General features: G+C 49.0%; 112 protein-coding genes and 2 riboswitches (1 of these 114 only partly in view). Of the genes, 59 read left to right on the top strand and 53 right to left on the bottom strand.

Annotated elements, in window-relative coordinates; genetic code table 11:
- The first annotated feature begins 287 nt into the window (after positions 1 to 287).
- From LPW40_RS11220 to LPW40_RS11190, 7 genes are all read left to right on the top strand, one after another.
- Entirely contained in the window at positions 288 to 1,409 is a 1,122-nt protein-coding gene (locus LPW40_RS11220) for a muconate/chloromuconate family cycloisomerase (protein ID WP_230822334.1), read from the top strand.
- Between the two features lie 59 nt (positions 1,410 to 1,468).
- On the top strand, positions 1,469 to 2,263 hold the full coding sequence (locus tag LPW40_RS11215) for a dioxygenase family protein (RefSeq protein WP_230822333.1): 795 nt from the start codon (positions 1,469 to 1,471) through the stop codon (positions 2,261 to 2,263).
- A 63-nt stretch (positions 2,264 to 2,326) separates the two neighbouring features.
- Positions 2,327 to 2,794, top strand: a complete 468-nt coding sequence (locus tag LPW40_RS11210) for a DUF3237 domain-containing protein (RefSeq protein WP_230822332.1) — start codon at positions 2,327 to 2,329, stop codon at positions 2,792 to 2,794.
- Between the two features lie 42 nt (positions 2,795 to 2,836).
- Complete coding sequence (locus tag LPW40_RS11205; RefSeq protein ID WP_230822331.1) at positions 2,837 to 3,640, top strand: alpha/beta fold hydrolase; 804 nt, start codon at positions 2,837 to 2,839, stop codon at positions 3,638 to 3,640.
- Positions 3,641 to 3,646: 6 nt separating this feature from the next.
- On the top strand, positions 3,647 to 4,333 hold the full coding sequence (locus tag LPW40_RS11200) for a CoA transferase subunit A (protein ID WP_230822330.1): 687 nt from the start codon (positions 3,647 to 3,649) through the stop codon (positions 4,331 to 4,333).
- Entirely contained in the window at positions 4,330 to 4,980 is a 651-nt protein-coding gene (locus LPW40_RS11195) for a 3-oxoacid CoA-transferase subunit B (protein WP_230822329.1), read from the top strand. The genes LPW40_RS11200 and LPW40_RS11195 overlap by 4 nt, the downstream gene beginning before the upstream one ends.
- Complete coding sequence (locus tag LPW40_RS11190; RefSeq protein WP_230822328.1) at positions 4,977 to 6,179, top strand: thiolase family protein; 1,203 nt, start codon at positions 4,977 to 4,979, stop codon at positions 6,177 to 6,179. The genes LPW40_RS11195 and LPW40_RS11190 overlap by 4 nt, the downstream gene beginning before the upstream one ends.
- Before the next feature lie 42 nt (positions 6,180 to 6,221).
- On the opposite strand, the gene LPW40_RS11185 is transcribed toward LPW40_RS11190, so the two are convergent.
- From LPW40_RS11185 to LPW40_RS11130, 12 genes are all read right to left on the bottom strand, one after another.
- On the bottom strand, positions 6,222 to 7,001 hold the full coding sequence (locus LPW40_RS11185) for an IclR family transcriptional regulator domain-containing protein (protein ID WP_230822327.1): 780 nt from the start codon (positions 6,999 to 7,001) through the stop codon (positions 6,222 to 6,224).
- Positions 7,002 to 7,086: 85 nt separating this feature from the next.
- Positions 7,087 to 8,511, bottom strand: coding sequence for an SLC13 family permease (locus LPW40_RS11180; RefSeq protein WP_230822326.1), 1,425 nt, complete (start codon positions 8,509 to 8,511; stop codon positions 7,087 to 7,089).
- Between the two features lie 72 nt (positions 8,512 to 8,583).
- Complete coding sequence (locus tag LPW40_RS11175) at positions 8,584 to 10,656, bottom strand: TRAP transporter permease (protein ID WP_230822325.1); 2,073 nt, start codon at positions 10,654 to 10,656, stop codon at positions 8,584 to 8,586.
- 84 nt (positions 10,657 to 10,740) lie between these two features.
- A complete protein-coding gene (locus LPW40_RS11170) occupies positions 10,741 to 11,802 on the bottom strand; it encodes a TAXI family TRAP transporter solute-binding subunit (protein WP_230822324.1) in 1,062 nt (353 codons plus the stop codon).
- A gap of 33 nt (positions 11,803 to 11,835) precedes the next feature.
- Positions 11,836 to 13,032, bottom strand: a complete 1,197-nt coding sequence (locus tag LPW40_RS11165) for an acyl-CoA dehydrogenase family protein (protein ID WP_230822323.1) — start codon at positions 13,030 to 13,032, stop codon at positions 11,836 to 11,838.
- Positions 13,033 to 13,064: 32 nt separating this feature from the next.
- Positions 13,065 to 13,619 carry a Fe-S-containing hydro-lyase gene (locus LPW40_RS11160; protein ID WP_230822322.1) on the bottom strand — a complete coding sequence of 185 codons (555 nt, stop codon included), beginning with the start codon at positions 13,617 to 13,619 and terminating at the stop codon, positions 13,065 to 13,067.
- A gap of 10 nt (positions 13,620 to 13,629) precedes the next feature.
- A complete protein-coding gene (locus LPW40_RS11155; protein WP_230822321.1) occupies positions 13,630 to 14,472 on the bottom strand; it encodes a fumarate hydratase in 843 nt (280 codons plus the stop codon).
- A 15-nt stretch (positions 14,473 to 14,487) separates the two neighbouring features.
- A complete protein-coding gene (locus LPW40_RS11150) occupies positions 14,488 to 15,009 on the bottom strand; it encodes a MaoC family dehydratase (RefSeq protein WP_230822320.1) in 522 nt (173 codons plus the stop codon).
- A 24-nt stretch (positions 15,010 to 15,033) separates the two neighbouring features.
- Positions 15,034 to 16,182, bottom strand: a complete 1,149-nt coding sequence (locus tag LPW40_RS11145) for a CaiB/BaiF CoA transferase family protein (RefSeq protein WP_230822319.1) — start codon at positions 16,180 to 16,182, stop codon at positions 15,034 to 15,036.
- A 27-nt stretch (positions 16,183 to 16,209) separates the two neighbouring features.
- Complete coding sequence (locus LPW40_RS11140) at positions 16,210 to 17,052, bottom strand: HpcH/HpaI aldolase/citrate lyase family protein (protein ID WP_230822318.1); 843 nt, start codon at positions 17,050 to 17,052, stop codon at positions 16,210 to 16,212.
- Positions 17,053 to 17,162: 110 nt separating this feature from the next.
- Positions 17,163 to 17,810, bottom strand: a complete 648-nt coding sequence (locus LPW40_RS11135) for a GntR family transcriptional regulator (protein WP_230822317.1) — start codon at positions 17,808 to 17,810, stop codon at positions 17,163 to 17,165.
- Between the two features lie 50 nt (positions 17,811 to 17,860).
- Positions 17,861 to 19,213: an MmgE/PrpD family protein gene (locus tag LPW40_RS11130; RefSeq protein WP_230822316.1), complete on the bottom strand. Its 1,353-nt coding sequence runs from the start codon at positions 19,211 to 19,213 to the stop codon at positions 17,861 to 17,863.
- A gap of 390 nt (positions 19,214 to 19,603) precedes the next feature.
- Between LPW40_RS11130 and LPW40_RS11125 the strand changes: the two genes are divergently transcribed.
- Both LPW40_RS11125 and LPW40_RS11120 read left to right on the top strand, forming a co-directional pair.
- A complete protein-coding gene (locus LPW40_RS11125; RefSeq protein WP_230822315.1) occupies positions 19,604 to 20,080 on the top strand; it encodes a nucleoside deaminase in 477 nt (158 codons plus the stop codon).
- An 8-nt stretch (positions 20,081 to 20,088) separates the two neighbouring features.
- Entirely contained in the window at positions 20,089 to 20,994 is a 906-nt protein-coding gene (locus tag LPW40_RS11120; RefSeq protein WP_230822314.1) for a DMT family transporter, read from the top strand.
- A gap of 11 nt (positions 20,995 to 21,005) precedes the next feature.
- On the opposite strand, the gene LPW40_RS11115 is transcribed toward LPW40_RS11120, so the two are convergent.
- Both LPW40_RS11115 and LPW40_RS11110 read right to left on the bottom strand, forming a co-directional pair.
- The gene (locus tag LPW40_RS11115; RefSeq protein ID WP_230822313.1) at positions 21,006 to 21,683 is read right to left on the bottom strand and encodes an RluA family pseudouridine synthase; all 678 of its coding nucleotides are present in this window, start codon (positions 21,681 to 21,683) and stop codon (positions 21,006 to 21,008) included.
- A gap of 89 nt (positions 21,684 to 21,772) precedes the next feature.
- On the bottom strand, positions 21,773 to 22,438 hold the full coding sequence (locus tag LPW40_RS11110) for a pseudouridine synthase (RefSeq protein WP_230822312.1): 666 nt from the start codon (positions 22,436 to 22,438) through the stop codon (positions 21,773 to 21,775).
- A gap of 118 nt (positions 22,439 to 22,556) precedes the next feature.
- Between LPW40_RS11110 and LPW40_RS11105 the strand changes: the two genes are divergently transcribed.
- The 8 genes from LPW40_RS11105 (at position 22,557) to LPW40_RS11070 (ending at position 29,870) form a co-directional block, all read left to right on the top strand.
- Positions 22,557 to 23,477 carry an arsenic resistance protein gene (locus tag LPW40_RS11105; RefSeq protein ID WP_230822311.1) on the top strand — a complete coding sequence of 307 codons (921 nt, stop codon included), beginning with the start codon at positions 22,557 to 22,559 and terminating at the stop codon, positions 23,475 to 23,477.
- Positions 23,478 to 23,574: 97 nt separating this feature from the next.
- On the top strand, positions 23,575 to 24,294 hold the full coding sequence (pxpB, locus tag LPW40_RS11100) for a 5-oxoprolinase subunit PxpB (protein ID WP_230822310.1): 720 nt from the start codon (positions 23,575 to 23,577) through the stop codon (positions 24,292 to 24,294).
- Positions 24,291 to 25,280, top strand: a complete 990-nt coding sequence (locus tag LPW40_RS11095; protein ID WP_230822309.1) for a 5-oxoprolinase subunit C family protein — start codon at positions 24,291 to 24,293, stop codon at positions 25,278 to 25,280. Before pxpB ends, LPW40_RS11095 begins: the two co-directional genes overlap by 4 nt.
- Before the next feature lie 4 nt (positions 25,281 to 25,284).
- Complete coding sequence (locus LPW40_RS11090; RefSeq protein ID WP_230822308.1) at positions 25,285 to 25,719, top strand: acetyl-CoA carboxylase biotin carboxyl carrier protein; 435 nt, start codon at positions 25,285 to 25,287, stop codon at positions 25,717 to 25,719.
- A 1-nt stretch (position 25,720) separates the two neighbouring features.
- A complete protein-coding gene (locus LPW40_RS11085; RefSeq protein WP_230822307.1) occupies positions 25,721 to 27,070 on the top strand; it encodes an acetyl-CoA carboxylase biotin carboxylase subunit in 1,350 nt (449 codons plus the stop codon).
- 10 nt (positions 27,071 to 27,080) lie between these two features.
- A complete protein-coding gene (locus LPW40_RS11080; RefSeq protein WP_230822306.1) occupies positions 27,081 to 27,839 on the top strand; it encodes a LamB/YcsF family protein in 759 nt (252 codons plus the stop codon).
- Positions 27,840 to 27,869: 30 nt separating this feature from the next.
- On the top strand, positions 27,870 to 29,084 hold the full coding sequence (locus tag LPW40_RS11075; RefSeq protein WP_230822305.1) for an NRAMP family divalent metal transporter: 1,215 nt from the start codon (positions 27,870 to 27,872) through the stop codon (positions 29,082 to 29,084).
- An 18-nt stretch (positions 29,085 to 29,102) separates the two neighbouring features.
- Complete coding sequence (locus LPW40_RS11070) at positions 29,103 to 29,870, top strand: putative hydro-lyase (protein ID WP_230822304.1); 768 nt, start codon at positions 29,103 to 29,105, stop codon at positions 29,868 to 29,870.
- Positions 29,871 to 30,145: 275 nt separating this feature from the next.
- Here the strand turns inward: LPW40_RS11070 and LPW40_RS11065 are convergent, their stop codons facing one another.
- Complete coding sequence (locus LPW40_RS11065; RefSeq protein ID WP_230822303.1) at positions 30,146 to 31,159, bottom strand: YeiH family protein; 1,014 nt, start codon at positions 31,157 to 31,159, stop codon at positions 30,146 to 30,148.
- Positions 31,160 to 31,438: 279 nt separating this feature from the next.
- Between LPW40_RS11065 and glnA (LPW40_RS11060) the strand changes: the two genes are divergently transcribed.
- Positions 31,439 to 32,773: a type I glutamate--ammonia ligase gene (glnA, locus tag LPW40_RS11060; RefSeq protein ID WP_230822302.1), complete on the top strand. Its 1,335-nt coding sequence runs from the start codon at positions 31,439 to 31,441 to the stop codon at positions 32,771 to 32,773.
- Positions 32,774 to 32,821: 48 nt separating this feature from the next.
- Here the strand turns inward: glnA (LPW40_RS11060) and LPW40_RS11055 are convergent, their stop codons facing one another.
- From LPW40_RS11055 to LPW40_RS11040, 4 genes are read right to left on the bottom strand one after another with little or no spacing between them, the layout of a single operon-like run.
- The gene (locus tag LPW40_RS11055) at positions 32,822 to 34,252 is read right to left on the bottom strand and encodes a sodium:solute symporter family protein (RefSeq protein ID WP_230822301.1); all 1,431 of its coding nucleotides are present in this window, start codon (positions 34,250 to 34,252) and stop codon (positions 32,822 to 32,824) included.
- 19 nt (positions 34,253 to 34,271) lie between these two features.
- A complete protein-coding gene (locus LPW40_RS11050) occupies positions 34,272 to 34,418 on the bottom strand; it encodes a hypothetical protein (RefSeq protein ID WP_230822300.1) in 147 nt (48 codons plus the stop codon).
- Between the two features lie 26 nt (positions 34,419 to 34,444).
- On the bottom strand, positions 34,445 to 36,115 hold the full coding sequence (locus LPW40_RS11045) for a hydantoinase B/oxoprolinase family protein (protein ID WP_230822299.1): 1,671 nt from the start codon (positions 36,113 to 36,115) through the stop codon (positions 34,445 to 34,447).
- Positions 36,108 to 38,183 (bottom strand): hydantoinase/oxoprolinase family protein, encoded by a 2,076-nt coding sequence (locus LPW40_RS11040; RefSeq protein ID WP_230822298.1) that lies wholly within the window; start codon positions 38,181 to 38,183, stop codon positions 36,108 to 36,110. Before LPW40_RS11040 ends, LPW40_RS11045 begins: the two co-directional genes overlap by 8 nt.
- A 172-nt stretch (positions 38,184 to 38,355) precedes the next feature.
- On the opposite strand from LPW40_RS11040, the gene LPW40_RS11035 reads away from it, so the two are divergent.
- A complete protein-coding gene (locus LPW40_RS11035) occupies positions 38,356 to 39,699 on the top strand; it encodes a M20/M25/M40 family metallo-hydrolase (RefSeq protein WP_230822297.1) in 1,344 nt (447 codons plus the stop codon).
- 205 nt (positions 39,700 to 39,904) lie between these two features.
- On the opposite strand, the gene LPW40_RS11030 is transcribed toward LPW40_RS11035, so the two are convergent.
- Positions 39,905 to 40,570, bottom strand: coding sequence for a type 1 glutamine amidotransferase domain-containing protein (locus LPW40_RS11030; protein ID WP_230822296.1), 666 nt, complete (start codon positions 40,568 to 40,570; stop codon positions 39,905 to 39,907).
- A 136-nt stretch (positions 40,571 to 40,706) separates the two neighbouring features.
- On the opposite strand from LPW40_RS11030, the gene LPW40_RS11025 reads away from it, so the two are divergent.
- From LPW40_RS11025 to arsC, 3 genes are read left to right on the top strand one after another with little or no spacing between them, the layout of a single operon-like run.
- Complete coding sequence (locus tag LPW40_RS11025) at positions 40,707 to 41,027, top strand: ArsR/SmtB family transcription factor (protein ID WP_230822295.1); 321 nt, start codon at positions 40,707 to 40,709, stop codon at positions 41,025 to 41,027.
- A complete protein-coding gene (gene arsB / locus LPW40_RS11020; protein ID WP_230822294.1) occupies positions 41,024 to 42,313 on the top strand; it encodes an arsenite efflux transporter membrane subunit ArsB in 1,290 nt (429 codons plus the stop codon). Before LPW40_RS11025 ends, arsB begins: the two co-directional genes overlap by 4 nt.
- Before the next feature lie 15 nt (positions 42,314 to 42,328).
- A complete protein-coding gene (gene arsC, locus LPW40_RS11015; RefSeq protein ID WP_230822293.1) occupies positions 42,329 to 42,727 on the top strand; it encodes an arsenate reductase (thioredoxin) in 399 nt (132 codons plus the stop codon).
- 27 nt (positions 42,728 to 42,754) lie between these two features.
- Here arsC and LPW40_RS11010 read toward each other — a convergent pair whose 3' ends face one another.
- Complete coding sequence (locus LPW40_RS11010) at positions 42,755 to 44,536, bottom strand: SLC13 family permease (RefSeq protein ID WP_230822292.1); 1,782 nt, start codon at positions 44,534 to 44,536, stop codon at positions 42,755 to 42,757.
- Between the two features lie 276 nt (positions 44,537 to 44,812).
- Here LPW40_RS11010 and LPW40_RS11005 point away from each other — a divergent pair, with 276 nt between their 5' ends.
- The 4 genes from LPW40_RS11005 (at position 44,813) to LPW40_RS10990 (ending at position 49,587) form a co-directional block, all read left to right on the top strand.
- Positions 44,813 to 45,538 (top strand): type 1 glutamine amidotransferase, encoded by a 726-nt coding sequence (locus tag LPW40_RS11005; RefSeq protein WP_230822291.1) that lies wholly within the window; start codon positions 44,813 to 44,815, stop codon positions 45,536 to 45,538.
- A gap of 205 nt (positions 45,539 to 45,743) precedes the next feature.
- A complete protein-coding gene (locus LPW40_RS11000; RefSeq protein ID WP_230822290.1) occupies positions 45,744 to 47,690 on the top strand; it encodes a heavy metal translocating P-type ATPase in 1,947 nt (648 codons plus the stop codon).
- A 44-nt stretch (positions 47,691 to 47,734) separates the two neighbouring features.
- The gene (locus LPW40_RS10995) at positions 47,735 to 48,475 is read left to right on the top strand and encodes an SDR family NAD(P)-dependent oxidoreductase (RefSeq protein ID WP_230822289.1); all 741 of its coding nucleotides are present in this window, start codon (positions 47,735 to 47,737) and stop codon (positions 48,473 to 48,475) included.
- A gap of 110 nt (positions 48,476 to 48,585) precedes the next feature.
- The gene (locus LPW40_RS10990) at positions 48,586 to 49,587 is read left to right on the top strand and encodes an FUSC family protein (protein ID WP_230822288.1); all 1,002 of its coding nucleotides are present in this window, start codon (positions 48,586 to 48,588) and stop codon (positions 49,585 to 49,587) included.
- A 315-nt stretch (positions 49,588 to 49,902) separates the two neighbouring features.
- On the opposite strand, the gene LPW40_RS10985 is transcribed toward LPW40_RS10990, so the two are convergent.
- From LPW40_RS10985 to fdhF, 3 genes are all read right to left on the bottom strand, one after another.
- Positions 49,903 to 50,610: a ferredoxin reductase domain-containing protein gene (locus tag LPW40_RS10985; protein WP_230822287.1), complete on the bottom strand. Its 708-nt coding sequence runs from the start codon at positions 50,608 to 50,610 to the stop codon at positions 49,903 to 49,905.
- A 133-nt stretch (positions 50,611 to 50,743) separates the two neighbouring features.
- Positions 50,744 to 51,418 carry a helical membrane plugin domain-containing protein gene (locus LPW40_RS10980; RefSeq protein ID WP_230822286.1) on the bottom strand — a complete coding sequence of 225 codons (675 nt, stop codon included), beginning with the start codon at positions 51,416 to 51,418 and terminating at the stop codon, positions 50,744 to 50,746.
- Positions 51,418 to 54,381, bottom strand: coding sequence for a formate dehydrogenase subunit alpha (gene fdhF, locus LPW40_RS10975; RefSeq protein ID WP_230822285.1), 2,964 nt, complete (start codon positions 54,379 to 54,381; stop codon positions 51,418 to 51,420). Before fdhF ends, LPW40_RS10980 begins: the two co-directional genes overlap by 1 nt.
- Positions 54,382 to 54,662: 281 nt before the next feature.
- Here fdhF and LPW40_RS10970 point away from each other — a divergent pair, with 281 nt between their 5' ends.
- Together LPW40_RS10970 and LPW40_RS10965 are read left to right on the top strand one after the other, a co-directional pair.
- Complete coding sequence (locus LPW40_RS10970) at positions 54,663 to 55,619, top strand: ABC transporter ATP-binding protein (protein ID WP_230822284.1); 957 nt, start codon at positions 54,663 to 54,665, stop codon at positions 55,617 to 55,619.
- A complete protein-coding gene (locus LPW40_RS10965; RefSeq protein ID WP_230822283.1) occupies positions 55,616 to 57,136 on the top strand; it encodes an ABC transporter permease/substrate-binding protein in 1,521 nt (506 codons plus the stop codon). Before LPW40_RS10970 ends, LPW40_RS10965 begins: the two co-directional genes overlap by 4 nt.
- A gap of 256 nt (positions 57,137 to 57,392) precedes the next feature.
- On the opposite strand, the gene LPW40_RS10960 is transcribed toward LPW40_RS10965, so the two are convergent.
- The 12 genes from LPW40_RS10960 to LPW40_RS10905 all read right to left on the bottom strand — a co-directional run bounded on the left by LPW40_RS10960 (position 57,393) and on the right by LPW40_RS10905 (position 69,283).
- Complete coding sequence (locus tag LPW40_RS10960) at positions 57,393 to 58,007, bottom strand: FMN-binding negative transcriptional regulator (protein WP_230822282.1); 615 nt, start codon at positions 58,005 to 58,007, stop codon at positions 57,393 to 57,395.
- 5 nt (positions 58,008 to 58,012) lie between these two features.
- On the bottom strand, positions 58,013 to 58,534 hold the full coding sequence (locus LPW40_RS10955; RefSeq protein ID WP_230822281.1) for a GNAT family N-acetyltransferase: 522 nt from the start codon (positions 58,532 to 58,534) through the stop codon (positions 58,013 to 58,015).
- 16 nt (positions 58,535 to 58,550) lie between these two features.
- Positions 58,551 to 59,033, bottom strand: a complete 483-nt coding sequence (locus tag LPW40_RS10950; protein ID WP_230822280.1) for a CHAP domain-containing protein — start codon at positions 59,031 to 59,033, stop codon at positions 58,551 to 58,553.
- Positions 59,034 to 59,138: 105 nt separating this feature from the next.
- Positions 59,139 to 59,981 (bottom strand): carbohydrate ABC transporter permease, encoded by an 843-nt coding sequence (locus LPW40_RS10945; protein WP_230822279.1) that lies wholly within the window; start codon positions 59,979 to 59,981, stop codon positions 59,139 to 59,141.
- A gap of 2 nt (positions 59,982 to 59,983) precedes the next feature.
- Positions 59,984 to 60,871, bottom strand: coding sequence for a carbohydrate ABC transporter permease (locus LPW40_RS10940; RefSeq protein WP_230822278.1), 888 nt, complete (start codon positions 60,869 to 60,871; stop codon positions 59,984 to 59,986).
- 8 nt (positions 60,872 to 60,879) lie between these two features.
- A complete protein-coding gene (locus LPW40_RS10935) occupies positions 60,880 to 62,208 on the bottom strand; it encodes an ABC transporter substrate-binding protein (protein WP_230822277.1) in 1,329 nt (442 codons plus the stop codon).
- A gap of 170 nt (positions 62,209 to 62,378) precedes the next feature.
- Positions 62,379 to 62,933 carry a DUF4256 domain-containing protein gene (locus tag LPW40_RS10930; RefSeq protein ID WP_230822276.1) on the bottom strand — a complete coding sequence of 185 codons (555 nt, stop codon included), beginning with the start codon at positions 62,931 to 62,933 and terminating at the stop codon, positions 62,379 to 62,381.
- Positions 62,934 to 63,020: 87 nt separating this feature from the next.
- On the bottom strand, positions 63,021 to 64,643 hold the full coding sequence (locus LPW40_RS10925; protein WP_230822275.1) for a BCCT family transporter: 1,623 nt from the start codon (positions 64,641 to 64,643) through the stop codon (positions 63,021 to 63,023).
- A 189-nt stretch (positions 64,644 to 64,832) separates the two neighbouring features.
- On the bottom strand, positions 64,833 to 65,480 hold the full coding sequence (locus LPW40_RS10920; RefSeq protein ID WP_230822274.1) for a Crp/Fnr family transcriptional regulator: 648 nt from the start codon (positions 65,478 to 65,480) through the stop codon (positions 64,833 to 64,835).
- A gap of 150 nt (positions 65,481 to 65,630) precedes the next feature.
- Positions 65,631 to 67,526: a heavy metal translocating P-type ATPase gene (locus LPW40_RS10915; protein ID WP_230822273.1), complete on the bottom strand. Its 1,896-nt coding sequence runs from the start codon at positions 67,524 to 67,526 to the stop codon at positions 65,631 to 65,633.
- A gap of 22 nt (positions 67,527 to 67,548) precedes the next feature.
- Entirely contained in the window at positions 67,549 to 67,767 is a 219-nt protein-coding gene (locus LPW40_RS10910) for a heavy-metal-associated domain-containing protein (protein WP_097040692.1), read from the bottom strand.
- Between the two features lie 265 nt (positions 67,768 to 68,032).
- Complete coding sequence (locus tag LPW40_RS10905; protein ID WP_230822272.1) at positions 68,033 to 69,283, bottom strand: amidohydrolase; 1,251 nt, start codon at positions 69,281 to 69,283, stop codon at positions 68,033 to 68,035.
- A gap of 132 nt (positions 69,284 to 69,415) precedes the next feature.
- Here LPW40_RS10905 and LPW40_RS10900 point away from each other — a divergent pair, with 132 nt between their 5' ends.
- A complete protein-coding gene (locus LPW40_RS10900; RefSeq protein ID WP_230822271.1) occupies positions 69,416 to 69,973 on the top strand; it encodes a sugar O-acetyltransferase in 558 nt (185 codons plus the stop codon).
- A gap of 53 nt (positions 69,974 to 70,026) precedes the next feature.
- Here LPW40_RS10900 and LPW40_RS10895 read toward each other — a convergent pair whose 3' ends face one another.
- The 4 genes from LPW40_RS10895 to dhaK form a co-directional block, all read right to left on the bottom strand.
- Positions 70,027 to 70,209 (bottom strand): hypothetical protein, encoded by a 183-nt coding sequence (locus LPW40_RS10895; protein WP_230822270.1) that lies wholly within the window; start codon positions 70,207 to 70,209, stop codon positions 70,027 to 70,029.
- 191 nt (positions 70,210 to 70,400) lie between these two features.
- Positions 70,401 to 70,763, bottom strand: a complete 363-nt coding sequence (gene dhaM / locus LPW40_RS10890; RefSeq protein ID WP_230822269.1) for a dihydroxyacetone kinase phosphoryl donor subunit DhaM — start codon at positions 70,761 to 70,763, stop codon at positions 70,401 to 70,403.
- Complete coding sequence (gene dhaL / locus LPW40_RS10885) at positions 70,763 to 71,344, bottom strand: dihydroxyacetone kinase subunit DhaL (protein WP_230822268.1); 582 nt, start codon at positions 71,342 to 71,344, stop codon at positions 70,763 to 70,765. The genes dhaM and dhaL overlap by 1 nt, the downstream gene beginning before the upstream one ends.
- Positions 71,345 to 71,355: 11 nt before the next feature.
- Positions 71,356 to 72,318 carry a dihydroxyacetone kinase subunit DhaK gene (gene dhaK, locus LPW40_RS10880; protein WP_230822267.1) on the bottom strand — a complete coding sequence of 321 codons (963 nt, stop codon included), beginning with the start codon at positions 72,316 to 72,318 and terminating at the stop codon, positions 71,356 to 71,358.
- Between the two features lie 161 nt (positions 72,319 to 72,479).
- Between dhaK and LPW40_RS10875 the strand changes: the two genes are divergently transcribed.
- The 9 genes from LPW40_RS10875 (at position 72,480) to LPW40_RS10835 (ending at position 79,628) form a co-directional block, all read left to right on the top strand.
- Positions 72,480 to 73,295 carry a metallophosphoesterase gene (locus tag LPW40_RS10875; protein ID WP_230822266.1) on the top strand — a complete coding sequence of 272 codons (816 nt, stop codon included), beginning with the start codon at positions 72,480 to 72,482 and terminating at the stop codon, positions 73,293 to 73,295.
- Positions 73,296 to 73,321: 26 nt separating this feature from the next.
- A complete protein-coding gene (locus tag LPW40_RS10870) occupies positions 73,322 to 73,690 on the top strand; it encodes an iron chaperone (protein WP_230822265.1) in 369 nt (122 codons plus the stop codon).
- A gap of 61 nt (positions 73,691 to 73,751) precedes the next feature.
- On the top strand, positions 73,752 to 74,324 hold the full coding sequence (locus LPW40_RS10865; RefSeq protein ID WP_230822264.1) for a thymidine kinase: 573 nt from the start codon (positions 73,752 to 73,754) through the stop codon (positions 74,322 to 74,324).
- Positions 74,325 to 74,474: 150 nt separating this feature from the next.
- On the top strand, positions 74,475 to 75,149 hold the full coding sequence (locus tag LPW40_RS10860) for a response regulator transcription factor (protein WP_230822263.1): 675 nt from the start codon (positions 74,475 to 74,477) through the stop codon (positions 75,147 to 75,149).
- A 3-nt stretch (positions 75,150 to 75,152) separates the two neighbouring features.
- Positions 75,153 to 76,514 carry a sensor histidine kinase gene (locus LPW40_RS10855; protein WP_230822262.1) on the top strand — a complete coding sequence of 454 codons (1,362 nt, stop codon included), beginning with the start codon at positions 75,153 to 75,155 and terminating at the stop codon, positions 76,512 to 76,514.
- 4 nt (positions 76,515 to 76,518) lie between these two features.
- Positions 76,519 to 77,208, top strand: coding sequence for a PepSY domain-containing protein (locus LPW40_RS10850; protein ID WP_230822261.1), 690 nt, complete (start codon positions 76,519 to 76,521; stop codon positions 77,206 to 77,208).
- A 132-nt stretch (positions 77,209 to 77,340) separates the two neighbouring features.
- Positions 77,341 to 78,069 (top strand): methionine ABC transporter ATP-binding protein, encoded by a 729-nt coding sequence (locus tag LPW40_RS10845; RefSeq protein WP_230822360.1) that lies wholly within the window; start codon positions 77,341 to 77,343, stop codon positions 78,067 to 78,069.
- Positions 78,062 to 78,748 carry a methionine ABC transporter permease gene (locus tag LPW40_RS10840; protein WP_230822260.1) on the top strand — a complete coding sequence of 229 codons (687 nt, stop codon included), beginning with the start codon at positions 78,062 to 78,064 and terminating at the stop codon, positions 78,746 to 78,748. The genes LPW40_RS10845 and LPW40_RS10840 overlap by 8 nt, the downstream gene beginning before the upstream one ends.
- 31 nt (positions 78,749 to 78,779) lie before the next feature.
- Positions 78,780 to 79,628, top strand: a complete 849-nt coding sequence (locus tag LPW40_RS10835) for a MetQ/NlpA family ABC transporter substrate-binding protein (protein ID WP_230822259.1) — start codon at positions 78,780 to 78,782, stop codon at positions 79,626 to 79,628.
- A gap of 39 nt (positions 79,629 to 79,667) precedes the next feature.
- On the opposite strand, the gene LPW40_RS10830 is transcribed toward LPW40_RS10835, so the two are convergent.
- Both LPW40_RS10830 and LPW40_RS10825 read right to left on the bottom strand, forming a co-directional pair.
- The gene (locus tag LPW40_RS10830) at positions 79,668 to 80,138 is read right to left on the bottom strand and encodes a hypothetical protein (protein ID WP_230822258.1); all 471 of its coding nucleotides are present in this window, start codon (positions 80,136 to 80,138) and stop codon (positions 79,668 to 79,670) included.
- 197 nt (positions 80,139 to 80,335) lie between these two features.
- Positions 80,336 to 80,683: a hypothetical protein gene (locus tag LPW40_RS10825; protein ID WP_230822257.1), complete on the bottom strand. Its 348-nt coding sequence runs from the start codon at positions 80,681 to 80,683 to the stop codon at positions 80,336 to 80,338.
- Positions 80,684 to 81,052: 369 nt separating this feature from the next.
- Between LPW40_RS10825 and LPW40_RS10820 the strand changes: the two genes are divergently transcribed.
- The gene (locus tag LPW40_RS10820) at positions 81,053 to 82,105 is read left to right on the top strand and encodes a PTS sugar transporter subunit IIC (RefSeq protein ID WP_230822359.1); all 1,053 of its coding nucleotides are present in this window, start codon (positions 81,053 to 81,055) and stop codon (positions 82,103 to 82,105) included.
- Between the two features lie 125 nt (positions 82,106 to 82,230).
- Positions 82,231 to 82,704 (top strand): glutathione peroxidase, encoded by a 474-nt coding sequence (locus tag LPW40_RS10815; protein ID WP_230822256.1) that lies wholly within the window; start codon positions 82,231 to 82,233, stop codon positions 82,702 to 82,704.
- Between the two features lie 148 nt (positions 82,705 to 82,852).
- Here LPW40_RS10815 and LPW40_RS10810 read toward each other — a convergent pair whose 3' ends face one another.
- On the bottom strand, positions 82,853 to 83,293 hold the full coding sequence (locus LPW40_RS10810; protein ID WP_097040728.1) for a YtoQ family protein: 441 nt from the start codon (positions 83,291 to 83,293) through the stop codon (positions 82,853 to 82,855).
- 96 nt (positions 83,294 to 83,389) lie between these two features.
- Here LPW40_RS10810 and LPW40_RS10805 point away from each other — a divergent pair, with 96 nt between their 5' ends.
- The 3 genes from LPW40_RS10805 (at position 83,390) to mqo (ending at position 86,111) form a co-directional block, all read left to right on the top strand.
- Positions 83,390 to 84,058 carry an HAD family hydrolase gene (locus LPW40_RS10805; protein WP_230822255.1) on the top strand — a complete coding sequence of 223 codons (669 nt, stop codon included), beginning with the start codon at positions 83,390 to 83,392 and terminating at the stop codon, positions 84,056 to 84,058.
- A 13-nt stretch (positions 84,059 to 84,071) separates the two neighbouring features.
- Complete coding sequence (locus tag LPW40_RS10800) at positions 84,072 to 84,401, top strand: PH domain-containing protein (RefSeq protein WP_230822254.1); 330 nt, start codon at positions 84,072 to 84,074, stop codon at positions 84,399 to 84,401.
- A 201-nt stretch (positions 84,402 to 84,602) separates the two neighbouring features.
- Complete coding sequence (gene mqo / locus LPW40_RS10795) at positions 84,603 to 86,111, top strand: malate dehydrogenase (quinone) (protein ID WP_230822253.1); 1,509 nt, start codon at positions 84,603 to 84,605, stop codon at positions 86,109 to 86,111.
- Positions 86,112 to 86,151: 40 nt separating this feature from the next.
- On the opposite strand, the gene LPW40_RS10790 is transcribed toward mqo, so the two are convergent.
- Positions 86,152 to 87,243, bottom strand: coding sequence for an aminotransferase class I/II-fold pyridoxal phosphate-dependent enzyme (locus LPW40_RS10790; protein ID WP_230822252.1), 1,092 nt, complete (start codon positions 87,241 to 87,243; stop codon positions 86,152 to 86,154).
- A gap of 345 nt (positions 87,244 to 87,588) precedes the next feature.
- On the opposite strand from LPW40_RS10790, the gene LPW40_RS10785 reads away from it, so the two are divergent.
- Positions 87,589 to 88,434: a hypothetical protein gene (locus LPW40_RS10785; RefSeq protein ID WP_230822251.1), complete on the top strand. Its 846-nt coding sequence runs from the start codon at positions 87,589 to 87,591 to the stop codon at positions 88,432 to 88,434.
- An 85-nt stretch (positions 88,435 to 88,519) separates the two neighbouring features.
- Here LPW40_RS10785 and argF read toward each other — a convergent pair whose 3' ends face one another.
- Both argF and LPW40_RS10775 read right to left on the bottom strand, forming a co-directional pair.
- Complete coding sequence (gene argF / locus LPW40_RS10780; protein WP_097040739.1) at positions 88,520 to 89,524, bottom strand: ornithine carbamoyltransferase; 1,005 nt, start codon at positions 89,522 to 89,524, stop codon at positions 88,520 to 88,522.
- A 185-nt stretch (positions 89,525 to 89,709) separates the two neighbouring features.
- Entirely contained in the window at positions 89,710 to 90,570 is an 861-nt protein-coding gene (locus LPW40_RS10775) for a prephenate dehydrogenase (protein WP_097040741.1), read from the bottom strand.
- A gap of 414 nt (positions 90,571 to 90,984) precedes the next feature.
- Here LPW40_RS10775 and aroF point away from each other — a divergent pair, with 414 nt between their 5' ends.
- Positions 90,985 to 92,022 carry a 3-deoxy-7-phosphoheptulonate synthase gene (gene aroF, locus LPW40_RS10770; RefSeq protein ID WP_230822250.1) on the top strand — a complete coding sequence of 346 codons (1,038 nt, stop codon included), beginning with the start codon at positions 90,985 to 90,987 and terminating at the stop codon, positions 92,020 to 92,022.
- 19 nt (positions 92,023 to 92,041) lie between these two features.
- Entirely contained in the window at positions 92,042 to 92,332 is a 291-nt protein-coding gene (locus tag LPW40_RS10765; RefSeq protein ID WP_230822249.1) for a chorismate mutase, read from the top strand.
- Between the two features lie 35 nt (positions 92,333 to 92,367).
- Here the strand turns inward: LPW40_RS10765 and LPW40_RS10760 are convergent, their stop codons facing one another.
- From LPW40_RS10760 to LPW40_RS10750, 3 genes are all read right to left on the bottom strand, one after another.
- Complete coding sequence (locus LPW40_RS10760) at positions 92,368 to 93,285, bottom strand: homoserine O-succinyltransferase (RefSeq protein WP_230822248.1); 918 nt, start codon at positions 93,283 to 93,285, stop codon at positions 92,368 to 92,370.
- Positions 93,285 to 94,562 carry an O-acetylhomoserine aminocarboxypropyltransferase/cysteine synthase family protein gene (locus LPW40_RS10755; protein WP_230822247.1) on the bottom strand — a complete coding sequence of 426 codons (1,278 nt, stop codon included), beginning with the start codon at positions 94,560 to 94,562 and terminating at the stop codon, positions 93,285 to 93,287. Before LPW40_RS10755 ends, LPW40_RS10760 begins: the two co-directional genes overlap by 1 nt.
- 59 nt (positions 94,563 to 94,621) lie before the next feature.
- Positions 94,622 to 94,719, bottom strand: a riboswitch (SAM riboswitch).
- 128 nt (positions 94,720 to 94,847) lie between these two features.
- Complete coding sequence (locus LPW40_RS10750) at positions 94,848 to 96,206, bottom strand: aldehyde dehydrogenase (RefSeq protein ID WP_230822246.1); 1,359 nt, start codon at positions 96,204 to 96,206, stop codon at positions 94,848 to 94,850.
- 119 nt (positions 96,207 to 96,325) lie between these two features.
- On the opposite strand from LPW40_RS10750, the gene LPW40_RS10745 reads away from it, so the two are divergent.
- The 4 genes from LPW40_RS10745 (at position 96,326) to LPW40_RS10730 (ending at position 98,284) form a co-directional block, all read left to right on the top strand.
- Entirely contained in the window at positions 96,326 to 96,514 is a 189-nt protein-coding gene (locus tag LPW40_RS10745; protein WP_230822245.1) for a hypothetical protein, read from the top strand.
- Positions 96,515 to 96,605: 91 nt separating this feature from the next.
- Complete coding sequence (locus LPW40_RS10740; RefSeq protein WP_230822244.1) at positions 96,606 to 96,788, top strand: hypothetical protein; 183 nt, start codon at positions 96,606 to 96,608, stop codon at positions 96,786 to 96,788.
- A 103-nt stretch (positions 96,789 to 96,891) separates the two neighbouring features.
- Complete coding sequence (locus LPW40_RS10735) at positions 96,892 to 97,434, top strand: NADPH-dependent FMN reductase (RefSeq protein ID WP_230822243.1); 543 nt, start codon at positions 96,892 to 96,894, stop codon at positions 97,432 to 97,434.
- 64 nt (positions 97,435 to 97,498) lie between these two features.
- The gene (locus tag LPW40_RS10730) at positions 97,499 to 98,284 is read left to right on the top strand and encodes an N-acetylglucosaminidase (protein WP_230822242.1); all 786 of its coding nucleotides are present in this window, start codon (positions 97,499 to 97,501) and stop codon (positions 98,282 to 98,284) included.
- 84 nt (positions 98,285 to 98,368) lie between these two features.
- Here LPW40_RS10730 and thiE read toward each other — a convergent pair whose 3' ends face one another.
- The 4 genes from thiE to fdhD all read right to left on the bottom strand — a co-directional run bounded on the left by thiE (position 98,369) and on the right by fdhD (position 101,694).
- The gene (gene thiE / locus LPW40_RS10725) at positions 98,369 to 98,983 is read right to left on the bottom strand and encodes a thiamine phosphate synthase (protein ID WP_230822241.1); all 615 of its coding nucleotides are present in this window, start codon (positions 98,981 to 98,983) and stop codon (positions 98,369 to 98,371) included.
- A 1-nt stretch (position 98,984) separates the two neighbouring features.
- Positions 98,985 to 99,764: a hydroxyethylthiazole kinase gene (thiM, locus tag LPW40_RS10720; protein WP_230822240.1), complete on the bottom strand. Its 780-nt coding sequence runs from the start codon at positions 99,762 to 99,764 to the stop codon at positions 98,985 to 98,987.
- A gap of 5 nt (positions 99,765 to 99,769) precedes the next feature.
- On the bottom strand, positions 99,770 to 100,567 hold the full coding sequence (gene thiD / locus LPW40_RS10715) for a bifunctional hydroxymethylpyrimidine kinase/phosphomethylpyrimidine kinase (RefSeq protein WP_230822239.1): 798 nt from the start codon (positions 100,565 to 100,567) through the stop codon (positions 99,770 to 99,772).
- A 148-nt stretch (positions 100,568 to 100,715) separates the two neighbouring features.
- Positions 100,716 to 100,836: riboswitch (TPP riboswitch) on the bottom strand.
- Between the two features lie 72 nt (positions 100,837 to 100,908).
- Positions 100,909 to 101,694, bottom strand: coding sequence for a formate dehydrogenase accessory sulfurtransferase FdhD (gene fdhD, locus LPW40_RS10710; RefSeq protein ID WP_230822238.1), 786 nt, complete (start codon positions 101,692 to 101,694; stop codon positions 100,909 to 100,911).
- A 160-nt stretch (positions 101,695 to 101,854) separates the two neighbouring features.
- Between fdhD and LPW40_RS10705 the strand changes: the two genes are divergently transcribed.
- From LPW40_RS10705 to LPW40_RS10665, 9 genes are all read left to right on the top strand, one after another.
- Positions 101,855 to 103,144, top strand: coding sequence for an L-lactate MFS transporter (locus tag LPW40_RS10705; RefSeq protein ID WP_230822237.1), 1,290 nt, complete (start codon positions 101,855 to 101,857; stop codon positions 103,142 to 103,144).
- Between the two features lie 77 nt (positions 103,145 to 103,221).
- Complete coding sequence (locus tag LPW40_RS10700) at positions 103,222 to 104,511, top strand: L-lactate MFS transporter (protein ID WP_230822236.1); 1,290 nt, start codon at positions 103,222 to 103,224, stop codon at positions 104,509 to 104,511.
- 66 nt (positions 104,512 to 104,577) lie between these two features.
- Complete coding sequence (locus LPW40_RS10695; RefSeq protein ID WP_230822235.1) at positions 104,578 to 106,935, top strand: FdhF/YdeP family oxidoreductase; 2,358 nt, start codon at positions 104,578 to 104,580, stop codon at positions 106,933 to 106,935.
- Positions 106,936 to 107,179: 244 nt separating this feature from the next.
- Complete coding sequence (locus LPW40_RS10690) at positions 107,180 to 108,526, top strand: sodium-dependent transporter (protein ID WP_230822234.1); 1,347 nt, start codon at positions 107,180 to 107,182, stop codon at positions 108,524 to 108,526.
- 127 nt (positions 108,527 to 108,653) lie between these two features.
- Positions 108,654 to 111,740, top strand: coding sequence for an efflux RND transporter permease subunit (locus LPW40_RS10685; RefSeq protein ID WP_230822233.1), 3,087 nt, complete (start codon positions 108,654 to 108,656; stop codon positions 111,738 to 111,740).
- Between the two features lie 188 nt (positions 111,741 to 111,928).
- Positions 111,929 to 112,258, top strand: a complete 330-nt coding sequence (locus tag LPW40_RS10680; RefSeq protein WP_230822232.1) for a MerR family transcriptional regulator — start codon at positions 111,929 to 111,931, stop codon at positions 112,256 to 112,258.
- A gap of 22 nt (positions 112,259 to 112,280) precedes the next feature.
- The gene (glnA, locus tag LPW40_RS10675; protein WP_230822231.1) at positions 112,281 to 113,618 is read left to right on the top strand and encodes a type I glutamate--ammonia ligase; all 1,338 of its coding nucleotides are present in this window, start codon (positions 112,281 to 112,283) and stop codon (positions 113,616 to 113,618) included.
- Between the two features lie 226 nt (positions 113,619 to 113,844).
- Positions 113,845 to 114,630: an ABC transporter ATP-binding protein gene (locus LPW40_RS10670; protein WP_230822230.1), complete on the top strand. Its 786-nt coding sequence runs from the start codon at positions 113,845 to 113,847 to the stop codon at positions 114,628 to 114,630.
- A gap of 26 nt (positions 114,631 to 114,656) precedes the next feature.
- Positions 114,657 to 115,343 carry the 5' portion of an ABC transporter substrate-binding protein gene (locus LPW40_RS10665; RefSeq protein WP_230822229.1) on the top strand. It continues 270 nt past the right edge of the window, so only the first 687 of its 957 coding nucleotides appear in the window; it begins with the start codon at positions 114,657 to 114,659; its stop codon lies beyond the right edge, outside the window.

Genomic DNA, 115,343 nt, shown 5'->3' with positions numbered 1-115,343 from the left:
AAACAATAAAAAAAGGTACATTAGTGTATTAATATACTATTTGTAAATAAGTTTCATGGGTAAATCGAGGGGATTTTCATAGTTGGTTGAAGAAACTTCATACTGTCTAATTTATATGAAGCAGTTTGGTGGATAAATTTCATCTTCGAGACATATCAAAATAAGAGTAATTTTCCATTATAAAAATTTTCAAATAATTCATTGACAACGCTTTCACCTGATATTATACTGAGAATATGTTCGAATAACATATCTTAGTACGAATAACGTACAAGGAGGTGCTTGAAGTGGATAATGTCTTCATCGATAAGGTCGATACTTATATTGTGGATTTACCGGTGATCAGGCCGCATCAGCTCGCGATGACGACGATCACCACACAGGCAATTGTAATTGCGATCATCAAAGATAAGTCGGGCAGGACCGGCGTATCGGAGGTCGCAACGATCGGGGGCGCTTCTTATGGCGACAGTACTGTTGAAGCCATCAAGGCGAACGTGGATAAGTACATCACGCCCCATCTGATCGATCAGACCCCCATCCAGTTCAATAAAATCATGACGACGGTTGCAAAGCATGTACGGGGCAACCTTTTCGCCAAGTCCCTCGTTGAGACGGCATTGATTGATTTAGCTGCCAAGCAGCGTGAAATCCCGGCCTATAAACTTTTCGGCGGTAAAATTCATGACTCGCTGCCGCTCGCCTGGACCCTCGCAAGTGGAGATACAGGACAGGACATCGAAGAGGCGAAGGAGATGCTGCATGCTAAACGTCATAATATTTTCAAGTTGAAGATCGGCCATGGTGACCCTGATGCGAATGTCAGGCATGTGGGCGAGATCATCAAAGCTGTCGGGGAGGAGTCCAGGGTCACTGTGGACATCAACCAGGCCTGGGATGAATATACCGCCCTTAAGCAGATCAGTGCACTGGAAGAGATGGGTGTCTCAATGATCGAGCAGCCGCTGCCGACATGGAATTATGAAGGTATGAAAAGACTCACCGAAAGGTTTGATGTGTCCATACTGGCGGATGAAGCGGCGACATCTTTACATGATACATACCGGATCATCAAAGAAAGGGCAGGAGACGCAGTTGCGTTGAAGCCGGCGAAACACGGCGGCATCCTTGAAACTAAGAAGATTGCCGGTATTGCCGAAGCGGCGGGATTCGGACTCTACGGCGGCACCATGATTGAATCGACTGTGGGCAACGCCATTGCTGCAAGCGTGTACTCGACGATTTCCGAATTCAAGTTCGGAACAGAAATCTTCGGTCCCCTTCTATATAAGGACAAGCTGACTCTGGAAGATATCAAAGTGGAAAACTTCGAGATACAAATACCGGATGACATCGGTTTTGGGAACACGTTGGACTACGAAAAGCTGGAACATTATAAGAGACGATGATCAATAATAACTGACCGCATTGCGGCAGATATATATAAACTTTAATAGGAGTGTGGAATATGACTGTAAACCATCAATTGCCGACAACTAAAAATGAGCGTGTTGAAGAGGTATTCGATCTTTTCATCAAACATATGCAGGGGTTTTTCGAAGAAGCGAAATTGAACCATGAGGAATATACAAACTTCGTAAACTGGGCAGACCGTCTGGGCAAATCAGGAGAACTTCCATTATATGCGGACGTATTTTTGGAGACTCACGTACTGCAGGCGATGTACACCGAACTTCCGGGCACCCAGCCTTCCCTGCTCGGACCTTATTACGTGGAGAACGCACCATTCGTCGAACCGGATGAAAACGGCGTTGTTGAACTGCCGCAGCGTGAGGATGAAGAAGGCGAGCTGTTCTATTTCAGCGGTACGGTGAAAAACGTAGACGGTGAAATACTGAAGAATGCCGAAGTCGATTTCTGGCAGAATGATGCATCAGCCAAATATTCGAACTTCGATTCTGATGCACCGGACTTCAACCTGCGTGGACGCTTCGTCACGGACGATGAAGGCAGATTCACAGTGAAGACTTTCCTTCCTGTGCCATATGCAATCCCTGATCAGGGACCGACAGGCGAATTCCTTGGTTATATGGATCAGCATCCGATGAGGCCTGCTCATCTCCATATCATGTTCAAATCAGAAGGCCATGAAACTTTAATCACCCAGGTGTTCTTCGAAGGTGATGAATGGATGGAGACAGACGTCGCACAAGGTGTACGTGAAGAGCTCATTACGGACCCTGTGGACAAAGGCGACTATAAAGAGGCACATCTGGAATTCGTACTACGTAAAGAAAATTAATTAAAACCCGGGCATGGAGACATGCCCGTTTCATATTTGAAGGAATCATTGGAGGAATGAATCGTGAGGGAATTACCGGAACCGAAATTATCATTACTTGGCCATATGGAATTGTCCGTAGCCAGACCACACCTCCCGAAGAAGACACCGGTCGGCAACCGGAGGATCATACAGGTGACCGGAGGTAAGTTCGAAGGTGAATATTTCAGCGCGGAAGTCCTTCCCGGCGGGGATGACTGGATCACGGTGCGTGAAGACGGCACAATCATCCAGGATGTGCGGATCACTCTGGAGACAGATGACGGGGAGATCATTTTGATGACATACAGGGGGATCAGGACCGGCGCCCGTTCCGTGCTGAACCGACTCGACAAGGGAGAAGAGGTCGATCCTGATGAATATTATTTCAGGACGAACCCTGTGTTTGAAACCGGAAGCGAGAAATATCACTGGCTTAATAACAGAATATTCGTCTCGAACGGCATCCGTATGCCGGAAGGTGTCAGTTATTCCATTTATACAGTCGAATAGGAGTGGGAAATCATGAAGCAGATCTCCATTGGGGATAAATCAATGAATATCAATATGACAGAACATCCGGAGAGCGATGTTCTATTGATCTTTATACATGGTCTGACCGGCAATTATCTGCAGATGCACCATTTTCAAAACCATTTTAAAGACAAATACAATACACTGAGCTACGATTTGAGCGGCCGCGGTGACAGTACGAAGCAGAAGGATCCCACGGCTATCAGCCAGCACAGTGAAGACCTTTTGGAAATGATAAAGTCACTCGGTTATGACAATGTCATACTGGCAGGCTATTCCATGGGCGGATACATTGCCATAGATGTTGCGGGCCGGAGTTCGAAAGTTAAAAAGGTCGTCCTCCTGGACGGCGGCGGTGAAGCTGATGAAAACACGAGCGGACTTGTACTGCCGTCACTGGGGAGACTTGAGAAAACATTTGAATCCAGGGATGAATATTTGGAGATGATGAAACAGTCATACGGCGCAATGGGGGTCGAATGGAGCGAAGTAATGGATCAGGTGATCGACCATGAAATCATGCAGACAGACGGCAAAGTGACCCATAAGTCCGATTACAATCTGACTAAGCAGGATTTTGAAAGCTTTTATGACTTCCCTTATGATGAAGCTTACAAAAAAGTCCAGGTGCCTGCATTCCTCATCATATGCACCGGACCGATCAAAGATGATACGGCACTTTTCAGCAGGGAAGGTTATGATAAGATGCTGGAAACCATTAACGATATAGATTCAACAGTGAAGCATATCAATCATTACGAAATAGTATTCAACAAACAGGAAGATTTGAACGAGAAAATAGAAAAATTTTTAGATGAGGAGTAAATGAAGATGAAATCAAAAATCACTGATATAAAATCTGCTCTTCAACCGGTCAAGGATGGCGACACACTGATGGTCGGCGGGTTCGGTCTGATCGGCGCGCCTTTATCCTTGATAGATGAACTGACAAAGATCGATGTTAAAGAGCTGACGGTCGTCAGCAATAACGTCGGCGAAGCAGGAAAGGGCCTCGGTATATTACTTGACCAGGGTAAGTTGAAAAAAGCAGTCGGATCTTATTTTACAAGCAACAGGGAAGTCGCCAAATGGTACAACGCGGGGAAACTCGAACTCCAGCTGCTGCCGCAGGGCACTTTGGGCGAGGCGATACGTGCCGGCGGTGCCGGCATCGGCGGCTTCTTCACGAAGACGAGTGTCGGGACGGAACTTGCCGAAGGCAAGGAGACCAAAGACATCGACGGTGAGGAATACGTATTCGAAAAAGCTTTAAAATCCGATGTTTCCCTAGTGCGTGCACATAAGGCGGACAAGCTCGGCAACCTCGTTTATTACAAGACGGCAAGGAACTTCAATCCGATGATGGCGACTGCCGGGAAGTATGTGGTGGCGGAAGTGGATGAGATCGTTGAAGTCGGAGAATTGAATCCGGAAGAGATTGCGACCCAGCACATATACGTCGATAAAATCGTATTGGCAGAGCAAATTTTGACCAAGGAAGGTGTGGTTCAGAAATGAGTGTAAAAGATATGATAGCAGAGCGTGCTGCCGAAGCGCTTGATGAATATTCGGTGATCAACCTTGGCATCGGCATCCCCACCCTCGTTGCAAACTACCTTGATAAGGAAAAGTACTACCTGCATACAGAGAACGGCCTGCTTGGCGTCACTTCTGTGGCAGAGGAAGACATCGATCCGAATATCGTGAATGCCGGCAAGCAGCCGGTCGGTGAAGCGGTGGGTGCAAGTTATTTCCACAGTGCCGACTCTTTTGGGATGATCCGCGGTGCCCATGTCGACGTTGCAATACTCGGTGTGCTTCAGGTGGATGAAGCAGGACGCGTGGCGAACTGGGCAATCCCGGGCAAGGATATCATTGGTGTGGGCGGTGCGATGGATCTGCTCGTCGGGGCGAAAAAGGTCATCATCACAACGAACCATACTGCAAAGGACGGTTCCCCGAAGTTCTTAAAAGAATGCACCTTCCCGATCACTTCGACAAGGCCGGTGGATATGATCATCACGGACCTCGCGGTTTTTGAAAGGAAAGGCGACGGATTCGAACTGATCGAATTGATGGGCGAGGCAACATTGGAAGAGGTCGCAGAAAAAACAGAAGCGGATTATACAGTGTCGGAAGCACTGAAGAGGAGTGTCGGACAATGACGGAAGTTGTAATAGTGGATGCGGTGAGGACGCCGATCGGAAGATACAAAGGTGCACTGAAGTCGGTGAGGCCCGATGATCTGGGCGCCATCGTCATAAAAGCACTCGTTGAAAGGAACCCGGGTCTCGATGTCGATCAGATCGACGAAGTGATATTCGGCAATGCGAACGGCGCTGGTGAAGAGAACAGGAACGTTGCACGCATGTCGGCTCTCATTGCCGACCTTCCCGAGAGCGTATCGGGAACGACAGTTAACAGATTGTGCGGATCAAGCCTTGATGCTGTTTCGATGGCAGCCCGGTCGATCATCACAGGGGAAATCGATATTGCAATTGCGGGCGGTACTGAAAGCATGTCAAGGGCACCTTTCGTCATGCTGAAACCTGAGAAGGAATTCCCCAGGGGCAATATGGAGCTCGTCGATACGACGATAGGATGGCGGTTCCCGCATCCGAAGATAGAAAGTGAACACGGCATAGATTCTATGCCACAAACTGCGGAAAACGTCGCAAAAAGGTACGGGATAACAAGAGAAGAGCAGGATGCGTTTGCCTATGAAAGCCAGCAGCGTGCCAAAGCTGCTGTGGAAGCGGACCGCTTCAGGGAGCAGATGGTGCCTGTCACGATCACCGACCGTAAAGGGAACGAAACGGTGGTGGATAAGGATGAGCATCCAAGACCTGAAACGACGCTTGAAAAACTCTCACAGCTGCGTTCCATCTTCCCCGACGGTACAGTGACCGCAGGCAACGCATCCGGCGTGAATGACGGCGCCAGCGCACTTCTTGTCATGAGCAGGGAAAAGGCGGAGGAGCTGGGGCTTACACCGCTTGTCAAATACACATTCTCTGCAACGGCAGGGGTGGAACCTGCAGTGATGGGGCTCGGTCCCATCGATTCAACCAAAAAGCTGCTTGAAAAGACGGGACGCACGATTTCTGACATCGGTCTCGTCGAGCTGAATGAAGCATTCGCGTCCCAGTCCATCGAATGCATCAACCAGCTTGGCATCGACAGGGAAATAGTGAATGTCAACGGCGGGGCCATCAGCTTCGGCCACCCGCTCGGTGCAAGCGGTGCCCGTATACTGACCGATCTGATATATGAAATGAAGAAGAGAGGCACAAAGACTGGTCTTGCGACAATGTGTATCGGTGTCGGCCAGGGCATCTCATTGATGGTGGACAATATAGAGTAAATTAAAAAAGCTGATCGGGTTTCCGATCAGCTTTTTTGTTTGTTAAAATGGCAGTTCTATTTCAGTATTGCGGCTGATCAGGTCAGCTGTTTCGAGGAGCGGTTCCAGGTAGGTCTCTTCAACTTCCTCGCGTGTGGTCTGTGATGAGTTGGTCGAGCAGTTGATGGCCGCAATGATCTCCCCGCGCATATTGCGGATCGGTGCTGCAATGGACATCAGCCCGATTTCGAGCTGGTCTTCACTGATCGCCCAGCCCCTCTTACGGATTTCTTCGAATTCTTTCCTCAAATCCGCTTCCTTATACACCGTATAAGGCGTGAGCGGCTTCAAGTCAGCTGTAGCGAAATACTCGGCCAATTCTTCCTCGCTTTTTTGGGCAAGCAGCAGCTTCCCCATTGAGGTGGCATATGCAGGCAAGTGTGTCCCGATATTCAGGGATATCTTCATGATCTTATTGGCAGGCACACGGCCGATATAGACGATCTCCTCCCCGACCAGTTTGGCGATGGAGCTTGATTCATTGGTTTTCTTCGAAAGTTCACGGAGGAGGGTCGTGGTGATTTCCCAGCTGTCCCTTGCCGTCATATATGAATAACCGAGTGACAGCACTTTAGGTGTTAAATAAAAACGGTTATCCAGCATCTGTGCATACCCCAGATTGACCAGCGTGATCAATACGCGTCGTGCGGTCGGTCTGGAAATGTCAGTGAGGGCCGCTGCCGTGGAAATGGTCAGGTGGTCGCGTCCGTCGAATGCTTCAATCACTTTAAGCCCTTTTTCGAGTGTCTGGAGGTGATCGGCACGATTAATATCTTCAGTCATAATAATTCCTCATTTGTACGATAATTAGAACTCTGTACTAATAGTATAACATGACTGGCTTGCCGGTGCTTCCTATAACCATCCGTTACGGCCAAAAGCCGATCAATGGCCAGTAGATATATGCAACCCCTGTAATTATGAAGATGCTCGCCACTGTGGAGACCAGGCCGGGCAGGAGGAAGTCCTGCTGCTCCACCCTGCCTGTGCTGTGGACCACGACGTTCGGCATCGTCTCGACGACCAGTATGAACCCGAGCAGCAGTGTGATGGCGGACAGGACGGAAATGACGACGGGATCCTGACCCGACTGGACGGACAGGCTGATCAGCACCGGGAGCAGCGTGATGACCGCTGTCGATACGTTGGTGACCCCGAGATGATATATATGGGAAACGATCACGGTGATGGGGATCGCAAGCCACGGATTGCTGAAGATTTCCACGATGATTTGCGGCGAGACGAGCCATTCGAGCAGGTCGATCGCCCCGGATTCTATCAGCGAATAGCCGAGGGATAAGGTCGCACCAATCAAGAGGACGATGCCGAAATTGATCTTAAGCATCTTCTGCCATTCGATGAAGCCGATGATGGGCAGTGCCATGAGCACGACAGCAAACAGGGCGCCGAAAGTCGGATGGTAGCCGTGCCATGATTCGGTCAGCCAGATGAGGATGGTGAGTGCCAGTATGAGGATGCACTTTATCTCATCGCTTCCGAGTCTGCCGATCTCCTCATTCTTTTTCTTCATTTCCTTTTGAAGTGCATGAAACGATTCCTCTTCAGGCGTATACATCTTCCAGAGGATGAACATGATGACGACCACCAGCACGATCCAGATCGGTGCAGTGTATATGAACCATTCAAGATAGGAAATCGATACACCCGCATACAGCCTCAGCAGCTCGATCGTCAATATGTTGCCGATCGCCGCGGTGAGCACGGCCACCCCGCTGATGCTGATGCCGAATGCCGTACTGATGTAGAGCAGTTTATTGAAATTCGATTCTTTCTTTATGTCCGCCTCCTTGATGATGCCGTCAAGCACCGGCATCATCAGGGAAGCCCTGACTGCGGTGGCGGGGATGAAGAACGCCTGGATCTGGTTGAGCAGCCCGACGCCGATGTAGATCCCTTTGGCACTCGATCCCATCGTTGCAAGGAGGGAATATGTCATCCTTCTGATCAGGTTTGTATGGTTGACCCCGATTGCGATCATCATGCCGCCGATGATCAGGAAAACTGCGGGGGAAGCAAAACCGCTGAGTACAGTCTCGATCTCAACCGGCCTAAGGAGCATCAGCAGCACGAGCACCATCATCGATGTGAGGCCGATCGGGATCGGTGCGAACGCCCACAGTATCAGGCCGTAGAGCATGATTGAAATGGTGGCCCGCTCAGACCAGCCGACCCCTTCCGGGAGCAGGATCAGCACCGCGATGAACAATACGGTCGCCGCTGCAAAGATGATGATCCGGCGCAGGCCGGGTGTATGATTCTCTTTATTTGTCATATGGCCCCACTCCATTAGTGTATGAATATGTAAAGAAATACAGCATTAATATGCTGTATTTCTTAAAACGCATCAAGTTGTATTGAAATTATCCCCGTTATTGGCTGAAAGCTCTTTTTGGTGCGGCTGATCTTTATTTACGAACCTTTGGATCAGTGCCGCAGCGATGATGAGCCCAATGGCGATCCCGTCGGTTGTGAGGTCCGCCATCATCAGCAGAAGGGCGATACCAAGCAGCAGTATCCTCGTATACCATGCGGTCCTTTTCTTGAAGAACCACCCCTGCACCGCTGCGGCCAGGAAATAAACGCCGAATAATGCGGTGATGACCGCAAGGATGATTGCGACCGTGTCGTCACTCAGAAGCAGAAGTTCCGGGCTGTAGAACATCATGAAAGGGACTATGAATGCAGCCAGGCCGATCTTGAACGCCTCCACGGCGGTCTTCATCGGATCGGTGCCGGTGATCCCGGCCGCGGCAAAGGCCGCGAGCGCAACAGGCGGTGTGATGGCTGACAGGACTGCATAGTAGAATACGAACATATGCGCAAGAAGCGGTTCCATCCCCATCCTGACGAGACCCGGGGCAACTACAGACGCCGCCACCGCATAGGCGGCCGTCGTCGGCATCCCCATGCCGAGCAGGATGGATAAGAGCATCGCAAAAATCAGGGCGATCAGCAGATTGTTATCCGCAATCGTCAAAAGCATCGTGCTGAATCTCTGTCCCACACCGGTCAGGGCGATGACCCCGACGATGATGCCGGCAGTCGCGACGATTGCGATGAGCTGCAATGCATTTTTCATCCCCAGTTCGAGCGCTTCAAGCACTTTCATGAGGCCCATGCGCGTCTCTTTGGTGAAAAGGCTTAAGACGAAGCACAGGACGATGCCGACTGTACCGGCAAACACTATACTGTATCCGGCCACGAGCAGGTAGACCAGTACGATGATCGGGATGAAGAGGTATACCTTCTTCGCGAGATCTTTGATGTTCGGCAGCAGATGGCGCGGCACGCCCCTCAAGTCTTCCTTCAAAGCCTGGAAATCGACCATGAAATAGACGGAGACGAAGTATAACAGTGCCGGTATGATTGCTGCGATGATGATCTCGGAATACGGTATCCCGGTGATTTCGGCCATGAGGAAGGCACCTGCACCCATGATCGGCGGCAGCAGCTGCCCGCCTGTCGATGCCGTCGCTTCCGTAGCAGCGGCGAACCGCGGCCGGTAGCCGGTCTTTTTCATCAACGGTATGGTCAGTGATCCGGTCGCAACGACGTTACCTGCCGAAGTGCCGTTGATCGAGCCCATCAGTGCAGAAGCCAGTATGGCGACTTTGGCCGGACCGCCGCGCATCCATCCTGCCAGCCTGAAAGCCACATCAATGAAGTACTGGCCCACACCGGACATCTGGAGGAAGGCCCCGAATATGATGAAGAGGATGATATATCTGGAAGATACATCCGTCGTCACCCCGAACACCCCGTCAAGACCATAAATGTAAGTGATGAACCTTTCAAAGGAATACCCGTTGTGATTGAAGATGCCTGGCATATAAGGCCCCAGGAAGGAATACGCGATGAATACACCTGCAAGTATCGGCAGTGTCCATCCGCTTGTCCTTCTCGTGATCTCCAAAACCAGCAGTACACCCACTGTCGCTACAATGACATCCAGTGTGGTCGGTGTGACCCCAAAACGGAATACCAGCGTCGTCAGATTTTCCGCTATGTAGTATCCGATGAATATTGCAGCTGCTATCAGTATCCAGTCCACTATAGGAATACGATTGGACTCCGTCTTCCATCCCTTATAGAACATCAGCGTCAGTACCGTGCCGAACACGATATGTGTGCTTCTGAACACCCAGGGGTCTATAGGGTTGAAATTCAGGATATACAAGTGATAAAGGGCGCCGAAAACGGCAATCCCCATGAAGAGGTATCTTTTCCATCCTGAAAGATTCCTGGTGCCCTCAGACTTTTCCAGCGCATCTTCAACAATTTCCGTATCCAGTTTACCTTCTTCATCCAGTTCTGATTCAATGGAAAGTTCATCCTTATAGTCAGGCTGATCTTCCGATCTGTGCCCTTTATTGCCATCAACTTTTTTTCTGTCGTCATCATGAGTATTTTTATTCAAGCGCTTCCCCCCCTTATCCCTGCATTAATACAGCCGGTTTCAACCGGCTGTATCAATGAACAGAGTCAGCATGTAAAAATAATGTTATTCACTGTCTTCCTCGTCGCTCCACTCTTCAGGATAAACTTCATCAGCAAGTTCTACGCCGATTTCCTCATAGTAGCGGATGGCTCCCGGATGCATCGGGTAATCTGTGTTATTCGTGATGACTTCAGGATCTTCCGCCTCTGAAGCCGAGTTATGGGTGTCGATCATCTGATCGATGTTTTCATGGTACGCTTTCACAAGGTCATAGACGAAATCAGAGTTTGCCTCTTTTTGGACGACACCGTAGTTGAATTGGGAAACGGTTTCAATATCTTCGTCCATTGAGTCATAAGTGCCGCCCGGGATGGTGAATTCCTGGAAGTACGGGAGTTCTTCCATCACTGTGGTACGCTGCTCTTCTGTAAGGCCGTAAATGTTGATGTCCGCCTGCGTTTCAGCTTCTACAACCGCTGAAATCGGAAGACCTGCAGAGAAGCCGATATGATCCAGCTGGCCGTCAAGCATCTGTGAAACCATGTCACTTGCACCGGCTGCCACCTGGTCGCCTGTTTCGATGCCGAGGATATCATAGATTATCGGGTTGTAAGTGCCCGGCGTGCCGCCTGCAGGACCGATTCCGACGCGTTCGCCCTCATGGTCTTCAAGGTTTTCAGCACCTGTTGAGGCCAATGAGAACCAGTTGAACGGTGTATCATACATCGGGAAAATCACACGGATATCATCATATTCCTGATCCGCCCATTCACCTTCGCCTGTATAACCTTCATAAAGAGGTCCTTCCGTCACCATTCCAAGCTGAATGTCATCTGCATCCAGCAGCTGGATGTTATGCACCGGACCGCCCGTCACTTCAATGTTTGAAGAGATATCGAGGTGTTCTTCAAGCAATGTCGAGAGGCCGCCGCCCCAGATGTAATAAGTACCGCCCTGCGAAGCTGTACCGACAGTCACAGTAGATGGATACTCGTTCTCCTCAAAATCAGCTTCTGCCTCGCCTTCACCGTTTCCTTCCGTGCCTTCATCCGTACCTCCGTTGCCGCAGGCTGCCAAAACGACCGCAATAATCATCGTGCTGAGCAATAACCAAAACTTTTTCATAATTAACTCCCCTTTGTTTTTATTTGCATATACCTAGTATGATCTCGGCATACCGAGTACATGCTGTCCGATGTACGAAAGAATCATATTATTATTCACAGGTGCGACCTGGTACATCCTTGTTTCCCTGAACTTGCGTTCAATGTCATACTGATCGACGAAGCCGTTCCCGCCGTATGTGTTCATGGCGACGTTCGCCGCTTCCCAGCTTGCTTCACTGGAGATCAGTTTGGCGGTGTTCGCTTCCTCGCCGCAATTTTCGCCGGTGTCAAATTTCTCGGCGGCTTTATACCTCAAGGCATCGGCAGCCTTGATGGAGGCGTAGGCCCTTGCGATCGGGAACTGGACACCCTGGTTCTGTCCGATCTTCCTGTTGAAGACTTCCCGTTCACTCGCATACTCGACCGCATGGTCGATGAAGAAGTAACCATCGCCGATGCTTTCCGAAGCAAGCAGGATCCTTTCGGCATTCATGCCGTCCAGGACATATTTGAAGCCGCTGCCGACTTCGCCTATGACACTGTCTTCAGGCACCTTCATGTTCTTATACCAGATTTTATTGGTGGCGTAGTTGAACATCGTTCTGACCGATTCGACTTCAAGTGCATTCGGCTGATTCTGCCTGATTTCCCTGAGGTCCACCAGGAATAAAGTCATCCCCCTTGATTTCTTTTCGACTTCTTCAAGCGGTGTGGTCCTGGCGAGTAGAAGAAGCAGGTCTGACTGCTTGATGCGGCTTGTCCAGTTCTTATGGCCGTTGATGACATAACCGTCATCCGTCTTTTCGGCAAAAGTCTCGATCGCCGTGGTGTTCGAGCCTGCTTCGGGTTCTGTTATGGAGAAAGCCTGCATCCGGATTTCGCCGCTTGCGATGCCGGGTAAGTATTTCTCCTTCTGCTCCCTGCTGCCATGCCTCAGAAGAGATCCCATCGTATACATCTGTGCGTGGCAGGCCGCCGCATGGCCGCCCGCCCTATGTATCTCTTCCAGGATGATGGTCGCCTCCGTCAGGCCGTAGCCTTTGCCGCCGTATTCTTTCGGGATCAATACCGATAAATACCCTTCTTCAGTCAGTGCATCGACGAATTCCTGCGGGTATTTCCTGTCCGGGTCCAGTTCCCTCCAGTATTCATTGCCGAATTTCTCGCACAGTTCCCGGACTTCCTTGCGCAGCTGCAAACGTTCTTCTTCACTGAGTTTGATCGTTTCCGATTGTAATAAATCGCTCATCGTTATCAATTTCCTCCTGATATTCATATTAGTCAATCGTTGCTGAAAGACTGCTGTGAACTTTCATAAAAATCATTTCCCTCACTGTCATTGATCACGATGCAGGGAAAATCCTCGACCTCCAGTCTGCGGATGGCTTCGGTGCCGAGATCTTCGTAAGCGACGAGTGCCGAAGCGGTGATCTTCCGGGCGAGCAGTGCGCCGGTCCCGCCGATTGCCACCATATACACCGCATTATTCTTCTGAATGGCATCGATCACTTCCCGGCTCCGGTAGCCTTTCCCGATCATCCCCTTCAGGCCGTGTGAAAGGAGCGCCGGTGTATAGGCATCCATCCGGCTGCTCGTCGTCGGTCCCGCAGAACCGATGACTTCGCCCGGCCTCGCCGGTGTCGGGCCGACGTAATATATCACCTGGCCCTCCAGGTCGACCGGAAGCGCCTCACCATTCTCCAGCTGCTCGGCCATGCGTTTATGTGCTGCATCCCTTGCCGTATAGATCGTACCGGAGAGCAGGACCGTGTCCCCGCTCTTCAGGCTTTCGGCAGCACCGGGATCAAAAGGTACTCTGATGCGTTTCTCGGACATAAGGACCTCCTTAAATGACGAAATGTTTATGCCGGCTGGCATGGCAGTTCAAGTTGACCGCAACAGGAAGGGCTGCAATATGGCAGGGGGCGGTCTCCACTTTGATGTCCAGTGCGGTGGTGTCGCCGCCGAGCCCCTGCGGGCCGATGCCGAGCCGGTTGACGGCTTCATGCAGCTCCATTTCGAGTGCCGCGATATCCTTATCCGGATGCCTTTCGCCGACAGGTCTGAACAACGACTTTTTCGCAAGATAAGGGGCGACTTCAAAGTTGCCGCCAATGCCTATCCCGACAACCAGGGGCGGACATGCATTCGGTCCCGCTTCCTTCACCGTCTTCATGATGAAATCCTTCACCCCGTCCAATCCTGCAGAAGGCGTGAGCATCTTCATCGCGCTCATATTTTCCGCCCCGCCGCCTTTGGCGGACATCTGGACGTCGAGGGTGTCTCCTTCGACCAGTTCGATATGGATGACTGCGGGCGTATTGTCACCGGTGTTTTTGCGTGTGATCGGATCATCCACGATCGAATACCTCAAATACCCCTCATCGTAGCCTTTCCTAACGCCTTCGTTGATCGCGTCCTCAAGCCTGCCGCCGGTGATATGGCAGTCCTGGCCGAGTTTGACGAGGAACACGGAGACGCCCGTATCCTGGCACATCGGCACGCGGTTTGAAGTGGCGATGTCCGCATTCTCGATCAGCTGGTTCAAAATGCTTTTCCCTGCTGCGGAAGACTCGGTTTTCACAGACTCTTTAAAGGCATTGACGACGTCTTCGGCGAGGTCGAAATTCGCTTCCTGGCAGATCCTCGAAACTTCATCGACGATTTCCGTATACTGGATCACTTTCATAAACTGCCTCCATCGTTACTGTTTTTGCTTTTTGAGCACTTCTTCCAGTAATTCGTTCTGCTGGTTCGGTGCATGTGACTTCTTATAGACCATCATTGTCCTGTCGAAGGAGATGACCACCTCCGCGCGCTGGTTGTAACCGTATGTCTTTACATTGACGATGCCGACATTCGGACGGGATTTCGATTCGCGCAGTCCGGTCACTTCCGAATATGAATAAATCGTATCCCCTTCAAATACGGGGTTGGGAAGCTTGATGTTGTCCCACCCGAGGTTCGCCATGGCGTTTTGCGAAATATCGGTGACGGACTGCCCCGTGACGAGGGCCAGCGTGAATGTCGAGTCGACAAGCGGTTTGCCGAATTCCGTCTTCTCCGAGTAGTAATCATCAAAGTGGATCGGGTTTGTGTTCTGCGTCAAAAGCGTCATGTATATATTGTCTGTTTTCGTCACCGTCCTCCCCAGGGGGTGCGGGTAGATGTCCCCTTCCGAGAAATCTTCATAATAACGGCCTGTCCAGCCTTCCTGTACACTCATTGAAATGCCTCCTGTTGTTTTATTTTAAGGTTTGGATGATACGCCCAATTCCTCAAGTATCTTTTCTGTATGTTCGCCGAGGGCCGGGACATCTTTCATCACAGGATCGAAGTCCTTCGAAGTCACCGGCGGGAGCAGTGATGCGATATTGCCTCCCGGCGTGCCGATCTCCCTCCAGCGGTCTCTTGCCTTCAGCTGCGGGTGATTGAAGAAGTCTTTCATGTTGTTCAATCTGGCATTCGCAATCTTCGCTTTCTCGACCCTCTCGATCACGACATCCGAAGTGAGCTCCGCAAATGCCTCTTCGATGATCGTTTTGAGTTCTTTCCTGTTTTCGGAACGCAGGTAATTTGCATTGAAGCGGTCATCCTGAGCGAGTGATTCATCATTCAGCACTTCCCTGCAGAACTGTGCCCATTCCCTTTCATTCTGAAGCCCGATGAAAACCGTTTTACCGTCACCGCATTCAAACGGACCGTACGGGTAGATGGTGGAGTGGCTCGCGCCTGTGCGGGCGGGTTCCTTACCGCCGTACTGCGCGTAATATGCCGGATAGCCCATCCATTCACCGAGTGCTTCAAGCATTGAGACTTCAAGCACCGTGCCCCTGCCGGTCTTCATGCGGTTCATCAGGGCGGTGAGTATGCCCGTGTATGCGTACATCCCTGCGGCGATATCCGCGATGGAAATGCCAGCTTTGGACGGTTCATCTTCAGTGCCTGTGACCGATACGAGGCCGGCCTCGCACTGGACCAGCAGATCATAGGCTTTCTTCTGTTCGTAGGGGCCGCCCTTGCCGTAGCCTGATAAACTGCAGACGATCAGCTCCGGGTGTTTCTCAACCATTTCCTCAGGCACGAAACCCATGCGTTCAATCGCACCGGGTGCCAGATTCTGAACGAACACATCCGCCTTTTCAAGCAGTTTCGAAAGGACTTCCTTATCATCTTCGTCTTTAAGGTTTAAAGTGATGGATTCCTTGGAACGGTTCGTCCATACGAAATGACTCGACATGCCGTTGACCGTCGTGTCATAACCTCTCGCAAAATCCCCGACGCCCGGCCTTTCAACTTTGATCACCCTTGCACCGAGATCGGCGAGCTGCCGTGTCGCAAAAGGGACGGCGATGGCCTGTTCCAAAGAGACGACTGTAACACCTTCCAGTGGTAACATTGAATTCCTCCTATATAAATAAACCGCTTACATTTTTAATAAATTTTTTGCCCGCTCATAAACAGGCGGGTCGATCATCTTGCCTTCCACTTCGATGGCACCTTCACCATCATTTGAAGAGGACTCAAAAGCATCAACGATTTTTTCAGCTTCTTCGACTTCTGCTTGTGTCGGGGCATAGACTTCGTTGACTGCCTCGATCTGTTTCGGATGGATGACGAGACGGCCCTGGAAACCGAGCCCCCGGCTTAAAGCAGATGCTTCCCTCAAACCTTCCGGATCTTTGAAGTCAGTGAACACGGAGTCGACCGGCTGGCTGATGCCTGCAGCACTCGATGCAGCGACAAGTGTCGACCGAGCATGAAGTAGTGACTGATTGCCGTCACCCGGTATGCTGACATCCAGCATATAATCTTCGGCACCGAAAGCCATCGCTTCCACCCTTGGTGAGGATGAGGCGATCTCCAGGGCATTCATCATGCCTTTGCCGGTTTCTATCAATGGTACGATTTTAATATCATTTGTCTTCAAATTGTTTTGTTTTTCAAAGGTGGTGAGCAGATAATCCAATATTTTTATATCATCGGATTCAGCGGCCTTCGGCAAGACGATGCCATCCAGGTCCTCGCCGGCCAGTTCCCTCACATCATCAATGAAATAAGTGCTGTGAACTTCATTCACTCTCACATACTTTTTTGAATGGATATCGGGGTTGTTCAACCACGGCCTGATTTTTTCCCTGGCTGCCGCCTTCTCCGCCTGGACGACACTGTCTTCCAAATCGAATATGATGATATCGGCGTTCAGCTCTGTTGACTTGGCCAGGAATTTATCTTTGCTGCCGGGTATGAAAAACCAGCTTTTGTCCATATATCTTCACCTAAACCCTTCTCAATTCAGGATATTGTAGATTGGATACAATCCCAGTGTAAAAGAATTCTGTTTGTTTGTAAACAGAATTTTTAGAATTTATATAATTTTTAATTATCTAGGTTCAAAAGGGGGATCAGGTCCTTATGCGTCCTCTTGATATGGTAGGCATATTCCGCGCAGGCACCTTCTATATCACCCGTCTTGATGGCACGGAGGATTCTCGCGTGTTCCTCGTTTGATTTCTCGATCTGATCAGGGATGACATAAGGCGTGTCCTTGGCGATGCCGTGTGAAACCCTGGCCATCAGTCCGTGGAGCCTTTTGCTTTTCGACCCTGACAATGAGAGATTATGAAACCGGTTGTTCAAGTCCACATAAGTCTCGATCTCCGTCGTTTCAAGCATTGTCTCATGGAGGTTCTCAAGCCCGGTCAAATCCTCAGGCTCAAGGTTCGGTATGCTGCGCTCAAGGGTGAAAGGTTCGAGTATCGTGCGCAGCTCGTATATTTCATCGATGTCCTCGATCGTCAATGAGTTCACGATCGCACCCTTATGCGGCTCCAGGGTCACCAGACCTTCGAGTTCCAAAGTTTTCAGAGCTTCCCTGACAGGCATCCTGCTGACACCGAGCTGTTCGGCGATATCCGCCTGGACGAGCCTTTCTTCCGGCTTCAGGTCTCCTTTTAGAATTGCCTGCCTTAAAATGGTCGTTACCGAGTTCGGGAGTACTTCCCTTGTAACACTCTTCAATTTCATGCTAATCATCCTTTTCTCTGCTCATGTACAAAAAATCTATGGGCATTATACTACTTCACCGCCATATTATGAGGGAAAAGCATGCTCAAGTCGCTGATATCTTCAAGGGTCATGATATTTTCAGCCACCTCTTCCGCCCGGCTCTCATCAATGCCTTTGGAAAGCACCATGAACTTCTCATAAAGTTCATCCGGTGAGACATTATTCTCAGGGTCTCCTTTAGGATATTCGGTGGACAGTTCGACCGTCTCCCCGTTTGTCAGATGGACCTTGACGTTTGCCCCCCATTTTTCCGGATATGCAGCATCAACTTCATCATCGACGTACACTTCGACTTTCTGCATGAGTTCCCTGACGGTCCCATCCCAAAGATTTTCTTCGGTGAAAGTGTCGAGGCTGCCGCTCTGCTTGACGAGTGCAAGTGCAGTACAGTACTGCAGGCTGAATTTGCCCTGATAGATCGTCTGCGGGTCCTCGTCATCGGTGATGTTGATGGCGACCTGATAAGTGCCGACTTCGACTTTGTCCACGGCATCGGGGTCCAGATCCTGCTGCTTTGCGAGGTCCGATACGAGGTCCATCGCATGATGTGTATGCCTGCATGAGGCATGGATCTTGAAAGAATTCTCCATGATCTTGAATTCATGGCCCAGGCCTTCGGTGATTTTTGCCGCATCATAATCATCACTCATGGCTTCGAAGAAACCGCGCCTGCCTTCCATGATTTTTGATGCACCGGTGAAATCCTTTTCTGCAAGCATGCTCGCAATCACACCGTTCATGGCAGCTTTTCCGGGATGGAGCTGTTTTGACATGGCACCATCTTCGATGAATTCCCATAAACCTGCAGCCTGGGTGCCGGCACTGCCGAGTGCATGGACAGTCTGTTCCACAGAAAGACCCAATAGTTTGGCCACTGCCGCAGCCGAACCGAAAGTTCCGCAGGTCGCCGTATTATGCCAATAGTAGTAATGCGACGGGGAGACGGCTTCACCGATCCGGAAGCATACTTCATATCCCGCGACGACGGCTGTGATTAAATCTTTACCGTCGAGTTTCTTCCATTCAGCAACGGCAAGGGCTGCAGGGATGACGACGGTGGCAGCATGGATGATCGAGCTTTTATGAATATCATCCTGTTCCACGATATGGCTTGAAGCACCATTCAATAATGCGGCGTTCGCCACGGAGGATTTCCCCCCGTTGATCAGGGATGCCTGCTCATTCCCCCCGAGCACCTCGACCATCTCCTCGATCTTCTGGATCGGCGGCATATCTTTCCCGGCGATGGCGGAGCTGAAATAATCCAGTATGCATAATTTCGTAAACTCCACCACGTCTTCAGGAATGTCGTCATATTTCAACGAGACGACATATTCAGCCAACTGTTTACTTAAAGACACTACATCCAACCTCCTTTTGATTGTTGCCCTCATTATATTGGATACAATAGCCAAAGGCAAACGATTTCAGAAGAATCTGTAAATTAAGAGTTTGGTCCCACTCTCTGTAAAACGAGCAAGTGGCCCGAGATTCGGGTGTTGCTCGGATTAAAGTCGTGAAAAACGAGCGAGTCACTTCAAAATCGAAGTATGCTCGTATTACGGACATAAAAAAACGAGCAAGTGGCTTTGAAATCGGATCATGCTCGGATTATCGCTACAGAAAACGAGCAAGTCACCTCGAAATTGGATGTTGCTCGTATTATGGCCATGCTGAACGGCAGCTAAAAGTGATGAGGTGCACATCTCAAATTTGGTATAGTATGACTAAACTGTATAAGGGGGATATCAATGATCACTGAAAAAGACAGAAGATACTTAAGAAGGTGTGTGGAACTTGCCCGGGAGGCACTGGAAAAAGGGAACTCGCCTTTCGGCTCGGTGCTCGTTTCAAAGGACGGGGAGGTTTTATTCGAAGATCACAACCGTGATGCCGAGGGGGACAACACCCGGCACCCTGAATTCGAAATCGCAAAATGGGCAATCGCCCATCTGCCGGAAGAAGACAGGAGAGACACTGTCGTCTACACGTCGGGGGAGCATTGTTCGATGTGTGCTTCGGCCCACGGACTTGCGGGGCTCGGCCGGATCGTATATGCGAGTTCCGGCGAGCAGCTGAAAGAATGGAAGAAGGATATGGGGATTGAAGACGGCATGCTGAGAGGTCTGGACGTCACGGAAGTGTTGAGGGGTGTGCAGGCCGACGGACCGGACCCTGAATTATCCGGAGAAGTGAAAAAACTGCAGTATGAATACCACAGACGATGAGCCGGAATATGATTCTGACCAATAGGCAGAAAGGGATCATTCTTGCAGTGACGGGGGCGTTCTTCTGGGGTGTCGGGGGTGTGGCCTCGGACTGGCTCTTCACGAATAAAGGGATAGACGTCGACTGGTATGTCACCGCAAGGCTGCTTGCGAGCGGGATATTTTTAGTGGCGGTGCACCGGTTCATGTCGAAAGACATTCCCGTCTTCAGCATTTTCAGGGAGAAGTCGACCGTCATACGGCTCATCATCTTCAGCATATTCGGCATGCTGCTCGTCCAGTATTCCTATATGGCGTCAATTGACTACGGTAATGCGGCGATCGCGACACTGCTCCAGTACCTGGCGCCTGTCTACATCATCATATGGTATTTGTTCAAGGGACGGGAACGCGTGAACGCATTTGACGCCCTGGCGATATTTTTGACGCTTACGGGCACTTTCCTGCTGCTGACGAACGGGTCGTTTGAAAGCCTGTCCGTGCCGTTGCCGGGCGTGGTATGGGGAGTGATCTCCGGATTCTCCCTCGCTTTTTACACGGTCTATGCAGGCGCCCTGCTCCGCCGCTTCCCTTCGGTGCTCGTCGTGGGATGGGCGATGATCATTGCCGGCGGTGTGATGAACTTCATCCATCCCGTATGGGAGGTCGGGGCCGGAAGGATGGATATGGCAACAATCATCGTGCTGCTTTTCGGGATCTTCGCAGGCACGGCGATCGCCTTCTGGTTCTTCATAAAGAGCCTCGAATATATTTCGGCTAAGGAGACCACTTTGTTCGGCACCATAGAACCGCTCGCAGCCATCGTTGCCAGCGTGATTGTGATGAACGTGGTGTTTCAAAGCTGGCAGCTCGTCGGCATGTTTTTGATACTGGTGCTGATCACTTTGCTCTCCCTGAAGAAACAAAATGAATGACCGGATAGTACTTAAAAGAAAAGGTTCCATGGATGCGCATCCGGCGGCGGGCATTTTACAGATATCATCTCGTCCTTCGTCGGGTGCTTGACTTCAAGGATGTACGCCCACAATGCAATCTGCTGGCCTGCCTTGTTGCGTCCCGGGCCGTATTTCTGGTCACCGAACAGCACATTGCCGGCATTGGCCAGCTGCACCCGGACCTGGTGGGAGCGGCCGGTCTCAAGTTCGATCTCGAGCAGGCTTAAGTCACTTTTCTCATCCCACCCTATGACTTTATAGTGGAGGACCGCTTTTTTGGCGCCTTTTACGCCTGCTTTTACGACGCTCACCTGGTTTTTCTTCCGATCCTTCAGCAGATGATCGGTCAGCGTCTTTTCAGGGACCTGCATCCTGCCGCGTACGACGGCCTTATATTTCCTTATGATTTTATTCCGTCTCAGCTGATCCGACAATCTGGATGCGGCTTTGGAAGTTTTGGCGAAGACGATCGCCCCGCCGACCGGACGGTCGAGACGGTGAACAAGCCCGAGATAAACATTCCCGGGCTTGTTCTCATTTTTCTTGATATAATCCTTCAATATGTTCAAAAGGTCTTTATCGCCTGAAGCATCTTCCTGCACCGGGATATTGACGGGCTTCTCCACGATCAGCAGGTGATTATCCTCATACAGCACATTAATATTCACGGGTGATTCTCCTTCTTTACATCATCAATAACATCCGATTATATCATCAATCAGCTTATATGGAAGATGAAAAGGGAGTTCCTCCGTTTTTAATAAAAATGATTCCAGGGCTTTTCACTTGGCGGCGTGGATTCCGCAGTCACTGTCTCATCCTTTTCCGGATGCTTGAAAGCGACGGAATGGGACCAGAGCGCGACCGGCTGGCCGATTTTGTTGTAGTGCTGGCCGTGGTCCGTATCGCCGTGGATGGTGTTGCCGAGATTGGCAAGCTGGACCCGGATCAGGGATGAATAGCCTTTGTCCATCTGAATATCCATCAATGTCAGGTCGTTCTCCTCGTCACGGTCGATGACTTCATAATGGAGGACGCTTTTCACCGCATCCTCTTCGTCCCCGTCAGTGATGATGTATAAATTATTCTCCTCATTCTGGACGAGATGGTTGGTCAGGGTATCCGCCTTTTTGGGCATCTGTCCGCGCACGATCGCCCTGTAATGCCTGCCGACTTTGCTCTTCTCACCGTCGCTTGAAAACAGTGAGGCAGCTTCAGCAGTCTTGGCGAAAACGGCGGCGCCGCCAATCGGTGTATCCAGAATTTCATCAGACTCGGGGTATACTTCGCCCCCGTCTTCACTGCGTTCTTTAAGCGAGCTCATCAATTTCTCTCCCTCATCGCCCCTCTTATATGAAGGGATGATGGCGGGTTTCTCAATGATCAGCAGATGTTCGTCTTCGTATAAAACGTTGATATCCATAATGCAGTCTCCTTTACTCTTCACTTCTTTTATATCAATATTAAATCAATTCCCCATTTTGTGCTTAATCTAACATGGGAGACGTGAATCACCATCAAATATTTAAGGATGAATAAGAATGCTGGATCGTTTATCACCCGTGCTTATACTGATCATGATGGTTCTCGGGCTGTTCGCGGGACAGCACGGACCGACGGCGGATATCACGGGGGCGTTGGTTGTACCGCTGCTGATGCTGCTTTTATTCCTGATTTTCCTCGATGTCCCGTTCAGGGATATCCCGGCATCGGTCAAAAATTATAAATTCAATTTCATTTCACTTGGAATCAACTTTCTATGGACTCCGGTGCTCGCCTATGTGCTCGGTAATCTGTTTTTATATGACCATCCCGTCCTCTGGCTGGGACTTTTCATGCTGCTGGTCACGCCGTGCACGGACTGGTACATCATATTCACGAACCTTGCGCGGGGGAATACTGCGCTCTCCACCACGATCCTGCCGGTGAACTTCATACTGCAGATCATTTTGCTGCCTGTCTACATCTATTTATTTTTCGGCGTATTCGAATGGGTCTCCCCGGACGTCATATTCTCAATGATCCTGACACTCATCATCCCGCTCGCCTTTGCGATGGCGGTGAAGCTGATATTTCCCGGGCAATACCTGCACCGGCTGTCTTCGCTGAACCCGGTTATCTTGAGTCTTGCGGTGTTTTCAATATTCGCTTCCGAAAGGGATATACTTTTCAGCAACCTGGATGTGCTGCAGTTGATCCTGGTTCCGATCCTCCTCTTTTTCCTCATCAATTTCTTCATCGGGAACTTTGCAGCAAAAATCTTCAAATTCAACTACCGCGATACGGTGAGCCTCGTCATGACGACGATGGCAAGGAATTCACCGCTGGCACTGGCGATTGCCGTGGTGGTGTTCGATGATATGCCCGTCATCACGCTCGCCCTCATCATCGGGCCGCTTATTGAAATACCCGTCCTCGCCCTCACAGCCAAAATAATGTCATTCAAGGATAACCGGACATGAGTCCGGTTATTTTTCATTCCTGAGACACTGCCGACTAGACTGAATAATATGATAAAATGAAATTATCAAAATATGATGTTTCAAAGGTGGGGATGCTATGGATATAAAAAGGTACTCTGAAAACGCCGTCACTGTCTACATCGGGGATGAAATCAGCGAGACGGTCAATAAAACGCTTGTTAACCTGAAAAATGAACTTGAAAACCGCGGGACCGACGGTGTCACTGAAATCGTCATCTCATATACCAGCCTGATCATCTACTTCGATCTATTCAAGGTCCGGGGGGAGGAGCTCGAGGCATTGCTTAAGGAAATCGATTTGGAAGCCCTGGAAGGCCAGCCTTTCGAATATAAGCTCATTGAAATCCCGGTATGCTACGGCGGGGAGTTCGGGCCGGACCTCGACAGGTTCGAAGAGGACGGGCTGTCGCCTGAGGAAGTGGTCGAAATGCACAGCGGCACCGAATATCTGGTGTATATGCTCGGTTTCATGCCGGGCTTCCCCTACCTCGGGGGACTGGATGAAAAACTGTTCAAGGATCGCCTTGATAATCCGCGGACAAGCATTCCGGCAGGGTCCGTCGGGATCGGCGGCAAGCAGACCGGCATGTATCCTTTCACATCGCCCGGCGGGTGGAATCTGCTCGGCCGCACGCCGGTCCCTTTATTCGATGAGGAGAGGGAGCCGAGCATCCTCTATGAAGCGGGTGACCGGATCATTTTCAAGTCGATTGATGAGGATGAGTACAAAGCGATCGAACAGCAGGTGGCAGATGGCGTATACGAGGTCAATATCACAAGGAGGGAGGCGGAATGATGACTTTCAAAGTAGTGGATCCGGGACTGTTCTCGACAGTGCAGGATGCCGGGCGGACCGGTTATCAGGCATATGGCTTCTCCCCTTCCGGTGCGATGGACTACAGGGCGCATAAACTGGTCAATAAACTGCTCGGGAATGATGAAAATGCCGCAGTGCTGGAAATGACGCTGCACGGGGTGACGCTTGAAGTCCTGAAGGAGACGGTCATCGCAACAGCCGGCGCCGAAGCGGAAATCATGGTGGATGATGTATCCTACGGCAGCGGGCTGCCGATCCGGGTGATGCGGGGGGAGAGGCTTAAGATCGGCAAATGCCAGAGAGGTGCGAGGATCTACCTCGGTGTCGCCGGGGGATTTGATGTGCCGGAAGTGCTCGGCAGCCGGTCCACGCATACAAGGAGCGGCATCGGTGGTTTCAAAGGGCGCACGCTGAAAGCGGGGGATGTCCTCCGGACAGTGGGCGGTGAGTTCCAAAATACCATGAAGAAAATCAAGTCTTTCGAAGAAGACGACATCATCCGCATCATCCCGGGCCAGCAGTATGAACGCTTCAGTGATGACGCCCGGGAGAAGCTCTTCAATTCCGGGTATGAGATCACGAAGGACAGCGACCGGATGGGTTTCCGGCTCAGCGGGCCGGAACTCACCGCAGAGGACGGGCATGATGTGCTCAGTGAGCCGACGCAGCTCGGCAGTATCCAGGTGCCGAAAAACGGGCAACCGATCATCCTGCTGAACGACCGGCAGACGGCCGGCGGATATGCACGCATTGCGACTGTTGCACTGGCGGATATCCCGAAACTGGTGCAGAAGCCGCCGGGTGAAAAGATCATTTTCAAGGAAATCGATGTGGATGAGGCAGCAGAAGAATATAAGAAAGAGCTGGAGCGCATCAGATCGGGTGAATATTTTGAGCCCCTCACCGACTTCACCTCGGTCAGACGGCGCACCGCTTTAAAAATAACGAAGCTGATGGGAGTATGAGAATATGGATATCGATAAGATCAAGGAGCTTGTAAAATTGTTCAAGGAAGAGGAATTGACGAAACTCAAAGTCGAAGAAGGCGATACGAAGATTCATATCGAGAAGAGCGAAGTCATCCAGTCCGGTGCACCGCCCGCAGCAGGTCAGGGAGACGGGGGCGCTCCTGAAGAGGCATCATCCGCTTCCGGACTCACGGAAATCAAGGCACCCCAGGTCGGCACCTTCTACCTCCAGAAGGAGGAAGGTTCCGATGAGAATTTTGTGAACGCCGGGGACAGCGTGGAGGCCGGTGACCAGATCGGCATCATAGAAGCGATGAAGGTGTTCAACGATGTCACCACCGACCACTCGGGCGTGATCGAAGAAATACTCGTCGAAAATGGCGATGCCGTCGAATTCGACCAGGTGCTGATGACACTCCGCAAAGAGGGTGAATGACATGAAGAAGGTGTTGATTGCAAACCGCGGTGAGATTGCCGTAAGAATCATCAGGACATTGAAGGAGATGGGGATAGCGAGCGTCGCCGTCTACTCCGTTGCAGATAAGGACAGCCTCCATGCGGCGCTTGCGGATGAGGCATACTGCATCGGCCCTGCGAAGAGCAGTGAGAGTTATTTGAACATAGACAGCATACTTGCAGCTGCAGAAATCAGCGGTGCTGATGCCATCCACCCCGGTTACGGCTTCTTATCGGAGACGCCGGAGTTCGCGAGGCGCTGTGAGGAACAGGGCATCATCTTCATCGGCCCGACTTCGGAGATGATGCAGAAGATGGGTGATAAGGCGGAGGCGCGCTCGACGATGAAGGAAGCGGGAGTGCCCGTCATACCCGGGAGCGACGGCCCGGTGGAGACGCTCGATGAAGTGAAGGCAGTCATCGAGACGATCGATTATCCCGTCGTCATCAAGGCGGTTTCCGGGGGCGGCGGGAAAGGCATGCGGTTCGTCCATGATGAGTCATCGCTTGAGAAGAGCTTCAAGGAAGCGAAGAAGGAGGCGAAGAACGCATTCGACGATGACAGGATCTACGTGGAGCGCTATATCCCGAAAGCAAGGCATATCGAAGTGCAGGTCGTCGGTGACGGCAAAGGTGATGCCGTCCACCTTTACGAAAGGGACTGCTCGATCCAGCGGAACAACCAGAAGCTGATTGAAGAAGCTCCTGCGCATATACTCTCTGAGGAATCCCGTAAATACATCACGGAAACGACGCGGGATGCAATTGCGAAACTCGAGTACGGGGGTGCCGGCACGGTCGAATACCTCTACGTGGAGGAAGAGGATGCATTTCATTTCATAGAGATGAACACCCGCATCCAGGTGGAGCATACCGTCACGGAAACGATTACGGGGATAGACATCGTCCGCCTTCAGGTGGAAGTGGCTTTATTCAACGAATTGAATGTGAGCCAGGAGGAGATTACGGTCAATGGCTTTGCGATCGAGACGCGGATCAATGCTGAAGATCCGGAGAAGAAGTTCATGCCCTCCCCCGGCCCGGTGGATACACTTCATTTTGCGCTCGGACGGAACGTCCGTGTCGATACGGCAGTCTACCCGGGCTACCACATCCCGCCGAATTACGATTCCATGATCGCAAAAGTGATTGTGAGCGGAGATGACAGGGCGGAGGCGATCAATAAAATGACCCATGTGCTGGAAGAGACGGTCATCGGCCCCTTGAAGACGAACCTCGACTTCCAGTATTACCTCATGCAGCATCCGGATTATATTGACAATGTGGTGGACATCAAGTTTTTGACGCGTAATGAAATCATTGAAGACTAGGAGGATGATCATGTATAAAGTGGATTTGAACGCAGACCTCGGGGAGAGCTACGGCAACTATACGATCGGGAATGATGAAGCGATCATTCCTTTGATATCATCTGCAAATGTGGCATGCGGATTCCATGCGAGTGATCCGAGCGTGATGATCAAAACGGTGGAGATGATCAAGAAAAGCGGCAGCACCGGCCTCGGTGCCCATCCGGGGTTCCCGGACATGATGGGCTTCGGCAGGCGTTACATGGATATGACGGCGGAAGAAGTGCGCGCGATCATGCTTTATCAGATCGGTGCGCTGGAAGGCATCGCAAAAACCTACGGCCTGAAGCTGAACCATGTCAAACCCCACGGTGCATTGTATAACGCGACTTTTCAGGATTACGATTTGGCAGTGACGATTGCTGAGGCCGTGAAGGCGTATGACCCGAAACTTAAGCTGATGGGGCTCAGCAACCAGAACCTGGTCAAGGCGGGGATGGAAGCAGGGCTTGAAGTGAGGCATGAAGTTTTTGCAGACCGTGCGTATGAAGATGACGGCACACTCGTCTCGAGGCGGAAGGAAGGTGCGATGATCACGGATACGGACGAAGCGGTCGCACGTGTCGTGAAGATGATTAAGGAAGGCAAGGTTGAAAGCATCAACGGCAATATGATCGATATTCAGGCGGACAGCATCTGTGTCCACGGGGACGGGGAAAATGCGCTGGAGTTCATCAGGGAAATCCGCAATGCTTTCGAGGAGAGTGATATCACCATAGAAACGATGTAACTGCCTTTTCAAAACAAGGGGGACGAAAACATGGATAAAGAAAAGCCAAAAATCACAATGGCCCAGCGCAGGCTGATGTTCGGTTCGATATTCCTTATGGCGACTTCGGCGATCGGACCGGCATTCCTGACTCAGACGACGGTTTTCACAGAGCAATTTCTCGCGAGTTTCGCCTTCGCGATCGTCATCTCCATCATCATCGACATCGGCGCCCAGTTGAACATCTGGAGGGTGCTGAGCGTTTCGGGCAAGCGCGGCCAGGTCGTCGCGAACGAAGTGGCACCGGGGCTCGGTTACGTGGTTGCATTCTTCATCGTACTCGGCGGCCTTGCCTTTAACATCGGCAACGTTGCAGGGGCGGGTCTCGGTTTCAATGCGATATTCGGCCTGGATGTCCGGATCGGTGCAGCGATTGCCGGCGCATTCGCTATCTTCATCTTCCTTGTGAAGAATGGCCGGACCGTCATGGATGTCGTGACGCAGGTACTCGGTGCCTTGATGATCATCATCACGGCCTATGTCATGATCCAGTCAAATCCGCCATACGCGGAAGCGGCTTACAGGACATTCGTGCCTGAAGAGCCGCTGGCGATGTTCATACCGATTGTGACCATTGTCGGGGGCACGGTCGGCGGCTACATCACATTCGCCGGTGCCCACAGGCTGATTGAAGCCGGTATGACAGGCAAGGAGAACGTCAGGTTCGTCAGCCACGCGGCGAATTACGGGATATTGACGACCGGCGTTATGAGGGTTCTTTTATTCCTGGCGGTACTTGGTGTACTTTCCCAGGGTGCGGTGTTGAGTGAGGAGAATCCGCCGGCCTCGGTCTTCCAGTTCGCTCTCGGGGACATCGGCATGCAGGTATTCGGTGTGGTCCTGCTTGCGGCGGCGCTGTCTTCCGTTATTGGTGCAGCATATACAAGTGCTTCATTCCTAAGGTCTTTCCATGATTTCTTTGATAAACATAATAACACCGTCATCGTAATATTCATCGTATTCTCCACACTGGTGTTCACATTCGTCGGACGTCCGGTCACGCTGCTGATCCTGGCGGGTGCTTTCAACGGACTGATCCTTCCGCTGACGCTCGGTGCTGTGCTGCTGGCTTCAAGGAAGAAGAAAATCGTCGGCGACTACCGCCATCCGACATGGATGATCATATGGGGAATCATCGCAGTGCTCGCGACAGCAATCATCGGTGTCATGTCCCTCGGCGGTCTGGCAGAACTTTGGACAGGTTAATTAAAATGAGGTGATCAAATGGATGCATCAATAATCCGCGAACGTATCAGAAGCGGCAAACATCAGGGTACGACCTCCGGCATAGCCGGGGATAAAGTCCAGGCTAACCTGGTCGTATTACCCAGGAAATATGCCTTCGACTTCCTGCTGTTCGCAGTGAGGAATAAAAAAGCCGTGCCCATCATAGAAGTGCTTGAAGACGGGCGCTATGAAAGTTTGCATGCCAAGGGGTCGGATGTCAGGACGGACGTGCCGAAATATAATATATACAGATACGGGGAGCTCATCGAGACGGTCGATGAGGTGAAGTCATACTGGCAGGAGGATTTCGTGACGTTCCTGATCGGCTGCAGCTTCACATTCGAACAGGCAATCATGGACAGCGGCATCGACATCAAGCATATCAGGGAAGGCAGGAATGTCGCGATGTACAAAACGGACATTCCTGCAGAACCGGCCGGGAAGTTTCACGGACGTGCCGTCGTGTCGATGCGGCCCTTCAAAAAAGAAGATGTGGATGATGTCATCGCAATCACGGAACAGTTTCCGGATATGCACGGCGGTCCGGTCCACGTCGGGAATCCGGGGGAGATCGGCATTGCGAATATGGAAGACCCGGATTACGGGGATCCCATTGATATCGCAGACGATGAAGTGCCCGTGTTCTGGGCATGCGGGGTGACGCCGCAGAATGTGGCGTTGAATGCAAAGCCGGACATCATGATCACCCATCTGCCGGGGCATATGTTCATCACGGACATCAACAATGAAGATTATAAGGAGTGAAGTTTATTGGCATTCCGATTTGACGGCAGCAGAATTGGAGTGGAAATCGGAATTTGATCCGGAAAACGATCTGAAGCGGCTGAAATCGCAATGTAAATCGTAAACGGGCGCCTTAACCGATTTGAAGCTTCCATAGTGGGCCCCCAAATCGGAATTCGATTCACAATCCGATTTGAAGGGCTGGAAGTGAAGGCTGTGATCGGATTAATGACGGGCCGGCAATAAAAAGCTCCTGAATACAAAAAATGTGGCACCTGCAAAGCAGGCGCCACTCTTTAAATCATCATGAAAGCGAGTGCGGATAAAGCGACGGAGACGATGATCATCGCCATAAGCGGTCTGAAAGCCTTGGTGCGCAGATCCTTCAGGCTGACATTCAGTCCAAGGCCGACCATCGCCATCGTCAGCAGGAATGTCGACAAGTCATAGACATTTTCAATCACCGCTTCAGGAATGAAGATCACCGGTCCGATTATGTATGTGTTGACGAGACTCATCAAAATGAACCCGAGCAGGAACCATGGGAACTGGACGGTGACGCCGTCCGGCGCTGATTTTTTCTGATGGCGCCTCACGAAATAGATGATGATGAAGCATAACGGGATCAGCAGCAGGACACGGCCGAGTTTGGCAAGCAGTGCGATCGCCAGCGCATTGTTCCCAGCAGGCGCCGCAGCAAGTGCCACATGGGCCAGTTCATGCAGGCTCATGCCCGCCCATGCGCCGTAATCCGTATTGGAAATGTCGAGCATCGGGCGCATGAATATGTAACCGATCGAGAAAATCGTGCCGATGAGTGCGATGATGCCGACACTGATGCCGGTGTCCTCGTCCTTCGCTTTTATGATGGGCGCGACTGCCGCGATGGCTGCTGCGCCGCACACGCCTGTCCCCACCCCGAGCAGCAGGGAGAGTTTGAAATCGGCTTTGAACAAACGGGCGAGAGCGATCATCCCGAGAACGGCAAATGCAATGATGATCGTATCTTTGATCAGAAACTCCAGTCCTTCGCCAAGGATGACGTTGATGTTCAGGCGCAGACCGTACAGTATGATGGCCACGCGGAGCAATTTTTTCGATGAAAAGGTGATGCCGCTGGTGAAAGCATAAGGAAAACCGAAGATCTGGCGGTATACGATTGCGACGATGATGGCACTGCCGAGAGGTCCTATAAGGGAGAAGCCTGGAATCATGGCTAAAATATATCCGGCAATGGCCATGATGAATGTGATGCCGATCCCGATGACCCATTTTGCTCCCGGGCTCAGGCCGTTTTCTGAACCATTCATATTTTCACCCCGTCTGATTGATATTATTGATGCAGATTTTTATATTTTACCACATCAGACAGGCACCTGCCTTCAATCCGGCCGGGAAAATTTCAGGACAGACTTTTGAGTTTTTTAGAATTTCGTCACGCAGAAGGGGTGATTTAATCTTCTATTTTCCCTTTAATGTCAAAATATACGTTTAAATGTTTGTACCGAGGTTATATTGAAATATAAGGATATGTATTGTTCAAATGATGTGTATTCATAAAAAGAACTTTAAGGAGCGTGTTTGACGCAATGAGTGAATATTCACGAGAGGATATTCTTAAAAGTGTTGAAGAGGATGGTATCCAGTATGTCCGACTGCAATTCACGGATGTGTTGGGAGCCATAAAAAATCTGGAGCTGCCGGTGAGCCAGCTGGAGAAGGCGATGGACGGTGAAATCATGTTTGATGGCTCTTCCATTGAAGGCTTTGTACGGGTGGAGGAATCCGACATGTATTTGAAGCCGGATCTGGATACGTGGGTCGTCCTTCCATGGACCGACGGCATCGATAAGACTGCGCGTCTGATCTGTGACATCTACGGTATTGACGGTGAGCCTTTTGAAGGGGATCCGAGATCCAACCTTAAGAGAATGATTAAGGAAATGGAAGAGATGGGTTATGATAAGATGCATCTTGGTCCAGAGCCGGAATTCTTCTTCTTCAAATTGGATAAAAACCGTGATTACACGACCGAGCCGAATGATTACAGCGGCTATTTCGACCTCGATATCACGGATACGAGCGGCCGGTGCAGAAGGGAAATCACAAGAGCCCTTGATAAGATGGGGTTTGAAGTGGAAATGAGCCACCATGAAGTCGGTCCCGGCCAGCATGAGATCAGCTTCAAATATATGGATGCACTCCAGGCGAGCGATGCCCTGCAGACGTTCAAGCTGGTGGCGAAGACGATCGCAAGGCAGTATGACCTGCATGCGACATTCATGCCGAAACCCTTATATAAACAGCCGGGCAGCGGCATGCATTACAATGTCTCTTTATTCCGTGACGGGGAAAATGTATTTTATGACAAAAATGATGACTTCGGTCTGAGCGAAGAAATGAGATGCTTCATGGCCGGACTTCTGGACCATGCCAGAGGATATACTGCAATATGCAACCCGCTGGTCAACTCCTATAAGAGGCTCGCTTCCGGATTCGAAGCGCCAAGGTATATCGCCTGGAGCGGACGCAACCGGACACCGCTCTTAAGGATACCGTCAAGCCGCGGAGCAGGCACACGGGCTGAAGTGAGGTCCCTAGACCCATCCGCAAACCCTTATCTCGCGACTGCTGTGATCCTGGGTGCAGGCCTCGACGGCATCAGGCAGAAGAAGGACTTAACCACCCCGGTCAATGAAAACATTTATGAAATGACGCAGAAAGAACGTCAGGCTGAAGATGTTGAAGACCTTCCGACCACTTTGTATACAGCGTTGAAAGCACTGAGGGAGGATGAAGTGATCAAAGACGCCCTTGGTGAACACATCTATGAACACTTCGTCGAAAATAAGACATTTGAATGGAAAGACTACAGTGCCCAGATCACCAATTGGGAAATTGAGGAGTACCTGGGTAATTACTAAAAAATTAAAAGCAAACCTGCACCCACGCAGGTTTGCTTTTTTGTTTCATCATTCAGCTGCAGCCGCTTTATCCGGGTCCTTCCATCCTCTCGTTTCAATGAAAGTGCCGATGACCAGCGTCAGCACAGTGACCGGTATGCCGATCAATACCGGATCGACCGCCCAGACGAAGACGACTCCGCCGTCTTCCGTCCCCAGCTGATTGCCGAGGATGACCATCGTGATAGTGGTCGCCGCCCCGAGCAGCATTGCAGTGATTGTGCTGTAATATGCCCTTCTTGCACGCTTCCAGAAGACGATTGCGAGCAGTACCGGCGATAATGATGATGCCATGATGCGGCCGCCGGTTAACAGAAGCTCAAGGATATAAGGCAGGGAACGTGCAATGAGCGCACCCGTGATCGCAACCACGACGACGGAAATCCTCGATACAAGTACGACGCTCTTCTCTGATGCGTTCCTGTTGATCCACTGCTTATAAATATCATTGGCAATATTGGATGATGTGGTGAGCACGGTGGACGACAACGTTGAAATACATGATGATACGATGATCACCGCAAACAACAGGCTGCCGACCGCTCCAAAGAGCTGTGTCAGGCTCAGGAAAGCATCATCCGGTGCAATATCCGGGAAAATGACCACCGCGATCGTCCCTATGAAGAAAGGGACCATATACCAGATGATCGTGATGATGCCGGCATAGACGAAACCGTCCCTTGCGGCTTTATCGGATTCCGCCGACAGCCCGCGCTGGATCAGAGTCTGGTATGCCAGAGTCGTCAATGCGCCGAGCAGCACCCAGCCGACAATCTGCGGCCCGCCTGCAAACCACATGTCGGAATGGGTTTCAGGGATGGCATTGACCAGGGTCTCCCAGCCTCCGACGTAAGCGATGGCGAGAGGTATCATGATCGTCGTGCCGATCAGAAGTATGACCGACTGGATGGTATCGGTGATCATCACCGCCCACATGCCCCCGGTGACCGTGAAGAATAAAGTGACGAACACCGTGATGACAAGCGCAAGATCGATGGAGATGTCAAAGACTGTGCCAAGGACCACAGCCATCCCGATCGCGGCTCCCGCAGTGACGCCCATATCCCTCGCCATCACCAGCAGTACGGAAACGACTTTATGCTGCCAGCCGAACATCCTCGAAAACAGTTCCGGAATGGTGACGATGCCGGCCCTCCGGAGCCTTGGTATGAAGTAGTAACCGACCCATATCAATATCGCAACGAATCCCATGGCCGAGAAGTATGCCGTGATTCCAAGAGAATAACCGCTCCCGCCGTAACCAAGCAGGGTGGCCGAGTTGATCAGTGTGGCGACGATCCCGCCGGTCACGAGCCACGTGGGCACCGAACGGCCGGCGAGTATATAATCACTCGAGTCTTTCTTCTTCATCAACTTTGCTGATAAGGGCCCGGCGATCAACAACCCGCCGAAGTAGATGATAAATATAGTTAAAGCCATGGCTTCCTCCCCTGTTTATTTAAATTGTCAATACGGCCTGCCATATGAATACATACACCAGGGCAACGAGATGGACCGCCACTGCGAGTCCGATGACCTTCCCGGCGGGTGACTTGACCTCATCCATTTCATCAAAATATTCACGCTTATGTTCATATTTTTCCATAACCCAGTCCCCCTTTAATATGTGCATCATTTTTTATAGCTGTACTCTTTTTCCGCCTGCTCTTCTGAAATGAAGCAGAGCGCGATATCCCGTTCTACAGCTTCCCTGCTTCTTTCCTTCGGGTCGCCGTAACCGCCGCCTCCGGCAGTCTGCAGACGGATGGAATCGCCTTTTTGAACGGTTCTCGTCTCTTTTGATTTGATCTTTATCTCCTCACCGTCACTGGTGAAGAGTGTGCACTGTGACGTCTGGCCGCCTTCGCCGCCGAAAAGGCCCCATGGCTGATATTTTGCACGGTCGGCTGTCAGTGTGAAGGAGAATCCGTCTTCAAGCATCTGGATTTCACGCTGCAGCCCTGTACCGCCGCGGTGCCTGCCCGGCCCGCCGCTGCCGTCGATGTAACAGTAATTCTTCACGGTAAACGGGAAGCTCTGTTCAATGACTTCGACAGGAGTGTTCAATGTGTTGGTCATGTTGGTGTGGACACCGTCCATCCCGTCGATATCATCAAGGGCGCCCTGTCCTCCGCCGTATGTCTCCACATACGAGAAGTATTTCTCCTCTTCCTGGTTGTATCCGCCTATTGAGAAGCCTGTCATCGTACCGGAACATGCAGCCATCGAACGTTCAGGCAGCACGTCTGCCATTGCACCGAAGATGGTGTCTGCGATCCTCTGGGAGGTATTCAGGTTGGCGTTCGAAACGGGGGCCGGGAATTTCGGATTGACGATCGTGCCCTCGGGTGCCACTATATTCAAACATTTATAAGTGCCCGCATTCGGGGGCACATCCGGTTCCAGAAGCGACTTGATGGCGTAGTATACGCATGCGCTCGTCACACCGATGGTAGAATTCATCGGACCCGTCGTCTGCGGGTTCGTCCCGGTGAAGTCGACAGTAATTTCATCCCCGTGCACGATGACCTTCGTCCTGACAAGGATATCATCTTCGGTGATGCCGTCCCCTTCAAGCACGTCCTCAAATTCATACTCCCCGTCCGGCACTTCCTTGACAGCAGCACGCATGCGCCTGTCCGAGTAGTTGATGATTTCCTCCATGCTGTTGAAAATATGCTCAAGTGAGTATTTATCGATCAGATCCTTCAGGCGCTGCTCGGCCACCGAATTTGCAGCGAGCTGGGCGTATATGTCACCCAGGACTTCATCTCCGGTGCGGACATTGGATTTGAGGAGGCGGATGATTTCTGTGTCGAGCGCCCCTTCTTTCCTGACCCTCACACCTGAAAGGCGCAGCCCTTCCTGGAAGATTTCCGTCGCTTTCACCGACATGCTCCCGGGTGCCAGACCGCCGACGTCGACATGATGGGCGACGTTCGAAGCAATCGCGATCAATTTCCCTTCATGGAAAATCGGGCTGACCATGAATATGTCGGGCAGATGGGAGCCGCTGATGTAGGGATCGTTGATCAGGATCGCATCACCCGGCTTCAAATCTTCTTCCGGGAACATTTTAAGCACTTCTTTCACGACCGAAGGCATGAGGCCGAGATGGAGCGGTACGTGCTCTGCCTGTGCGACAAGTTCCCCGTCTTTTGTGTAGAGTGCCGTCGAACAGTCGACACGATCCTTGATGTTCGTTGAAAGCGCCGTTTTGATGAGTGTGACACCCATTTCTTCTGCAATCGTATAAAATGAATTCTTCATGACTTCCAAGGTGATGCCGTCTATTTTAGCCATCCATATCATCCTCCTTATGTGCAGTATCGGTGTTCTCAATGATCAGGTTGCCGAAAGTGTCGACCCTGACATTCTGGCCCGGGCGTATGACCGCCGTCGAATCCAGCTGTTCGATGATCGCCGGCCCTTCAAACTCGTAACCCATATACAAATCGGAACGCTGGTAGATTTTGGCCTCATGGAACTCTCCGTCAAAATAAACGTCGCGGGTTGTATGCGTCACTTCTGCGCCGCTTCCTTCCCCGAGCCTTTTGCTTTCAAGCTTTTCAATCAGGCCGAATGAAGAGACGCGCACGTTCACAGTCTCGAGGCTCTCCTCCCGGCGGCTGAAACCGTAGATTTTCTCGTGTATGTCATGGAAGTCACGGATCGCATTCTTAAGCGTCTCTGCATCGACTTCTGCACTGCCGAGTGCCACATTGATGTCGTAGGCCTGGCCGACGTATCTGAGGTCGATGCTGTGGTTGATTTGTGTATGGTCTTCATCAAATCCCTGCCGCTTCAATGCTGCCCGTGCCTCGTCCTCGAGCACTTTCAGTGACTGGTTCAATTTATCGTAATCGGTGTTTGTTGTAGTGGATATGAATGAACTCACATAATCATGCCGCACATCCGCTATCAGCATGCCTGTGGCACAATTGATGCCCGGGCTCGGCGGGACGATCACATTTTTGCTTTCCAGTTCCTGTGCAATGTCGACGGCATGAAGCGGCCCGGCACCGCCGAATGCAAGGAGGGAAAAGTCCCGCGTATCATGCCCTTTTTCCACCGATATGACACGGATGCCCCTCACCATGTTGGCATTGACGACTTTCAATATGCCCTCGGCGGCCTCCTCGACCGATAAGCCGAGCGGTTCTGCAATCTTTTCTTTCACGGCTTTCCTGGCACCTTCAAGGTTCATCTTCATTTTCCCGCCGAGAATCGAATCGGGGTTCAACCGTCCAAGAATCGCGTTGGCATCGGAAACCGTCGGTTCCGTCCCGCCCCTGTCGTAACAGACGGGACCCGGGTCAGCACCGGCACTGTGGGGTCCGACCCTCAACGCACCGCCGGAATCGATCCATGCGATGCTGCCGCCGCCGGAACCGATCGTATGCATCTCGACCATCGGCACGTTGATCGGAAAATCATTGATCCGGCTGTTGGTCGTATACTGCGGCTCCCCTGTCTCGATCAATGCAGCATCGAGGCTTGTACCGCCCATATCAATTGTGATGAGGTTGCCGATGCCGGTCTGGGAAGAAACGTCCGTGCCTGAAATCACGCCGCCTGCCGGTCCTGAGAGTACGGTCCTCACCGGCTGTTCGACGGCTGTATCCGTCGTGATGATGCCGCCGTTGCTCTGCATGATATAAAGATCGCTCTTGATGCCGTAATCCTGCAGGGAATTCTCCAGATCCCTCAGATAGAAATTCATCTTGGGCATGACGTAGCCGTTGACGGCGACGGTGCTTGTGCGCTCATACTCTTTGATTTCCGGCAGTATTTCCGCTGAAATGGTGATGGACAAGTCCGGGAACTCCTCCTTCAGCATCTCTTTCAATTTCACTTCATTATCACTGTTTAAAAATGAGTTGATCAGGCAGATGACCAGGGATTCGATTTCGTGTTCTTTAACCATATCAATCAGCTCATCGATATCTTCCCTGTCGAAATCTTTGACGATTTCACCCCGGGCATCGATCCTTTCATCTATTTCCCATCGTAAATTCCTCGGGATCAACGGCTCTGGGCGGCGTGCCCTGAAATTGTACAAATCAGGACGCGTCTGCCGTCCGATCTCCAAAATATCCCTGAATCCCCTGGTCGTGATCAGGGCGGTTTTTGCACCTTTACTTTCAAGCAGCGTATTCGTTGCGACTGTGGAACCGTGCGTGAAGAACGATACATCATCTGCGGAAATTTCATTTTCCGATAATATCTGTTTGACGCCGTCCATCACGCCGATTGCGCTGTTGTGCGGTGTGGACGGGACTTTTGTGACCAGAATGTCGCCGGTCCCTTCAGCGATCAACGCAACATCGGTGAAAGTCCCTCCGGTGTCGACACCTATTCTATACTTCATGAAGCTCCCCCTTCGTCTTTTGAAAGAATATTCCTAATTCATAAAAAACATACCATTTATGATGTTTTATGTAAAATGCCTGTACGCTTTTTAACTATAAGTATTAAAGGGAAAACCGACGGAATTAGTGTTAATATAGTCCATAAGAAAACAGGACACCAAGGGGGATATTATGGATTACAAAGCAATCATTGAACGGAACAGGGAAAATTATCTTGAATCACTTTTTGAAGTCATCAGGCAGAAGAGCATCAGTGCTGAAAACGACGGTATTGAGGAATGCGCGGAACTGGTGGCGGAAAAGATGTCGGAAGCAGGGGTCGGCCATGTGGAAGTCATAAGGGGTGCGCACCATCCGGTCGTCTACGGGGAACATATCGTCTCGGAAGACGCCATGACCTTGCTCATCTACGGCCATTATGATGTTCAGCCGCCCGATCCTGTAGAAGAATGGGATTCGGAACCGTTTGAGCCGGTGATCCGCAACGGGAGGATTTACGCCCGCGGTGTCGGAGACAATAAGGGACAGTTCATGGCACAGATTCTCGCTTTCAGGACTTATATGGAAGCTCATGGTAATACGCCGATCAACATCAAATTCATCATCGAAGGCGAGGAGGAGATCGGCAGCAGGAACCTCGGGCCCTTTATTCACAAATATAAAGATAAGCTGAAGGCGGACCTCGTCTACACCTCGGATGGACCGATGCTCTCAAACGGGCATCCCTATATACTGCTTGGCGTTCGGGGCATGCTGTATGTGGAGTTGAATGCCGAAGGTTCGGTATTCGACAACCATTCTGGAAATAAAGGGAACATTGCCCGCAATCCTGTGTGGGAGCTTGTGCATCTGCTGGGGACGATGAAAGATGCGGACGGGCGGATTTTAATCGACGGCTTCTATGATGAAGTGAAACCGCCGACCGATCTTGAAAAGGAATTGCTGATGCAGCTGCCTTTCGATCTTGAGGAAATCAGGAAAGAGATCGGTGATGATTCCCTGGAAATGACGAAGGAGGAATATTACCAAAAACTCTGCTTTGAACCCGTTTTGAACATATCAGGGCTGGTGAGCGGTTACGGCGGCGAAGGTGCGAAGACGATCATCCCGTCGACTGCGAAACTGAAATTGGATATGCGGCTCGTCATGGATCAGGACCCGGAGAGGATATATGAACTGCTGGAGGCGCACGTTGAAAAACATGCACCCGGTGTGAAGATGAAGCGCATCGGCATGATGCATCCATCACGGACATCGGCGGAGCATCCGTACATAGAACCCCTGCGCCGGGCGGTTGAAAAGGGATTCGGAAAGAAGGCATATATCCAGCCCAGCATGGGCGGCAGCCTCCCGGATGCCGTTTGGACGAAGATACTCGGTGCCCCATCCGTCGTCGTCCCTTACGCCAATGCCGACGAGGCCAACCATTCACCAAATGAAAACCTCATCGTTGAAAACTTTTATAACGGTATTAAAAGCACATGCATGGTGATCGATGCATTGAATGAGCTATAAGAAATATGGCGCCGGTTGGCTGAAGACTTAACGGTTTATCGTGCGGTCCGGGACGGTCTGTTGGAGGTTTAACGGTTCATCGTCCGATCCGGGACGGTCTGTTGGAGGTTTAACAGCCCATCGCCGGGTACGGGCTGCTTCCCATCATACAAAAATTAATAAAAAAAACGGAGCATGGATAAAGTCCATGCTCCCTTTCTTCAATCTACTTCAATCTATTGATCACTGCTTCTGCAACACCTTGGGCTGAAGCAGGATTCTGTCCGGTCACGAAATTCGCGCTTGTGACCACGTTTTCCTCCATCGGGGCGCCTTCGACGAATCCGGCGCCATTCGAGGCCAGTTTGGATTGTAATAAGAACGGCATTTCTTCAGTCAGATTCATCGCTTCTTCCTCTTCGTTCGTGAATCCTGTAATTTTGATGCCGTCCACAAGGAACTTACCGTCTTTCGTCTTCGCATCGGCGAATGCCGCGGGACCGTGGCACACCGCACTGATGATTCTGCCGTCATCCTTGTAATATGCAATGATGTTCTGTATATCCGGGTCACCCGGGAAGTCGAACATCGCCCCGTGTCCGCCTGCAAAGAATATCGCATCATATCTTTCATAAACCACATCTTTGATACGTTCAGTATTTTGGAGCAGTCTCGTCACTTCACTGAATCTCGGTGCACTGTCATCATCGACAGAATTCGGATCTATGGGGACGCTGCCGCCTTTCGTCGAAGCGATATCGACTTTGAATCCGGCACCCTGAAAAGCGATGTAAGGCTCTGCTGCTTCGGACAGCCATAAACCTGTTGGCTTGTCCTTGTCTCCTGCGATTGTATCATGGCTAGTAACCACTATAAGTACAGATTTACTCATATTGATAACCACTCTCCTTTTCATTAATCTACCCTAAAGCGTGTGGTAATAATCTTCAATTAAATCTGTTTTTCACCGAAAAATATATAGACGGTTATCTATATAGATGTTAATCTATCTTAGGAGGAGAGACACTATGACTTATAAAGAATTGAGCAATGTATTGAAAGTGATTGCGGATGAAAATCGTCTGGAAATACTGGACTTATTGTCCTGCGGGGAACTGTGTGCATGCGACCTGCTTGAGCACTTCGATTTTTCACAGCCGACATTGAGCCATCATATGAAAGTGCTGCATGATAATGAGCTGATCACTTACAGGAAAGACGGCAATAAAAAGATGTATAAACTTAACAGTGAAGCGCTGAAGGTGGCCGGTGATTATCTCGGCCTGATTGCACAGGATAATACGGAATGTGTGTGCAGAAGCATGAAAAAAGGTGAGTGTGCATCATGACAATTCTTGCAATAGCGATTTTCATCGCCACATTAGTATTCATCATCTGGCAGCCGAGAGGGCTCGACATCGGCATCACGGCGACAATCGGTGCGGTACTTGCAATCATCACCGGGGTCGTATCATTCAGTGATGTCATCGAAGTTGCGGACATCGTATGGAATGCGACGCTGACTTTTGTCGCTGTCATCATCATTTCATTAATACTGGATGAAATCGGATTTTTTGAATGGTCTGCACGGCATATGGTGAAGGCGAGCAAAGGCAACGGCATTAAAATGTTCGTATACATATCTTTACTCGGGGCAGTGGTCGCGGCGTTCTTCGCCAATGACGGTGCTGCCCTGATCCTGACACCGATCGTCCTTGCGATGGTGCGCAACCTGAAGTTTGAGGAGAAGGTGGTCTTCCCCTTTGTAATGGCAAGCGGATTCATTGCGGATACGACTTCACTGCCCCTGATCGTAAGTAACCTTGTCAATATCGTCTCGGCGGACTTCTTTGACATCGGGTTCCTGGAATACATGAGCAGGATGTTCATACCGAATATCTTCTCACTCACTGCGAGCATCATCGTCCTGCTCATATACTTCAGGAATTCAATACCGAGGAAATTCGATGAAGGGAAGCTTGCGGAGCCTTCCGAAGCGATCAAGGATTTGAAACTGTTCAGGATTTCCTGGGTGATCCTCGGGATACTCCTTGTCGGTTATCTTGCGAGCGAATTCGTGGCGGTGCCTGTATCATTCATCGCAGGAGCAATTGCCATCGCATTTTTACTGCTGGCAAGGAAATCTCAGGCGGTGAACACGGGTGCGGTCATTAAAGGCGCCCCGTGGAATATCGTCGTCTTTTCACTCGGCATGTATATCGTCGTCTTCGGTTTGAGGAATGCAGGCATTACGGACCTGCTCGCTGACGTGCTGGTCTACGTGGCCGGCCAGGGATTATTTGCTGCAGTAATGGGGATGGGCTTTATAGCGGCAATCCTCTCGTCCATCATGAACAACATGCCAACGGTGATGATCGATGCCATCGCGATCGAACAGTCGGGTGTCGACGGCATCTTGAAAGAAGGGCTGATTTATGCGAATATCGTCGGTGCCGATCTCGGGCCGAAGATCACACCGATCGGATCTCTTGCGACTCTCTTGTGGCTGCATGTGCTCGCACAGAAAGGCATGAAGATTCCGTGGGGTGTTTATTTCAAAGTGGGTATCGTCATCACCATACCTGTACTCATATTCACACTGCTCGGGCTGTACCTGACACTGCTTTTAATTTAAATGGAGGTGCTGTAATTGGATAAAAAAGTGATTTATTTCATATGTACCGGGAATTCATGCCGTTCGCAGATGGCGGAAGGCTGGGGGAAAGAGATACTCGGTGAAGATTTTGAAGTCTACTCCGCCGGAATCGAGACACACGGGGTGAACCCGAAAGCGGTCGAGGCGATGGCTGAAGTGGATATCGACATCTCGGACCAGACTTCTGATCTGATAGACCATGACATTTTAAGACGCTCGGACCTGGTCGTGACATTGTGCAGCGACGCTGATGAAAACTGCCCGGTGATCCCTCAAGGTGTGGATAAAGAACACTGGCCGTTCGATGATCCGGCAGGCAAGGACTGGACGGAATTCCAGAGGGTGCGGGATGAAATCGGCGGTAGGATCAGGGAATACAAAAGGACTTTCTAAAAGAAAGTCCTTTTTTGCTGCAGATCATTAAAACCATACGAGATAGACGATGGTTGAGGTCGTCACCATGGTGAGCAGGACGAGCGGTGCGCCGATCTTGATATAGTCACTGAATTTGTAACCGCCGGGCCCGTAGACGATCAGGTTTGTCTGGTAACCGATCGGTGTGATGAAACTGCATGAAGCAGCGACGGCAATCGTCACGATGAAGCCCATATAATCCACATTGAGCTGATCCGCCATCTCAAAAGCGATTGGGAACATCAATACTGCAGCAGCACTGTTGGTGATGAGCTCGGTGAATATGTTCGTAGCGATATAAATGATGAAAACGACCCCTATGATGCCGAGCGGCTGTGCGAGTACCAGCATGTTCTCCGCAAGGAACTGTGCAAGCCCGGACTCGGTCATTGCCGCACCGATGGCGAAGGCGCTGGCAATCAGCAGGAGAACGTCAAATTGAATGTAATCCAGTATCTCCCGCCAATTGATCAGGCGCGTGACTACGAGCAGGATGACTGCAATCAGCATGGCTTCGAACATCGACAGGAACCCTAAAGTCACCGACAGGATCATGACCAGTAAAAGTCCGAGTGCCAAAAATCCTTTCAGGTTATTCTGCTTGAGCTGTTCCGGCGGGTTGACGGTATATACGACATAAAAGTCCTGGGAGTGCTGATGACGCTGTACGAATTCATCGTCAGCGAGCAGCAGCAGGGTGTCCCCCGGCCTCAATATGATGTCGCCGACCCGGCTGTTGATGCGCTGATTGTTGCGGTGGACGGCAATGACACCCGCCTCATGAGTGGATCTGAATTCCGAGTCCCTGATCGTCTTGCCGACCAGGCTCGAGTTATGTGAAATCACCGCTTCAACCAGGTGGTGATTTTCATTTTGCAGCACATCCAGACTTTTATCCGTTCCGGTTTCGAGTGATATGCCTTTAAGCTTTTCAATGACTGCAATCCTGTTGAGCGAAGCGGAGAAGATGATATGGTCGCCTTTCCTGATGTATGTCGAAGCTTCCACCGGCTCCACCCTTTCTCCGTCTTCCCTGATAATTTCAATGATATAAACGCCTTCAAAGGAGTTTTTTGAAGCGGCGAGGATCGTCTCATTAATATGTTCAAAGCTGTCCTGGATCGTCGCTTCGGCCAAGAACTCCTTCGCCTCTTTACGGATCGTATCCTCTGCGCCTAAATTATCCGGCAATATTTTATACCCGATGGTCAGAATGTAAATGAGGCCGACAATGGCGATGGGCACACCGACAATGCTCAAAGTGAAGAATGAGAAACCTTCCACGCCTGCGTTGATCAAGAGACCGTGTACAATCAGGTTCGTGGATGTACCAATCAGTGTGATCGTACCGCCCAGGATTGTCGCATAGGATAATGGGATCAATATTTTGGAGGGAGCGTAACCGTTGTTCCTCGCCCAGTTCCGGAGTATCGGCGTCAGCGTGACGACGATCGGTGTATTGTTCAAAAAGGCTGAAACAAGTGAAATGGGCGGCAGGAGCTTCACCATGGAGCCCCGCATCGACTTCGTCTCCCCGAGTATCCTGTAGATGAAATTCTCTATGATGCCGTGTTTTTGTATCGCCCCTGCAACGATGAACAGCAGCAGTACAGTCAGCATCCCCTCATTGGAAAAACCGCTCAATGCCTGCTCGGTGGATATCACACCGCTGAGCAGGAAAATCACAAGAAATAAAAACACGAGGAAATCCGCCCTTGCGACTTCAAAGAGCAGTGAGATGAGCATGAGCGCAATCATAGCGGCCACAAAGACCATTTCCAGAGTCATGGATCCGCCCCCTTTGCAAGTATGGATTGATATGAACATTTTAGCACAGAAATCCGGCAGCTTGTATTTTTATTCTAAATAATCAGAATCCATTTTAATTGTTTAACGGCTGGCGTAATAGTTAATAAATTATATATGCGGATCTTTAAGCAGTAAACCTGATTCATTCGATTGACGGGGGTTACTATTTATACTATAGTGTGTCGTACCAAGCGTGAATCAAATGATTTCGAGCTATTTTCAAGGAGGAGTTCTATTAGAGAAGGAGGCATTTAAATGATCATACAAGTGATTCAGCATGACCCGCTTTTACCGCTGGGTTATATCGAAGACTGGGCGAATGAAAATGATTATGAAGTGAAGACTGCCAAAATTTATGAAGGTGAACCGCTGCCGGTGGATGAAACATTCGATCTGCTCGTTGTACTGGGCGGACGCCAGACGGCATATGACCCTGAAAACTACCCTTTTGTGGTCGAAGAGGAAGAGTGGTTGAGGAAACTCGTGGATGAGAAGCAGAGCATCCTCGCAATCTGTTTGGGTGCTCAAATCTTATCACAGGCACTCGGCGGCGAGGTCCGGCGGATGGCGCATATGGAGATCGGCTGGCATACCATATATGAAGTGGAAGAAGCCAGACAGCATCCATTGCTGAAAGGACTGCCGGCTGAGATCCGCCTCTTCCAGCACCATCAGGATTTCTTCTCCATTCCGGAGCGTGCTGAAAAGGTGTACTACAATCAAAACTGCAATAACCAGGGCTTCGTCGTGAACGACAATATCCTTGCAGTGCAGTTCCACCCGGAAATCACCCCGGTGGGCATCGAAGAATTTTTAGCCAAGGACCAGATTTATGAACCGGAAGAAGAAGTGCTCGTCCAGACTGAAAAACAGATCATCAATGATGAAAAGTTTGAGGATGGACGCAAGTATCTCTACAGCCTGATGGAAAACTACAAAGCTGTGATCAAACAGCCCGTGCCCGAGGCACATGAGGTTTAATATAAAATGAATAAGAGCCGGATTCCAAAGAGGATCCGGCTTTTTTCATTGGTTGTAAAGAAGATGATCAGCAGTGATACCGATTTTTAAATACGCATCATACATCATTCAGTATTGCTTAAAATGTCAAAAAATGACGGTATAAAATTACAAAAATATGGTACGCTTGAAGTGAATCGGGAATGGACACCATTTTAAAAAAGGCGTGATCATCATCAATATTTTCAAGTGGGCCAATAATCACAGGGAACTTACGAACACGGTCTTCAGCGGCATTTTAATTGTCCTGGGCTTGATTTTCACGTGGAACAACATGGAGGCCGCCGCTTCTCTCATCTTCATTTTTGCCTTTCTAATCGGCGGGTACTACAGTGCGAAATCAGGACTGATAGAGCTGTTGCGTGATAAGCATCTGAATGTCGATGTTTTGATGATACTTGCTGCTGTCGGAGCCTCTTTGATCGGCTATTGGATGGAAGCTGCATTATTGATATTCATATTCTCCCTTGCCGGATCTCTGGAGGCCATGGCACGGGAAAGAAGCCGTAATGCGATATCCGAACTGATGAATCTGACCCCGGAGGAAGCCCGCAGATACAATGCGGATGGCGGAATCGATGTCGTACCGACAAAAGAACTGAAAATAGGAGATATTCTCCAGGTTCCCCGCGGGGCGACGATACCGATCGACGGTACACTGGCCGCGGACTTCGGAGTGATAAACGAAGCGAGCGTGACCGGGGAATCCGTGCCTGTTGAGAAGACCAGAGGCGCAGAAGTGATCGGAGGCACCATCAATGAGGGGGAACTGATTGATATTGAGGTGTCTGTCGAGGATGAGGATACTTTATTCTCCAAGATCGTCCGGCTTGTGGACGAAGCCCAGTCCAAGCCTTCCAGGACCGCGGGTTTCATCGAGGGAATCGAGGATACTTACGTCAAAGCGGTACTGCTCGGTGTGCCGCTCTTTATCCTGGCTGTCTACATCTTCCTCGGCTGGTCGATGGAAGAGTCATTCTACAGGGGGATGGTCCTCCTCACGGTCGCTTCCCCATGTGCGCTTGTCGCGAGTGCGGCTCCTGCGACACTTTCCGCGATCAGCAGGGCTGCCAAAAAAGGCATGGTGTTCAAGGGCGGCCAGGCCATCGATAACGTCAATCAGCTGAAAGCGATCATTTTTGATAAGACCGGGACGTTGACGGTCGGGAAACCTGAAGTCGTTGATGCCGCCTATGTCAATGAAGATGTGAGGGACATGGTGGATGAAGTGGTGAAAGCTGCTGAATTCGGCTCTACACATCCCATCGCAAATGCAATCCTGAGATATCTTGAAGAGACACCGAAAATAGAAGTGGATGATATTGCCGATATTACGGGTAAAGGATTTGCAGTCACGCACAATGGTGACGTGTGGAAAATCGGCAAGAGGACATATGCTACTGAAAACGCCGGCCTCAGTGCAGCCATCTCCCATAAGACCGAAATGCTCGAAGAACAGGGCAACACCGTAATATTCGTATCAAGGAATGAAGAAGTCCTTGCCTACTACTCACTGGAAGACCGGCTTAAGCCGGAAAGCCGGATGGCGATCGAAAGGTTGAACAATATGGGGGTCCAGACCATCATGGTCAGCGGCGACAACCAGCGAACGGCCGAATATATCGCTGCGAAGGTGGGCATCAAAGAAGTGCATGCGAACCATATGCCTGATGAAAAGACGGAACGGCTCGAAGAGCTGCGTGAAAAATACGGCACGGTCGGTATGGTCGGCGACGGCATCAATGATGCACCCGCGCTTGCACTTGCCGATGTGGGCTTCGCAATGGGCAGCGGCACTGATATCGCAATGGAGATGGCGGATGTCGTGCTGGTCCAGGATGACCTGAAACAGATACCTTTTGCGCTCGGGCTGTCAAGGAAGATGAAAAATATCATCGTCTTCAATATCGTCTTTGCCCTGTCTGTCGTACTGCTTCTGATCTTTGCAAACATCCTTCAGGTCATCAACCTGCCGATCGGTGTACTTGGACATGAAGGGTCAACGATACTCGTCATATTGAACGGCCTCAGACTGTTGAATTACAAAGACAGCATCCACGGTGAGGGCGTGAGGGATGTGAGCGTTTCCGGCCGGATGGAACCTGAGACATGATAAGATGAATGTGAGAAAACAATAAAGTCATAAGGAGAGATTTCATGGCAAAGTTACAGGATAAAGTTACAGTGATCACCGGCGGGATTTCAGGCATCGGCAAAGCTTCCGCCGAACTGTTTGCAGAGGAAGGCGCCAAACTGGTACTGGTCGACCTTGATGAGTCGAAAGGTCAGGAAGTCGTGTCTGAATTGGAAGGGAAAGGCTACGAAGCGGTATTCGTCCAGGCTGACGTGACAAGCGAAGAAGATGCAAAAAATGTTTTCGCAAAAACGATCGAGAAATTCGGCCGGGTGGATGTATTGTTCAACAATGCCGGAATCGGTGCATCGAAGCCGACGCACGAAGTGACTTATGAAGAATACCGTAAGACGGTCAATGTCGACCTTGACGGTGTATTCCTATTTGCTCAGAACGCGATCAAGCAGATGCGCGAACAGGAAAACGGCGGCGTCATCGTCAACACAGCCTCAATGTACGGATGGATCGGTGCAGCGGGATCGGCAGCATATAACGCAGCAAAAGGCGGTGTTGTGAACTTGACGAGATCGCTCGGCATCGAATATGCAGCGGAGAACATCCGCGTCAATGCATTATGCCCGGGCTTCATAGATACACCGATCATACCTGAAGAGCAGAAAGAGCCGTTGAGGGAAATGACGCCGATGAAACGTCTAGGTGAAGCTGAAGAAATGGCGAAAGCCGCCCTCTTCCTTGCATCCGATGATTCAAGCTTCATGACCGGCAGCAGCCTCATCATAGACGGCGGTGTCACTGCACAATAACAGGATACTCATATGACCGGGCCCAGGCCCGGTCTTTTTTTGTTGAAATTCATTAAAGGCGGAATATTTGGTATAATCATCAGAAGATTACATAGAAAGAAGTCGGTATAATGTTTTCATTTAAAAAAATATTCGGCGAAAGGATCATTAAGACAGGCATTTCGACATTCATCACCGCCTTGATATGCATATGGCTCAACCTGTCACCCATATTTGCGGTGATCACGGCGATAGTCACGATTGAACCAACTGCCAAAGCCTCTTTGAAAAAAGCTTATGTACGATTTCCGGCATCGGTGATCGGTGCGTTCATTGCCGTGATGTCCCTTTATTTCTTTGGTGAGACGGCTCTGACCTATGCGCTTGCCGCCACCCTGACCATATGGATTACATACCGGCTGAAGCTTTACGACGGCGTACTGGTTGCAGCAATCACGGCTGTCGCTATGATTCCGTCCATCCAGGATGAATATGCATATCATTTCCTCACAAGGCTTGCGACGACCACAATCGGGCTGACCACAAGCACAGTGATCAATTATCTCATCCTGCCGCCCGAATATATCGACAGGATAAAAGCACTCGCCACGACATCGAAAAAGGACATACAGCAGCTGTTCCACAGACGCGTGGAAGAATTGGTCGACGGGAAACTCCAATCCGCAAAATCGGATAAAAAATATAAGGAAATACAGAAGACGATGGCGGAAGCCGAGCAGCTGCTTCAGTACCAGCATGATGAGTACAGCTATCACCGTTCGAATGAAGAAGGTTTGCGGCATCTGAATGACATCCGGAAAGAACTGCAGTTCGTCAAAATCTATTTGACCTATGTCGGCAACATGATATATATTCCCCGCAACCTGAAAATGAAATTCAGCCCAAAAGAGCAGGAAGTGATGGAGAAAGTCCTGCCCCTCATCAAGGAGGACATGTCAGAGATGGATATTGAACACCCCGTACTTGAAGAACTGCATGAATGCATACTGGAGCTTGATGAAGATGAGATATTCAAAGCCCATGTGCTCAATGAAATCATCATCCTATTCAGGACATTGATCAACCATGACAGGACGACCGAGGTCACAAACAAGAAGGAAGCCTCTGTATAGGCCGGTTGGCCTGAAAAGTGGCAAAGGTTGCGAAATCCGGGTGCAGAATCGCAAGGTGCAGCCTGAAGAGCGCCGGAAGTTGCGAAATCCGGGTGCAGAATCGCAAGGTGCAGCCTGAACAGCGCCGGAAGTTACGAAATCCGGGTGCAGAATCGCAAGGTCCAGCCTGAACAGCGCCGGAAGTTACGAAATCCAGGTGCAGAATCGCAAGGTCCAGCCTGAAGAGCGCCGGAAGTTGCGAAATACAGACCTGGAATCGCAAGATTCAGCATAAAAATACCGTATCAGCTCTTCTTAAGCTGATACGGCTTTTCTTTAACAGTATTCGATCATTGCCCGCTTCCTGTCAGGGTGTTTATCAAGCATGATCTGCTCCGGCGCGATCCCGGCTTCGCAGAGGATTTTGATATTTTCGGAGAGGAACTCATCACTGCCGACGATGTAGAACAGGCCTTCTTCGTCTTCAGCGAGTCTTCTGACCTTTTCATAATACTCCATCCGGTTGTCGAGGAATTCAGACAGGAACCGCTTCGCCTCGTCCGGCACAAAGAGGTCCGGATATAAATAATTCCTGGAAGAGTCGATGTTCACTGAATGGACTTTCTTCACTTTATCCGGGTTATCGAAGAAGTCCAGGACAAGCGGCCTGAAAGTCGCAAGCCCGACACCTGATGACAGCAGGTACACAGGTCTCTCTTCCCTTCTCAGCGGCACGTTGGAATGTGTCTTGAATAAAGCCACTTGACTGCCGATCGGCAGGTCATCCAGACGCTGCTTGAATTCGGAGCGCTGGGGTCTGATCCTTGTGGTGATGCCGATGGCCTTTTCACCAGGCAGTGTACATATCGACATGTGACGGATCAAATGCCTGTTCGGACGTTCTCCGGCATTGAATCCTTCCAGTGCGAGGTGGGTATGGGCGCCTTCTTCCCATGTAAAATCTTCAGGGCATTCCAGTATATACGTCTTCGTTTCCGGGGTTTCCTCTATCACATCAGCAATTTTCGTCCAATAGATTTTCATTTATCTCATGCTCCCAGTCAATAATATATTCATTATCCACTAATATACACCAACTGATAACGATTCTCAATTAATCTGACCTGTAGTGATAATAAAAAACCATGGACCCGCGGTCCATGGTTTTTCACACTCTTCATTTTTTAGAGAATAAAGCCGGTACTGCGATTGCGGCAACACTAAGGACACCTGTCCCTGCCGCGATGGCCGCGGTCTTCTTAAATGACCCTGACTTTTTGTTATCGACTTTAGGGTCGTCTTTCGCCAATTCATAACCTTCGGCTTTATCACTCATCGTGGAAATGGAGTCCTCCACTTTGAACTTCTTCTTGAGGTCGTCCGCATTCTCCCCAAATCCTTTCACGAACTGGGTGAGGACATTGATGCCTTCAATGAACTGCGGATCTCTAATTGTTTTGATGAGACCGAACCAGCCTTTGCCCCTGTTCCTGTATTCATATTCCGAGGCAATTTCCACACTGTTGTTCAGCTTCAATATGACGGGTTCGAGTTCGGACATATTGATCCTGCCGAGCATCTGGGTCATCAGCAAGGCATTTTTGATGGATTTGCTGGCGCTGGACGACTCGACTGCGGTCAAAATCCTGTAAAGTATATCATCACTTTCAGCGAGTCCGCCCTTCACCATGTTCAACACTTCATGGTCTTCAAGCTTATTTAAAATATCAAAGAGCTTCTCAAGCAGCTCGCGGTTTTCGACGAGCAGATTTTCAAGTTCCTTTAACTCGCGCTGGCGCTGCACTTCAGGGTCGATTTTCATCTTGTGTATGACTTTCGTCTGTTTCGCCATTATTTTTTCGACCTTCTTTCTTTGACCAGATCACCAGGGAAAATGTAGTCCGCACGTGCCCATTTCTGTTCGACGCCGACACCGATCTGCGGCTGCGGATTGCCGTACCTGTGGTTGATTTTAGGCATTGGACTCGTGCCCTTCTCCCCGAGCACTTCAAGCTTCGCTGAAGCTTCTTTATACGCCGGTGTATCCGTGTCCTTATCTGCATAGGAGCTTGTGAGCTTGTTGATTGCACCATCCCCCGAATCGTTCATCGGCAGATAGACCTGTTTGCCGTATACACGGTCGGTGACGAGCGCTTTAACTTTGACGCTGCCGTAAGGTGAAGTCAGGCGCACGAATGAACCGTCTTCAATACCGCGTTCCTCGGCCAGCTCATGCGACACTTCAAGGAACACTTCCGGCGTCTTCATCGTGATGCCCTCGGATTTGTAAGTCATATTGCCTTCGTGGAAATGCTCAAGCAGACGGCCGTTGTTGACATGGATGTCATATTCCTCGCCGAACTCCACAGGCTCAGTCCATTCAACCGGATAGAAACGCGCCTTACCGTCAGGGAACGGGAATCCTTCCGTGAACAGTAAAGGTGTGTCAGTGCCATCGGCATTCACCGGCCACTGAAGGCTGTCGTAACCTTCCAGGCGGTCATAGCTGACGCCTGCGAACAGCGGTGCGAGTGATGCCGCCTCATTCATGATTTCGGCCGGATGTTCATAGTCCCATCCTGCGCCGAGGCGATTGGCGATTTCCATGATGATCTGCCAGTCCGGCTTGCTGCCTTCAAGCGGTTCAAACACCTGGTACAGTCGCTGGAACCTGCGCTCAGTATTCACGAAAGTGCCGTCTTTCTCAAAGCTCGGGCTCGCCGGAAGTACGACATCCGCAAATTCACATGTTTTCGAGAAGAAGATATCCTGTACGACGAAGAACTCAAGCTTTTCAAAGGCTGCCTGCACATAGTTGATGTTCGAATCGACGATGCCCATCTCCTCGCCTTTCAAGTAGAGCATATCCAGGTTGCCATCATGGATGTAATCGACCATTTCATGGTTGTTCAGGCCCGGTTCTCTCGGGAGCTCTGTCCCCCAGCCTTTTTCATAACGGGCTCTTACTTCATCATCCGTTACGAATTCGTAGCCCGGGAAGCGGTCCGGCATGCTGCCGAAGTCACTTGCGCCCTGGACGTTGTTGTGGCCGCGCAGCGGATATGCACCTGCGCCCGGCTTCATGTAGTTTCCTGTCGCGAGCAGCAGGTTTGAAATTGCCGTGCTCGTATCACTGCCGCCCTGCTTCTGCGTCACGCCCATTGCCCAAAGGATACATGTCGTTTTTGCCTTATGGATGGATTCTGCAATTTCAATCAGTTCCTCTTTGGACATGCCGGTCATTTCCGAAGTGTAGTCCAAAGTGTATTTTTCAAGCGTCTTGTAGTACTCATCGAAATCATTGACGTGCTCTGTGATGAATCTTTCATCATGCCAGCCCTGGTCGATGATATATTTGGTCACGCCGGAAAGCCAGATCAAATCCGTACTCGGGTTCGGCTGAACGAAGAGGTCGGCTCTTGCGGCCAGCTCGTTTCTGCGCAGATCACTGACGATCACTTTCTGTCCGTGCAGCTTTTGGGCGCGCTTCACGCGTGTGGCAAGCACCGGATGGGATTCTGCAGTGTTCGAACCGATGGAAATGACCAGTTCGGACTGTGCAATATCCGTGATGCTTCCCGAGTCGCCGCCGTGTCCGACCGTCCTCCACAGCCCCATCGTCGCAGGAGACTGGCAGTATCTTGAACAGTTGTCGATGTTGTTTGTACCGACGACGCTGCGTGCCAGCTTCTGCATCAGATATGATTCCTCATTTGTACATTTTGAGGAAGAAATGAATGCCAGCTTATCCGGGCCTTTCTCCTTGATCTTATCTTTGAACTTGGACTCTATCAGGTCCAGAGCTTCCTCCCATGTGGATTCGACGAAGCTGTCGCCTTTCCGGATCAGCGGTTTGGTCAGCCTTTCTTCGCTGTTGACGAAATCCCAGCCGAATTTACCTTTCACACAGGTGGAGATGCCGTTGGCAGGCGCCTCTTCCCGGGGTTCGACTTTCAGTATCTCGCGGCCCTTCGTCCATACATCGAATGAACATCCGACACCGCAGTAGGTACATACCGTCTTGGTCTTCTCGATGCGGTCCTCCCGCATCTCCGCTTCCACATCAGATACGACCATAAGGGAGTTGTAGCCCGTTTCGACTTCTTTGGTGACATTGACGGCCGGTCTGAATGAATCTTTCAGAAGCCCCGTCAGATAACCGGCTTCCCCTTCCATTCCGACTTCCATCATCGCGTTACAAGGACATACCGTTGAACAGTGTCCGCAGTTGACGCATGAAGACTCGTCTATTGTCGTGCCATGGTCCCAGATGACTTTCGGCCGTTCGAGCGTCCAGTCGATCAGCAGCGTCTCATTGACCTGCAGATCCTGGCATGCTTCAACGCATCGCCCGCACAGTATACACTGATCCGGGTCATAGCGGTAGAAAGCATTCCTCTGTATTTCATGGCCTTTCGGGCTGTGGGGCGACTCCTGATGGTCAATCCGCATTTCCTTGACTGTATTATGTATCTCACAGTTGCCGTTATTAAAGTCACACACCGTACAATAAAGTTCATGGTTGCCCATCACCCGGTCCATTGCGATCAGCTGGGCTTCGTGCACTTCACTTCCGTAGGTTTCAACAACATCACCATTTTTCAATTCCGTTGAGCATGAACGTACAAATTCGCCGTTGACTTTCACTATACAAGTATCACACGTTTCAATTGCACCGAGGCTCGGATGGTAACATAAGCTGGGTATGTCGATATCTTTGGATTCAAGATATTTCAGCAGGCTTGCCTGCTTGGGTGCAGTGACATCCGTGCCGTTCAGCGTAATCTCAACTGTCTCTGTTCCGATTTGTGCCATATTATTTAGACCCCTTTCATACAGTTTGATATGCATCTTCCCGCGGGAAAGTAATATGAAACATATTCGGACTATTTAGATAATTATATCAGGAATAAAAAACTTGAAAAAGAGGGAAACCCCTGTAAACTTTTAAAGTAATCCTAAAATTAAGATAAATGACTGGGTGACGGCGGCTGTGGTGTGATATCCTGTTATCCGGTATAGTCGGGATAGGATGCTGTTTGAAAGCCTGTTAAGGGAATGATTAAATTAAGAGAAGTGGATGGAGGGGATGTACAGTGATTGAATTTAAAAATGTCTCAAAAAAGTACGGGGATGATTTCGCGGTGGAGGATGTCAATTTCAAAGTGGAAGAAGGAGAGTTCTTTGTGATCATCGGCCCGTCAGGGTGCGGAAAGACGACGACACTTAAGATGATCAACCGGCTCATACCACTGACTGAAGGCTACATATATTTCAAAGAGCAGCCGATCAGTGATTTCCCGCTTTATGAAATGCGCTGGGATATCGGTTATGTACTCCAGCAGATCGCCCTGTTCCCGCATATGACGATCAAGGAAAATATCGCACAGGTGCCGGAAATGAAAGGCTGGAAAAATAAAGAGATTGATGCGCGTGTCGATGAGCTGTTGGAAATGGTGGACCTTGAACCTGAAAAATTCCGCAACCGTCTGCCGGAAGAGCTTTCCGGGGGCCAGAAGCAGCGCATCGGTGTGCTGCGGGCACTGGCCGCGGATCCGCCGGTCATCCTGATGGATGAGCCTTTCAGCGCCCTGGATCCGATCAGCCGTGAAAGCCTCCAGGATGATCTGATTGAACTGCAGAAGAAGATCAAAAAGACGGTGGTTTTCGTCACCCATGACATACAGGAGGCTTTGAAGATGGGGGACCGGATCTGCCTGCTCAATAAAGGGCGTGTGGAGCAGATCGGGACACCGGAAGAATTCCTCACCAGCCCGAAAAATGACTTCGTCCGTAATTTCATCGGGGATGTCGACGGCTACTTGATGAAGCAGGCGACTGCCGGGGATATCGTGAAAAGCTTACCGGCATTGTATGACGTTCCTGCATCTGATGCACCTGAAGTGATGCAGGAAACGGACATCAATACCCTGTTCAAATACTTCAGCACCCATGACACAGTCATCGTCGCCGGCGAAGATGGGCCTAAACCGCTCAGCCGGCAGGACCTGTTCAAGTATCTATCCAAAAATGAAAGTGGTGATGTGCGATGAATCATCTGCTTTCGACACTGGATTCCAGAAGGGGTGACCTGTTTGCCGCTTTCGTTGAACATATACAGCTCTCTTTTATAGCATTGCTGATTGCAGCGGTGATCGGTATACCGCTCGGCATATTATTGACCAAGACCAAAAAGGTTTCCGAAGTGGTGATCAATATCGCAGCAGTGATGCAGACGATACCATCACTTGCACTGCTCGGGCTCATGATACCGTTGTTCGGCATCGGCACGCTGCCTGCAATCATCGCCCTGGTGATATATGCTTTGCTGCCGATACTGAGAAATACTTACACAGGCATCGATGGGGTCGATGACTCCCTGGTGGAAGCGGCGAAGGGGATCGGCATGAAACCTGCAAGACGTCTCTTTAAGGTGGAGCTTCCCCTTGCGATGCCGGTGATCATGGCAGGCGTCAGAACGGCGATGGTGCTCATCATCGGGACGGCGACGCTCGCAGCTCTCATCGGTGCAGGCGGCCTGGGTGACTTGATACTGCTCGGCATCGACAGGAACAATGCATCGCTCATCATCATCGGAGCGGTGCCGGCAGCCCTGCTTGCGATATTCTTTGATATACTGCTCCGCATACTGCAGAGATTGTCTTATAAAAAAATGCTCATCACGCTCGGCTCGATCCTGCTCGTGCTGCTGTTGATCGCCGTAGCTCCGCTCATTGCAGGACGCGGGGAGAGCATCACGGTGGCAGGGAAACTCGGGGCGGAACCTTCCATCATCACGAATATGTATAAAATACTGATCGAGGAAGAGACGGATCACATCGTTGATGTGGAAGACGGCTTAGGCAGAACCACTTTTGTATTCAGTGCACTGCAGTCTGATGATATCGACGGTTATCTGGAGTTCACCGGGACGGTGCTTGGAGAGATCACCCGGGAAGAACTCGAGTCACGTGAGGAGGAGGAAGTGTACGAGCAGGCCAGGACGAGCCTTGAGGAAGAGTACGATATGACACTGCTTGAGCCGATGGCCTTCAATAATACGTATACGCTCGCGGTCAAAGAGGAATTTGCAGAAGAACACGGACTTGAAACGATCAGCGACCTGCAGTCCATAGAAGACGAAATCAGTGCAGGCTTCACGCTTGAGTTCAACGACCGGGAAGAAGACGGCTACCCTGCCATCCAGGAAGTGTACGGTCTTGAGTTCGATGATGTCAGCACGATGGAGCCGGCTCTCAGGTATCAGGCGATCGAGTCAGGGGACATCAACCTGCTCGATGCCTACTCGACGGATGCGGAGCTTGAACAGTTCGGAATGGTCATACTCGAAGATGATGAAAATGTGTTCCCGCCTTATAACGGTGCTCCGATGTTCAAGATTTCATTTTTGGAAGAACATCCGGAAATCATAGAGCCGCTCAACAGGCTCGGAGGACAGATCACCGATGAAGAGATGCAGCAGATGAACTACCAGGTGAGCGTCGAAGATGCAGACCCTTATGAAGTTGCGGAAACTTATCTGCTGGAAGCAGGACTCATCAGTGAGTGATTTTGATAAAAATATGATGATTCAAAGAAGCAGGGGGAGCCGAAAAGGCTCCCCCTGCTTTCTGATTCGTATAAGTTGCTGATTTACTGTTAGTAATGCGATTTGGGCTTGCATATTCGTATAAGTCGTTAATTTCCCGGGAGTAATTCGATTTGAGTTCCTTGAAACGTATAAATTCCCTCACTTATTAAGAGATATACGAACCACAAAATTATGCCTATGCATTTCAAATCAGATTCGTGTGCTCTTCAATTTGTTAACGGCGGATCCGCTTCATTTCCCGGGAAATCTCTTCATCCATCAGTTCATCGCGTTCGTTCAGCTCATGAACGATGTTTTGATAATCGTCTTCATTCCTGTTCTGGCTCATTTTGTATGCGGCCTGCACTTCTTCGACTTTCACTTTGAATCCGACGATGCCCTTGATCTGCTTGCGGGTCGTTTCGGACAAATTATCCCAAGTCGCCCCGTCCGAATCGTGACCTTCGTATTTATCAAGGAGTTTGATGAGATCGGTTTCCATCTCTGTCTCCGTCATCTGCCTGCAATGGCCGTAAAGGTGGACCGACTGGTAATTCCAGGTAGGCACGTTTTCATCTTCGTACCATGTGGAGGATATGTAGGCATGCGGTCCCTGGAACATGAGCAGAGTATTTTCGTGACCGTCAAAAGATTTCCACTGGTCATTGCCTTTGGAGATATGTCCGGTGATCGTCCACTCCCCGGCTGCATCCTCCTCCAGTATCATCGGTGTATGTGTTGCCTGCGGTTTCCCGTCTTTTACAGTGATGATGGTGCCAAAGCCATTTTGGTTGATGAAGTTTTTTATTTCATCAATATCGTCTACTTTAAAATGTTTTGGAATGTACATTTCATCTACTCCTCAATGTATAGTTGCATAATCAGGTCGGTCTGCCGGTCATCCCCCATCCAGAACTCATGTGAAGAGACATGGACGAAGCCCAGCCGTTCGTAGAAGCGGATGGCTTTGGGGTTCTTCTCCCATACACCGAGCCAGACCGAAGTCTTATCCAGTGAAGCTGCCACTTCCAGTGCATGCAGGAACAAAGCTTTTCCAAGGCCTTTACCCTGAAATTCCTCGAGGAGATAAATGCGTTCTATTTCCAATGCGTCTTCTCCCATATCTTCGGTCTGGGCGCCTGCAACGTTCAATTTCAAATAGCCTGCTGGCTCAGAAGCGTAATATATGAAATAAAAAAATGAATGCTCATCATTCAATTCGGCAATCATTTTCACATCTGTAAACGCTGTGTCAAGATAAGCAGCCATATTTTCAGGTGTGTTTTGTGGCCGGAATGTCTCGTCGAAAGTCCGGCGGCTCATATCTTGCAGCAATTTCAGGTCGTCAATCGTCACTTCGGTGATTTTTACAGTCATTTTGATGCTCCTGTCGTCATTCCCCAGTATCTTTCGGCCGCGGATTCTCTTTGGGGTGGATATAATTATAGTCTTCGATGTTTGCGGATTCTATCGTTCTCTCCGTTACTTCGTAAGGCTCGTAATAGTTCATTTCACTGATTTCAATGGAATCCTCAGTGACGGCTGTGACATAGGCGACGTGTCCGATCTCCCCTCTTGAAGTCTGTAAGATGGCACCTTCTTCAGGGTTCCGGTTCACTGTATAGCCGTCCGCTTCCGCACGATTTGCCCAATGTTCGGCATCACCCCAGCTTTTCTCGATCATGTTGGCATCGCCCTTCACAAGTTCGAAAACATGATAGGTGCACTCACCTTCATCATACGTGTTGTTTGCCATGGGATCGGGCAGAATCACATATTTGATATCTTCCCACAATCCCTCTTCGGACTGCCGGTCGGCATAATACACGCCGCCGATCATCAGAAGGACAACCAATGTAAATATTAATCTCTTCATATTTCACCCGTTCATTCAATATTAATCCGTTTATATCATATTCACCGGGCAATTTCCATTCAGCGGCACAAGCAGGCAAAAAAACTGCAGCCCGCAGGCTGCAGTTTATTTTTCTTCCGTCTGTCCGAGTATATTGGAACCTGTGATGAAGTACTTCTGGAATATGAAGAACAGCACTATGACAGGGAATAAAACCATCAGTGACCCGGCCATCAGGTAATGCCACTGAGTGGAACTCTGCTCCTTGAACACCTGCAGACCGAGCTGCAGCGTATAAAGCGATTCATCGTTCAAGTACAGCAGCGGGCCGAGGAAGTCATTCCATACACCATTGAATGAAAATATCGCAACGGTGAACAGTGCAGGCTTGACCATCGGCAGTGCAATCTTGAAGAATATATAGAAATGGTTTGCACCTTCCATTTTAGCCGCTTCAATCATGCTGTTCGGCACACCTTTGAAAAACTGGCGCAGCAGGAAGATGTTGAACGCACTTCCAAGGAATGCCGGCAGTATCAAAGGATAATACGTGTTCACCAGTCCAAGGTTCGCATAGATTACATACTGGGGGATCAAAGTGATGAACCCCGGCAGCATCATGGTGGAAAGGACGATGATGAAGAGTGTCTCACGCCCCCTGAACTGGATTTTGGCAAAGCCGTAAGCAATGAATGCATTGACGAATACGTTGCCGAGCACGACAAGTACAGTGATCATCGAAGTGTTTACAAAGTAAGTGAAGAACGGAATGATTTCAAAAACTGCTGCATAGTTTGAAAACTGAATATCTTCAGGAATGAAGTTAAAACCGCCCTGATATATCTCCTCCAGTGATTTCAAGGATATCGAGACCATCCAGAAGAGGGGTGCAATCATGAAAAGGGCGCCGACGATCAAAAGGACGAGATTGACAGATTTCCAAAATTTCATCTTCTTAGTGTTGTACATATTCAATCTCCTTCATAGTGGACCCATCTCTTGGACAACCAGAAGTTGAGAAGAGTGAGCAGCAGGACGATGACGAAGAGTATCCATGACATTGCCATGGCATAACCCATATCAAAGAGGTTGAACGCCCTGATCCACATATATAAGTTAAAGAACAGTAACGAGTTCTCCGGTGCGCCGGCATTATCCGCACTCATCACATAAGCTTCCTGGAAAATCTGGAAGGAGCCGATCGTACTTGTGACGATATCGAAGAAAATGATCGGCGACACCATCGGTAATGTAATTTTAAAGAACATCTGCACCCTTGTAGCCCCATCAATCTGTGCCGCTTCATAGAAGGTTTTAGGTATGCCCTGCATGGCGGCAAGATAAAGCAGCATACTGCCCCCGGCACTCCACAGCTTCATGAAGATCAACGAAGGCTTTGCCCAGTCGGGATCGAACAGCCAGTTCGGCCCGTCTATGCCGAACAGGGCCAGGAACTGGTTGACCAGCCCTGTCGATGGATCCAGAAGCTGCATCCACAGCAGGTATACCCCCACCCCGGACAGGATGGCCGGCAGATAGTAAATCGTCCTGAAGACCCTCATGCCCGGAATGTTCTGGTTCATCATCGTCGAAATCAGTATGGCGAGAATCGTCGTCAGCGGTACTGAGAATATTACAAAGTAAAAAGTGTTATACAATGACACCCAGAACAGATTATCGTTTGTAAAGAGGTTCTGGTAGTTATCCAGGCCGACGAAATCCATCCGGGAGACGACATTGTAATTTGTAAAGCTGCCGTACAGCGAGAACAGAAGCGGGCCCAGGGTGAGCGCCAGGAACCCGATTATCCAGGGAGAAATGAAGATATACCCGAATAAGTTTTCCTTCTTCCTATTCATATGACGGCCTACCGGTTATCTTCAACCAGTTGCTCCAGCTCTGACTGGGCATTTTCCAAACCACTTTCCACATCAGTGTTGCCGCTCACTATGGATTCAAAGATCGGATTGGCGGTTCCCGCATAATCCGGTGCGATGACAGGCTGAGGTGTCAGCAGTGTATTATCCATATTCTCAATCATCTGCGTATAGACCTCACGTCCGGCATCTGTGAATTCCCCGCTCTCGGCGGCACTGACACCAGCTTCTTCGTGGGCGACCAGGTCGAAGTTCTGTTCAGCCCAGTAAAGCTGAGCATCATAGTTGGTCAGGTATTCGATGAATTCATAGGATGCTTCGGGGTTGCTTGCGCCCATAGGGACTTCAGCCACGAACCCTCCACCCCAGGAAGTGTTCCCATTGCCCGGTTCACGTTCAGGAATCGGAGCGACGCCGAAATTCAGATCTTCAGCAAAATCACGCAGCTGCACATAGTAGTTTGCATTCTGCACCATCATCGCCACGTCTCCGGCCATGAACGGATCCTGCTGGGCATTCTCAAACTGGGAGTTGACGCTTGTGATCTGGTTCTGCCCATATTTTTCCTGGGAGTCGAGGATCCAGTTGAACGCTTCATGTACAGGTTCTGTATCCACCAGCACTTCCCCGTCTTCCTGCAGGTAATTCTCGCCGAGGGCATTCAGTATCCAGACATCCGTCCCTGCCCCGATCAGAGGGTAGAAGCCGATGCGCTCATAAGTGTCCCCTTCTTGTACATCCAACTGCCCGGCATATTCATCCAGCTCTTCCCATGTCTCAGGAGGCTGTTCGGGATCCAGTCCGGCTTCCTCAAAGAGATCTTTATTGTAGAACAGGATCTGGGTGTCCGTGTTGAACGGTAAAGCATAAACTTCATCATCATGGGTTGCTGCATCCATCATCTGATCGTAAAAACGACCTGTGACCTCTTCATCGACGTATTCAGTGATGGGTTCGATCTGGCCTTCCTCCGCACGCAGCTTGACCGTCATGATGTCATTGATGATGACGTCAGGCGGATCTCCTGCAGCAATTGCCGCCAGGTTCTTGGTCCAGATGTCCCCCCAAGGGGTGTAAGTATGCTGCACTTCAATTTCATCCTGGGAGTCATTGAAGTCTGTAATGATCTGGTCGATGACCGGTCTGCGCTGCTCTGAACCCCAGAAAGTCCAGAAATCCAGAACGATTTTTTCATCCTGTGCTTCCGCACCTTCGGAACCGCCGCTGTCTGATGAGCTATCAGAGTCGCCCGTGGTGAAGCCGCCGCAGGCCCCCAATATGACGGTGCTTAAAAATACTAAAAAGAAAATTTTCTTCATTACATTCAGTCCCTTCATATACATGTAATTCAAATATAAAAAATTCACTTCAATTGTAGCACAGCTTCTGCTTCTTCTCTATGAGTAAATAGAATATTTTAAATACTTGATGAACAGCAAAATAAAACCGGCCATCTGATGATGACCGGCTGAAGCGGGAACGGTGAAACTCATATTTTCAGTTTTCCCCGGAAGCCCCTGGAAGCATAATACGACTCGGCCCCGTTATGGTATGTGAAGGTTCTGCCGTAACGGTGATCAGAGAATAATGCACCGCCGAGCTCCCTGATTTCCTCAGGCGTCTCGATCCAGGACGAAGTTTTCAAGTCAAAGGATTCACTGGACTGAAGATTTCTGTAATCATCTTCTGTTAAAATCTCGATGCCGATCTCCGAAGCCACGTTCACTGCAGAGTTTTCAGGCTTATTTTTCTTCCTCGATCGAAGAGCAGCATGATCGTAGCAGAGACTGCGCCGGCCTTTCGGACTCTCTTGGGAGCAGTCCATGAATATGAACCCGTCCCCATCACGGCCGGTCACATCCGGTTCGCCGCCGGTAGCTTCCATTTCATTCAATGACCATAATTTCTCCGGGTCACTTTGCAGTCTGGATGCCACCTCCTGCCATGTAATGCCTGCGTGCCTGTGTGCATTTTGTGTGAATCTTTGTTCCAGCGTCTCCAATAAGCCGCTTTCTTCCTCCTGGGATAAAGCTCTTTTATTCATTGGAACAACCTCCCTCGTATATCGTTGAATATATTTTACAATAAAAGAAGACCGGCGCACAAAAATGCGGCCGGCCTGTTGAGCTGACTATATTCCCGGAGGGTCTTCCTTGGCCCTCTCTCTGTACTCCTCGAGATTTTCCTCATACTCTTCTGTCGAGCCTTTGACATAGTTTTCATAACGCTTTCTATCCGGACTGATCGTCAGGCCGAAGTATTTCCGCTCGGCATTTGCATCTTTAAAGAAAGCGAGGACCATCAGTATGACCACTATACTGAACGGCAGCGCCGATATGATGGCCGCCGACTGCAGAGCGTTGAGGCCTGTCGGCCCGCCCGCAAGCAGCAGTACATAAGCGATGGCGGACAGTGCGATGCCCCATGTGATCTTCACTTTACCTGTGGGCGTCAGTGAACCGAAAGACGTCTGCATGCCGATGACGTATGTCGCTGAGTCTGCAGATGTGATGAAGAAAGACGTCACGAGCAGCACGGCAATGAAGGATAGGATCAAACCTAATGGCAGCTGGTCGAAGACCGCGAACAACTGGGTCTCTGCCGGCAGTTCAAATATCCCGGGGAACTCCCGTCCGACAGAGACTCCGGTCATGCCGAAGGCGCTGAACCATATGATGCCGATCAGGGTCGGTACGAATAAAACCGCCATGACGAATTCACGTATGGTGCGGCCGCGTGAAACGCGTGCGATGAAGATGCCCACGAACGGGCTCCAGCTCATCCACCAGCCCCAGTAATAGATCGTCCAGGTGCTCATCCATTCACTCTTTTGGGCATCGAGCGGTGCCACATCGAAGCTCTGCGTCATAAAGGTGCCCAGGTACTGTCCGGTCCCTGCCGTCATCATATTCAGTATGAGTATGGTCGGACCGACGATCAGTATGAATAAGAGCAGAAGGCCGGCAAGGACCATATTCAAGTTGCTCAAATACTGGATGCCTTTGCTCAGGCCGGACCAGGCACTGATCAGGAATAAAACTGTGATTACAGCGATGATCACACCCTGTGAGACCAGGTTGACCGGTACACCGAATAAGTAATTCAGGCCGCCGTTGATCTGCATGGCGCCGATGCCGAGGGATACGGCAACACCAATCACTGTTGCGAAGACTGCGAGTACGTCCACGATGATCCCAAGCAGGCCATCAACACGGTCTCCGAATAATGGGCGGAGCACTTTGGACAGCAGGCCGACTTCGCCTTTCCTGAACTGTGAGTATGCCAGTGCCAGTGCGACGACACCATACATCGCCCATGCATGGAAACCGTAGTGAAGGAATGTGGACCGCATGGATTCGAGCATCGCTTCCCGGGTTTCAGGCTCTGCACTCGGGGGTGCGACATAATGCGACATCGGTTCCGACGCCCCATAGAACACGAGACCAATCCCCATGCCGGCGCTGAACAGCATGGCAAGCCATGATACCGTACGGAATTCCGGTTTTTCATCCGGCTTGCCGAGCTTTAATTTACCGATTGGACTGAGCAGTAAAAATACACAGAAGAAAACGAGCAATGTAGTCAGTATCATGTAATACCAACCGAAGTATTCAGTGATCCAATCAGATATCGAGCCGGAAATTTCCCCGAAACTGACCGGGAAAAATGCGCCGAGCAAGACGATGAGGACGATGACGACCACCCCGTAGATGAATACATCCGAAAATTTTCTGTTGCGTTGTCGTTTCGCCAAGATTTTTCCTCCTCCGTAACATGATATATTGTGTACAAATCATATAAAATTAAAGCAACGTTATTGATACTAACAATCGTGCTTCCGATTTTCAACCGGATTAAGTGGTTATTCCCCTTTTTTCACTTTATATACGGTCAAAATAAAAAGGCCAGGCCCCTTGATCCGGGTGCCTGGCCTCTGCAGGCATCATATATTGATGATGTCATAAGTTTTATTATCAATCTTTTTGATGGACCCTTCGTCTTCCAGTCTTTTGAAGTTGCGGGCGAGTGTTTCAGGCTGCATGCTCAGGTAGGATGCCAGTTCCTTTTTTGGCATCCCGAGTTTCAGGAATTCCCCTTCCGTATGAGTGCGTATATACTCCCGGAGCCTTTCAGTACTGCTGAGCAGTGATATATTCGTAGTCATTGATTCAGATTCATTCAACCTTTCGGCGAAGCTTTCAATGATCTTGATGGCGATATCCGGGTACTTCTGCATCAGTTCATATATGTCAGACCGCCTGATTGTACACACCTGTGCATCTTCCATGACTTCGGCATAGGACTCGTGGATGTTTTCATCGTTGAAAAGTGCGATTTCACCGGTGAAATCTGCATGGCCGAGCACCCTGACAAGCTGCTCCCTGCCTTCCGGGTTCAGCCTGTAGATTCTGATTCTGCCCTTGTGCAGCACCGACAGCGACTCATTCCGGTCTCCCGCCATGTACAGGTAGTCACCCTTCTTCAAGTGCTTATGGTTTATCTTGGAGAACACTTCGCGCAACTGCCCATCATCCAGATGGCTGAAGATGGGTACTCTGCTGACACACAACTGATGGCCTTTCAATTTCAATTGAATCATCTCCTGAATATTTTGTCCGCCTGTGCTTGATGCATACTAATTCAATTATAACATTGGTACGACCTCTGAAAAGGAAATGAGGTTGAGGCATATATGACGAATTAAAAGCACCCGAAAGGGTGCTTTTAAAGGAAATGCCGGTTAAACTGTGGCTTCTTTGGCTGCGACTTCTGCTTCGTTGTCTTTCCTGTTCATCGGCATCAGGCGCATTGCGTTGATGATGACTGCCAGGACGCTTGCCTGGTGGATGAGCATGCCGGAAGCAAGATGGATGTAGCCGTAGACGACTCCAAGCAGCAGGAGCACTACTGTGAGCAATGCGATCGCGGTGTTCTGCAGCATGACGTTGAATGTGGATTTCGACATGGTGTAGCCGATTGCAAGCTTGCTGAGCTTTTCACTCATCAGTACGACATCTGCAGTTTCCATTGCGATATCCGTGCCGCCGTGGCCGATTGCAACACCCACATCACTGAGTGCGAGTGCCGGTGCATCGTTGATGCCGTCGCCGACCATCATAACTTTACGTTTTGCCGCCTGCTCTTCTTCAATGTAGGCCATCTTCTCATCCGGAAGCAGTTCTGCATGGAATTCATCAAGGCCGAGGATATTTGCGACTTTTTCCGCTGCGTAACGGTTGTCACCCGTCAGCATGACAAGCTTCTTCGCGCCTTTATCACGCAGTGTCCGGACTGCTTCAAGTGCATCTTCCTTGATCCTGTCCATGATGGAGATCAAGCCGATGACTTCATCATTTTTCGTGATGAACATCGCCGTCCGCCCCTCTTTCTGCTCACTGATGTAATCTTCCAGGATGCCGTCGGAAACGTTGATGTTCTGTTCATCGATCAATTTCTTGTTGCCGATATAGTATTTGTCCCCCTCGATCACACCGCTGACACCGCGTGCTTTGATCGCTTCTGCATTTTCGACTTTGAAGCGGTCATCAAGTTTCCTGTCGTCTGCTTCTTTGATGATTGTGCGTCCAAGGTGGTGTTCACTCACCTGTTCGAGTGATGCCGAGAGAGCAAGGAGTTCATCTTCGTCCATACCATTGTAGACTGCGACGCTTGTCACACTCGGACGGCCTTCGGTCAATGTACCTGTCTTATCAAATATGACTGTATCGATTTTTGCGAACTGGTCGATCGTCTCGCCCCCTTTGACGAGGACACCTTTCTTCGCACTGTTGCCGATGCCTGCGACATATGCGACAGGTGCACCAATGATCAGGGCACCCGGGCATGCGATCACAAGGAATGTTATCGCAAGGTGTATGTTCTGCGTGATGGCTGCCACCAGTATTGCGAGAACTACGATGCCCGGCGTATAGTACTGTGCGAAACGGTTAAGGAATTTCTCGGTGCCGCTCTTACGTTCGGATGCTTCTTCCACCAGCTCGATGATTTTTGAAAATGTCGTATCCTCCCCGACTTTCACCGCTTCAAGTTCAATATATCCGCTATCTATGATACTGCCGCTGAACACTTCATCTTCCAGGGTTTTATTCTGCAGTACGGATTCACCGGAGATTGCGGATTCGTTGATCTGCGCCTTACCTTTGATGATTGTGCCGTCAACCGGGATTTTACCGCCCGGCTGGACGATGACTGTATCGCCGACTTCCACTTCATCAATATCTATTTCGACGATATCACCCTCCCGGATGACCCTTGCCGTATCAGGCGCCATATCGAGAAGCGACTGGATCGAGCTGCGCGTTTTGGCAAGGGTGCGCTTTTCGAGGAAAGCGCCGAAGAGGAACAGGAATGTCACAATCGCACCTTCCGTATATTCCTGGATGAATAATGCCCCTGCCACTGCAATGGTGATCAATAATTCAATGCTGAAACTTTTAACCGTGAGCGCGCTCCATGCGCGCTGGATGATCGGACCGATGCCGATCAGTGTCGCGAGTACGAATGTGACATCACGGATGACCGGTAAGCCTGCGAACATGAATATGAGGCCGATGATGATCAGTGCGCCGGATGTATACATCAATTTGTTCAAGTGTTTGTTAAACCATAGGGCCATGTTTGTCCCTCCTTATCATATTTTATGCGGATGATTTCACCGATTTGACCGGATATCCGAGTTTTTCTATCACATTTTTCAATTCGTCTCCTGTGACCGACTCGTCATGCTCCACCGTAACTTTGTTGAGGTTGAACTTTACGTCCACCTTGCTGACACCTTCTTTTTTACCGATACCGGACTCTATTTTCTTAATGCAGCTCGGACAAGTCAGATCTTCTGTTCTTAAGTTTGTTTTCATCACTGAAAACCCCTCCTTGATATATTTGTTTTCTTTATTAACTTAATTGTATGTCAATTCTTCAGATAAGGAATTGACCCAGGTCAAGTTTTGAAGAACTCTTTTTAAAGCGCTGGTTTCGTGCGGTTCACTTTTGTCACTTATAACTTTACCGGATTGTGGAGGGTTAAAAATTGACCCGGATCAAGAAATGATGTAAAGATCTTAGATTTTCCAAATAAAAAAACCGCACGCCATTCTTTGGAATGGACGTACGGTGTAAGGGTCATTCATGTGTCAGTGTTTCAGCGGCTTCGAACAGGACACGGGCGGCAGACATCATGCTGTCTTCATTGACATCGAACTTCTCATTGTGATGGCCGGCTGCAAGGTCGGTGCCGAAGATGCAGTAAGTCGCATAGCCCCCGCTTTTCTGCACGGCTTCCATGAAGTAGGTGGCGTCTTCAGAGCCTGCTGCGGAATTGTTCTCGAGCTCACTGGTGAGGCCGGCCTTCTCTGCCGACTTGTGCATGATTGATGCGAGTTCCGGTGAGCCCTTGGCGCTGATCGCTTCCCCTGCAAGGGTGATATCATAATCGACTTGGTGCATGATTGCCGCACCTTCAATGACTTTCTCGGCATAGGACTTCATGTATTCATTAAGTTCTGTTGTGGCGCCGCGTATTTCAACTTTTAATTCGGCGCTGTCGGGAATGATGTTCCTGCCGCTGCCTGCATGGATTTCCCCGACGTTGATGCGGGTGGCCCCGTCTGCATGCCTTGGGATGGAATGCAGGTTTAAAACCGCAGAAGCTGCGGCAAGCATCGCATTCTTCCCCTCTTCAGGATGACCGCCCGCATGTGAAGCGACGCCTTTGAATGATACATCGATTTTTGATGATGCCAGGAAACCGTTATTGGAAGCGATGAAATGGTTGAACGGCACATTCAGTCCGATATGTGAAGCGATGAAATAATCCACATCATCTGCAACCCCTGCTTCCACCATGGATCTCGCACCGCGGACCCCTTCTTCCGCCGGCTGGAAAATGAGCTTTATCCGCCCTCTCAGTTCATCCTTATGTTCACTGAGCATCGCAGCAAGCCCGAGACCGATTGTTGTGTGGACATCATGGCCGCATGCATGCATATTTTCATTGATCGACCGGAAACGGTTGCGGTTTGGGAAATGATTGTCCGCTTCACTTTCGTAGACGGGCAGTGCATCCATATCCACCCGGAATGCCACTGTCGGACCCGGTGTGCCGGTATCCAGTATGCCCACCACTGCTGTATAACCCTCTTCAAAGTGCGGTAAATATTTCTCCACCGCCCCGTGGCGCTTTGCCCATTCAAGATGGGCGGCTGTCGCTTTTTCATCCGGTTTACCCATGCAGAAATCAGGGTGCATGACCTCTCTGCCAAGCTGGACTTCGAACCCCAGTTCCTCAAGCTGTTCTGCGACTATGGAAGCGGTCCGCATCTCCAGGAATCCAAGTTCCGGATGCTTATGAAAATCCCTGCGCCAAGTGACCATTTGATTTTGAAGCCTTTTCATTTTCTCACCTCGTGATCATATTTGAATTTACAGTAAATTATATCACTAATATTTGAGATTGCCCTGTAAGGGTTGTAGAATTTATATATATCAGTATTGGAGGCAGTCCATATGGATGAAAAAGAAAAAATGATTGCCGGTGAATGGTACAACGCAAATTATGACCGGATATTATCGGAGGAAAGAAATAAAGCGCAGAACCTTTGTTATACATTCAATCAAATGAATCCCGGCGATGAAAAAGGAAGACAGAAAATCATTGTGGAACTGCTCGGTTATATACCTGAAAACCTCAATATATCGAGCCCTTTCATGGTGGATTACGGCTATCATGTGAAGTTCGGCAAAAATGTTTTCATCAATATGAACAGCTATTTCATGGACGGTGCGGAAATCACTTTGGGGGATAATGTGTTCATAGGTCCTTCATGCGGATTCTACACTGCCGAACATCCACTGGATGCAGCAGAGCGCCGCAAAGGGCTGGAGAAAGCTTCCCCAATCACTGTGGGTGACGACGTCTGGATCGGCGCGGGCGTGAGCGTTATGCCCGGCGTTACAATCGGGGAGAAATGCGTCATCGGGGCAGGCAGTGTCGTGACAAAAGACATCCCGCCCAACACCCTGGCAATGGGCGTCCCCTGTCATGTAATCAGGGAAATCGATTAAAAAACAACTCCGGCATCAAATGATGCGGGAGTTGTTTTTATGCGGCTCACCTTTTATGCGTAATACATGACGACCCATGTGATCATGAAGAGCCAAAGCACTACAGCTATGATAATGAAGGTAACGCTCCATTTGCTTATATCCTTACCTTCCCTGCGGTCGTTCTGTATCCTTTTTATAAAAGGGATGATGAAAAAGATCATTACAAGCGTACCCAAAATCGCCCTGAGAATCATTCTATCACCTTCCTGAATCTTTTTAACATGTGGTATTTTATGCATACCCGTTAGAGGAAGTTCTTAATTATAAAAGAAGATTCACAACCTGCTGCACCTGTAAGACACTCAGAAATCCACCGTGCGCTGGGCGTTATGATGGCGTAATGCATACCGTTATTTCTCTATAATGCCATGCGATACAACCCCTGTCACTTCACCATTTCGCTCAACTTCTCCATTATTTCAGCGGTATTTGTGCCGATACTTATTTCAACCGCCGCCAGGAAGCTGCCTTCCACTATCGGTGCATTGGCAATATGAATTTCGTGTTCACCTTCATACATTTCGACTGCCATCTCAAGGTTCATCAGGCTGGATCCGATATCGAAAAAACAGATGGTGTCACTTTCCACCTCGGAAAGCATATGGTCGATCTGGCCGATGTTCGTACCGATGCCCCCGCCGACACCGCCGGAGGCATGGACAGTGACGCCTTGAGCCATTTGTTCAATGAGCTCTTTTGTACCGGATGCAATATCTTTACTGTGACTGATGATTAAAATTTCGGTCATCATGCTTCCTCCTCAAGTGTAAATGCACTTAACAGATATACTGCGCTTTGGGCGCCGGGGTCCACCGTGCCCTTTGATTTTTCCTTGAAATATGCGGCACGTCCTTTTGTGGCGATCATATCTTTGGTATCATCCGCCAGTTTCTGAAGGTCCTCCAATTTGAGGGCGCCATCTTCACCCAGCACTTCTTTTGCCCTGGATATGACGTCGTACATCGTCTTTTCACCGCCGCTGACCTTGCCTTTGGAACTGACTGTTTCAGCGAAAATCTCAAGAAGCTCCCTGAGATTCTCCACATCAATTTCATCTTTTGCCGCTTCACTCATTTTGACGAAGCTGAAACCGTAGAGAGGACCGCTTGCGCCGCCGATTGAACCCATCAGTGCCATACCGGTCTGTTTGAGGATTTCCTGTGTACTGCTTTCCGTGACTTTTTCTTTTACGGCGTTGAACCCCCGCTTCATGTTCACCCCGTGATCCCCGTCACCGATTTCACGGTCCAGTGCGGTGAGTTCAGTCTCCTTTTCCGTAAAGGTTTCCTGCAGTTTGTGCAGCCTTTGCAGAAGCATCGTATTATTCATAAGTCTCCTCCTTAAAAGTGTGTGGATTCCGTCGGGGCATTCAATGCACTGACCACATGGTCGTCATGATCCAAAACAGTGATTGAAAAGCCCTGCATATCAAGCGCGGTCATATAATCACCGACAAGCAGTTTTGAGACTTTCACACCCTGATCATCCAGGGCGCTCATGACTTTGTCAGTGACGATGTACAGTTCGCTGAGCGGCGTCCCGCCCATTCCGTTGATCATCACGATCAATTCGTCATTGTCATTATATTTATAAAGTTCATTAAGCAGCCGGTCCACAATTTTATCCACGGATTCCATCTTTTCTCGGTATATACCCTTTTCCCCGTGGATGCCGATGCCAATCTCCATTTCCTCTTCACCGAGGTCAAAGCCGTATTCCCCTGTTGTAGGGACCATACATGGATGGATTGCCATGCCGATCGAATGCAGGCTGGTCATCATCTCTTCCACTTTTTCCTTGATCTGACCGAGTGTCTGACCCTTATCTGAAAGGCAGCCGGCATATTTATGGACGAGTACTGTCCCTGCCACACCGCGCCTCATTTCAGCGTCTTCTATTGCAATGTCGTCCCTGACGATTACAGAATCCACCTTATGCCCTTCCGCTTCAGCCATCTCTTTGGCCATATCGAAGTTCATGACATCACCGGAGTAATTTTTTATGATGAGAAGGACCCCGTCACCGTTGTCTGTATGCTTGATGGCTTCAAGCACTTTATCCGGTGTAGGAGACGTGAAGACTTCCCCGCAGACGGCTGCATCCAGCATGCCTTCAGCAACATATCCGGCATGCGCAGGCTCGTGGCCGCTGCCGCCACCGGTGATGAGTGCGACCCCCGATTCCTTCTTGTTCTTCCTGACGACGACGGTATCTGCGATGATTTCGATTTTCGAATCGGTGAATTTCAGGCCTTTCAGCATATCGCTCACAAAATGTTCCCGGCTGTTGATCAGTTTCTTCATTTTAAAATCCCCCTTTCCCTCCATTATACGCATTAACAATTCCATTGAAAATAAAAGACCGGTGAAATCGGCATGCAGTCCATTAATAACATTGGACAAATTGAACAAAGAAATGGAAAATGGTGAAGAGAAGGAATTACGCAGTAAATGGAGTTTTGAAAATGAGGATAGGCATCATATCTGATTTGCATATTGACCGTTATAATAACAGTGAAGACAATATACCATTATATGAGGAAGCTCTGATTAATGAGGTAAAAGACCGCAATGTAGAATTGCTGCTGATTGCAGGCGATATCTCAAACAGTTATGAACTGACGATGGATTTCATCCGCACAGTTGCAGAGGAAAGCGGCACTGAAATCAAGTTTGTTCCCGGCAATCACGATCTCTGGCAGAAGGAAATCACGCAGGATACCGAGGAAGTTCTGAAGCGTTATGCCGAGCAGCCCGAATGCCTCGTGGAACGCCCTTATATCGTCAATGAGGAATGGGCGATAGCGGGGCACACCGGCTGGTACGACTACACATATGCCTCCGGGGAGTTTTCTTACAACCGGCTGGAGAAGCGTGCGTATTACGGCGGAACATGGCAGGATAAACATAATATCGCATGGCGTTATAACGATGTCGAGATGTCCAGGCAGTTCTCACAGACAGTGAGGAGAGATCTTGAACCCCTTGGTAATAGGAAAATCATACTCGTAACGCACATCGTTACATCAAAGCGCTTCAGGGTGCCGATGCCGCACAGGCTTTTCGACTATTACAATGCCTTCATAGGGACGAGCGACTTCGATGCAATATGCAACGATTTCCCGGTGCATTACAGCATCATGGGACATGTACATTTCCGGCATTCGCTCACGGAAAACGGCATCACTTATATATGCCCGTGTCTCGGATACAAAAGGGAATGGCGGACAGATGATATAAGAACCGAGATTGGAAATGCATTTTATGTCATAGAAATTTAAAATGGATGGAAGGGAGGGGATTGAGCATGGAAACTTTTGAGGATTATATCCGGACGATCGAAGATTCATCGCGTGAGGCGCAGTTCAAAGAAATCATCAGCTGGATCGACTCAAACTATCCTGAGCTGGAGCAGGAAGTGAAATGGAACACGCCGATGTACACTTCAAACGGCACATTCATACTCGGCATCGACAGTTCGAAGAAGCACATTTCCATCTCACCGGAAGAAAAGACGATGGAATTTTTCACAGAAGAAATCGAGGAAGCAGGCTATTCGCAGACTAAGGGACTGTTCCGCATCAAGTATTCAGATGAAGTGGACTACGGGCTGCTCAAAAAAATGATCGACTACAATATCGAAGATAAAAAGGATTATGATAAATTCTGGCGATGATGCCCATCTGCTGTATTTGATCATATTCATAAAGAGAATGCATTATTGAAAGGATTTCGTCATGGCTAAGTTATATTACCGTTTTGGCACGATGCAGAGCAACAAGAGCAACCAGATCATCACGACACATTACCAGTACACGACCCAGGGCAAGAGGTGCCTGGCGTATTCCACTCCGGTGGATACGAGGAGCGGCTTTAAGAAGATAGAATCCAGGATCGGCCTTGAACTGGATGCGGAGTATGTGACCGACAATATATTCAATGAAGTGAAGGCCGCGCATGCCGAGGAGAAGGTTTACGCAGTTCTGGTGGACGAAGCGCAGTTTTTAAGAAAGTCAGAAGTGCATCATTTGAGTGATATCGCTGATGAGCTGGATATCCCCGTCATCGCCTTCGGACTTAAAACCGACTTCCGCAACCAGCTTTTCGAAGGCAGCAAGGCACTTCTTGAACTGGCTGATGCAATCGATGAGTTGAAGACAGTGTGCCAGTACTGCAACAAAAAGGCGACGCTGAATATGAGGATGATGAACGGAGAGCCGGTCAACGTGGGCGAAACGATCCAGATCGGGGATGAGGAATACGTCCCCGTCTGCAGGAAATGCTATAAAGAACGCCTGCCCCTGGTATAGGGGACAGCCGATATGTGATCATATCGGCTATTTTTATTGTATAATCATGGGAATAAAAGTTTTAATCAAATTTTAAGATGCCTCTAATCATCTTTCCAGTTCCGGAATGTATGATGGTGATGAGGGGACGATGTTCCGGGAGGGGAAACTATGCCTAAAATTTTAATTGTCGAAGATGATGAAAAGATCGCCCGCGTAATCCAGCTTGAACTGGAGTTTGAATCCTACGATGTCACCAACGCATACACCGGCAAAGAAGCACTGGAACTGTATGAAAAAGAAGGGTTCGATCTGATTCTGCTCGATGTCATGATCCCTGAATTGAACGGTCTTGAAGTACTGAGGAGGATACGCCAGAAAGATGAACATATACGCATCATAATGCTGACGGCCCGGGATGCTGTGATGGATAAGGTCAGCGGCCTCGATTCGGGTGCAAATGATTATATGACGAAGCCGTTTGAGATAGAAGAACTGCTTGCACGCATCCGCGCCCAGCTCAAAGAAAGTTCATACCGACCGGCAGCCCGAGATGAGCTGGAATTCAGGCATATCCAGGTGCGTCCGTCGACAAGGGAAGTTTTCATAGAAGATGAAGATGTGCATCTGACCCAGAAAGAGTATGATTTATTTTATTATCTTTTGACGAATAAAAACCAGGTGCTCTCGCGGGAACAGATCATTGAAGCGGTATGGGGATATGACTATTTCGGCGATACGAACACGGTGGATGTATATGTCAGGTATCTGCGTAAAAAAATCGACCGGGAAGCCCCGTCCGTGATTTCCAGCGTCAGGGGCATCGGTTATATGATAAAGGACTAACTGATGATGAAACTGGGAACGAAAATCCAACTTTATATCACAGTGATGTCAGCGGTCGTCGTCATACTTATTAATATATTCGTCTATTACAGCTACCAGAACTTCTCGCTGGATGCCGAAATGAACCAGTTGGAGGGACGCGGCATCAATATAATGCAGGAGCTCCAAAATGCGGAGGAAAACGATGTCAACAGACGGGCGGTACTGCAGTCGCATCTGCTCTCGGACGGTTTCATCACCCTCATCAGTGAAGCAGGGGAGCAGGAACTTAGGATATCGACCAGTGCGAACTACTCCGAAAGCTTTGCGCCTTACAGCACAGGGCAGTATACCGACGTTGTAACGTATGGCGATATACATTTTGTGATGGTTTCCCTGCCGATCATCTGGGAAAACGGCGAGGTGTACAACCTGCAGATTTATGAAAACATTGAGTTCATTTATGACACATTCAGCATTTTGCAGTGGATATTGATCATTTCAACGGTCATCATCATCGTGGTGATCTATCTCCTGAACCGGCTCATCACCAACACCATCATCCAACCGATCAACAAGCTGATCGGCAAGATGAAGGAGACAGAAAATACGAGCGGTTATACGATGCTTGAAGTGAATGACAACGATACGAAGGAATTGAAGGACTTATCGGAATCGTTCAATGAGATGATGCTCGACCTTAAAAAGAATGATGAACACCAGCAGGCTTTCATAATGAATGCATCCCATGAGCTGAAGACGCCGATCACTGTCATCGACTCCTACAGCCAGATGCTGAAGCGATTCGGCAAGACAAGGGAAGATATCCTTGATGAAAGCATCCATGCGATTTCTGATGAAGCAAAACGGATGAAGTATTTGACCGAACAATTGCTGAGCTTCAGCAAGGCCGCACAGGCAAGGGAGAATTTCAGGCCGGAGCGGCTGAATATAGTGCGTATGGCGGAAGGGATCAAATCCCGGCTGGAGCCGGTGTATAAAAGAGCCATCCATCTTAAGAGCCCCGACAGTGAGGTCATTGTTGAAGCAGATCCGGACAGTCTGGATCAGCTGCTTAAAATCTTCCTGGATAATGCCTATAAATACAGCTCGGACGACATCACCATTGAAATTGGAAAAGATGGTGATGAAGTGGTTGTGGATATCACTGATCAAGGCATCGGGATTCCGGAAGAAGATCTCGATAAAATATTCGACCGCTTCTACCGGGTCGATAAAGCCAGGGCGAGAAAGACAGGCGGTTCCGGTCTCGGCTTATCCATTGCAGATGAGCTCGCCAAAGTGAATGGCATCACCCTCGGTGTCAGAAGCCGGGTCGGTTCAGGTACGACATTCACACTGAGGTTCGACGGAGTAAAGGAGTGAAAAGATGAAAATCGGTAAATTGCTGATTGCGGCAGGCGCGGTGATGCTCGGCGTCATAATCGGCATCGCCTATATGAACTTTACAGCAGCGGACTACATGGATGAAGAGGAAGTCCGTGCGATTGTACAGGAGCGTTATCAGGGCGATGTAAGCAATGTCTCGCTCGGGACTGACGATGAGTATTTTGTGGTAAGCGTCGATGATGAAGAATACTTGTATGAAATTACGATAAACAGGTCGGAAGGCCGGGTGGTGGATATAACATCATCTGAAAACCCGGATTATGAAGCGGAAACCATGGAAGAAGATGAAGGTGGGCAGCATGCGGAGCCCGAAACGGGGAAACCGGCAAAAGACACTCCTGATGAGGGACCTGATCTGATAACGGCAGAAGAAGCGAGGGATATCGCGATGGAGGAAGTCGGGGGATTATTCCTCCACTCCACATTGAATACAGACATAACCCCGAATGAGTATTTGATTGCAAATCTGATCGACGGTGACGATGAAGGGGCCATCGTCTCCATCAATGCCGTAAATGGAAGCGTCAATAAGGTGATATTCCTCGATATAGAGTTCGATGAGATCGGGGATTTGGAAACCTTCATGCGGCAGGTGGCTGAATCCAATGCCCAAAACCAGAATTACTATATAGAATATGACGACTGGGATGACGACTGGGACGATGATTGATGACGTCAGGGAAGCGGGTGATGGCACCTGCTTCCTTTTTTTCATACCTCGTCACTAGGCTTTATTTTCGGGATGTTCTCTGGTATATTTTAAAAGACGATTGGACACGGGGAGGTCGGACTTTTGATTACAATGACCAATGTCACCAAGACATATGAGGGGCAGGAAGGTGCATTCAATGCAGTGGATGATGTGTCGCTTGAAATCGGTGAAAATGAGATTTTTGGACTGATCGGGGAGAGCGGTGCTGGAAAATCCACGATATTAAGGTTCATCAATGCGCTTGAGACACCGACGGAGGGCACCGTTGAAGTGGACGGGACGGACGTCTTCTCCTTACCCAAAAAGAGATTGAGGCAGCACCAGAAAAGCATCGGTATGATCTTTCAGCAGTTCAATCTGCTGAATAATAAGACTGTCAGGGAAAATGTCAGGCTGCCGTTGGAGCTGCATAAATATAACGATCCCCTGAGCGTCGGCGAGGTGCTGGATTTTGTCGGTCTTGGCGGGAAATCGGACCGTTACCCCGGACAGCTGTCGGGCGGTGAAAAGCAGCGTGTCGGCATCGCGCGTGCACTCATCACCCGGCCTAAAATACTCCTTTGTGATGAACCGACATCTGCGCTTGATGAAAGTACGACGGAAGAAATCGTCGGGGTGTTGAAAAGGGCACATGAAACTTTCGGCATGACGGTGCTTGTGGTGACCCATGAACTGGATGTCGTCAAAAGCATGTGTGAACGTTGTGCGGTTTTGGAAAATGGTCATCTGGTCGATATCATAGATATCGCCCGCGGGGAAGAGAGGCGCAGTTATGATTCATATCACCAGCGTGTTTTGGAGGTATTGAAAGATGCCTGATACTTTCCAGGAGTATATCACGCGGGTCATAGAATACTGGCCGGCATTATTCGAGAGCCTTTGGGAGACGGGCATCATGATGGGGTTTGCGATGGTGGCGGCCATCGCACTCGGACTTCCGCTTGGAACGCTTTTATTCCTGACGGCGAGGGGACAGCCGATGCAGAATGTCTTCATCTATCAGCTGTCCAACGCATTTGTCAATATCGTCAGATCATTCCCTTTCCTGCTGCTTGTCGTCGCGATGCAGCCGTTCATCCGGGCGGTGTACGGCCGTGCAACCGGTGATCCGGTGGCGGCATCTTTTCCCATGATGCTCATCGCCATCGCACTCTATGCACGCTTCGTGCAGCAATCGTTGCTGGATGTGCCAAAAGGGGTGACGGAGACCGCCCAGTCCATGGGAGCGTCGATTCCGCAGCTGGTGTGGAAGTTCCTGTTTGTAGAATCCAGAAGTTCATTGATCATCGGATTCACCACCGCTTTCGTCAGCTTCATATCCTACTCCACCATCATGGGTGTGGTCGGCGGCGGCGGGATCGGGGATTTCGCCATCCGTTATGGTTATCAGAGATATGAAACGGACATCATGTACACTGCAATCATCGTCATCATCATCATCGTCCAGCTGATTCAATGGTGGGGGCTGAGGCTGGCCAAAAAACTGGATAAAAGATAAATGAATCAACAAATTTGAAGGAGTGTGAGACATGTTCAAACGTAATTTATGGTTTATGTTACTGAGTGTCATGGTATTTGCCCTTGCAGCATGTGGCAACGGAGAGGAAGAGACAGAAGAGGAAACAGGCGGCGAGGCTTCCGGAGATACGGAGATCCAGGTGGCTTCACAGACCATCCCTATGACTGATGTCGTCGAAATTGCCGGAGAAGCAATTGAAGAACCTTACTCGGTTGAAATGGTCGAAGTGGCGGATAATATCCAATATAACGAAGCCCTGTTGAACGAAGAGGTGGATGCGAACTTCGCCCAGCATGAACCGTTCATGGAAATGTTCAATGAGGAACGGGACGGCAATCTCGTCGCTATACAGCCGATCTATAATGCCATTGTGGGTTATTATTCACCTGTCTACGATTCGATGGAAGAGATTGAAGACGGGGCGGAAGTCGCGATTCCAAGTGATGCTACAAATGAAGCCCGTGCATTGATGGTCCTCGAGCAGCATGATCTGATCACTTTGGCGGATGGTGTGACTTATGATGCGACGGTTGATGATATTGAAGAGAACCCCCGTGATTTCACTTTCACTCATGTGGACCTTTTGAATCTGACTTCAGCATATGAAGATGGGGTCGAACTCGTCTTCAACTACCCGACGTATATCGACAGTATCGGGCTGACGCCGGATGATGCTGTATTTTTGGAGGAAGATGAAGACAACACTTTCGCAATCACTCTGGTCGCACGTGAAGACAATCAGGATTCAGAAGAGATTCAGGCGCTTCAGGAAGCATTCACTTCAGATGAAGTATATGAATTCCTATCCGACCTTGAAGAAGAGGGACACTTGGAGCCCGCTTTCGAACCTGGAGAATAACCAAAAATGCCAACGTTATTTTATAACGTTGGCATTTTTTCATATCTTCAGTTCGTACTGCTCGGCGAGCTTTGCTTTGAAGAGCTTGGTGTAAATATCCGTGATGACCGCTTCAAGACGTGCATTATGGATGCTGTCCATATCATGCATACGTATCACCGTGAGTCTGACGTCATTTGATTCCAGCAGCTGTGCAAAACCTTCATCTTTCCTGAAATCCGTCTTCAGCTGTTTGAAGATGTTCTCCCTGCTGTTGCCGACGATGAACAGGTCACCATCTTTGAAGAGCATGTAAATGCCTTTCAGCTGGTGGGCACGTTGTATATCATAAGCTGACTTCAAATCATTCCTCAATTTCTTAAAATCGATTGAACGGCTGTTGTTCTTGTTGATGATCGTTAATTTAAAATCTTCCATATGGCTCTTTTCCCAGATTCTGCCCAGGTCGCACGCATATTTAGCAATGATCGATTTCATCAGTTTCTTGTCTTCCAAATATTCCTTCACCATTTCATCACCTCATTTATAATACTGTACTTCGAATCCCGGTAAAAGTCATTCAATAAAACCCGGGTTCTCAATATCCCGGAAGGTGTTCCGTATCATACAGTCACTTGTACTTTATCCCGCCTGACAGGTGGATAAACTGGAAGGTGATGATTTAAGGCAAAATAAAAGCCATGGCAATTGATGCCACGGCTTGCCTCTTATTTGCGGAAAGTCTCAAGGAAGCTTAAAGTGTTCAGGCTGAAGAACTTAAGTGCACCTTTCGTTTCCTCAAAGCTGTCACCTGATTTATAATGCTTGAATATCGCTGCCCCGAGTACAATGTTCATCATTATGATTCCGATTCTTACAAGTGTCTTGCTGAATAATGTAAAGAACAGCAGTGCACCGCCGATGGCCTCAAAGTAACCTGCGGCTTTCATCTGCGTGCTGTCGACATTGAACTTTTCTTCAAAATCCTCCCCGAGTTCACCATCATTCTGGATTTTCTGAAGCCCGTTATCAAACATGTTCTTTCCGACGTAAAAGTTGACTACGTGACGAAGCATAATGAAACCTCCTATTGAATGTGTTAATTACCCATACCCGATATCGGCACTGATAATTTATATTAACATGATATAATTTTAAATACTCATTATCAAACTTCGAATGCAGAGAATCTGCAGAATGTCAGAAGGTCGCATGTATACTTTACACAATTATAATAAAAGTATGGCAAATGTGTTGTTTTTCACTAAAAACGGTGTAATATCACCATTATTTCAGTTATTTTCCCAATTTTTGGTTTGTGATAATTGAACCAACTAACTATAATGGTACATATTGAATAACTTTCATTGATTGAACTTTCACATTGAAGTTTGAAATTTCACATTAATGAAAGCCTTTTTATAAAAAGTTTGGAGGAGTTTATAATCGATCAGTTAATAGGTATAGGACTTTTACTGTTGATTTTGGTGTTTTTCAGCCTGTTTACATATTATGCGCCATACGGCAGCGAAGTGATGAGCGCTTTGGCTGCAGCTGCAATTGCGACGTTCCTGGTGGAAGCGCTTCAAGGATATGTGATAGGTGACATTTTTGCATTGGATTTCTTTAAGGAGACGGGTACGGTCGCCGGAACATTGGCAGGCGTCATCGTCGCCATGCTTGTCGGTTTGAAAATGGGCGTAAATCCTCAGAACTCTGCAATACTTGCAGTCGCTTTCGGGGAAATCGGCCTGATACCTGCATTATTTGCAGCCTACCTGGTTGCGTTTCTTATAAAATTCTTACAGGAGAAAGTATCTCTCGGAATGGATTTTATTCTGGTCATCCTTTTTGCTGTACCACTGGCAAGATGGTTCGGCCAGCTGATCACACCGCTTGTTGACGGATCATTGCTGAGGATTGGTGCGATCATTGAACTTGCCATGGATGCAAGCCCGTTGATCATGGGACTCATGCTCGGCGGAATAGTGACGGTCGTTGGTACATCACCACTCAGTTCCATGGCATTGACAGCAATGCTCGGCCTGACGGGTGCACCGATGGCAGTTGCCGCTTTATCCGCATTCGGTTCAGCTTTCATGAACAGTACATTGCTCCACAAGCTTAAGATCGGGGAACTGAAATCGGTCATTTCAATTGCGATTGAACCATTATCGAAGGCCGATCTGGTCACGTCAAACCCGATACCGATTTATACGACGAACTTTGTCGGCGGTGCCTTGAGCGGGATTATCATCGCATATTCCGGCATGATTAATAATGCGCCCGGAACAGCAGCCCCTACACCTGGACTGCTCGTGATGTTCGGATTCAACCCTGCAGGCCAGGTACTGCTCTATGCAGCTATCTGTGCCGTCATCTGTTTCCTGGTGGGCCTTGCCGGAAGCTATGCTTTCAGGAACTTCCCTATCAAAAACAGTGAAGTCCTGCCGGCGGATCAGAGCTTTGCAAGTGCCAAGTCAGCGAAGAAATATTAATGAGTCAATGATTGGAAGCATACAGGTATTTGGCCTGTATGCTTCTTTTTTATGCAGGCCGCCGGAAGCTAAATGATATTATATTGAAATTGAAGCTGATATAATATTTTCGAGGAGTGATATGTATGTCGATATATGATATCGAGGTTAAAAAGACGGATGGCACCACTTATAAGCTTGAGGAATATAAGGGACGGCCCATGCTGATCGTCAATACAGCAAGCAAATGCGGTTTTGCAGGCCAGTTCGACGGTCTTGAGAAACTGTACCAGGATCATAAAGAGGATGGCCTCGTCGTTCTTGGTTTCCCAAGCAACCAGTTCGGTAATCAGGAACCGGGCAGTGCTGAAGAGGCTGAAGAAAGCTGCAGGCTGAACTACGGAGTGACGTTTCCGATACATGAAAAGATAGATGTCAACGGAGAGGATGCACACCCGCTCTATGATTATTTGAAGTCTTCCAAAAAAGGGTTGTTTACAGATAATATAAAATGGAACTTCACTAAATTCCTGGTGGATAAAAATGGGGAAGTGGTGGAGCGGTTCTCACCTAAGACCAAGCCGGAAAGCATCGAAGAGGATATAGAAAAAGTTTTATAATGGTATGCATTACAGTCGGTAAATGCATGATATCAAGGCTTCAGGCCCTCAAGAACTTTGGCTGTAATGCTCATGTATCATCTATGAAATACTGCCTCCATTAAAAAAAACATGCTGATGTTTCCCGTGAAACATCAGCATGTTTTGATTATTTGTAAATATAATTGATGACTTCGATCGCCTGGTCCACGGTCTCCACCGTGACATCCGCTTTGTTGGATAATTCCTTCAGCGCATGGATTGCGCTTTCAGGTCTGATGATGATCAGCGGCTTTCCAAGGTTTATAGCTGTAGTTGCGTCCATCGTCGTGTTCCATTGCTTATATTTCTCACCATATAATGCAATGACGAAGTCTGCCTTATTCATCAGGACACTTGTTCTGAAATTGTTGATGCTGGATGCGGCATCATCTTTGTAGTAGGAACCGGGCTGTTCACCAAGTATGTTTTCACCGATATTGTCCGACAGGTCATGATCGGTCTGCGGACCCACGAAATTCAATTTGAGGCCTTTTTCTTTTGATTTCTGAATAACTTCCCCGCGCCAGTCATCATGAATCTGCCCTGCGAGATAAACTGTAAACTCCATCAATCATTTCCTCCTTAAAACTCATGTTATACATACTCTACTATAATTATGGTAACATATGAATTGAAATGAATCGTTTGATAAGGATGTGGCATAATGAAAGTTGCACTGTTTGATTTTGACGGTACACTGTACCCGGATGAAACATTTGATATTCTGATTGATAAGATTAAAGGCCATCCTGACTATAAAAATATCTATAAGAAATTTTTCAGAGACTTCGCTCCCATTTATATCGGCTACAAGATGAAGCTTGTGCCTAAACTGACAATGCAGAACAAAGCATTGGAAAAATATATCCAGGCATTCAAAGGAATGAACCAACAGGAAATAGAGAGGTTTTTCCATGAGATTGCAGAAACGATGGCAGCTGACCTGCGCCCTGATCTTGTCGGCCGGCTGCGGAAGCTGAAGCAGGAGAACTATTATATCGTTTTAGTGTCCGGTGCATTTATGCCGTTGCTGGAAGGTGTGTTCAAATCGGAGCATGTCGATCATATATTCGGCTCGGTCATCCATTACACGAATGGAAAACTTGATCATAAGAAACGCTTCAGCAGACTGCATTCGGATAAGAAAGTCGAAATGCTCATGAACCATTTCAAAGACAGTAAGGTGAACGTCGACTGGAAGAACAGCATGGCCTTCAGTGACAGTTATTCGGATATAAAGATGCTGGAATTGGTGGGTAATCCGGTTGTCGTGGAGCCGGATGAAAAGCTGTTGAAAGTAGCAACAGAAAAAAATTGGCAAATATACAATTAAGGAGTGTTTAATAATGGATTTGACAACGATTGACGAATATGAATTATATCCGACTGAAAAGCTCGGACCTGCACTTCAGGGCACTTTATTGTACAAGGTCGGAGAGCAGACGGAGTTTGAAGGTGCCTATATCACAACAAGTGAACGTCTTATTATGAGCGTGGATATGAACGGCGAACCATACAAGCGTGTATTCAGCTATCAGGACATCGTCAGTGTCTTCGTGGAAAGGGATGCTTTATTCCTCGAATTCCCGCAGGGCATGGGCAAGATGGCGATGGTTAATATCACTAAAGGCGACAGAGATGAATTTGTCCAGTTCGTTGATGAAAAATTAAACTGATTAAAAGAGTCCCTGCAGGGACTCTTTTTTAATTAGTATGTCACATTGGATAATCTGTATAACCTGATCGTATGAAAACCCTTTATTCATTCAGGCAAAAGGAGTATAATGTATTAATGATAAAAGATTCTAAAAATACGACCTTCTGTCATTTTTATGTCGGAAAGTGTCAAAGTATTCAAAAGGAGAGCTCGAACAGTTATGAGTCATTCAAATGATAAAAAAGAGATCATCTTAATCGGCAGCGGCATCATGAGCGCGACGCTCGGCACCATGATCAAACAGTTAAATCCTGATTGGAAGATCAAGGTTTTTGAAAGATTGGACAGCCCGGGGCAGGAAAGCTCGGATGCATGGAATAATGCAGGGACAGGGCATTCCGCCTTATGCGAGATGAACTACACACCCGAGATGGCGGACGGATCACTCGATATAAGCAAGGCTGTGAAAATTAATGAACAGTACCAGATATCGAAGCAATACTGGGCATTCCTTGTAGAACAGGGGATACTGGAAACACCTGAAAACTTCATAAAACTGGTTCCGCATTTAAGCTTTGTGGAAGGCCGGAAAAATGTGGAGTTCCTGAAAAAGCGGGTTGAAAGCCTCTCAAAGAATCCGTTATTTGAAGGCATGGAGTTTGCAGATGATTATGAAACTCTGGAAGAGTGGCTGCCGTTGATGATGGAAGACCGTGTACCGGGACAGGAAATTGCTGCAACGAAGATTGATACGGGGACAGACGTCAACTTCGGTGCCTTATCACGCAAACTGATCTCTCTCATGGAAGAGGAAGGTGCCGAGGTCCACTACAACCACAGTGTCGAAAACTTTAAACAGAGGGATGACGGCAGATGGCAGGTGGAAGTGGAAGATCTGGAGACCGGCCAGAAAGAATTCCATATCAGCGATTTCGTATTCATCGGTGCGGGCGGTAACAGTCTGCCGCTGCTTCAGAAGACGGGCATAGAGGAATCCAAAAATATCGGAGGTTTCCCGGTGAGCGGCATGTTCCTTGTATGCAGGGATGAAGAGATCGTCAACAAGCATAATGCCAAAGTATACGGAAAAGCGAAGATCGGTGCGCCTCCTATGTCGGTGCCGCATCTGGATACACGATATATAGACGGAGAAAAAAGTCTTTTATTCGGACCGTTCGCCGGTTTTTCTCCGAAGTTTCTTAAGACAGGTTCCTACTTTGACCTTATTAACTCTGTGAAGCCCTATAATGTGCTCACGATGCTCTCAGCCGGCGCAAAAGAACTTGGATTGACCAAATACCTCATACAGCAGGTGCTGCTTTCCAATGAAGCACGCATGGAAGAACTGAGGGAGTTCATACCAAGTGCGAAAGATGAAGACTGGGAACTGACCGTAGCCGGTCAGCGTGTACAGGTGATAAAGGATACAGATGAGAAAGGGAAGGGGACACTGCAGTTCGGTACCGAGGTTATAACGTCATCAGATGGCACTGTAGCTGCACTCCTTGGCGCCTCCCCGGGTGCATCCGTATCGGTGGAAGTGATGCTGGACATACTGAAGCGTTGTTTCCCTGAAGATTACAGAAGCTGGGAAGATAAAATCAAAGAGATGATTCCTTCATACGGCATCAAGTTATCGGAGCACCCTGAAAAATTTCAGGAGATACATGAGCATACTTCCAAGTTGTTGAAGCTCTATTCCGATGAAGACAGTGTCTTGTTGAGTTAAAAAGAAGCGGTTCATATGAACCGCTTCTTTTTTTATGCATTCAATCATTTATGCTTTCAGCCAGTGCATTATCGAGGTCGTCCCTGATGTCTTCATACGATTCTGTCCCGACGGACAGCCGTATCAGGTGCCGGTCGATGCCTCTTGCATCCAGAGCCTCAGCCGGCATGTCTGCATGCGTCTGGGTAATGGGGAATGTGATGAAAGTCTCCGTCCCCCCAAGACTCTCAGCAAATGTGCATAATTTGACATTTTCCAGAAGCCTGCCGACATCATAGTTCTTTTTCAGCCTGAGGCTGAGCATTCCTGTATACCCGGAATAAAGTACTTCACTGACAGCTGTATGGTCACTGAAATGATCTGCAAGGGCTCTTGCATTTTCCTGGGCGCGTTCAATCCTCAAATGCAGGGTTTTTAAACCTCTGATCAAGAGGTAACTGTCGATCGGGGATAATGTTGCCCCAATCATATTATGGAAAGCTGCAAGCTTGTCAGCCAAAGATTCATCGTTTACCGTTACAACGCCACCCAATACATCGTTATGGCCACCGATATACTTTGTAGCGGAATGCAGCACGATATCAGCACCCATTTCAAGGGGGCGCAAGAGGTAAGGTGTCAGGAAAGTATTATCTATAATGCTTAAAATACCATTGTTTTTTGCAATATCAATCAATTCTTCCAGAGGCGCTCTGATCATGGAAGGGTTTGTTATCGGCTCTATGAAGAAGGCTTTTGTATTTTCACTCATATGCGCCTTGACGTCTTCAAGCTTGTTGAAGTCGACATATTTGAAAGCTATATTATACTGTTCTGTATAGAAATCAAACAGCCTGAACGTACCCCCGTATAAATCGAAGCTCACAAGGATTTCGTCCCCGGGCCTGAACAAGTTGCACACCAGCTGCACTGCTGCCATGCCACTCGAAGTGGCAAGAGAATGGCTGCCGCCTTCCAATTTGGCGAAAGCCTCTTCAAACTGGCTCCTTGTCGGGTTTTTTGTACGTGTGTAATCAAACCCTGTCGATTCGCCGAGCGCCGGGTGCTGATACGCTGTGGCAAGATATATCGGGTTCGAGGTGGCACCGGTATGATCATTCACTAATGATAATTGGGAAAGTATAGTATCCATTAAATACCTCCGGATTCTGAAATTTGAAGATTGGAATCAATGTTATAAATAATTCGATTTAAAGTCAATAAGGTGAAGGGGGCAACTTCAATCAAAGTGAAAAATTATAGTATAATTAACGCTATGAGGGCAGTGGTTTGAATGCTGCATGATTTTTCAAATGATATTTCATGAATGGTTGAAATAACGCCTAAAAAGGCTTTAAATCAATGTTCTTAATCACTTATAACGGCGGTCGCACATGTGTTATAATAGCGATACTTTTAGAAATAATGGATTAAAGGATGGTTATTATCCAGTAATGCCGTTATAATAAGTATTAACGTTTAAAGCGGAGGTAATGTAATGAAAGAACTCAATCAGTCTGTATATTATACGACGGCCCAGGTTACGGAACTAGTGGAACTGTCCGATCAGAATGTGAGGAAGTACGTCAGACTCCTCGAAGACAGAAAGTATGAAGTTGCAAAAGATGAGCATAACAGGAGGCTGTTTTCAGCAAATGATGTTCTGATACTCCGGGAATTGATTAAAAAAGCCAAGAAACCGGGGTATACCCTTGAGTCTGCTGCAGATGAAATCATGGGGGAAATCAATGAAATCATATCTGGTGCATCTCATAAAATGGTGCCGGCAAATGATAATGATGAAGTCAGGGAAATGTTCAGCCACGTCATTTCAAGACTGGATGATATCCAGGAGGAAAATCGTGAATTAAAGCGTAATATCCGTAACCTGGTTGAAAGGCTCGAGCGTTATGATGAGAATAACGCACAACGTTACATAGGGTATGCGAGCACCCTGGAAAACACTGGACTGTCTGAACCTTACAAAGATGATTCCAATACGGGTTCAGCGCCTGATGAGAGTGATCAGGAAGAAGTCGTTCATGCAGCAGATAAAGATGATTCAGGTGACGTTTCGGAAGAAGAAAAGAACGCTTCAATGGACGATACAAATGAATCTCCTGCCACGGATGCTGAAGATGCCAAGAACAATGAAAAAAGAGCACCTTCAGTTAGTGAAACCCCGGACAGGAAGAATGTCGATATGAGTGATTACAGCAGTGCCGGCGGCTCAGGAGAGAATGCAGACGATGAACCGGCAAGTGAGGAAAAAGAAAAGTCAGATGATGCTTCACGTGATAAAGGCGGCTTCCTGGACGGCCTGTTAAAAATATTCAGGAAGTAGAGAGGTTTTGAAGACGAAAGTAAAACGACCCGGAAATGAATTTCCGGGTCGTTTTTATATTCATTATATCAGATGCTTAATTCATTTAATGCACATTGCCGCATGTCACTGCAAGCAATGCTTTGATCGTGTGCATCCTGTTTTCAGCCTGATCGAAGACTTTTGAAGCCGGGCTTCTGAAAACATCATCCGTAACTTCCATTCCATTCACGCCGAACTTTTCATAAGCAAGTTTACCGACATCAGTGGCAGTGTCATGGATGGCAGGCAGACAATGGAGGAAAATAGCATCCGGATTGCCGCTCATATCCATAAGCTCCTGATTCACCTGGTATTCAGACAGCAGGTTGAACCTTTCTTCAAAAGCATCCTCTTCACCCATCGAGACCCATACATCCGTGTATACTGCATCACTTCCATACATACCTTCTGCTTTGTCAGCAGTGACTAAAAGCTTGCTGCCGGATTGCTCTGCGATATCATATGCCATTTTTTGCACGGAAAGGGCAGGTTGAAGTGATTCAGGTGCCAGTATGTGGACGTTTGCTCCAAGCATTGCGCCGGTGACGAGCAATGAATGCGCCACGTTATTCCTTCCATCACCCACGAAGGTGATTGTTTTGCCTTCATAAGTTCCGAAATTTTCTTTGATGGTAAGGAAATCTGCAAGCATCTGCGTCGGATGCCAGTCATCAGTCAATGCATTCCAAACCGGTATGTCGGAATATTCACCAAGTGCTTCGACGGTGGACTGCTCGCTGCCTCTGTAAGCAATGCCGTCGAACATGCGTCCAAGTACTTTGGCGGTATCTTCCACAGATTCCTTCGAGCCCAGCTGGATATCGTTCTTGTTCAGATATTCAACATTCGCGCCGAGCTTTGTTGCTGCGACCGTGAATGCCGAACGTGTGCGTGTCGACTGTTTTTCAAAGATCAAAGCGATGTGTTTTCCACTCATGAAACGCTGAGGAATCCCATGTTTTTCTTTGGTTTTAAGATCATCTGCAAGATCGATCAGAACTTCCAGGTCATCTTTGGAAAAATCCACTTCCTTCAAAAAACTTTTACCGTAAAACTCATTTAATTTGATTTGCTTTGCCGCCCCATGTAACCATCTCCTAAAAAGTTAATAATTCATATTATACATATAAAATGCTCATTTGCAAATAAATATTTAATAAAGTGCATAATAATTAGTGTATTATCTGTTTCTCATCGGAAATTGATTGAATTTGCATCAAAAAAAGCAGGACCGGCCGTTCAGTCCTGCTTTCTTCATTGATCGGGCATTTCTAAATCATGCAAATCATGATACCTTCGCCGTGACTCTGTCATCATCTCTTCCATTGTGGCGATATCTTCATCCTTGATTGCCCTGGAAAGCTTTTCAAGCTGGAATGTAAAGTCATCTATATGTTTCTGGAGAAAGTCTTTATTCATGATAAATAGTTCAGGCCATAATTTTTCGTTGATGTTCGTAATTCTGGTAAGGTCCCTGTAGCTGTCACCCGTATATTTCTTGGTGTTCCGGTCAGCATCATCACTGTTGATCAGGGAGATGGCGATGACATGTGCGAGCTGGCTTGTAAAACCGATGACCTCATCATGGAATTCCGGTGAAATCTCGGAAATGTTACGGAAGCCCAGCCCTTTTATGAATCCTTTAAGGAATTCGATGTTTTCTTTTTTATTTCTCTCAGTGGGAGTGATTAAATAATTCGCACCTTTGAAAACTTCGCTGCTTGCATATTTCAAACCGCGGTTTTCACGCCCAGCCATCGGATGACCAAAGATGAAGTCGACTTCCGGAGGCAGTTTTTCTTCTATCTCTGCGATGATTTTCCTTTTGACGCCGGTGACATCCGTTATGATGGCATTGTCACGGAAAAGGGAATAGTACTGGTCAATGATATCCACGATGACCCTGGGATAAACTGCAAAAATGATCAGATCCGCTTCCGGTATGATATCTTTCGGATCGGTGAATCCCTTTTTGATCAGCTGCTCTTTTTCCGCGAGTGAGAGTGCCTCTTCATCCACATCGATGGCATAGACGTTGTGGCCGCCCCCGCCCTCCCGGATGGCCTCGGCAAAAGAACCTCCAATATTTCCGAGGCCGATGATGACTATGTTCATAGAATTCCTCCAATATGATTATAATTGTGAGTATATAGTGAAATGGTGGATACGACAAGATTTTTAAAAATCTGAACATTTTAATATTTAAGGTTGACAAATAAATCACAACCCAATATAATGGCAATCAACACATTACAAATTGGAGCGGTTATCATGTTGAACTCAATTCTTCAACAACAGAATAATAATCCGTATTACTTTAGCTATTTTTGATACCGTTTGTACCCATCATTGTGTACAAACGTAAAACTCATCAAAGTTTGTATCAGTGATGGCTAAAGCATTTTGTAATGTCTAGCCATTTATAAATAAGTGGCTGGAGGCACGGACTTTTATATTATTTCACCAACTGCCACTTATCTATTTATATAGGTGGCAGTTTTATTTTTAAAATTATTGGGAGGTTTTTGTATGATCATTCATGTGACACATGATGCAAAAGAAAGTGAGATTCAAACGCTGGTTTCAAATATCGAGAGTGCAGGTTTCCGCGCTCACCGTTCCGACGGGGAAAGAAGGACAATCATCGGTCTTATCGGTGATACATCCCGTGTAGACGAAAATGACTTCAAAAAATACAGGATAGTGAAGTCTGTATTCAGAATACAGTCGCCTTACAAGAAAGCGAACAGACGCTTCCATGAAGATGACAGTGTCATCGATATAGATGGCGTGAAAGTTGGCGGCAGCCATTTCATGGTATGTGCCGGACCATGTTCGGTCGAGAATGAAGAGGATACGGTAGAGCTTGCGAAAGCTTTGAAAGATGCTGGTGCGAACACTTTAAGAGGTGGCGCATTCAAGCCGCGTACATCCCCGTACAGCTTCCAGGGTCTTGGCATCGAAGGACTGCGCATCCTGAACACTGCCAAGCAGGAAACGGGTCTGCCGATTGTATCTGAATTGATGGGCACAGAGCATATCGACGATTTCGTCGAAATGGTGGATGTCATCCAGGTGGGTGCACGTAACATGTCGAACTTCGACCTGTTGAAAGCACTCGGACAGACGAAAAAACCTGTACTTCTTAAGCGCGGCATGTCTGCAACAATCCAGGAGTGGCTGATGTCTGCAGAGTACATCATGGCCGGCGGAAATGACAATGTCATCTTCTGTGAACGCGGCATCCGTACATTCGAAACTGCGACAAGAAACACGCTTGACCTTCAGGCCGTGCCGGTGATCCAGAAGGAATCACATCTGCCGATCGTCATCGACCCGTCGCATGCTGCAGGAACAAGATACGTCATTCCTTCCATGGCAAAAGCGGCTACAGTTTCTGGTGCAAACGGACTTCAGATAGAAGTTCACCAGGATCCGGAAAATGCATGGAGTGACGGCCAGCAGTGCCTGACACCTGCAGAATTCAAAGATCTGATGCAGCACATCAACATCCTTGCCGAAATGGAAGGCAAGACGATCACAAACGAAACAATCGTCCAAAAATAATGATTAAGGAGGAGTCCCCATGAGCAGACACGAAGAATTGCGCAGGGAGATAGATGAAATTGACCGGGAGTTAATGCGCTTGTTTGAAAAAAGAATGCAAGTGTCAGAGGAAATTGCCCAGTATAAGTACTCACATGACATCGCGGTATTCGATTCATCGCGTGAAAAAGAAGTGATTGCCAAAAATGTATCTTTGATTGAAAAGCAGGAGTTAAAACTTTATGGTGAACTATTCATCAAAAATCTCATGGGACTCTCCAGGAAGCATCAGAACGACAGCATCAATCATATGAAAGTTTCCCAAAAATGATAAAAAAGAGCACAGGCCGCCGGCCTGTGCTCTTCTTATTTTCCAAGGTCATTCAAGTCGTAATAAGTGTTCTGGTAAGTCTCGTTCAGCCAGTTGTTGAATAAAAGGTGACCGTGCGACTTCCAGTTGAAGTATGGCGGATTGTTTGAGTCATCATCCGGGAAGTAGTTATGCGGCATCCCTGTATCCAGCCCTTTTTCTACATCTCTTTCATACTCGGTCCGCAGCGTATCCCTCTCATACTCCAAGTGGCCGAATATATACAAGTCCCTGCTGTCCGAGGTGCTCAAGATATCCGGGCCGAAATCCGGATGGACCGACAGCACCTTCAGATCCGGGTGCTGATCAAGTGTAGAAAAGTCCATCCTTGTATGCCTCGACTGCGGAACTTCAAACTGATCATCGAACCCTCTCATCAAAGGATGTGAAGGCAGGATGTTCTTATACTTGAAGATGCCGAACAGCTTGCTCGGCAGCGTGATCTTGTCGAAATCGTAATAATAGTTGAGGGCGAACTGTGCGCCCCAGCAGATGAAGAACCTGGAAAACACATGGGTTTCCGACCATTTTAAAATCTCTTCAAGCTCCTCTATATAATCCACCTGGTTGAAATCGAGTTTTTCCACCGGTGCGCCAGTAATGATCATCCCGTCAAAGCGTTCGTCTTTGATTTCATCCAAAGTGCGGTAAAATTTCTGGAGATGACTTGTCGGCGTGTTCTTGCTTTTATGTGTTTCTGTATATAAAAACTCTATATCGACCTGTAAAGGTGTATTTCCGAGCAGTCTCAGCAGATGGAGCTCTGTCTCTTCCTTCTTTGGCATCAGGTTCAATATGACGATGCGCAGTGGGCGGATGTCCTGGGTCATCGCCCTGGAAGCGTCGATCGTGAAGACATTTTCCGCTTCCAGTCTTGTTTTTACAGGTAATCCTTCAATTATTTTTATTGGCATTAAATCGCATCCAGACCTTTATTGATATCCTCTATTATATCATCTATATGCTCAAGTCCGACAGAGAGACGCACCGTCTCAGGCTTGACGCCGCCTTCCACCTGCTGCTCTTCGGTCAGCTGGGAATGTGTTGTTGAAGCGGGATGGACGACAAGCGACTTCGCATCACCGACATTGGCAAGGAGTGAGAACAGCTCGAGTGCTTCTATGAATTTCTTGCCTGCCTCGTATCCGCCTTTCACACCGAAAGTGAAGATTGAACCGGCACCTTTCGGCAGGTACTTTTCCTGGAGTGACTTATAAGGGCTGTCCTGGAGGCCTGCAAAGTCCACCCACTCCACCTTTTCATGCTGTGATAAATATTCAGCGACTTTCTGTGCATTTTCAACATGCCTTTCCATTCTTAAGGATAATGTCTCGACGCCCTGTGTGAGCAGGAACGAGTTGAACGGTGAAATCGCTGCACCTGTATCACGAAGCAGGGTCGTCCTGACCTTATATGCAAATGCCTGGTCACCGAACGTGTCCGCAAAGACGAGGCCGTGATAAGAATTGTCAGGCTCGCTCATGCCCGGGTATTTTCCATTTTTCCAGTCGAAGTTGCCGCCGTCCACAATGATTCCACCGATGGAAGTGCCGTGACCGCCCAAGAATTTCGTTGCAGAATGCACGACGATGTTTGCGCCGTGTTCGATCGGACGGCATAGGTAAGGTGTCGCAAAAGTATTGTCGACGATCAGTACGATGCCGTTATCCTGTGCGATTTTGGCAAGTGCTTCAAGATCTTCGATGTTGCCTTCAGGGTTGCCGATTGTCTCCACGAAAATCGCTTTCGTATTATCCTTGATTTCACGTGAAACGTCGTCCGGGTTCTTTGTATTGACGAGTGTCGCGTCAATGCCGAACTTCTTTAGCGTATGCGTGAAGAGTGTATGTGTGCCGCCGTAAAGGCTCGTTGTGGAGATGATGTGGTCACCTGAATCCGCAACTCCCTGGACGGCGTAAGTGATTGCCGCCATACCTGAAGCGACTGCGAGTCCCGCCGTGCCGCCTTCGAGATCTGCGATTCTTGTCTCAAGTGCTGCAGTCGTCGGGTTGGTGATGCGTGTATAAATGTTGCCGGCTTCCGACAGGCCGAAAAGGTTGGCACCGTGCTCCGGATTGTCAAAAACATAGGAAGTCGTCTGGTATATCGGCAGTGCGCGTGAATTGGTCTCGGAATCGACCACCTGGCCGGAATGCAGTTGTTTTGTTTCGAACTTGAAATCTTTGGACATGAATAATTTCCTCCCTGGATAAAAAATAAAGAGTCCGCCGAATTCAGCAGACTCTGATCTGCTCATCTCCCGGGGGATCCCCGGCTGGAATTGGCACCTTACTTAAAAGGTTGCCGGACTTCATCGGGCCAGTTCCCTCCGTCACTCTTGATAAGCCATATTCAATATTGCGTCTAATATTACAATTTAAAGCGTCGTCTGTCAAATATTTTTATAAAATTATAAATTGTTCGACAGGCCCATCCGGACCGTCCCCGTACCGCCCGGCGTTATTCCAAAAAGACATCACTTCCAAATGTACTTCAACAGCTTTTGGAACTTCCTGTAATTCGGATAGCGCAGGGGAATGTCAAACAGAGTCGTCTGATGCAGAATGCTTTTCTCGTGGGTGAAAGTATCGAAGGAATAACGCCCGTGATATTTCCCCATACCACTGTGGCCACGGCCTCCGAAAGGCAGATGAGGTGTTGCGAGATGGAACATTGTATCGTTGACCGCACCACCCCCGAAAGGGATGTTTTCAATGATGTGGCGCGCTGCACTGCGGTCTTCGGTGAATACGTATAATGCCAGCGGATCCGGCATATCCCTGATGTCAATCATCGCCTTCTCCAGATCATCAAAGCCGAGCACCGGCAGTACCGGTCCAAAGATTTCCTCTTTCATCGCCGGATGGCTGAAGTCTGCATTTTGAATGATCGTCGGTTCGATCATGCGCTTCGATTTATGGCTGCGGCCGCCGTATGCGATATCACCCTCGATATAACCATGGACACGTTTGAAATGCCTGTCATTGATGATTTGCATATAATCTTCCGACTCGAACTCCTTGTTATAGAATTTGTGGGTGTAGTGCTTCAGGTGTTTGACAAGCTGATCCTTGATCCTGTTGTCGGCATATACATAATCCGTGGCGACGCATGTCTGGCCGGCATTCATGAATTTGCCCCAGACGATCCTTTTCGCCGCGAGCTTGAGATTTGCATCCTTCATGACGATGCTCGGAGATTTGCCGCCCAGTTCGAGCGTCACGGGGGTCAGATGCTTTGAAGCGGCTTCCATGACGATTTTACCGACCTGTGAACTGCCGGTATAGAAGATGTAGTCGAATGGAAGGTCCAGCAGCTGCTGGTTCGTCTCTATGCCGCCTTCAATCGTCGTGACATACTTTTCGGGAAAGGCGGAGGCGATGATGCGGGATATGGTGCCTGAAACATTCGGTGTATGCTCCGAAGGTTTCAATATCGCCGTATTGCCGGCACTAAGCGCCCCGACGAGCGGTGCCATCGCAAGGTTGAAGGGATAATTCCACGGTGAGATGATGAGTGTGACACCAAAGGGCTCTTTATAGATTGTGGATTTCGCACCGAAATGGGTGACCGGCGTCTTCACATCCACCGGGGCCGCCCAATCCTTCAGGTTTTCAATATGGAAATTGATCTCGCTGTAGATGATGCCGATTTCCGTCAGGAACGCATCGCTTTCATTTTTGTTGTAGTCGGCCCTCATCGCGGAAAAAATTTCGTTTTCGTGCAGTTTTATCGCATCTTTCAGTTGTTTCAGTGCCTTTATGCGGGTAGGGATGGCAAATGTATCCTTGGTCTGGAAAAATTGTTTTTGTTTATGGAATACAGATTCATACATAAAAATCACTCCTCACGCATATTGTACCCGATTAAACGGGAAATAATTAAGGCAGAATAGATTGCTTTTTAGGTGAAAGGGCGTATACTTAAGAGACTTCAAGGATAAGGGTGATGCATATGATCCACGAGCTGAATATATTCGGCGGCAGTCTGACCAGTTACCAGCTTAGCGAAGCATTGGAAATACCCATTGATCAGGTACAGAGCATTTTGGATGGCAACATGTCGTTGGAGGAGTTATGCCCTGAGATTCTGGAAAAAGTCCATCATTTGGAAGGGGCTTTATTCGGCCGCGTGAAGAAATAGTTGAATGTGTTCAGCATATTCTTGCAGTATGTGGATTATATGGTATAATTAATTATTAGTACTCTTCGATACTGATAAGGAAGGTGACTTTATGAGCACAGAATTAAACCTTTCACTACTTGTGGAAAAATTAACCCCATACCAGATCAGCCAAGCCGTAGGTATCGATATCGAACTTGCGCAGAAATTGGTCGATGAAGAAGTCACACTTGCTGAATTACCCTATGATGTCTATGATAAATTGGAAGAACTGAATAGTAAGTTAATGAATTGAGACTTTTAAAGTCTCTTTTTTTTACATCCTTTGATGTATGGGAATATATGGCGCCTAAATGGTATGATGAATGTAATAAATATTTTGATAAAGGAGCCAGCTTATGAATCTGCTGATCATTTCCGGGAGTCCGTTCCCGGGTTCAAGTGCTGCTTTTCTTGCTGAAGAAATAAAAGCCCAGATTGAACAGCCTGAAAACCATGTTGAAATCATAGATCTGTGTCAATGGAATATCCCGCTTCTCGGTTCTCCGCCGACTGAAGACCTTGAAGAATTCAAGACCATCGCAAGGGAAGCGGATGCAATCATCATCGGCACACCGAACTACCATACTTCATTTTCCGGCATTTTAAAAAATGCACTGGATCATCTGTCATTCGATCAGTTCGAGGGCAAGCCGGTCGCATTGTACTGCACGAGCGGCGGCATGCGGAACACCGACCCGCTGGCCCAGCTCCGGATAGTGATGAGGGGGCTGCATGCGCTGGCCGTGCCGACCCAGGTCTGTGCAAGCAGCGGGGATTATCAAAAGAACGAGAAAGGCGAGTATGCCCATCTCAGTGAGGAGATGAAGCAGAGGATCGGGAAGATGATTGATTCTCTAATAGATCTCGCGACGATGACGAAAAGTAAGCATCACATTTGATGCTTACTTTTTTGATGTTTAAGTTGTAATATAAGAGTATTCATTTTTGTAAAGGATAAAGGCCATGTTCAGGGAAAATAAAGATGATTTACCATTATTGATACTCAGTCTGATTATGGGGGTGTTCGTGATCACTTTCATATTTTCAGAGACCACGGGAGATGACAGGAATCGTTCGCCGTATACTTTTGATGAGGCGGTCGCCCTCCAGCTCGACAAAAATACCCAGGATGTGACCATCCAGGATGGCCGGCTGACGGAGGCCGGGGAAGAACAGATCAGGCATTATATGCAGACGGCTGAAGATTATTATCCGCTGCAGCACCTCGACCTGAGACAGAAGGTGGACGTGGATGCAGGTACTTTGAATGAGATTCTGGAGGGCAGGGGTATCCTTGAAGGGTACGGGGAAACATACCTCGAGGCCCAGGACGCCCATGATATCAACGTGCTGTATTTGATCAGCCATACACAGATCGAGACCGGTAACGGTGCATCCGAGCTCGCCCGGGGCATAGAAGCGGACGGCACGACATATTACAACTTTTTCGGCATCGGGGCTTTTGACCGGCAGGCGGTGGAAGCGGGCTCGAGCTATGCGGCTGAAGAAGACTGGTCATCCCCTGAACGCGCGATCATGGGCGGTGCGGAATTCATCAGCCGGAACTATGTGAATAACGGTCAGCATACTCTCTATAAAATGCGGTGGAACCCGCATGAACCCGGTACACACCAGTATGCGACCGATATCAGCTGGGCAGTCAGTATCGCCGGTATAATGGCATCATATTATGATGATTATGCACTTCAGACCGGTGATTTCAAATTCACGAAATACCGGGAAGAATAATGGACGGCACTATAAAAGCCGGATGCGGAAACCTTATGAAAAGGCTTCTGCATCCGGCTTTTTAAGTGGTTCAGGTTATTCTCATCATTTTAAAAATCCGTGCGCTGCCCGGGTGACGTCTCCGGCGCCGGAGATTGCCGAGATCACTGCGATTCCGTCGGCGCCGGCCTCAAGGCACGCTTTATAGTTTGCGTGCGTAATGCCGCCGATCGCAACCATCGGCATGCGCCCGATGTCTTCCCGCATCCGCCGGAGTCCCGCGGTGCCTATGGCCGCCCCCGCATCATCTTTCGACTGTGTGGGGAATACAGGACCGGTGCCGATATAGTCGACATTCCTGAGGTCACTTAAAGCGAGCTCCTCCGGACTGCCGACGGAGAGCCCGATGATTTTCCGGTCGAACCACCGGGGCAGATCTGCTGGCTTTATATCATCCTGCCCGATATGGATGCCGTCGGCATCCACCTCCATCGCGAGATCCGCATCATCATTCACAATGAAGGGGATTCCATATTCAGAAGTCAGTGATTTCACCGAAGATGCAAAATCCAAAAGGCTTCTTCCCTCGAGTGCACCGGGCCCTTTTTCACGGAGCTGGAACATCGTGACGCCGCCTTCGAGCGCCTGCCTGATCACATCCAAGCTGGCCGCAGCATCGCCCTGTGCCGAACCGTATATGAAGTAAAGCCTTAAATCCATCTTATTCATGCTGCCTGATGTCCTTTTCTGAAAGCAGTGCGTCATCATTCAAATAGAGGGCATCTATGAAACCCGTCCTGAATGTCGCGGGTCCCGGATTCTGCCCGGCAGCGGACTCGGCGCATAAGTTGTAGTAGCTCACCGCATCGAGGGCGCCGTCGGTGAGCCCGTCACTTCTTGAGATGAAGGCAAGCATGACCGCACCGAGCAGACAGCCCGAGCCGGTGATCCTACCCTGCAGCCCATTTCCGTTGTGGAACGTATACCGGCGTGTGCGTGTGACGAGTGCATCCGTTTCCCCGGTGACCAGCGCCGGTATGTTCAGAGCTTCAAATGCGGCTTCGGCAATTTCGAGTGCATCCCCGGCATCTGTGGAATCAACGCCCCGGGAAGTGCTCTCAAGGCCGGCGAGTGCCATCATTTCACTCTGGTTCCCTTTGATCAGCGTGAACTCATATTTTTCGATCAGTTCATCCACCAGGTTCCTTCTGAAGTTCGAAGCGGCATAGCCGACCGGGTCGAGCACCAGAGGCACATTGTTTTTATTCGCTGCTTCCGCCATTTCAAACATGAGCTCTTTCTTGTGCATGTCAGCAGTCCCTATATTGATCAGCAGACCGTCCGCGGCCTGCATGAGCCCTGCCGCTTCACTCTTCTCCCCGCTCATGATCGGGGAGGCCCCGAGTGCGAGAAGGCCGTTTGCCGTAATGTCTTTTACGACATCGTTTGTAATGCAGACGATGAGCGGCGGATTCCCCCGAAGTTTACTTAAAGTCTTCATATCATTCATTCCCCCTTATATGCGAAATGGTTGACCGGACCCTGGCCCCGGCCGATTTCCGGTGTCTTCCTTATTGCTTCCGTTATATACTTTTTGCCTGTCCGGAACGCATCTTCAAGCGTCCGGCCCTTTGCGATTTCTGCCGTGATGACTGCAGAAAAAGTGCAGCCCGTGCCATGTGTGTGCCCGGTGTCGATCCGCTCAGATGACAATTTCAGGGAATCCCCCCTCTGGAACAGATAATCGACGGCAGCCCCTTTGAGGTGCCCGCCCTTGATGATGACACTCTCCACACCGATTTCCCCCATGAAGATTTTTGCGGCCTTCTCTATATCCGTTTCATTCTCGATGGTGATGCCAGTGAGCTTTTCCGCTTCCGGGATATTCGGCGTCACAGTGGCGGCCAGGGGCAGGAGCGAATCCCGCAGGTAGTCGATGGCACCCTCATCGATCAGGTTGTGCCCCGATGTTGAAATCATGACCGGATCGATGACGAAGGGGATACTTTGTTCATCAGCATACCGCCTGATGACGTGCATCATTTCTTCGGTTGCGATCATGCCGCTTTTCATCGCATGCGGCGCTTCATCGGAAAATATACTGCCGAGCTGTGCATCCAAAAAACCGGCGGGCACATTAAAGACATCCTGCACCCCGAGCGTATTCTGTGCGGTGAGTGAGGTGACCGCTGACATGCCGTAAACACCACGGGATTGAAAAGATTTGATGTCCGCGAGGACCCCGGCACCGCCTGAAGGGTCGGTTCCCGCTATCGTCAGCGCAATAGGTAAAGCACTTGCCATAAATGACCATCCTTCCGTGTTGCAGAATAAAAAGCCCGCTTCCAGCAATATCAACATTGCAGAAGCGGGCTTAGTAATATAAATAACAGCACACACCAAAAGCGCATCATAGTCTATAGATGTATATATTTGGTCAGCTGTCTGATATTCAAGTACTAAACCACTTCCTTACGCTGGTATTATCCAGATCAAGTCGAAGGGATCAGCACTTTCCCGAAGTTCGTTTCCGGAAATATGCTATCTCAGCCAATGCACCCCTAGTGGTACTGTTATTTACTTAATTTCATCATAGATGTGCCGGGCACGTAAGTCAAACGAAGGCTTCGGTATTTTGGAAACCGTCAGCTTTCGGTGATGCGCCATGGATGGGTGTAAACGTTGAATGATTCACCGCGGACGAACCCGACGGCTGTGATGTTCAAGTCATGGGCAAGTCCGATGGCAAGATCGGTCGGTGCAGATTTGCTCAGCACGATGCCCACACCGATTTTTGCAGCTTTGGTCAGCACCTCCGATGAAATCCGGCCGCTGAATACAAGTACTTTGTCCCTGACGGAGATATTATTCTGAACGCAGTAGCCGTACAGTTTATCTAGGGCATTATGCCGGCCGATATCGCCGCGGTGGACGACCGTGCCGTCCGGGGCGCCGAGACTTGCATTATGGATGCCGCCGGTCTCCTTGAAGATCGTGCTCGTCGTCTGCATCTCGATCATCAGTCTGCTGACCTGCTCCGGCGTCAGCGTCGTTTTGCTCATCGACACTTTGGCCGTATCGACATCGTTCTGGAAATAGAACTGCCGGCTCTTACCGCAGCATGAACCGAGGATCCGCTTCGAATACTGGAAGTGGTCTGTCGGTATCGACTTATGCAGTTTGATGTGGCAGAACCCGCCCCTGTCATCAAGATTGAAGGATTTTATATCATTATATGATCTTATGGCGCCTTCGGAAGCGAGGAAGCCGATGACCAGCTCCTCCAGGTGGTCGGGGGAACAGACGAGGGTGACGAATTCTATATCATTTATATATACGGTGAGCGGGAATTCTTCGGCCACCATATCGTCTACATTTGAAAATTGTCCGTCCTGATATCTGACAATTTTCCTTTCTGTTGTAATATTCATAATCTAACCTCTTTAAAAATATTTTCATAAAACCGTCACAATTTTAAATAAACTATTGTCGGGGTTGCCGACAATCTATATAATTCATTATAACAAACAAACACATTTTATATGATAAACATATTCAATGTAAATCTTTAAGCTTATGGGGGAAAAGGGAATGGAAGTGAAAAAAAATCGTTGGTTGATAGCGCTTGCAGCAGTCGGGATCCACATCTCGATTGGATCTGTTTATGCGTGGAGCGTGTTCACCGGTCCGCTCCAGGAATCGATCGGCTGGTCATTGTCTGATGTGTCGTTCACATTCAGTCTGGCCATCTTGTTTTTAGGTCTGTCGGCAGCATTCATGGGGCATTTCGTTGAAAAGTATGGCCCGAGGGCTTCCGGTTTGGTTTCGACATCATTTTTTGCGCTCGGTATGGCAACGGCAGGTTACGCTGTACAGATTGAAAGCTTGTGGATGCTTTATCTGGGCTATGGTGTATTTGGTGGTATCGGACTTGGAATCGGTTACATCACACCTGTATCGACACTCGTCAAATGGTTTCCGGACAGAAGGGGCATGGCAACGGGCCTTGCAATAATGGGCTTCGGCTTCGCTGCGATGATCGCATCACCTGCGATGGAATTCCTGATGAATGCATTCAGCATTCCGGCGACATTCTATATACTTGCAGTCATTTATTTCATAGTGATGCTGGCAGCGAGCCTGTATCTTGAAAGGCCGCCTGAAGGATATATGCCTGAAGGCATGAAGAATACGGATGATTCACCGAAGGAAGTGAAGCAGGATTATGTCCAGCTCACCGCCAACGAGGCGATCAAGACAAGGCGATTTTACTTCCTGTGGCTGATGTTGTTCATCAACGTCACCTGCGGTATCGCAATCCTGGCTGTGGCCAGTCCGATGGCCCAGGAGATCACCGGAATCTCGGTTGCGGCTGCAGCACTCATCGTCGGCATCATGGGTGTGTTCAACGGTGGCGGCAGACTGATCTGGGCATCCATCTCGGATTACATCGGCAGACCGAATCTGTACACAATTTTCTTCGTCATCCAAATCGGTGTCTTTGCAATACTGCCGGCCGTGACGAACGAATACTTATTCGCGATATTACTGTTCATCATGATTTCGTGTTATGGAGGCGGTTTCGCTGCGATACCCGCCTACATCGGAGACATCTTCGGCACCAAACAGCTTGGTGCGATCCACGGCTATATTTTGACCGCATGGGCGGCAGCAGGTCTTGCAGGCCCGCTCATCGTCGCCGAAATCTACGAGGCGACGGCAAGCTATACGTTGACGCTGTATATATTCACGGCAATGTTTGTGGCGGCGCTCGTCATTTCACTGCTTATACGTGCTGACATCAAAAAGATCAGGGAAAGTGCCGGTGAGACAGCGGCGAGTCCGCAAAGTGTACAGGATAAACCGCAGCTGGCTGAGTAAACAACCTTTTTAAACATATGCATTTTATATGATGACCATATTTGATGTAAATCTTAAAGCTTATGGGGGAAAAGGGAATGGCAGTTAAAAGAAATCGCTGGTTGATAGCGCTTGCAGCGGTCGGGATCCATATCTCGATCGGATCTGTATATGCGTGGAGTGTCTTCACCGGCCCGCTCCAGGAATCAATCGGCTGGTCATTGTCTGATGTATCGTTCACATTCAGTCTGGCCATCTTATTTTCAGGGCTCTCGGCAGCATTCATGGGGCATTTTGTTGAAAGGTACGGTCCCAGGATGTCCGGCTTGGTTGCGACATTATTTTTCGCGATCGGCATGGGCATCGGCGGTTATGCTGTACAAGTTGAAAGTCTGTGGCTCTTGTACATCAGTTACGGAGTGTTTGGCGGTATCGGGCTTGGGATCGGCTACATCACCCCTGTATCGACACTGATCAAATGGTTTCCAGACAGGAGGGGGATGGCGACGGGCCTCGCAATAATGGGCTTCGGCTTTGCTGCGATGATCGCATCACCCGCCATGGAGTTCCTGATGGATGCATTCAGCATTCCGGCAACGTTTTTTGTGCTCGGATCCATTTATTTCATAGTGATGCTGGCATCAAGCCTGTATCTTGAAAGGCCGCCTGAAGGATATATGCCTGAAGGCATGAAGAATACGGATGATTCACCGAGGGAAGTGAAGCGGGACTACGTCCAACTCACCGCCAACGAGGCGATCAAGACAAGACGATTTTACTTCCTGTGGCTGATGTTGTTCATCAACATCACCTGCGGCATCGCAATCCTGGCTGTGGCCAGTCCGATGGCCCAGGAAATCACCGGTGTGACAGTGGCAGCCGCAGCAATCATCGTCGGTGTCATGGGCGTGTTCAATGGTGCCGGCAGGCTCATATGGGCGTCCATCTCGGATTACATCGGCAGGCCGAATCTGTACACGATTTTCTTCGTTATCCAGATTGGCGTGTTCGCCATACTGCCGGTTGTGACGAATGAATATCTGTTCGCCATCTTATTGTTCATCATGATTTCCTGTTATGGAGGCGGTTTCGCTGCGATACCCGCCTACATCGGAGACATCTTCGGCACGAGGCAGCTCGGTGCGATCCACGGCTATATTTTGACGGCATGGGCGGCAGCAGGCCTGGTGGGTCCGCTCATCGTCGCAGAAATCTACGAGGTGACGGCAAGCTACACATTGACGCTGTATATATTCACGGGGATGTTTGTAGTGGCGCTCATCCTTTCACTGCTTATACGCGCTGACATCAGAAAGATCAGGGAAAGTGCCGGTGCAACGGCGGGAAGTTCACAAACTGTACAAGATAAACCTCAGACAGCTGAGTAAATATCCTTTTTAAACATATAAAATTAATGTATAATATATTTATTATGGATAAAAGGAGTGTCATAAATGGGTAAAACTTTACACCCGGGTCCTATTAACAAAACAAAGAGATGGGACACAAGTTTATGGGTCAGCCCTGTACCTTTTGGAATCACAAAAGTCAAACCACGACATATCATAGATTCAGCCAAAATTGCATGGAAGAACAAAGACAACCTGAACTATGCCAAAAATATAATCTTAAAAGGGGTTTGTGACGGATGTGCGCTCGGCGTGGGCGGCCTTCAGGACCAGACTCTGACAGGCCCGCACGTATGTACAACGCGCTTCAACGTCTTAAGACTGAACACAGCGCCGCCGATCGAGCCTAAAATGCTGCACCAGGACATCAACGAACTCAGGAAGCTCAGCTCTTCAGAACTGCGTGAACTGGGACGCATACCTTACCCGATGATCCGCCGCAAAGGCGAAAACAGGTTCACAAGAATTTCATGGGATGAAGCGATGGACACCGTTGCGGACAAAATGAAACAGCTTGATCCAAAGCAGTATGCGTTTTACTTAACAAGCCGCGGCATCACGAACGAATCGTATTATGTGGCTGCGAAGACAGCGCGTTACCTCGAGACGAACAACATCGACAACGCGTCAAGAATCTGTCACTCCCCGAGTAAATCAGCATTGAAACGCTCAGTCGGCGTCGGTGCTTCAACTTGTAACTATCAGGACTGGCTCGGCACTGATGTGCTGGTATTCTGGGGAAGTGTCGCTTCAAACGCGAGCCCTGTCTCCACCAAATATATGATGGAAGCGAAAAAACGCGGTACTAAAATCATCGTGATCAACCCGTACAGGGAACCAGCGATGGAAAACTACTGGGTGCCGTCTGTAGTCGAGTCTGCATTATTCGGTACACAGCTTGCAGATGACTTCTACGAAGTGAACATCGGCGGCGATATCGCGCTGATGCACGGTATCATGAAACACTGGTTCGAAATGGAAGCTGAAGTCGAAGGTTCCGCGATCAACCACGAGTTCGTACGTGACCATGTCAACAACTATGAAGAATTGAAAGAAACAGTCGAAAGCCAGTCATGGGATGAAATCATCGAATCTTCAGGCATCACGAAGGAAAGGATTGTCGAGCTCGGAAACCTGCTTGCACAGTCCAAGAACGGTGTAATGGTGTGGGCACTTGGCCTCACTATGCACAAACATGCGACAGACAATATTTCACAGGTTGCAAACATCGGCCTCCTGCGCGGCTGGCTCGGACGCAAGTACAACGGCCTTATGCCGCTCCGCGGACACTCAAGTGTACAGGGTTCAGGCGAGATGGGCGCAGACCCGTTCTCATTGCCGGGTGGAGACTATGATGAAATCAACACTGAGAGAATCGAAAAACTTTGGAATTTCGAACTGCCGAAATGGCCCGGAGATTCCGTCGGTGTGACGATCGAAAATGCAATGCTCCCTGAAGACAGCGAGCGCAAACTGAAACTCTACTACATGTCAGGCGGTAACTTCCTTGAGACGATGCCGGATCCGGACTTTGTGAAGGATGCCCTTGAGAATCTGGATATCCGTGTGCATCAGGATATCATCCTGAACACATCCACACTCCTGGATGCCAAAGAAGCGGTCATCGTACTGCCTGCGAAAACACGTTACGAGCAGGACGGCGGCGGCCTGTCGACTTCAACGGAGAGAATGATCTACTTCTCACCTGAAATCGAAGGTAACCGTAACCGCATTGCCGAAGCACGCAGTGAGTGGAAGATCTACATCGATCTTGCCAAGCGCGTAAAACCTGAAAATGCACATCTGATCGACTTCAAATCCGGACAGGAGATCCGAAATGAGATCGCCAAGGCGAACCCTCAATACGACGGTGTCCAGTACTTGAAGAAGGCAGGCGACGTGTATCAGTACGGCGGAGCATGGTTATGTGAAGGCGGCGTATGTCCGACACCGGACGGCCGTGCGAACCTGATCAGCATGGATATCCCGGACAACAACGCGAAAGCCGGAGAATTCAAACTCCTGATGCGCCGCGGCAAGCAGTTCAACTCCATGGTTTACGGCGATAAGGATGCATTCAACCATATGGGCCGCTACGGCGTCCTGATGAGTGAAGCGGATGCACGCAGACAAGGTCTTGAAGAGAATGAAGCGGTCGTCCTCTACAACAAGAACGGCGTCTTCCAAGGCTTCGTTCAGTTTGCAGACATCAAGGACGGCAACGTCGGTGTCCTCTTCCCTGAAGGGAACTACCTCGTTGAGAAGGGCATCTACGAAAACTTCGTTGAAATGCCTGACTACGTCACTGATGTCAAGGTGGAGAAAGCAGACCACTTCAACGCAAATAAAGACCGTCAGTACTATGAAAAATCAATTCCGGATCTGGAAGACAATCCGAACTAAATATGATTTTTGAGCAAGCCGGCCCTGCGCCGGCTTTTCTTTTTGGGGGAATCTGAAAATGTGAGACCCTGCTTATTCGAGGGTGGATTTCGGAGTGAACGAGCAGAATTTATTCCAGCCTGCTCATTCGACGACGATTTTCAAGGGAAATGAGCAGGGAGATCCTGCATTTCCTACTGTTCATGCAGGGCTGTATATGGTAGCATATGTAATTATTCTAAACTTTTTTACAGGAGGGTAAGACGTGGAAAAATCTCAATGGGGTTCTAAAATCGGATTCATACTTGCTGCAGCCGGATCGGCGATCGGTCTCGGTGCATTGTGGCGCTTTCCCTATATGACTGCAGAGCATGGCGGCGGGGCGTTTCTTCTTATATTTCTATTGTTCACGCTTGTTGTAGGGTTACCGCTGCTTTTATCAGAGTTCGTCATCGGACGGGCAGGAGGGAGGAACCCAATCGAGAGTTTCGAATATCTCGGCGGTAAAAGATGGTACCGGATATTCGGCTGGAGCGGTAACATAGCGGTCATCCTCCTCCTGTCATTCTACAGTGTCATCGGCGGTTGGATCCTGCTTTATCTTGTGGTGGCATTCTTCAATACGGTCGGTCTGCTGCCGATTGCCGATTACGGGGAGATGTTCGGACGTGTCGTCACGGATCCTCTCTATGTCATTTTAGGGCAGGGCGTATTTATACTGCTTACTGTACTGATCGTCGCCCAGGGTGTCCAGAAAGGTCTGGAACGTGCATCGAAGATCATGATGCCTTTATTATTCATCCTGTTTCTGATCATCATCATCCGTTCACTCACGCTGCCGGGTGCGATGGAGGGTGTGGAATTCTTCCTGAGGCCGTCATTTGAGAACATCAACTCCGAAGCGGTGCTGTATGCGCTCGGCCAGTCATTCTTTGCACTCAGCATCGGTGCGACGACGATGATCACCTATGCTTCATACCTTGATAAAACGCACAATCTGACGCAGTCGGCGCTTTACATCGTGCTGATGAACGTCGTGATTTCAGTAATGGCGGGCCTTGCGATATTCCCGGCAATCGCTTCATTTGAAATGGAGAACGTGTTCGGTCCGGGCCTGATATTCATCGTGCTGCCGCAGGTCTTCAGCGAGATCGCCCTTGGAAATGTATTCTACATACTATTCCTGATCGCATTCCTGTTCGCAACGCTTACCTCGGCCATCTCGATGATTGAGATCAATGTAGCCAACGCAATCAAAGGCAACGAAAACAGACGTAAGACGATGGCTTATGTATTCGGCCTCATTGTCTTCATCATCGGGATCCCTTCTGCGTTGTCCGAAGGTGTGCTGAACGATGTGCAGTTCTTTGCAGGGACGGTTTTCGATAATGTGGATTTCCTCGTCTCCAACATCATGCTCCCGTTCAACGCACTGATTTCATCAGTGTTCGTCGGCTACATCCTGGAATACTCGACGATTAAAAACCAGATCGGTGTGGTGCAGGGCACTGCCATGTACCCGCTTTTCCGGGCATGGATATTCCTGTTGAAGTTTATCCTGCCGGTCATCATCATACTGGTGTTCGCAGCGAACCTTTTGAACTTCTTTTAGACATACAGGCGTCAACCTTGAATGGTTGACGCTTTTTTTTATTGTATTTAGTAAATTCACATTAAAAATGGTAAAATGAAATTTGATATAAGGGGTTAAGCCAGAGGGATGAATGGGGGAGAAGTCCATGATAAAGCTTTCGATTAGACGGCCGGTGCTGACGATGGTGACGATGCTGCTGGTCATCGTACTGGGTGCAGTATCACTTGTGAACATACCGCTGAAATTGATACCGGAAATCAATCCGCCAATCGGCGTCGTCGTTGCGACATATGATCAGGCCGGGCCTGAAGAGGTGAACGATCAGGTCACGATACCGATTGAAGAGAGCTTATCTACGACCACGGGACTGGATACGATGGCTTCCACCGCCCAGGAAGGCTCAAGCCTGACGCTCCTTCAATTCGGCTGGGCGACGGATATCAATGATGTTGAAGGGGAAATCAGCCAGGCGCTGGATAATGTCCAGCTGCCCGACGGTGCCGGCGATCCGAGCTTCCTGAAATTCGACCCGTCACAGCTGCCGATCATCCAGATGTCCGTCAGCAGTGAACTGGAAGAGCTTGAGTTCCAGGGTCTGGTGGAGGAGTTGAGCGAGGAGCTGGAGCGGATCGACGGTGTGGCGAGCGTCGATGCCGAAGGTCTGACCACGGAAACCATCGAAATACAGTTGGATTCCGATGAAATGGAAAATTATCAGCTGGAGATGAATACGCTTCAGCAGATGCTCGCCGCGAGTGATATATCGCTGCCGGGTACGACGATCAGCGATGGTACGGATTCCATCACCACTCGCATCCAGGCACAGATGCAGTCGATTGAAGATCTTGAGGCATTCCCGGTCACCATCGACCCGGAAGCGGGCGAAGAGGTGACTTTGGGTGATATCAGCGAGATTGTCCGGGTGAGTGACAGCGGGGAGACGATCTCCAGGACGAACCAAAACCCGTCCGTCCTGATCAATGTGCTTGAAGAATCCAACGGAAATACATCACAGGTCTCGGGAGAATTCCTGGATGTGCTTGAAAGTACGCTTGATGAACCGAGATTCGAAGGGATTGAAGGGGATGTACTGTTCGATCAGGGTGACTACATAAACCGCTCAATCCAGGACATCGCAACTGCGCTGATTCTCGGTGCCGTTTTTGCGATGGTGGTTTTATTCTTATTCCTGAGGAATGTGAGAAGTCCGATCATCATCGGCATCGCGATACCGTATTCGGTCATCTTCACCTTCGTGCTGATGTATTTTTCTGATTTCACACTGAACCTCTTGACGATGGGCGGCCTTGCCCTCGGGGTGGGGATGCTCGTCGACAACAGCATCGTTGTGATTGAAAACATCAACCGGCACCTCGGTCTCGGGAAAACGCCGAAAGAGGCGGCATATGAAGGGGCGCGGGAAGTTGCGGCTGCGATCACGGCTTCGACATTCACCACGATTGCCGTCTTCCTGCCCGTATTGTTCATCGAAGGGATCATCGGACAGATATTCACGCAGTTTTCACTGACGGTTGCTTTCAGTCTGCTGGCTTCCCTGATCGTGGCCCTCACCGTTGTGCCGATGTTTGCGAGCAAGTTCATGAAGACTGTGAACACTTCCATGGAGGAGAAAAGGCGCAGGAGCATATATAACCGCATAATCCAGAGGATGCTGAAATTCGCCCTGAGATTCCGTCTGCTGACGTTCCTGATCGTGGGTGTCCTGGTGGCCCTCGGTGCTTTCGGAATCTACCGCACCGGCATGATTTTCCTGCCGGAAACGGATGAGAGCTTCTTCACGGCGAATATAGATATGACTTCTGGTACGAATCTGGAAACGACCGAAGCGGCGCTTTTGGAAATGGAGGAGTATCTCCTTGGCATCGAGGAGGTCGATGTCTTCCTCGCGATGGCCGGTGCATCTGATACGAGCGGCATCGGGGCCGGCGGGGAAGCCTCGCAGGGATCGATCTATGTGACGACGGTGCCCCCGGATGAACGTGAACGTTCGACCAATGAAGTGGTGGATGAAGTCAGCGAAGAGCTGCAGAGCATCGCGGAAAACTATGTAGAGGACGCCGAGGTCAGCATGATGACGACCACTTCAACCGGCACCGACTCCTCCGTATTGACATTCGACCTGATGAACAGCAGTGAGCAGGACCTGGAGGAAGATGAAGAGAAGATCACAAGGGCACTCGGTGAAATGGACTCCGTCACTAGGGTGTCGAACAACACGACCGATACGATAGATGAACTTGCCATCACGCTGGATCATGATGCACTTTTTGAGAATGGCCTCGCTGCCTCCGAAGTGGCAAGTACGTTCAATAATATGACGACCGGCATGGATGTCTTCATGGTCCTCGACGAGAGCACGGAGGAATATCTGATGGTGCGCATGACGCTGCCCGATGAAGATGTGGACTCCGAGGAGGCCCTCGGTGATATGGTGATTTCGAGGACGGAGGAAGGTGCTGTGACACTGGATGAAGTGGCGACGGTCGACAGGCAGCCGGCCCCGTCCGCCGTCGAGCGGATCAACGGCCAGCATGCCTACCAGTATGAACTGGAGCTTGAACCGGGTGCCAATTTATCGGAAGCGGTGACCGAGATGCAGGACATCGTGAATGGACTGGATTTATCCTCCGGCAGCAATCTGTCATTCACGGGTGACCAGGAACTGATCGAAGACTCCATCATGGATATGATCATGGCCATGATACTCGCCGTCATACTCGTATTCCTCGTCATGGCGGCACAGTTTGAATCATTCAAGTATCCGTTCGTCATCATGTTCACAATCCCGCTCTCCGCCGTCGGTGTCATGCTCGGGTTGTGGCTGACCGATACCCCGCTGAGTGTACCGGTGTTCATCGGGATGCTTGTGCTGATCGGCATCGTGGTGAACAACGGCATTGTACTTGTGGACTTCATCAACCAATTGCGGGCACGCGGCATGAATGCCTATGAAGCGATCATCGAAGCGGTCGATGTACGTACACGGCCGATATTCATGACGGCTTTCACGACGATACTCGGACTTGTACCGATCGCCATCGGGCTCGGTGAAGGTTCTGAAATCAACCAGCCGATGGGCATCAGCGTCATCGGCGGGCTGCTTGCAAGCACGCTCCTGACACTGGTCATCGTCCCTGTCGTCTACTCTCTGTTCACAAAAGAGACTTTGACGATGAACCGTAAAAAGAACCGGGATAAGTTCAACAGGTGATATCACGAATAAAAGACGCATTTGACCCACGGATTCGTCCGGCGGGTCCGGTGCGTTTTTTGATGTTGAAAGTTATATACCTGCAGGTTGTTTTTCTATATAATTAGACCAATGTCAGATTATCTGACATCAATTTTGTGGATGGAAAAAAATGTGTTATTATTTTCCCCATAGTTGGAGTGGTGATCATGAACAATGATGAAAGTCGAAGAAATGCTCCCGTGTTCCCAATGTCATCTGCGATGAAACTGACCGGACTGACCGCGCGTCAAATCCGCCATTATGAGACGGCCGGGCTGATTGCGCCCGCAAGGAGTGAGGGCAATCACCGCCTCTTCTCGATGAATGACTTTGAAAGGCTGCTCACCATCAGAACGCTGATGGAGAAGGGTTTCACGATGAAACGGATCGGAGAGATACTCGGCAGAGATGAAAGCCACCCGGCTGGTGAAATACTGAATTACAAAGAACTGAACAGGATGCTGCCAAACCGCGGGGATTTATCAAGATTTTTCTAAAAATAAGAGGGAGAGTGAATGGATGAAGAACAATTACACGAGGGATGACATCAAACGCATCGCTGAAAACGAAAATGTCAGGTATATAAGATTGCAGTTTACGGATATACTCGGTACGATCAAGAATGTTGAAGTGCCGATAAGACAGCTGGATAAGGCGCTCGACGGTGAAATGATGTTCGACGGCTCTTCCATCGAAGGTTTTGTGCGTATCGAGGAATCCGATATGTATTTGAAGCCGGATCTCGAAACATGGTCCATTTTCCCGTGGACGGCTGGGAAAGGGAAAGTCGCAAGATTGATATGCGATATTTATACAGTGGACGGCGAGCCTTTCGAAGGGGACCCGCGTTCAAATCTGAAGCGTGTGCTGAAGGAAATGGAAGAGATGGGATATTCGGCATTCAACCTCGGTCCGGAGCCTGAATTCTTTTTATTTAAACTGGATGAAAATGGTCACCCGACAACGGAATTGAATGACCAGGGTGGTTATTTTGATCTAGCACCGACGGACCTCGGTGAGAATTGCAGGCGCGATATCGTGCTTGAGCTCGAGGACATGGGGTTTGAAATCGAGGCTTCCCACCATGAAGTAGCCGAAGGGCAGCATGAAATCGACTTCAAGTATGAGGATGCAATCAGCGCATGTGATAACATCCAGACGTTCAAACTGATCGTCAAAACAGTCGCGAGGAAGCATAATCTGCATGCGACATTCATGCCGAAGCCACTTTTCGGCATCAACGGCAGCGGCATGCACTTCAATGTCTCATTGTTCAGGGGCGAAGAGAATGCATTTTATGATGAAAATGACAGTTTTGGCCTGAGCCAGGAGATGCGCCATTTCATGGGCGGCATACTGAAGCATGCAAGAGGATTCACGGCGGTCTGCAACCCGATCGTCAACTCCTATAAACGTCTGGTGCCGGGGTATGAGGCGCCGAGCTACATCGCCTGGAGCGGCAAGAACCGCTCGCCGCTTCTCAGGATCCCTTCATCAAGGAAATTGTCGACGAGGGCGGAAATCCGTTCAGTGGACCCGGCGGCAAACCCTTATCTGGCACTGGCAGTCATTCTGAAGTCGGGGCTCGACGGCATCAAGAAAAAAACCGGTCTGCCGGAACCGGTCAATGTGAACCTTTATGAAATGACGCGCGAGGAAAGGGAGGCACTCGGTGTGCAAGATCTGCCGTCGACCCTTTATACGGCACTGAAGGCCCTGAAAGAGGACGAAGTGGTGCAGGATGCGCTGGGGCCTCATATCATGAGGCAGTTCTACAACAATAAAACGGTGGAATGGGACATGTACCGCGCCCGTGTCTCCGAATGGGAACTTGAACAGTATTTGAATCAGTATTGATGAATAAAAGCCTGGTTTTAATAAAGGCTTAAAAAACCTTATAATTAAAATTTAACCTCTTAAGTTTACAAAGTTTTTATTTCCTCTGTAAACTTAGGAGGTTTTTTATTGGTTCTTTTTTTGGAACAATTAAATAGAGGTTGTTTTTTTGAAGGAAGTATAATAAAGTGACTAATAACACTAATTCATACTATTTAAATAGGATTAATGAAGCGGAGGAAATATAATGGATGAATCACTGTTGGTATGCGTTAATAAGGTATTTAAAAGCTTCAGTAATAAGGGTAAATCTGAATTGGTTTTACAAGATATCAGCTTTGATATCAAAAAAGGCGAAATAGTTTCAATTTTGGGGCAGAGTGGCTGTGGCAAGAGTACTTTGCTAAATATAATCGCAGGTTTTGAAACTAAAGACACAGGGCATGTTCTTTTCGATGGTGAAGAGGTAAAGGAATCGAGCAGGAAGGGTGTAATGCTATTTCAAAATTACGGTCTGCTTCCCTGGCGTTCTGTTTTGAAAAATGTAGAACTTGGCCTGGAGAATACAGGGCTTACTAAAGCTGAGATAAGAAAAAAAGCTAAATACTATATTGAAATGGTCGGTCTAGATGATAAGCTGGATCGTTTTCCCAGGCAATTATCCGGTGGCATGCAGCAGCGTGTTGCCATTGCCCGGGCTTTAGCAATTGAGCCTGAATTATTACTCATGGATGAACCTTTTGGAGCTCTGGATACAATTAACCGTTATTATTTGCAGGACGAGTTGCTAAAGATTCAAAAGAAAGCCCAAACTACAATTGTATTGGTGACACATGATATCGATGAGGCGATTTATCTCTCAGACAGGATCCTCATAATGGGAAAAGAGCCAGGCCATATTCAAAAAGAGATTAAGATAGATACATACAAACCAAGGGATCGCAGTGGCAGTGAATTCCAGCATTACCGCAGCTTGATATTAGAAGAGTTTCATTTAAGTATGACTAAACCGCCGATTGAATTTAACATCTAGAGTTCACAAGAGAGGAGAGAAATTACATGAAGAAGGCTTTGACAGGAATTTTAACTATTTGCTTAGCACTCATAATGAATGGATGCAGCAATCAAGCATCAAGCGAAGAGGGAGATGGAAAACCCTTAATTAAAATTGGTTATATGCCGATCACTCATGCAGTGCCATTATTCATGCAGGAAGATATGTTGGAAAGCACTAATGCTGATTATAATATTGAACTTGTGCGATTTTCTTCCTGGCCGGACCTCATGGATGCTTTGAACACTGGAAGAATTGATGGGGCTTCTACTTTGATTACGGTGGCCATGAAAGCGAATGAACTGGGTATCGATTTAAGAGGGGTTGCGCTGGGGCATCGGGAAGGGAATGTTCTGATGGGTGCTAAAGATATTAATGAAATAAGTGATTTAAAAGGAGAAACATTCGCAATTCCGCATAAGATATCTACTCACAATGTTCTATTATATCTGATGCTGAAAGAGGAAGGTATCGACTACGAAGATATAAATACTGTTGAAATGCCGCCGGCTGAAATGCCTGCTGCACTGGCAGAAGGTCGAATCAAGGGTTATGTTGTTGCAGAACCTTTCGGTGCCCAATCTGTCGTCATGGACAGCGGAAAAGTATTGTATCAATCCGACCATCTTTGGGAAAATTCACTGGATTGCGCGATTGTGCTGCACGGGGATTTTATCAAGAATAACAGGGGG

The organism is Salinicoccus halitifaciens, assembly GCF_021026095.1.
In the GTDB taxonomy this organism is placed as follows: domain Bacteria; phylum Bacillota; class Bacilli; order Staphylococcales; family Salinicoccaceae; genus Lacicoccus; species Lacicoccus halitifaciens.
The sequence above is the reverse complement of the archived record's forward strand: the minus strand, read 5'-3'. Positions and strand labels throughout refer to the sequence as shown.

Coding starts and splice junctions, on each gene's coding strand:
- LPW40_RS11215 (WP_230822333.1), top strand. CDS start 1,469: ATGACTGTAAACCATCAATTGCCGACAACTAAAAATGAGCGTGTTGAA.
- LPW40_RS11205 (WP_230822331.1), top strand. CDS start 2,837: ATGAATATCAATATGACAGAACATCCGGAGAGCGATGTTCTATTGATC.
- LPW40_RS11200 (WP_230822330.1), top strand. CDS start 3,647: ATGAAATCAAAAATCACTGATATAAAATCTGCTCTTCAACCGGTCAAG.
- LPW40_RS11195 (WP_230822329.1), top strand. CDS start 4,330: ATGAGTGTAAAAGATATGATAGCAGAGCGTGCTGCCGAAGCGCTTGAT.
- LPW40_RS11190 (WP_230822328.1), top strand. CDS start 4,977: ATGACGGAAGTTGTAATAGTGGATGCGGTGAGGACGCCGATCGGAAGA.
- LPW40_RS11185 (WP_230822327.1), bottom strand. CDS start 7,001: ATGACTGAAGATATTAATCGTGCCGATCACCTCCAGACACTCGAAAAA.
- LPW40_RS11180 (WP_230822326.1), bottom strand. CDS start 8,511: ATGACAAATAAAGAGAATCATACACCCGGCCTGCGCCGGATCATCATC.
- LPW40_RS11170 (WP_230822324.1), bottom strand. CDS start 11,802: ATGAAAAAGTTTTGGTTATTGCTCAGCACGATGATTATTGCGGTCGTT.
- LPW40_RS11165 (WP_230822323.1), bottom strand. CDS start 13,032: ATGAGCGATTTATTACAATCGGAAACGATCAAACTCAGTGAAGAAGAA.
- LPW40_RS11160 (WP_230822322.1), bottom strand. CDS start 13,619: ATGTCCGAGAAACGCATCAGAGTACCTTTTGATCCCGGTGCTGCCGAA.
- LPW40_RS11155 (WP_230822321.1), bottom strand. CDS start 14,472: ATGAAAGTGATCCAGTATACGGAAATCGTCGATGAAGTTTCGAGGATC.
- LPW40_RS11150 (WP_230822320.1), bottom strand. CDS start 15,009: ATGAGTGTACAGGAAGGCTGGACAGGCCGTTATTATGAAGATTTCTCG.
- LPW40_RS11145 (WP_230822319.1), bottom strand. CDS start 16,182: ATGTTACCACTGGAAGGTGTTACAGTCGTCTCTTTGGAACAGGCCATC.
- LPW40_RS11140 (WP_230822318.1), bottom strand. CDS start 17,052: ATGGACAAAAGCTGGTTTTTCATACCCGGCAGCAAAGATAAATTCCTG.
- LPW40_RS11135 (WP_230822317.1), bottom strand. CDS start 17,810: ATGAAATTGAAGAGTGTTACAAGGGAAGTACTCCCGAACTCGGTAACG.
- LPW40_RS11125 (WP_230822315.1), top strand. CDS start 19,604: ATGATCACTGAAAAAGACAGAAGATACTTAAGAAGGTGTGTGGAACTT.
- LPW40_RS11120 (WP_230822314.1), top strand. CDS start 20,089: ATGATTCTGACCAATAGGCAGAAAGGGATCATTCTTGCAGTGACGGGG.
- LPW40_RS11110 (WP_230822312.1), bottom strand. CDS start 22,438: ATGGATATCAACGTTTTATACGAAGACGAACATCTGCTGATCATTGAG.
- LPW40_RS11105 (WP_230822311.1), top strand. CDS start 22,557: ATGCTGGATCGTTTATCACCCGTGCTTATACTGATCATGATGGTTCTC.
- pxpB (WP_230822310.1), top strand. CDS start 23,575: ATGGATATAAAAAGGTACTCTGAAAACGCCGTCACTGTCTACATCGGG.
- LPW40_RS11095 (WP_230822309.1), top strand. CDS start 24,291: ATGATGACTTTCAAAGTAGTGGATCCGGGACTGTTCTCGACAGTGCAG.
- LPW40_RS11090 (WP_230822308.1), top strand. CDS start 25,285: ATGGATATCGATAAGATCAAGGAGCTTGTAAAATTGTTCAAGGAAGAG.
- LPW40_RS11085 (WP_230822307.1), top strand. CDS start 25,721: ATGAAGAAGGTGTTGATTGCAAACCGCGGTGAGATTGCCGTAAGAATC.
- LPW40_RS11080 (WP_230822306.1), top strand. CDS start 27,081: ATGTATAAAGTGGATTTGAACGCAGACCTCGGGGAGAGCTACGGCAAC.
- LPW40_RS11075 (WP_230822305.1), top strand. CDS start 27,870: ATGGATAAAGAAAAGCCAAAAATCACAATGGCCCAGCGCAGGCTGATG.
- LPW40_RS11070 (WP_230822304.1), top strand. CDS start 29,103: ATGGATGCATCAATAATCCGCGAACGTATCAGAAGCGGCAAACATCAG.
- LPW40_RS11065 (WP_230822303.1), bottom strand. CDS start 31,159: ATGAATGGTTCAGAAAACGGCCTGAGCCCGGGAGCAAAATGGGTCATC.
- glnA (WP_230822302.1), top strand. CDS start 31,439: ATGAGTGAATATTCACGAGAGGATATTCTTAAAAGTGTTGAAGAGGAT.
- LPW40_RS11055 (WP_230822301.1), bottom strand. CDS start 34,252: ATGGCTTTAACTATATTTATCATCTACTTCGGCGGGTTGTTGATCGCC.
- LPW40_RS11050 (WP_230822300.1), bottom strand. CDS start 34,418: ATGGAAAAATATGAACATAAGCGTGAATATTTTGATGAAATGGATGAG.
- LPW40_RS11045 (WP_230822299.1), bottom strand. CDS start 36,115: ATGGCTAAAATAGACGGCATCACCTTGGAAGTCATGAAGAATTCATTT.
- LPW40_RS11040 (WP_230822298.1), bottom strand. CDS start 38,183: ATGAAGTATAGAATAGGTGTCGACACCGGAGGGACTTTCACCGATGTT.
- LPW40_RS11035 (WP_230822297.1), top strand. CDS start 38,356: ATGGATTACAAAGCAATCATTGAACGGAACAGGGAAAATTATCTTGAA.
- LPW40_RS11030 (WP_230822296.1), bottom strand. CDS start 40,570: ATGAGTAAATCTGTACTTATAGTGGTTACTAGCCATGATACAATCGCA.
- LPW40_RS11025 (WP_230822295.1), top strand. CDS start 40,707: ATGACTTATAAAGAATTGAGCAATGTATTGAAAGTGATTGCGGATGAA.
- arsB (WP_230822294.1), top strand. CDS start 41,024: ATGACAATTCTTGCAATAGCGATTTTCATCGCCACATTAGTATTCATC.
- LPW40_RS11010 (WP_230822292.1), bottom strand. CDS start 44,536: ATGACTCTGGAAATGGTCTTTGTGGCCGCTATGATTGCGCTCATGCTC.
- LPW40_RS11005 (WP_230822291.1), top strand. CDS start 44,813: ATGATCATACAAGTGATTCAGCATGACCCGCTTTTACCGCTGGGTTAT.
- LPW40_RS10995 (WP_230822289.1), top strand. CDS start 47,735: ATGGCAAAGTTACAGGATAAAGTTACAGTGATCACCGGCGGGATTTCA.
- LPW40_RS10990 (WP_230822288.1), top strand. CDS start 48,586: ATGTTTTCATTTAAAAAAATATTCGGCGAAAGGATCATTAAGACAGGC.
- LPW40_RS10985 (WP_230822287.1), bottom strand. CDS start 50,610: ATGAAAATCTATTGGACGAAAATTGCTGATGTGATAGAGGAAACCCCG.
- LPW40_RS10980 (WP_230822286.1), bottom strand. CDS start 51,418: ATGGCGAAACAGACGAAAGTCATACACAAGATGAAAATCGACCCTGAA.
- fdhF (WP_230822285.1), bottom strand. CDS start 54,381: ATGGCACAAATCGGAACAGAGACAGTTGAGATTACGCTGAACGGCACG.
- LPW40_RS10965 (WP_230822283.1), top strand. CDS start 55,616: ATGAATCATCTGCTTTCGACACTGGATTCCAGAAGGGGTGACCTGTTT.
- LPW40_RS10960 (WP_230822282.1), bottom strand. CDS start 58,007: ATGTACATTCCAAAACATTTTAAAGTAGACGATATTGATGAAATAAAA.
- LPW40_RS10955 (WP_230822281.1), bottom strand. CDS start 58,534: ATGACTGTAAAAATCACCGAAGTGACGATTGACGACCTGAAATTGCTG.
- LPW40_RS10950 (WP_230822280.1), bottom strand. CDS start 59,033: ATGAAGAGATTAATATTTACATTGGTTGTCCTTCTGATGATCGGCGGC.
- LPW40_RS10945 (WP_230822279.1), bottom strand. CDS start 59,981: ATGTACAACACTAAGAAGATGAAATTTTGGAAATCTGTCAATCTCGTC.
- LPW40_RS10940 (WP_230822278.1), bottom strand. CDS start 60,871: ATGAATAGGAAGAAGGAAAACTTATTCGGGTATATCTTCATTTCTCCC.
- LPW40_RS10935 (WP_230822277.1), bottom strand. CDS start 62,208: ATGAAGAAAATTTTCTTTTTAGTATTTTTAAGCACCGTCATATTGGGG.
- LPW40_RS10930 (WP_230822276.1), bottom strand. CDS start 62,933: ATGAATAAAAGAGCTTTATCCCAGGAGGAAGAAAGCGGCTTATTGGAG.
- LPW40_RS10915 (WP_230822273.1), bottom strand. CDS start 67,526: ATGGCCCTATGGTTTAACAAACACTTGAACAAATTGATGTATACATCC.
- LPW40_RS10910 (WP_097040692.1), bottom strand. CDS start 67,767: ATGAAAACAAACTTAAGAACAGAAGATCTGACTTGTCCGAGCTGCATT.
- LPW40_RS10905 (WP_230822272.1), bottom strand. CDS start 69,283: ATGGTCACTTGGCGCAGGGATTTTCATAAGCATCCGGAACTTGGATTC.
- LPW40_RS10900 (WP_230822271.1), top strand. CDS start 69,416: ATGGATGAAAAAGAAAAAATGATTGCCGGTGAATGGTACAACGCAAAT.
- LPW40_RS10895 (WP_230822270.1), bottom strand. CDS start 70,209: ATGATTCTCAGGGCGATTTTGGGTACGCTTGTAATGATCTTTTTCATC.
- dhaM (WP_230822269.1), bottom strand. CDS start 70,763: ATGACCGAAATTTTAATCATCAGTCACAGTAAAGATATTGCATCCGGT.
- dhaL (WP_230822268.1), bottom strand. CDS start 71,344: ATGAATAATACGATGCTTCTGCAAAGGCTGCACAAACTGCAGGAAACC.
- dhaK (WP_230822267.1), bottom strand. CDS start 72,318: ATGAAGAAACTGATCAACAGCCGGGAACATTTTGTGAGCGATATGCTG.
- LPW40_RS10875 (WP_230822266.1), top strand. CDS start 72,480: ATGAGGATAGGCATCATATCTGATTTGCATATTGACCGTTATAATAAC.
- LPW40_RS10870 (WP_230822265.1), top strand. CDS start 73,322: ATGGAAACTTTTGAGGATTATATCCGGACGATCGAAGATTCATCGCGT.
- LPW40_RS10865 (WP_230822264.1), top strand. CDS start 73,752: ATGGCTAAGTTATATTACCGTTTTGGCACGATGCAGAGCAACAAGAGC.
- LPW40_RS10860 (WP_230822263.1), top strand. CDS start 74,475: ATGCCTAAAATTTTAATTGTCGAAGATGATGAAAAGATCGCCCGCGTA.
- LPW40_RS10855 (WP_230822262.1), top strand. CDS start 75,153: ATGATGAAACTGGGAACGAAAATCCAACTTTATATCACAGTGATGTCA.
- LPW40_RS10850 (WP_230822261.1), top strand. CDS start 76,519: ATGAAAATCGGTAAATTGCTGATTGCGGCAGGCGCGGTGATGCTCGGC.
- LPW40_RS10845 (WP_230822360.1), top strand. CDS start 77,341: ATGACCAATGTCACCAAGACATATGAGGGGCAGGAAGGTGCATTCAAT.
- LPW40_RS10840 (WP_230822260.1), top strand. CDS start 78,062: ATGCCTGATACTTTCCAGGAGTATATCACGCGGGTCATAGAATACTGG.
- LPW40_RS10835 (WP_230822259.1), top strand. CDS start 78,780: ATGTTCAAACGTAATTTATGGTTTATGTTACTGAGTGTCATGGTATTT.
- LPW40_RS10830 (WP_230822258.1), bottom strand. CDS start 80,138: ATGGTGAAGGAATATTTGGAAGACAAGAAACTGATGAAATCGATCATT.
- LPW40_RS10825 (WP_230822257.1), bottom strand. CDS start 80,683: ATGCTTCGTCACGTAGTCAACTTTTACGTCGGAAAGAACATGTTTGAT.
- LPW40_RS10815 (WP_230822256.1), top strand. CDS start 82,231: ATGTCGATATATGATATCGAGGTTAAAAAGACGGATGGCACCACTTAT.
- LPW40_RS10810 (WP_097040728.1), bottom strand. CDS start 83,293: ATGGAGTTTACAGTTTATCTCGCAGGGCAGATTCATGATGACTGGCGC.
- LPW40_RS10805 (WP_230822255.1), top strand. CDS start 83,390: ATGAAAGTTGCACTGTTTGATTTTGACGGTACACTGTACCCGGATGAA.
- LPW40_RS10800 (WP_230822254.1), top strand. CDS start 84,072: ATGGATTTGACAACGATTGACGAATATGAATTATATCCGACTGAAAAG.
- mqo (WP_230822253.1), top strand. CDS start 84,603: ATGAGTCATTCAAATGATAAAAAAGAGATCATCTTAATCGGCAGCGGC.
- LPW40_RS10790 (WP_230822252.1), bottom strand. CDS start 87,243: ATGGATACTATACTTTCCCAATTATCATTAGTGAATGATCATACCGGT.
- LPW40_RS10785 (WP_230822251.1), top strand. CDS start 87,589: ATGAAAGAACTCAATCAGTCTGTATATTATACGACGGCCCAGGTTACG.
- LPW40_RS10775 (WP_097040741.1), bottom strand. CDS start 90,570: ATGAACATAGTCATCATCGGCCTCGGAAATATTGGAGGTTCTTTTGCC.
- aroF (WP_230822250.1), top strand. CDS start 90,985: ATGATCATTCATGTGACACATGATGCAAAAGAAAGTGAGATTCAAACG.
- LPW40_RS10765 (WP_230822249.1), top strand. CDS start 92,042: ATGAGCAGACACGAAGAATTGCGCAGGGAGATAGATGAAATTGACCGG.
- LPW40_RS10760 (WP_230822248.1), bottom strand. CDS start 93,285: ATGCCAATAAAAATAATTGAAGGATTACCTGTAAAAACAAGACTGGAA.
- LPW40_RS10755 (WP_230822247.1), bottom strand. CDS start 94,562: ATGTCCAAAGATTTCAAGTTCGAAACAAAACAACTGCATTCCGGCCAG.
- LPW40_RS10750 (WP_230822246.1), bottom strand. CDS start 96,206: ATGTATGAATCTGTATTCCATAAACAAAAACAATTTTTCCAGACCAAG.
- LPW40_RS10745 (WP_230822245.1), top strand. CDS start 96,326: ATGATCCACGAGCTGAATATATTCGGCGGCAGTCTGACCAGTTACCAG.
- LPW40_RS10740 (WP_230822244.1), top strand. CDS start 96,606: ATGAGCACAGAATTAAACCTTTCACTACTTGTGGAAAAATTAACCCCA.
- LPW40_RS10735 (WP_230822243.1), top strand. CDS start 96,892: ATGAATCTGCTGATCATTTCCGGGAGTCCGTTCCCGGGTTCAAGTGCT.
- LPW40_RS10730 (WP_230822242.1), top strand. CDS start 97,499: ATGTTCAGGGAAAATAAAGATGATTTACCATTATTGATACTCAGTCTG.
- thiE (WP_230822241.1), bottom strand. CDS start 98,983: ATGGATTTAAGGCTTTACTTCATATACGGTTCGGCACAGGGCGATGCT.
- thiM (WP_230822240.1), bottom strand. CDS start 99,764: ATGAAGACTTTAAGTAAACTTCGGGGGAATCCGCCGCTCATCGTCTGC.
- thiD (WP_230822239.1), bottom strand. CDS start 100,567: ATGGCAAGTGCTTTACCTATTGCGCTGACGATAGCGGGAACCGACCCT.
- fdhD (WP_230822238.1), bottom strand. CDS start 101,694: ATGAATATTACAACAGAAAGGAAAATTGTCAGATATCAGGACGGACAA.
- LPW40_RS10705 (WP_230822237.1), top strand. CDS start 101,855: ATGGAAGTGAAAAAAAATCGTTGGTTGATAGCGCTTGCAGCAGTCGGG.
- LPW40_RS10700 (WP_230822236.1), top strand. CDS start 103,222: ATGGCAGTTAAAAGAAATCGCTGGTTGATAGCGCTTGCAGCGGTCGGG.
- LPW40_RS10695 (WP_230822235.1), top strand. CDS start 104,578: ATGGGTAAAACTTTACACCCGGGTCCTATTAACAAAACAAAGAGATGG.
- LPW40_RS10685 (WP_230822233.1), top strand. CDS start 108,654: ATGATAAAGCTTTCGATTAGACGGCCGGTGCTGACGATGGTGACGATG.
- LPW40_RS10680 (WP_230822232.1), top strand. CDS start 111,929: ATGAACAATGATGAAAGTCGAAGAAATGCTCCCGTGTTCCCAATGTCA.
- glnA (WP_230822231.1), top strand. CDS start 112,281: ATGAAGAACAATTACACGAGGGATGACATCAAACGCATCGCTGAAAAC.
- LPW40_RS10670 (WP_230822230.1), top strand. CDS start 113,845: ATGGATGAATCACTGTTGGTATGCGTTAATAAGGTATTTAAAAGCTTC.